106 protein-coding genes, 2 rRNA genes and 2 pseudogenes (1 of these 110 cut by a window edge) are annotated in these 110,950 nt (G+C 72.1%); 48 read left to right on the plus strand and 62 right to left on the minus strand.

Annotated features, from left to right (window positions below; translation table 11 throughout):
• Positions 1-106, plus strand: a 23S ribosomal RNA gene (locus LUZ64_RS12930); the annotation flags it as partial.
• A 92-nt stretch (positions 107-198) separates the two neighbouring features.
• A 5S ribosomal RNA gene (gene rrf, locus LUZ64_RS12935) occupies positions 199-315 on the plus strand.
• Positions 316-396: 81 nt separating this feature from the next.
• Here rrf and LUZ64_RS12940 read toward each other — a convergent pair.
• From LUZ64_RS12940 to LUZ64_RS12970, 7 genes are all read right to left on the minus strand, one after another.
• Positions 397-1,377 (minus strand): hydroxyacid dehydrogenase, encoded by a 981-nt coding sequence (locus LUZ64_RS12940; RefSeq protein WP_095578391.1) that lies wholly within the window; start codon positions 1,375-1,377, stop codon positions 397-399.
• 147 nt (positions 1,378-1,524) lie between these two features.
• Positions 1,525-3,321, minus strand: coding sequence for a P-loop NTPase family protein (locus LUZ64_RS12945; RefSeq protein ID WP_232390489.1), 1,797 nt, complete (start codon positions 3,319-3,321; stop codon positions 1,525-1,527).
• 2 nt (positions 3,322-3,323) lie between these two features.
• Positions 3,324-4,739 (minus strand): ATP-binding protein, encoded by a 1,416-nt coding sequence (locus LUZ64_RS12950; RefSeq protein WP_211304898.1) that lies wholly within the window; start codon positions 4,737-4,739, stop codon positions 3,324-3,326.
• An 11-nt stretch (positions 4,740-4,750) separates the two neighbouring features.
• Positions 4,751-6,304, minus strand: coding sequence for an SCO6880 family protein (locus LUZ64_RS12955; RefSeq protein ID WP_095578394.1), 1,554 nt, complete (start codon positions 6,302-6,304; stop codon positions 4,751-4,753).
• 2 nt (positions 6,305-6,306) lie between these two features.
• Positions 6,307-7,659 carry a hypothetical protein gene (locus LUZ64_RS12960; protein WP_232390488.1) on the minus strand — a complete coding sequence of 451 codons (1,353 nt, stop codon included), beginning with the start codon at positions 7,657-7,659 and terminating at the stop codon, positions 6,307-6,309.
• Positions 7,649-8,551: a DUF8175 domain-containg protein gene (locus LUZ64_RS12965; protein WP_095578492.1), complete on the minus strand. Its 903-nt coding sequence runs from the start codon at positions 8,549-8,551 to the stop codon at positions 7,649-7,651. Before LUZ64_RS12965 ends, LUZ64_RS12960 begins: the two co-directional genes overlap by 11 nt.
• 258 nt (positions 8,552-8,809) lie before the next feature.
• Entirely contained in the window at positions 8,810-9,118 is a 309-nt protein-coding gene (locus tag LUZ64_RS12970; protein ID WP_087926889.1) for a DUF8827 family protein, read from the minus strand.
• Between the two features lie 378 nt (positions 9,119-9,496).
• On the opposite strand from LUZ64_RS12970, the gene LUZ64_RS12975 reads away from it, so the two are divergent.
• The gene (locus LUZ64_RS12975; RefSeq protein WP_095584910.1) at positions 9,497-10,957 is read left to right on the plus strand and encodes a serine/threonine-protein kinase; all 1,461 of its coding nucleotides are present in this window, start codon (positions 9,497-9,499) and stop codon (positions 10,955-10,957) included.
• Positions 10,958-11,134: 177 nt separating this feature from the next.
• Here the strand turns inward: LUZ64_RS12975 and LUZ64_RS12980 are convergent, their stop codons facing one another.
• Complete coding sequence (locus LUZ64_RS12980; RefSeq protein WP_095581183.1) at positions 11,135-11,344, minus strand: DUF397 domain-containing protein; 210 nt, start codon at positions 11,342-11,344, stop codon at positions 11,135-11,137.
• A 155-nt stretch (positions 11,345-11,499) separates the two neighbouring features.
• Between LUZ64_RS12980 and LUZ64_RS12985 the strand changes: the two genes are divergently transcribed.
• Together LUZ64_RS12985 and LUZ64_RS12990 are read left to right on the plus strand one after the other, a co-directional pair.
• Entirely contained in the window at positions 11,500-12,510 is a 1,011-nt protein-coding gene (locus LUZ64_RS12985) for a C40 family peptidase (RefSeq protein WP_095581184.1), read from the plus strand.
• 198 nt (positions 12,511-12,708) lie between these two features.
• Positions 12,709-13,437, plus strand: coding sequence for a phosphatase PAP2 family protein (locus tag LUZ64_RS12990; RefSeq protein WP_095581185.1), 729 nt, complete (start codon positions 12,709-12,711; stop codon positions 13,435-13,437).
• A gap of 100 nt (positions 13,438-13,537) precedes the next feature.
• Here LUZ64_RS12990 and LUZ64_RS12995 read toward each other — a convergent pair whose 3' ends face one another.
• Both LUZ64_RS12995 and LUZ64_RS13000 read right to left on the minus strand, forming a co-directional pair.
• A complete protein-coding gene (locus LUZ64_RS12995; protein ID WP_232390493.1) occupies positions 13,538-15,097 on the minus strand; it encodes an FAD-binding oxidoreductase in 1,560 nt (519 codons plus the stop codon).
• Positions 15,098-15,331: 234 nt separating this feature from the next.
• The gene (locus LUZ64_RS13000; RefSeq protein ID WP_095581187.1) at positions 15,332-15,532 is read right to left on the minus strand and encodes a hypothetical protein; all 201 of its coding nucleotides are present in this window, start codon (positions 15,530-15,532) and stop codon (positions 15,332-15,334) included.
• A gap of 97 nt (positions 15,533-15,629) precedes the next feature.
• Here LUZ64_RS13000 and LUZ64_RS13005 point away from each other — a divergent pair, with 97 nt between their 5' ends.
• Positions 15,630-16,568, plus strand: a complete 939-nt coding sequence (locus tag LUZ64_RS13005; protein WP_095581188.1) for an SCO4651 family lipoprotein — start codon at positions 15,630-15,632, stop codon at positions 16,566-16,568.
• 175 nt (positions 16,569-16,743) lie between these two features.
• Complete coding sequence (locus LUZ64_RS13010) at positions 16,744-16,932, plus strand: hypothetical protein (RefSeq protein WP_095581189.1); 189 nt, start codon at positions 16,744-16,746, stop codon at positions 16,930-16,932.
• 140 nt (positions 16,933-17,072) lie between these two features.
• Here the strand turns inward: LUZ64_RS13010 and LUZ64_RS13015 are convergent, their stop codons facing one another.
• Positions 17,073-17,492: a metal-sensitive transcriptional regulator gene (locus LUZ64_RS13015; RefSeq protein WP_095580010.1), complete on the minus strand. Its 420-nt coding sequence runs from the start codon at positions 17,490-17,492 to the stop codon at positions 17,073-17,075.
• Between the two features lie 252 nt (positions 17,493-17,744).
• Here LUZ64_RS13015 and LUZ64_RS13020 point away from each other — a divergent pair, with 252 nt between their 5' ends.
• Both LUZ64_RS13020 and LUZ64_RS13025 read left to right on the plus strand, forming a co-directional pair.
• Positions 17,745-18,365, plus strand: a complete 621-nt coding sequence (locus LUZ64_RS13020) for a DUF47 domain-containing protein (RefSeq protein ID WP_087926880.1) — start codon at positions 17,745-17,747, stop codon at positions 18,363-18,365.
• Between the two features lie 6 nt (positions 18,366-18,371).
• On the plus strand, positions 18,372-19,370 hold the full coding sequence (locus tag LUZ64_RS13025; protein WP_087926879.1) for an inorganic phosphate transporter: 999 nt from the start codon (positions 18,372-18,374) through the stop codon (positions 19,368-19,370).
• A gap of 131 nt (positions 19,371-19,501) precedes the next feature.
• Here the strand turns inward: LUZ64_RS13025 and pstB are convergent, their stop codons facing one another.
• The 4 genes from pstB to pstS all read right to left on the minus strand — a co-directional run bounded on the left by pstB (position 19,502) and on the right by pstS (position 23,729).
• Positions 19,502-20,281, minus strand: coding sequence for a phosphate ABC transporter ATP-binding protein PstB (pstB, locus tag LUZ64_RS13030; RefSeq protein ID WP_095580012.1), 780 nt, complete (start codon positions 20,279-20,281; stop codon positions 19,502-19,504).
• A gap of 134 nt (positions 20,282-20,415) precedes the next feature.
• Complete coding sequence (gene pstA / locus LUZ64_RS13035; protein ID WP_095580030.1) at positions 20,416-21,486, minus strand: phosphate ABC transporter permease PstA; 1,071 nt, start codon at positions 21,484-21,486, stop codon at positions 20,416-20,418.
• Positions 21,487-21,497: 11 nt separating this feature from the next.
• Entirely contained in the window at positions 21,498-22,490 is a 993-nt protein-coding gene (pstC, locus tag LUZ64_RS13040) for a phosphate ABC transporter permease subunit PstC (RefSeq protein ID WP_095580014.1), read from the minus strand.
• A 108-nt stretch (positions 22,491-22,598) separates the two neighbouring features.
• Complete coding sequence (pstS, locus tag LUZ64_RS13045; RefSeq protein WP_095580016.1) at positions 22,599-23,729, minus strand: phosphate ABC transporter substrate-binding protein PstS; 1,131 nt, start codon at positions 23,727-23,729, stop codon at positions 22,599-22,601.
• Between the two features lie 333 nt (positions 23,730-24,062).
• On the opposite strand from pstS, the gene LUZ64_RS13050 reads away from it, so the two are divergent.
• Entirely contained in the window at positions 24,063-25,112 is a 1,050-nt protein-coding gene (locus LUZ64_RS13050; RefSeq protein WP_232390486.1) for a C40 family peptidase, read from the plus strand.
• Between the two features lie 99 nt (positions 25,113-25,211).
• On the opposite strand, the gene LUZ64_RS13055 is transcribed toward LUZ64_RS13050, so the two are convergent.
• Positions 25,212-25,739, minus strand: a complete 528-nt coding sequence (locus tag LUZ64_RS13055) for an O-acetyl-ADP-ribose deacetylase (RefSeq protein WP_095580034.1) — start codon at positions 25,737-25,739, stop codon at positions 25,212-25,214.
• Between the two features lie 167 nt (positions 25,740-25,906).
• On the opposite strand from LUZ64_RS13055, the gene LUZ64_RS13060 reads away from it, so the two are divergent.
• The gene (locus tag LUZ64_RS13060) at positions 25,907-27,217 is read left to right on the plus strand and encodes a PP2C family protein-serine/threonine phosphatase (protein WP_095580018.1); all 1,311 of its coding nucleotides are present in this window, start codon (positions 25,907-25,909) and stop codon (positions 27,215-27,217) included.
• Between the two features lie 153 nt (positions 27,218-27,370).
• On the opposite strand, the gene LUZ64_RS13065 is transcribed toward LUZ64_RS13060, so the two are convergent.
• The 4 genes from LUZ64_RS13065 to LUZ64_RS13080 all read right to left on the minus strand — a co-directional run bounded on the left by LUZ64_RS13065 (position 27,371) and on the right by LUZ64_RS13080 (position 30,198).
• Positions 27,371-27,712: a DUF2516 family protein gene (locus tag LUZ64_RS13065; protein ID WP_087930503.1), complete on the minus strand. Its 342-nt coding sequence runs from the start codon at positions 27,710-27,712 to the stop codon at positions 27,371-27,373.
• Positions 27,713-27,852: 140 nt separating this feature from the next.
• Entirely contained in the window at positions 27,853-28,461 is a 609-nt protein-coding gene (locus LUZ64_RS13070; protein WP_095580020.1) for a prolipoprotein diacylglyceryl transferase, read from the minus strand.
• A 17-nt stretch (positions 28,462-28,478) separates the two neighbouring features.
• On the minus strand, positions 28,479-28,856 hold the full coding sequence (locus LUZ64_RS13075; protein ID WP_087926872.1) for a helix-turn-helix domain-containing protein: 378 nt from the start codon (positions 28,854-28,856) through the stop codon (positions 28,479-28,481).
• A 118-nt stretch (positions 28,857-28,974) separates the two neighbouring features.
• A complete protein-coding gene (locus LUZ64_RS13080) occupies positions 28,975-30,198 on the minus strand; it encodes a cytochrome P450 (RefSeq protein WP_095580022.1) in 1,224 nt (407 codons plus the stop codon).
• 515 nt (positions 30,199-30,713) lie between these two features.
• Between LUZ64_RS13080 and LUZ64_RS13085 the strand changes: the two genes are divergently transcribed.
• From LUZ64_RS13085 to LUZ64_RS13095, 3 genes are all read left to right on the plus strand, one after another.
• Entirely contained in the window at positions 30,714-31,610 is an 897-nt protein-coding gene (locus tag LUZ64_RS13085; protein ID WP_095580024.1) for an RNA polymerase sigma-70 factor, read from the plus strand.
• Positions 31,598-32,062, plus strand: coding sequence for an SRPBCC family protein (locus tag LUZ64_RS13090; RefSeq protein ID WP_095580026.1), 465 nt, complete (start codon positions 31,598-31,600; stop codon positions 32,060-32,062). The genes LUZ64_RS13085 and LUZ64_RS13090 overlap by 13 nt, the downstream gene beginning before the upstream one ends.
• Before the next feature lie 97 nt (positions 32,063-32,159).
• The gene (locus LUZ64_RS13095) at positions 32,160-32,924 is read left to right on the plus strand and encodes a MerR family transcriptional regulator (RefSeq protein WP_095580028.1); all 765 of its coding nucleotides are present in this window, start codon (positions 32,160-32,162) and stop codon (positions 32,922-32,924) included.
• Positions 32,925-33,524: 600 nt separating this feature from the next.
• Here the strand turns inward: LUZ64_RS13095 and LUZ64_RS13100 are convergent.
• The 5 genes from LUZ64_RS13100 to LUZ64_RS13120 all read right to left on the minus strand — a co-directional run bounded on the left by LUZ64_RS13100 (position 33,525) and on the right by LUZ64_RS13120 (position 38,185).
• Positions 33,525-33,869, minus strand: coding sequence for a winged helix-turn-helix transcriptional regulator (locus tag LUZ64_RS13100; RefSeq protein ID WP_232390485.1), 345 nt, complete (start codon positions 33,867-33,869; stop codon positions 33,525-33,527).
• A gap of 288 nt (positions 33,870-34,157) precedes the next feature.
• Complete coding sequence (locus tag LUZ64_RS13105; protein WP_095578456.1) at positions 34,158-34,751, minus strand: NADPH-dependent FMN reductase; 594 nt, start codon at positions 34,749-34,751, stop codon at positions 34,158-34,160.
• Between the two features lie 222 nt (positions 34,752-34,973).
• Positions 34,974-36,236 (minus strand): GNAT family N-acetyltransferase, encoded by a 1,263-nt coding sequence (locus LUZ64_RS13110; protein WP_095578455.1) that lies wholly within the window; start codon positions 36,234-36,236, stop codon positions 34,974-34,976.
• 320 nt (positions 36,237-36,556) lie between these two features.
• Positions 36,557-37,540: an asparaginase gene (locus LUZ64_RS13115; protein ID WP_095578454.1), complete on the minus strand. Its 984-nt coding sequence runs from the start codon at positions 37,538-37,540 to the stop codon at positions 36,557-36,559.
• A gap of 54 nt (positions 37,541-37,594) precedes the next feature.
• Positions 37,595-38,185 (minus strand): RsiG family protein, encoded by a 591-nt coding sequence (locus LUZ64_RS13120; protein WP_232390484.1) that lies wholly within the window; start codon positions 38,183-38,185, stop codon positions 37,595-37,597.
• A 148-nt stretch (positions 38,186-38,333) separates the two neighbouring features.
• Between LUZ64_RS13120 and dtd the strand changes: the two genes are divergently transcribed.
• Positions 38,334-38,759, plus strand: coding sequence for a D-aminoacyl-tRNA deacylase (dtd, locus tag LUZ64_RS13125; protein WP_095578457.1), 426 nt, complete (start codon positions 38,334-38,336; stop codon positions 38,757-38,759).
• A gap of 106 nt (positions 38,760-38,865) precedes the next feature.
• On the opposite strand, the gene ygfZ is transcribed toward dtd, so the two are convergent.
• The 6 genes from ygfZ to LUZ64_RS13155 form a co-directional block, all read right to left on the minus strand.
• Positions 38,866-39,849 carry a CAF17-like 4Fe-4S cluster assembly/insertion protein YgfZ gene (gene ygfZ / locus LUZ64_RS13130; protein ID WP_095578452.1) on the minus strand — a complete coding sequence of 328 codons (984 nt, stop codon included), beginning with the start codon at positions 39,847-39,849 and terminating at the stop codon, positions 38,866-38,868.
• Between the two features lie 10 nt (positions 39,850-39,859).
• Positions 39,860-40,297, minus strand: coding sequence for a Fur family transcriptional regulator (locus LUZ64_RS13135; RefSeq protein ID WP_095578451.1), 438 nt, complete (start codon positions 40,295-40,297; stop codon positions 39,860-39,862).
• 19 nt (positions 40,298-40,316) lie between these two features.
• The gene (locus LUZ64_RS13140) at positions 40,317-41,360 is read right to left on the minus strand and encodes an ABC transporter substrate-binding protein (RefSeq protein ID WP_095578450.1); all 1,044 of its coding nucleotides are present in this window, start codon (positions 41,358-41,360) and stop codon (positions 40,317-40,319) included.
• 10 nt (positions 41,361-41,370) lie between these two features.
• Positions 41,371-42,144 carry an ABC transporter ATP-binding protein gene (locus tag LUZ64_RS13145; protein WP_095578449.1) on the minus strand — a complete coding sequence of 258 codons (774 nt, stop codon included), beginning with the start codon at positions 42,142-42,144 and terminating at the stop codon, positions 41,371-41,373.
• Positions 42,145-42,146: 2 nt separating this feature from the next.
• Positions 42,147-43,238, minus strand: coding sequence for a FecCD family ABC transporter permease (locus LUZ64_RS13150; RefSeq protein WP_095578448.1), 1,092 nt, complete (start codon positions 43,236-43,238; stop codon positions 42,147-42,149).
• A 274-nt stretch (positions 43,239-43,512) separates the two neighbouring features.
• Positions 43,513-44,115, minus strand: coding sequence for a heme-binding beta-barrel domain-containing protein (locus LUZ64_RS13155; protein ID WP_087926856.1), 603 nt, complete (start codon positions 44,113-44,115; stop codon positions 43,513-43,515).
• A gap of 271 nt (positions 44,116-44,386) precedes the next feature.
• Between LUZ64_RS13155 and LUZ64_RS13160 the strand changes: the two genes are divergently transcribed.
• Entirely contained in the window at positions 44,387-44,755 is a 369-nt protein-coding gene (locus tag LUZ64_RS13160) for a DsrE family protein (protein WP_095578447.1), read from the plus strand.
• Between the two features lie 79 nt (positions 44,756-44,834).
• Here LUZ64_RS13160 and LUZ64_RS13165 read toward each other — a convergent pair whose 3' ends face one another.
• From LUZ64_RS13165 to LUZ64_RS13190, 7 genes are all read right to left on the minus strand, one after another.
• The gene (locus LUZ64_RS13165; RefSeq protein ID WP_095578446.1) at positions 44,835-45,107 is read right to left on the minus strand and encodes a DUF3099 domain-containing protein; all 273 of its coding nucleotides are present in this window, start codon (positions 45,105-45,107) and stop codon (positions 44,835-44,837) included.
• Positions 45,108-45,273: 166 nt separating this feature from the next.
• Positions 45,274-45,561, minus strand: coding sequence for a DUF1416 domain-containing protein (locus LUZ64_RS13170; RefSeq protein WP_095578445.1), 288 nt, complete (start codon positions 45,559-45,561; stop codon positions 45,274-45,276).
• A 41-nt stretch (positions 45,562-45,602) separates the two neighbouring features.
• Entirely contained in the window at positions 45,603-46,448 is an 846-nt protein-coding gene (locus LUZ64_RS13175) for a sulfurtransferase (RefSeq protein WP_095578444.1), read from the minus strand.
• 216 nt (positions 46,449-46,664) lie between these two features.
• The gene (locus tag LUZ64_RS37725) at positions 46,665-46,745 is read right to left on the minus strand and encodes a putative leader peptide (RefSeq protein ID WP_356454418.1); all 81 of its coding nucleotides are present in this window, start codon (positions 46,743-46,745) and stop codon (positions 46,665-46,667) included.
• A 249-nt stretch (positions 46,746-46,994) separates the two neighbouring features.
• Positions 46,995-47,705: an LmeA family phospholipid-binding protein gene (locus LUZ64_RS13180; RefSeq protein WP_095578443.1), complete on the minus strand. Its 711-nt coding sequence runs from the start codon at positions 47,703-47,705 to the stop codon at positions 46,995-46,997.
• A 124-nt stretch (positions 47,706-47,829) separates the two neighbouring features.
• A complete protein-coding gene (locus LUZ64_RS13185; RefSeq protein WP_211304899.1) occupies positions 47,830-49,608 on the minus strand; it encodes a hypothetical protein in 1,779 nt (592 codons plus the stop codon).
• A 10-nt stretch (positions 49,609-49,618) separates the two neighbouring features.
• Complete coding sequence (locus tag LUZ64_RS13190; protein ID WP_087930501.1) at positions 49,619-49,894, minus strand: MoaD/ThiS family protein; 276 nt, start codon at positions 49,892-49,894, stop codon at positions 49,619-49,621.
• Between the two features lie 166 nt (positions 49,895-50,060).
• Between LUZ64_RS13190 and LUZ64_RS13195 the strand changes: the two genes are divergently transcribed.
• Together LUZ64_RS13195 and LUZ64_RS13200 are read left to right on the plus strand one after the other, a co-directional pair.
• Positions 50,061-51,794 (plus strand): ABC transporter ATP-binding protein, encoded by a 1,734-nt coding sequence (locus tag LUZ64_RS13195; RefSeq protein ID WP_095578442.1) that lies wholly within the window; start codon positions 50,061-50,063, stop codon positions 51,792-51,794.
• A gap of 152 nt (positions 51,795-51,946) precedes the next feature.
• On the plus strand, positions 51,947-53,842 hold the full coding sequence (locus LUZ64_RS13200) for an ABC transporter ATP-binding protein (RefSeq protein ID WP_095583751.1): 1,896 nt from the start codon (positions 51,947-51,949) through the stop codon (positions 53,840-53,842).
• Positions 53,843-53,907: 65 nt separating this feature from the next.
• Here the strand turns inward: LUZ64_RS13200 and LUZ64_RS13205 are convergent, their stop codons facing one another.
• Positions 53,908-54,804 carry an alpha/beta hydrolase gene (locus LUZ64_RS13205; protein WP_232390483.1) on the minus strand — a complete coding sequence of 299 codons (897 nt, stop codon included), beginning with the start codon at positions 54,802-54,804 and terminating at the stop codon, positions 53,908-53,910.
• Between the two features lie 264 nt (positions 54,805-55,068).
• Here LUZ64_RS13205 and LUZ64_RS13210 point away from each other — a divergent pair, with 264 nt between their 5' ends.
• Together LUZ64_RS13210 and LUZ64_RS13215 are read left to right on the plus strand one after the other, a co-directional pair.
• The gene (locus LUZ64_RS13210) at positions 55,069-55,869 is read left to right on the plus strand and encodes a response regulator transcription factor (protein ID WP_095582377.1); all 801 of its coding nucleotides are present in this window, start codon (positions 55,069-55,071) and stop codon (positions 55,867-55,869) included.
• A 24-nt stretch (positions 55,870-55,893) separates the two neighbouring features.
• On the plus strand, positions 55,894-56,919 hold the full coding sequence (locus tag LUZ64_RS13215; protein ID WP_095582378.1) for a LacI family DNA-binding transcriptional regulator: 1,026 nt from the start codon (positions 55,894-55,896) through the stop codon (positions 56,917-56,919).
• A gap of 23 nt (positions 56,920-56,942) precedes the next feature.
• Here the strand turns inward: LUZ64_RS13215 and LUZ64_RS13220 are convergent, their stop codons facing one another.
• Both LUZ64_RS13220 and LUZ64_RS13225 read right to left on the minus strand, forming a co-directional pair.
• Positions 56,943-57,806 (minus strand): ABC transporter permease, encoded by an 864-nt coding sequence (locus LUZ64_RS13220; RefSeq protein WP_143593248.1) that lies wholly within the window; start codon positions 57,804-57,806, stop codon positions 56,943-56,945.
• A 5-nt stretch (positions 57,807-57,811) separates the two neighbouring features.
• Positions 57,812-58,750: an ABC transporter ATP-binding protein gene (locus LUZ64_RS13225; protein ID WP_211305070.1), complete on the minus strand. Its 939-nt coding sequence runs from the start codon at positions 58,748-58,750 to the stop codon at positions 57,812-57,814.
• A gap of 133 nt (positions 58,751-58,883) precedes the next feature.
• Here LUZ64_RS13225 and LUZ64_RS13230 point away from each other — a divergent pair, with 133 nt between their 5' ends.
• Both LUZ64_RS13230 and LUZ64_RS13235 read left to right on the plus strand, forming a co-directional pair.
• Positions 58,884-60,125, plus strand: a complete 1,242-nt coding sequence (locus tag LUZ64_RS13230; RefSeq protein WP_095582381.1) for a sensor histidine kinase — start codon at positions 58,884-58,886, stop codon at positions 60,123-60,125.
• Between the two features lie 125 nt (positions 60,126-60,250).
• Positions 60,251-60,967 carry a response regulator gene (locus tag LUZ64_RS13235; protein WP_232390482.1) on the plus strand — a complete coding sequence of 239 codons (717 nt, stop codon included), beginning with the start codon at positions 60,251-60,253 and terminating at the stop codon, positions 60,965-60,967.
• A 218-nt stretch (positions 60,968-61,185) separates the two neighbouring features.
• On the opposite strand, the gene LUZ64_RS13240 is transcribed toward LUZ64_RS13235, so the two are convergent.
• Genes LUZ64_RS13240 through LUZ64_RS13255 form a run of 4 tightly spaced genes read right to left on the minus strand, consistent with a single transcriptional unit; the run spans position 61,186 to position 64,347 of the window.
• Positions 61,186-62,397 (minus strand): HEAT repeat domain-containing protein, encoded by a 1,212-nt coding sequence (locus tag LUZ64_RS13240; protein WP_095585314.1) that lies wholly within the window; start codon positions 62,395-62,397, stop codon positions 61,186-61,188.
• Positions 62,390-63,244, minus strand: coding sequence for an ATP-grasp domain-containing protein (locus tag LUZ64_RS13245; RefSeq protein ID WP_095585313.1), 855 nt, complete (start codon positions 63,242-63,244; stop codon positions 62,390-62,392). The genes LUZ64_RS13240 and LUZ64_RS13245 overlap by 8 nt, the downstream gene beginning before the upstream one ends.
• 54 nt (positions 63,245-63,298) lie before the next feature.
• Positions 63,299-63,529, minus strand: a complete 231-nt coding sequence (locus LUZ64_RS37135; RefSeq protein WP_095585312.1) for a DUF397 domain-containing protein — start codon at positions 63,527-63,529, stop codon at positions 63,299-63,301.
• An 11-nt stretch (positions 63,530-63,540) separates the two neighbouring features.
• Complete coding sequence (locus LUZ64_RS13255; RefSeq protein ID WP_372472062.1) at positions 63,541-64,347, minus strand: helix-turn-helix domain-containing protein; 807 nt, start codon at positions 64,345-64,347, stop codon at positions 63,541-63,543.
• A 256-nt stretch (positions 64,348-64,603) separates the two neighbouring features.
• On the opposite strand from LUZ64_RS13255, the gene LUZ64_RS13260 reads away from it, so the two are divergent.
• On the plus strand, positions 64,604-65,077 hold the full coding sequence (locus LUZ64_RS13260) for an ATP-binding protein (RefSeq protein WP_095585310.1): 474 nt from the start codon (positions 64,604-64,606) through the stop codon (positions 65,075-65,077).
• A gap of 188 nt (positions 65,078-65,265) precedes the next feature.
• Positions 65,266-66,696 carry a condensation domain-containing protein gene (locus LUZ64_RS13265; protein WP_095585309.1) on the plus strand — a complete coding sequence of 477 codons (1,431 nt, stop codon included), beginning with the start codon at positions 65,266-65,268 and terminating at the stop codon, positions 66,694-66,696.
• A gap of 200 nt (positions 66,697-66,896) precedes the next feature.
• Here LUZ64_RS13265 and LUZ64_RS13270 read toward each other — a convergent pair whose 3' ends face one another.
• Positions 66,897-67,754 carry an NAD(P)H-binding protein gene (locus LUZ64_RS13270; protein WP_095582322.1) on the minus strand — a complete coding sequence of 286 codons (858 nt, stop codon included), beginning with the start codon at positions 67,752-67,754 and terminating at the stop codon, positions 66,897-66,899.
• 160 nt (positions 67,755-67,914) lie between these two features.
• Between LUZ64_RS13270 and LUZ64_RS13275 the strand changes: the two genes are divergently transcribed.
• The gene (locus LUZ64_RS13275) at positions 67,915-69,375 is read left to right on the plus strand and encodes an LmeA family phospholipid-binding protein (RefSeq protein ID WP_107426641.1); all 1,461 of its coding nucleotides are present in this window, start codon (positions 67,915-67,917) and stop codon (positions 69,373-69,375) included.
• 275 nt (positions 69,376-69,650) lie between these two features.
• Positions 69,651-70,544 (plus strand): annotated as a pseudogene (locus LUZ64_RS37730) (ATP-grasp domain-containing protein); the annotation flags it as partial.
• Positions 70,545-71,308: 764 nt separating this feature from the next.
• On the opposite strand, the gene LUZ64_RS13285 reads toward LUZ64_RS37730, so the two are convergent.
• From LUZ64_RS13285 to LUZ64_RS13295, 3 genes are all read right to left on the minus strand, one after another.
• Positions 71,309-72,691, minus strand: coding sequence for a sensor histidine kinase (locus tag LUZ64_RS13285; RefSeq protein ID WP_232390480.1), 1,383 nt, complete (start codon positions 72,689-72,691; stop codon positions 71,309-71,311).
• A complete protein-coding gene (locus tag LUZ64_RS13290) occupies positions 72,688-73,419 on the minus strand; it encodes a response regulator transcription factor (RefSeq protein ID WP_095581422.1) in 732 nt (243 codons plus the stop codon). The genes LUZ64_RS13285 and LUZ64_RS13290 overlap by 4 nt, the downstream gene beginning before the upstream one ends.
• 233 nt (positions 73,420-73,652) lie before the next feature.
• The gene (locus LUZ64_RS13295; RefSeq protein ID WP_095581421.1) at positions 73,653-74,783 is read right to left on the minus strand and encodes a S1C family serine protease; all 1,131 of its coding nucleotides are present in this window, start codon (positions 74,781-74,783) and stop codon (positions 73,653-73,655) included.
• A 163-nt stretch (positions 74,784-74,946) separates the two neighbouring features.
• Here LUZ64_RS13295 and LUZ64_RS13300 point away from each other — a divergent pair, with 163 nt between their 5' ends.
• Complete coding sequence (locus tag LUZ64_RS13300; protein ID WP_095581420.1) at positions 74,947-75,186, plus strand: DUF1876 domain-containing protein; 240 nt, start codon at positions 74,947-74,949, stop codon at positions 75,184-75,186.
• A 47-nt stretch (positions 75,187-75,233) separates the two neighbouring features.
• On the opposite strand, the gene LUZ64_RS13305 is transcribed toward LUZ64_RS13300, so the two are convergent.
• Together LUZ64_RS13305 and LUZ64_RS13310 are read right to left on the minus strand one after the other, a co-directional pair.
• Positions 75,234-75,443: a hypothetical protein gene (locus LUZ64_RS13305; RefSeq protein WP_095581419.1), complete on the minus strand. Its 210-nt coding sequence runs from the start codon at positions 75,441-75,443 to the stop codon at positions 75,234-75,236.
• A gap of 250 nt (positions 75,444-75,693) precedes the next feature.
• Positions 75,694-77,511: a bifunctional metallophosphatase/5'-nucleotidase gene (locus tag LUZ64_RS13310; protein ID WP_095581418.1), complete on the minus strand. Its 1,818-nt coding sequence runs from the start codon at positions 77,509-77,511 to the stop codon at positions 75,694-75,696.
• Between the two features lie 235 nt (positions 77,512-77,746).
• On the opposite strand from LUZ64_RS13310, the gene mshD reads away from it, so the two are divergent.
• The 5 genes and pseudogenes from mshD (at position 77,747) to LUZ64_RS13335 (ending at position 84,338) form a co-directional block, all read left to right on the plus strand.
• Positions 77,747-78,670 carry a mycothiol synthase gene (gene mshD / locus LUZ64_RS13315; RefSeq protein WP_095581417.1) on the plus strand — a complete coding sequence of 308 codons (924 nt, stop codon included), beginning with the start codon at positions 77,747-77,749 and terminating at the stop codon, positions 78,668-78,670.
• Positions 78,671-78,776: 106 nt separating this feature from the next.
• Positions 78,777-79,178, plus strand: a pseudogene (locus LUZ64_RS13320) (GntR family transcriptional regulator); the annotation flags it as partial.
• A gap of 305 nt (positions 79,179-79,483) precedes the next feature.
• On the plus strand, positions 79,484-80,422 hold the full coding sequence (locus LUZ64_RS13325; protein WP_095581416.1) for an ABC transporter ATP-binding protein: 939 nt from the start codon (positions 79,484-79,486) through the stop codon (positions 80,420-80,422).
• Positions 80,419-81,474: an ABC-2 membrane transporter-related protein gene (locus LUZ64_RS13330; protein WP_095581415.1), complete on the plus strand. Its 1,056-nt coding sequence runs from the start codon at positions 80,419-80,421 to the stop codon at positions 81,472-81,474. The genes LUZ64_RS13325 and LUZ64_RS13330 overlap by 4 nt, the downstream gene beginning before the upstream one ends.
• A gap of 389 nt (positions 81,475-81,863) precedes the next feature.
• Positions 81,864-84,338, plus strand: coding sequence for an RNA degradosome polyphosphate kinase (locus tag LUZ64_RS13335; protein WP_372472061.1), 2,475 nt, complete (start codon positions 81,864-81,866; stop codon positions 84,336-84,338).
• Here the strand turns inward: LUZ64_RS13335 and LUZ64_RS13340 are convergent.
• Entirely contained in the window at positions 84,324-84,476 is a 153-nt protein-coding gene (locus LUZ64_RS13340) for a hypothetical protein (protein WP_170116962.1), read from the minus strand. The two genes, LUZ64_RS13335 and LUZ64_RS13340, sit on opposite strands and share 15 nt — an antisense overlap.
• On the opposite strand from LUZ64_RS13340, the gene LUZ64_RS13345 reads away from it, so the two are divergent.
• Complete coding sequence (locus tag LUZ64_RS13345; protein WP_232390478.1) at positions 84,475-85,659, plus strand: CHAD domain-containing protein; 1,185 nt, start codon at positions 84,475-84,477, stop codon at positions 85,657-85,659. The genes LUZ64_RS13340 and LUZ64_RS13345 overlap by 2 nt on opposite strands.
• Positions 85,656-86,081 (plus strand): NUDIX hydrolase, encoded by a 426-nt coding sequence (locus LUZ64_RS13350; protein WP_232390477.1) that lies wholly within the window; start codon positions 85,656-85,658, stop codon positions 86,079-86,081. Before LUZ64_RS13345 ends, LUZ64_RS13350 begins: the two co-directional genes overlap by 4 nt.
• Positions 86,082-86,504: 423 nt before the next feature.
• On the opposite strand, the gene LUZ64_RS13355 is transcribed toward LUZ64_RS13350, so the two are convergent.
• A complete protein-coding gene (locus LUZ64_RS13355) occupies positions 86,505-87,311 on the minus strand; it encodes a class I SAM-dependent methyltransferase (protein ID WP_232390476.1) in 807 nt (268 codons plus the stop codon).
• Between the two features lie 181 nt (positions 87,312-87,492).
• Between LUZ64_RS13355 and mshA the strand changes: the two genes are divergently transcribed.
• Entirely contained in the window at positions 87,493-88,854 is a 1,362-nt protein-coding gene (gene mshA / locus LUZ64_RS13360) for a D-inositol-3-phosphate glycosyltransferase (RefSeq protein WP_232390475.1), read from the plus strand.
• Positions 88,847-89,350 (plus strand): type III secretion system chaperone family protein, encoded by a 504-nt coding sequence (locus LUZ64_RS13365; RefSeq protein WP_095582345.1) that lies wholly within the window; start codon positions 88,847-88,849, stop codon positions 89,348-89,350. Before mshA ends, LUZ64_RS13365 begins: the two co-directional genes overlap by 8 nt.
• A 285-nt stretch (positions 89,351-89,635) precedes the next feature.
• Here LUZ64_RS13365 and LUZ64_RS13370 read toward each other — a convergent pair whose 3' ends face one another.
• Positions 89,636-91,018, minus strand: a complete 1,383-nt coding sequence (locus tag LUZ64_RS13370; RefSeq protein ID WP_232390474.1) for an MDR family MFS transporter — start codon at positions 91,016-91,018, stop codon at positions 89,636-89,638.
• Positions 91,019-91,183: 165 nt separating this feature from the next.
• Here LUZ64_RS13370 and LUZ64_RS13375 point away from each other — a divergent pair, with 165 nt between their 5' ends.
• The gene (locus tag LUZ64_RS13375; protein WP_087930494.1) at positions 91,184-91,945 is read left to right on the plus strand and encodes a phosphoglyceromutase; all 762 of its coding nucleotides are present in this window, start codon (positions 91,184-91,186) and stop codon (positions 91,943-91,945) included.
• A gap of 120 nt (positions 91,946-92,065) precedes the next feature.
• Here LUZ64_RS13375 and LUZ64_RS13380 read toward each other — a convergent pair whose 3' ends face one another.
• Positions 92,066-92,272 (minus strand): hypothetical protein, encoded by a 207-nt coding sequence (locus LUZ64_RS13380; RefSeq protein ID WP_095582343.1) that lies wholly within the window; start codon positions 92,270-92,272, stop codon positions 92,066-92,068.
• Positions 92,273-92,626: 354 nt separating this feature from the next.
• Here LUZ64_RS13380 and LUZ64_RS13385 point away from each other — a divergent pair, with 354 nt between their 5' ends.
• Both LUZ64_RS13385 and LUZ64_RS13390 read left to right on the plus strand, forming a co-directional pair.
• Positions 92,627-93,394, plus strand: a complete 768-nt coding sequence (locus tag LUZ64_RS13385; RefSeq protein ID WP_211305069.1) for a hypothetical protein — start codon at positions 92,627-92,629, stop codon at positions 93,392-93,394.
• Positions 93,395-93,413: 19 nt separating this feature from the next.
• A complete protein-coding gene (locus LUZ64_RS13390) occupies positions 93,414-94,160 on the plus strand; it encodes a class F sortase (protein WP_095582342.1) in 747 nt (248 codons plus the stop codon).
• Positions 94,161-94,519: 359 nt separating this feature from the next.
• On the opposite strand, the gene phoU is transcribed toward LUZ64_RS13390, so the two are convergent.
• Complete coding sequence (gene phoU, locus LUZ64_RS13395) at positions 94,520-95,209, minus strand: phosphate signaling complex protein PhoU (protein WP_095582341.1); 690 nt, start codon at positions 95,207-95,209, stop codon at positions 94,520-94,522.
• A gap of 203 nt (positions 95,210-95,412) precedes the next feature.
• Here phoU and phoR point away from each other — a divergent pair, with 203 nt between their 5' ends.
• Positions 95,413-96,666 (plus strand): two-component system sensor histidine kinase PhoR, encoded by a 1,254-nt coding sequence (gene phoR / locus LUZ64_RS13400; protein WP_095582340.1) that lies wholly within the window; start codon positions 95,413-95,415, stop codon positions 96,664-96,666.
• A 67-nt stretch (positions 96,667-96,733) separates the two neighbouring features.
• Positions 96,734-97,405: a two-component system response regulator PhoP gene (phoP, locus tag LUZ64_RS13405; RefSeq protein ID WP_478078993.1), complete on the plus strand. Its 672-nt coding sequence runs from the start codon at positions 96,734-96,736 to the stop codon at positions 97,403-97,405.
• Positions 97,406-97,651: 246 nt separating this feature from the next.
• On the opposite strand, the gene LUZ64_RS13410 is transcribed toward phoP, so the two are convergent.
• The gene (locus LUZ64_RS13410; protein ID WP_095582339.1) at positions 97,652-98,380 is read right to left on the minus strand and encodes a copper chaperone PCu(A)C domain-containing protein; all 729 of its coding nucleotides are present in this window, start codon (positions 98,378-98,380) and stop codon (positions 97,652-97,654) included.
• A 544-nt stretch (positions 98,381-98,924) separates the two neighbouring features.
• Here LUZ64_RS13410 and LUZ64_RS13415 point away from each other — a divergent pair.
• The 4 genes from LUZ64_RS13415 (at position 98,925) to LUZ64_RS13430 (ending at position 101,617) form a co-directional block, all read left to right on the plus strand.
• On the plus strand, positions 98,925-99,407 hold the full coding sequence (locus tag LUZ64_RS13415; protein WP_003953493.1) for a CarD family transcriptional regulator: 483 nt from the start codon (positions 98,925-98,927) through the stop codon (positions 99,405-99,407).
• 344 nt (positions 99,408-99,751) lie between these two features.
• Positions 99,752-100,531 carry a 2-C-methyl-D-erythritol 4-phosphate cytidylyltransferase gene (ispD, locus tag LUZ64_RS13420; protein ID WP_095582338.1) on the plus strand — a complete coding sequence of 260 codons (780 nt, stop codon included), beginning with the start codon at positions 99,752-99,754 and terminating at the stop codon, positions 100,529-100,531.
• Positions 100,521-101,027: a 2-C-methyl-D-erythritol 2,4-cyclodiphosphate synthase gene (ispF, locus tag LUZ64_RS13425; protein ID WP_095582337.1), complete on the plus strand. Its 507-nt coding sequence runs from the start codon at positions 100,521-100,523 to the stop codon at positions 101,025-101,027. Before ispD ends, ispF begins: the two co-directional genes overlap by 11 nt.
• A gap of 182 nt (positions 101,028-101,209) precedes the next feature.
• Positions 101,210-101,617, plus strand: a complete 408-nt coding sequence (locus LUZ64_RS13430) for a PPOX class F420-dependent oxidoreductase (protein WP_095582336.1) — start codon at positions 101,210-101,212, stop codon at positions 101,615-101,617.
• A 123-nt stretch (positions 101,618-101,740) separates the two neighbouring features.
• Here LUZ64_RS13430 and LUZ64_RS13435 read toward each other — a convergent pair whose 3' ends face one another.
• Both LUZ64_RS13435 and LUZ64_RS13440 read right to left on the minus strand, forming a co-directional pair.
• Positions 101,741-102,970 carry an acyltransferase family protein gene (locus LUZ64_RS13435; protein ID WP_095582335.1) on the minus strand — a complete coding sequence of 410 codons (1,230 nt, stop codon included), beginning with the start codon at positions 102,968-102,970 and terminating at the stop codon, positions 101,741-101,743.
• 201 nt (positions 102,971-103,171) lie between these two features.
• Positions 103,172-104,335 carry an acyltransferase family protein gene (locus tag LUZ64_RS13440; RefSeq protein ID WP_232390473.1) on the minus strand — a complete coding sequence of 388 codons (1,164 nt, stop codon included), beginning with the start codon at positions 104,333-104,335 and terminating at the stop codon, positions 103,172-103,174.
• A gap of 171 nt (positions 104,336-104,506) precedes the next feature.
• Between LUZ64_RS13440 and cysS the strand changes: the two genes are divergently transcribed.
• The 3 genes from cysS to LUZ64_RS13455 all read left to right on the plus strand — a co-directional run bounded on the left by cysS (position 104,507) and on the right by LUZ64_RS13455 (position 108,771).
• Positions 104,507-105,901, plus strand: a complete 1,395-nt coding sequence (gene cysS / locus LUZ64_RS13445; protein WP_095582334.1) for a cysteine--tRNA ligase — start codon at positions 104,507-104,509, stop codon at positions 105,899-105,901.
• Positions 105,902-106,005: 104 nt separating this feature from the next.
• On the plus strand, positions 106,006-106,956 hold the full coding sequence (gene rlmB / locus LUZ64_RS13450) for a 23S rRNA (guanosine(2251)-2'-O)-methyltransferase RlmB (protein WP_095582333.1): 951 nt from the start codon (positions 106,006-106,008) through the stop codon (positions 106,954-106,956).
• 177 nt (positions 106,957-107,133) lie between these two features.
• The gene (locus tag LUZ64_RS13455; RefSeq protein ID WP_248288414.1) at positions 107,134-108,771 is read left to right on the plus strand and encodes a DoxX family protein; all 1,638 of its coding nucleotides are present in this window, start codon (positions 107,134-107,136) and stop codon (positions 108,769-108,771) included.
• Between the two features lie 86 nt (positions 108,772-108,857).
• Here the strand turns inward: LUZ64_RS13455 and LUZ64_RS13460 are convergent, their stop codons facing one another.
• The 3 genes from LUZ64_RS13460 to LUZ64_RS13470 all read right to left on the minus strand — a co-directional run.
• On the minus strand, positions 108,858-109,574 hold the full coding sequence (locus LUZ64_RS13460; protein WP_095582331.1) for a nucleotidyltransferase family protein: 717 nt from the start codon (positions 109,572-109,574) through the stop codon (positions 108,858-108,860).
• A gap of 144 nt (positions 109,575-109,718) precedes the next feature.
• Positions 109,719-110,135 (minus strand): hypothetical protein, encoded by a 417-nt coding sequence (locus LUZ64_RS13465; protein WP_095582330.1) that lies wholly within the window; start codon positions 110,133-110,135, stop codon positions 109,719-109,721.
• A gap of 227 nt (positions 110,136-110,362) precedes the next feature.
• A protein-coding gene (locus LUZ64_RS13470; RefSeq protein WP_095582329.1) for an ABC transporter ATP-binding protein crosses the window boundary here: on the minus strand, positions 110,363-110,950 show its 3' portion. It continues 549 nt past the right edge of the window; only the last 588 of its 1,137 coding nucleotides appear in the window; the start codon falls outside the window, past its right edge; it ends in the stop codon at positions 110,363-110,365.

A 110,950-nucleotide genomic window follows, 5' to 3' on the forward strand; every position in this document is an offset into this window, starting at 1 on the left:
TTTGAGAGGGTAAGGCTCCCAGTAGACGACTGGGTTGATAGGCCAGGTGTGGAAGACCGGTAACGGTTGGAGCTGACTGGTACTAATAGGCCGAGGGCTTGTCCTCGGTTGCTCGCGTCCACTGTGTAGGTTCTGAAGTAACGACCCGTGACTGTTTCTAATGAGATGCAGTATCCGGTTTCGTTAATTTCATAGAGTTTCGGTGGTCATAGCGTTAGGGAAACGCCCGGTTACATTCCGAACCCGGAAGCTAAGCCTTTCAGCGCCGATGGTACTGCATGGGGGACCGTGTGGGAGAGTAGGACGCCGCCGAACAATTTTTAGCCTCAGGCCCCGAGTTTTCACTCGGGGCCTGAGGCATTTTTGCGTTCAGAAACTTTTCTCAGAAAATTTTCCTTACGCGCTGTGCTCCAGCATTTCTTTCCGGACCAGCCCCAGAAGCGGTTCCCCCCGCACCAGCCGGCCGATCTCTTCCACCGCGTACGCGCCCAGCCGTCGAGCCTCGCTTCCCTGGGCGCCGGCGATGTGCGGGGTCACGAGGACGTGGGGCATGCGGAGCAGCGCGTGGTCCGGCGGCAGGGGTTCCGGGTCGGTGACGTCGAGGACGGCACTCAGCCGGCCCGAGGCGCACTCGCGGGTGAGGGCGTCCGTGTCGACGAGGGAGCCCCGCGCCGTGTTCACGACCGTGGCGCCGTCGGGGAGAAGAGCGAGACGCCTCGCGTCGAGCAGATGACGTGTCTCAGGCGTCTCCGGCGCGTGCACCGTGACGAGCGCGGACCTTCGGCACAGCGCGTCCAGGCCCACCGGCTCGGCCCCCAGGAGTTCCGCCTCCGGCCCGGGCACGTACGGGTCGTGGAGCAGGATCCGATATGCCGCGTCGGAGGCGCGCAGGCCGGCCAGGACCCGGCGGCCGATGCGGGAGGCGCCGACGACGCCGATCGTCCGCCCGTCGGCCCCTCGCCGGTCCCGGAACGCGGGCCAGCCTTCGCAGCGTGCTCCGTACGCCGCCGCGGTGGTCAGCGCGCCCTTGGCCGCCAGAGCGATGACGGCGAGGGTGTAATCGGCGACCGGGCCCGCGTTCGCGTCCGCCGCCGACGAGACGACGATCCCGCGCTCCCATACCGCCTCCGACACCAGCCGCTTCACCGAACCCGCGGCGTGCACCACCGCCCGTAGCCGCGGGGCGCCGCGCAGCACGTCCTCCGTCAGCGGCGGACATCCCCAGCCCGTGAGGAGGATGTCGGCGTGCGCGAGTGCCTCGCGCGCGGCCGGCGTGGTGAGCGCACCGGTCAGAACACCGGGAACCGGAGCCGCCAGTTCGGTGAGGCGGGTGCGCAGCTCCGGCGGGAGGACCGCATCGGCCTCGTCCGCCCCCATGGCCGTCACCACCACGGCCACCGGCCGCCGCTCAGTGCTCACGGGCTGCCCCATGCCCGTACCCCGGCCGTGGAAACCCCCGTTGCCCGGGAGGGGGCCGGAGGTCCGGAGCGTACTGGCCGGTGGTGGCGGGCCGATCTTCGGTCGCTAGCCCACCAGGGCCCGGTGGGGCCACCTCGCGCGGGCCTGTTCCTCGGAGCGCATCAGCGCGTAGGTCGGGATGCCGTGCTCGGCGCCCGTCGTGAGCAACTCGGGGAGGGCGGGGAGCGGGGCGACGGCGGCGACGTCATCCAGCACCAGGGTGAGTGGTGGGTCGAGCCGACCGGAAGATGACCGTGCGGCCATGCCCCGGCCGTGCTCGACCACGCTCGCGGCGAGTGCGGTCAGCAGAGGCATCGCACCCGGGCGTGCCCGGGGATCCTCAATGGCCTCACCCACCACGTAGAGCGTTCCCCCTTCGGCGATGAATGATTCCCACGCAAGCGAATCGGCTCGATTTGGGTTGCAAGCGTCACGAATATGAAGGGATGACAGCGAGTTCAGCGCGCGGGAGGTCAACTCCTGTGCCATGTCCTTACGTTCCGGGTGGCCGGTGAGCGCGGACTCCAGCTCGCCGGCCGCGCCGCCCGCGGCCTTCGGGTGCGTCCGAAGGATCCTTACGGGCTCGTGGGCCGCGTTCCCCTGGGCCCAGCGGTGCACATGGCGGAACGGCCGGCCGCCCACGGCGGCGGCGTGCAGCCAGCAGCGCAGGAGGGTCTCCGCTGTGTCGGCCGTGGCGGAGTCCAGGGCGCTCAGGGGGCGCACGGGGGCGAGGAGGGCGGTGGCGCGCGCCGCCGCCGTCTCGCGGGTGCCGCAGCCGGCGGTGGGGCTCCAGCGGAGCCGGTCGGGGGTGTCGAGGAGATGCCCCGGGTCGAAGACGTGCACGGGGCCGAGCTTCGCCCGCGCGTCCTTCGTCTCGCCCCAGAGCCCCGGATCGGCGGTGGTGACGAGAACCGGCCCGGCCGCTTCCCGGACGAGGCGGGCGGCCACGCCCTGGCGGTCGGCGCCGTAGAGGACACGGGAGACATGGGAAGTGGCGGCGAGGGGCACTCCGGTCGCCCCGGCCGCCGCCGTCACCGAACCGCTCGCCGCCGTCACCGAACCGGCCGTCGTGGGAGCCCCGGGCCGTTCGACGGGCTGAGCGGCCCCTGAGGGCTGCGCGGGCACGACGTTGGGGGTGAGTCCGGTTCGGGCGCCGAGGGAGGCGCTGGGGGCCGCTGGGCCGCCGACGACTGCCGGTCCGGCGCCGCCGGTGGCTCCTGTCCCGGCTCGGACCCCGTCAGGGCCGGTTTCGGCCCCGGCCGCCCCGGCTTCCGTTCCGCCCGCCCTGGCCGCCCCGGCCGCCCCGGCTTCCGTCCCGGTCGCCGCCCCGGTGCCGCTCGGCTCCCCGGCCCGCGGGATCACCGCTTCCCTACCTGCCGGAGTGGCCGGAGCCGACCGCACTGCCGTCGGCGCCTCCGCCTGAGTCTCCGCCCAGGTCTGCGTCGCCGTCCGCGGCGCGCCGGTCTCCCGTCCCCCGGCCCGTAGCTCCTCCCTGCGCCGGGCCCGTACCGCGCGCCAGCGGGCCAGCGTGCCGATCACGAACACCCCGAGCACGATCAGCACCAGCAACTCGCCGATGAGGAGGCCCCAGAAGAGCCCGTACCCCGAAAGGGCGTCGGCCCGGGCGTCGGGCCAGGCGGCGGGCAGGTCGCTCGGTCTCGTCAGCAGGTGGCGCAGGGCCATGGGGGTGTGGGGGAGGCTGACGCCCTCCGGCCAGGAGCCGTGAGCGAAGAAGGCCGCGAGGCCGGTCGTCACCCACACGAGCAGCGTCAGACCCAGCAATAACGCGATGGCCCCGACCAGCAGGCCGTCCGGAACGCCGCCTTCCGGGCGTCGGCCGTGCGTGGCTCCCGGTCCGGCCACGGTCAGGCCACCGTCGACTCGGAGGAACCGTACGCCTCGTCGGCCAGCTGGGCCTCGATCGCCGCCGAGGCCCGCTCGGCCGCCGCGGCCTCCGCCGCGAGCTCGCGGGCCGGGTCGCCGTCCTCGGTCATGGCACGGTCGGTGTAGACCAGCGGCCGCTCGGCCTCGGTGATGAGGTGCTTGACGACCTGGACGTTGCCGTTGACGTCCCAGACGGCGATGCCCGGCGTCAGCGTCGGGATGATCTCCACGGCCCAGCGCGGCAGGCCCAGCACCTGGCCGGTGGCGCGCGCCTCGTCGGCCTTCTGGGCGTAGACGGTGCGGGTCGAGGCCATCTTGAGGATCGCGGCCGCCTCCCGGGCCGCCGCGCCGTCCACGACGTCGGAGAGATGGTGGACGACGGCCACGAACGAGAGGCCGAGCCGGCGCCCGAACTTCAGCAGCCGCTGGAAGAGCTGGGCGACGAACGGCGAGTTGATGATGTGCCATGCCTCCTCGACCAGGAAGATCCGTTTCTTCCGGTCGGGGCGGATCCAGGTGTGCTCCAGCCAGACGCCGACGATCGCCATCAGGATGGGCATGGCGATGGAGTTGCGGTCGATGTGCGAGAGGTCGAAGACGATCAGGGGGGCGTCGAGGTCGATGCCCGCCGTCGTCGGTCCGTCGAACATGCCCCGCAGGTCACCGTCGACGAGCCGGTCGAGGACCAGCGCGACGTCGAGGCCCCAGGCCCGGACGTCGTCTATGTCGACGTTCATCGTCTCCGCGGACTCGGCCTCGGGGTGCCGCAGCTGCTCCACGATGTCGGTGAGGACGGGCTGCCGGTCGCGGATCGAGTCGTTGACGTACGCGTGGGCGACCTTGAGGGCGAAGCCGGCGCGCTCGTCGAGCCCGCGGCCGGTGGCGACCTCGATGATCGTCCGGAGGAGGGCGAGCTGGCCGGTCGTGGTGATCGCCGGGTCGAGCGGGTTGAGCCGGATGCCGCCGTGCAGGGCGGCGGCGGGGTCGAGCCGGATGGGGGTTATCCCCAGCTGCTGCGCGATGAGGTTCCACTCGCCGACGCCGTCCTCGCCCTGGGCGTCGAGGACGACGACCTGCCGGTCGCGGAAGCGCAGCTGGCGCAGGACGTACGTCTTCTCCAGCGCCGACTTGCCGTTGCCGGACTCGCCGAGGACGAGCCAGTGCGGGGCCGGGAGCTGCTGTCCGTACAGCTGGAAGGGGTCGTAGATGTACCCCTTGCCGGAGTACACCTCGCGGCCGATGATCACGCCCGAGTCGCCGAGGCCCGGGGCCGCGGTGGGCAGGTAGACGGCCTGCGCCTGACCGGTGGAGGTGCGCACCGGGAGCCGGGTGGTCTCCACCTTCCCGAACAGGAAGCTGGTGAACGCCTCGGTCACTGTGGCGAGCGGGTCGAGCACGGCGTTTGCCCCTATCGTCGGATGCCGGTCGCGAACGGCAGCGTGTTGACGAAGGCCCGGTGGTGCTCGCGGTCGCACCACTCCAGCTTCAGATAGCTCTTGCCGGCCGAGGCTCTTATCGTCCGCTTGTCGCGCGCGAGCGCCTCCGGCGAACGCGAGGAGACGGTGATGTACCCGACGAGGTTGACGCCCGCCGCACCGCTGGCGAGGTCCTCGCCGCGCTGGTCGACGCGGGAGTGGTGGGCGACGTCGCGGGGGTCGACGACCCGGTTCATCTTGGCGGCGCGGGAGGCGTCCGCGTCGTCGTTGGTCTTTTCTGTGAGCATCCGCTCGATGGCCACGTCGGTCGGTTCGAGGTCCATGCAGACCGCGACCGTCCGGATGACGTCCGGGGTGTGGACGAGCAGGGGCGCGAGGAAGTTGACCCCCACGGGTGTCATCGGCCACTCCTTCACCCATGCGGTGGCGTGACACCAGGGTGCGCGCGTTGACGACTCACGCGTCTTGGCCTGGAGATAGGTCGGCTCCATGGCGTCCAGCTCCGCCGGCCACGCGTTGCGCTGCGTCATCGCCTGGATGTGGTCGATGGGGTGGTCCGGGTCGTACATGGAATGCACCAGCGACGCCAGGCGCCCCTGCCCGAGCGGCTGCCGCACCCGGATGTCGGCCTCGGCGAGCCGGGCGCAGATGTCGGTCAGCTCACGGGCCATGACGACGGCGAGGCCGCCGTCCCGGTCCAGCCGCCGGCTGCCGCGCTCGTGCCGGGAGGCGCGCGCGATGGCCTGTGCCTCGGCGGCCAGTTCCCGGGTGTAGTGCATGCAGGCGACGAGGTAGGCGCGGTGCTGCTCGGAGGAGGTCGAGACCATCGACTGGAGCTGCTCGTAGGAGTCCTGGAGCCACTTGGGGGACTTCGCGTCCCCGCGCCGCTCCACGTCCTTGGCGTGCGCGTCGGGGTCGGCGGGGAGCGTACGGGCCAGTATCTGCAGCCGCGTCACATAGCCGTCGCCGTTGGCCACATGCTTGAGCAGCGTCCCGAAGCGGTCGACCAGGGCCTCCTGGTCCTCCGAGTCGCGCAGGCCGACGCCCGGCCCCTCGATCTCGATCGCGGCGGTGACCGTACGGCGGTCGGCGTGCAGCAGCACCGCGATCTCGTCCGGGCCGAACGGCGCGGCCAGCCAGTTGATCCGGCCGATGCCCGGCGGCGGGCCGACCTCGAACTCCCGCCCGTCGAGGCGGGTGCCGGCCTCGGCGGCGCCCGAGCGGTACGTCGTGCCCCGGCGCAGGGTCCGCTTGTACGTGCGGTTGATCTCAAACCATTTGTAGAAGGTGCGGTGCTTGTACGGCACGTAGACGGCCGCCAGCGCCAGCATCGGGAACCCGGTGAGGGCGAGGATCCGCAGCGGGAGGATCGGCACCAGGAGGCCGCTCATCATGCCGAGGAACGCGCCCGCGATGATCAGCGCGATCTCACCGGTCTCCCGGTTCTTGCCGACGACCGCGTTGGGACGAGCGCGGCCGATCAGATACGTACGGCGGGCCGCGATCGGCTGGGACGGTGCCTGAATCGTCAACTCCGCTCACCTCCTGGCGTATTGCTGCGGTTCTGCGCGCGGGGCGCCGAGGCGCCGGAGGGGGCGCTTCCGCTGCCGTTCCCCTCCGGGCGGGCGGGCGCGCGGGTGCTGTGGGCGGCGACGCCGCCGGAGACGGAATTGGCGGGACGGGCCTGCTGGCCGCCGTTCCCGCCGCCCCCGGAGCCGCGGGCGCTGTGCGTGGTGATGCCCTGCTTGACCAGGGCCGCGGGCGAGGAGATCACGGCGGCGGCCTGGCGGGACGCCGCGTCCTTGCTCGCCCCGCGGGTGCTGACGATCTCGTCGCCGAAGCCGGGCACGAACCGGTAGATCATCGCACTGGCGAAGATGGCGAGAATGATGATGGCGAGCCCGGACACGACCGCGGAGAAGGAGTTCGGCCCCTTCCCGGAGGACAGCGCTCCGGCCAGACCCAGCACCACCACGATGATCGGCTTGACCAGGATCACCGCGATCATGATGCCTGCCCAGCGGCGGACGTGGCCCCACATGTTCTTGTCGACCAGACCCGCGTAGACGGCGGTGCCGAGCAGGGCTCCGACGTAGAGCAGGGCGGCCCGGATGACCAACTCCAGCCACAGGACGCCGGCGGCGAGCACGGAGACGAGGGACACCACGATCAGCATGATGGGGCCGCCGCCGATGCCGTCGCCCTTCTTGAGCGCGTCGGCGAAGCCGCCGAAGAAGGCGTCGTTGTTGGCGTTCGTCCCCGCGGAGATCACTTCGGTGACGGCGTCCGTGGCGGACACCAGGGTGTAGAGGATCAGCGGGGTGAACGCGGACGCGAGCACCGTCAGCCACAGGAACCCCACGGCCTCGGTGAACGCCTCGGTGAACGGCACGCCCCGCACGGCCCGCTTGGCGACGGCGAGCAGCCACAGGACGAGCGTGAGGATGGTGGAGGCGGCGAAGACGACGGCGTACTGGCGGAGGAAGGTGGCGTTGGTGAAGTCGACGTTTCCGGTGGCCTCCACGGCCGACGAGAGCTTCCGGATGATCCAGGAGGCGGCGTCGGCACATCCCTTGCCGAGGGAGACCAGGGGGTCGAGGGGGGTTTGGGCGTCGGGGGCGGTGGGGGTGTCACCAGTGGTCTTCTTGTCGTCGCCCTTGCCCTCGCAATAGCTCTTCGCCAGGCCCACGATGAGGTCGCAGGCGTTGGTGCCCTTGCTCGGCACACCGGCCGCGGGGTTACTGCTGCTCGGTGAGGGTGTCGGAGAAGGGGTGGGGCTCGGGGCGGCGGCGGCCCGCGAGGCCAGTGTGATCACGGCTACTTGGAGCGAGACGAGTGCCGCTGAGAGCGAGAGGCCACGGCGACGGCGGCTACCTGGCATAAGTGAACCCTCCGTATCCGCTGATCGCGTTGTTGATCTCGTCGGCGGTCGATGCCTGCACGTCACCGCCGACGGGTGCCGGGCCCTGCTTCTGGCTCGAGGAGGAGATCTTCCAGTCGTTGTCCACCCAGCGGAGCTTCTGCGTGAGGGTGAACCACGTCTGGGTGACCGGCCTGGTCGACCCCTCACCGGCGAGCCCCACCAGGCCCGTGCACCACACCTCGACGGTGGCCTCGTCGTCCTTGTACGCGGTGGTCTTGGAGCCGACGGGCACGGTGCGCGAGACGAAGGTCTGGCCCTTCGGGGCCGTCCCGTCGGGCTTGAGCCCGAGGTTCTTGAAGAACCCCTCGGTGTAGGCCTTGTCCAGCTCCTTCTCCAGGGCGGGCGCCGTGTCCGGAGTGTGGATGCTGCTCACGATCGCGTGGCGGCTGTCCGCCTTGAACATCCCGTCACCCCCCAGCGCCACCGCGAAGTTCGCCGCCGCCGACTGCGCCCCCTGCTCCGTGTGGGCGAACCCCGAGGCGATTCCGGCGGTCTTGCCGCCCACCGGCCTCGTGCCGGTAGGCACGGTCGGCTGGGCGCTCGCCGTTCTGCCGCCGTCCTTCTCCGAGTCGTCCGAAGCGGAATCCCCGCCACCTCTGTTCGCGAACGCGATCGCCGCGATGAGGAGGACCACGACCCCCACGACCGTCACCAGATTCCGGCTGGACATACCCGCGCGTCCGCCCCCGCGGCCGCCGCGCCCACCGCGCCGGGCCGGCGCGTACGGGTCGCCCTCGCCTTCCGGGAGGCGGGTGCGCGTCAGGTGGCGGTCGCCGTAGTCGCGGTATTCACCACCCGATCGGCCGGAGTCCTGGCCGTTGCCGCTGTAGCCGTCGTCGCCGAGGCTCATCGCCCGCACGTCCCCTCATACGTCGTCGCGTCTGTGGCACCCGCATATGACGGTAGCGGCGGGAAGGGAATCCGGGGGGAGGAGTACGAGGGGGTGTGAGGGGGCATCAGGTGGCAGCCTCGGTGCGGGGGGACTCGGGGACGAGAGGGTCTGCGCGGGGACGATGCGCGGGTGGAGCGGGCGGAAAGGGAGCGAAGGGGCGGTCGGGAGGGGCGCGTGGCCGGCCGGTGCCGGTGGGCGGTCCCCGGGCGGTGCGGGTCAGACGGCCATGCCGTAGACGATCGTGAAGAGCGTGCCGAGCGAGCCGATGATGAAGACCCCGGTCAGGCCGGCCACGATCAGGCCCTTGCCCTGCTCCGCGCTGAACGTGTCACGCAGCGCCGTCGCGCCGATCCGCTGCTTCGCCGCACCCCAGATCGCGATGGCGAGGCAGAGCAGGATGGCCACGGCCATCACGACCTCGACCATGATCCGGGCCTCCTGGCCGAGGTTGCCGAACGGCCCCCAGTTGGGGGCGATTCCACCGATGATGGTGTTGATGTCACCTTTTCCCGCTGCCAGAATCATTTGTAACTCACCGCCCCTTTATGGGTAGTTGTGTCACGCCCTTGCCGCTCGGCAAAGGTCGGGACCTATCTTCGCCGACGATGCCGCCTCAGCATGTCGACTTGGCGTCATTTTTTGGCGGAACCCGTATACATCCGGGTCGCTACCGGTCTGACCTGCGACGCGAGGCGTTGTCAGTGCGGAGTCCTATGGTGACTCTGTGTATCACGCGGGTGGACGCCGAGCAATGAGTGATGTGCGGGGAGGCTCCGGGGATGTTCAAACGACTATGTGTTCGGTCGGTACGCTGGGGCCTGCGCCGCCCGGGTGACCACCGGGCCTCGTGGCTCTGGGGCCGTGTGGGGCGCTTCGGGGGCATCGAGATCAAGGGTGGTACGGGTGCTGGTTGCCGATCGGTACCGGCTGGGGGAGCTTCTCGGCCGCGGCGGCATGGGCGAAGTCTGGCAGGCACAGGACGAGGTGCTGGGCCGTCAGGTGGCGGTGAAGCTCCTCCTGGACGCCGACGGCGACGAGTCCGCGGCGAGCCGGTTCCGGCTGGAGGCCCAGACGGCCGCCCGCCTGAATCACCCTCAGGTGGTCGCGGTCTACGACTTCGGCGCTTGGGACGGGCGCTTCTACCTGGTCATGGAGCTGGTCCGCGGGCCGAGCCTGGCCCAGGAACTGTCCTCGCGCGGCCCGCTCGACCCGGCCCGCGTCGCCGCCATCGCCGCGCAGGCCGCGTCCGGCCTGGCGGCGGCCCACCGGCAGGGTGTGGTCCACCGGGACGTCAAGCCCGGGAATCTGATGCTGGACGCCGACGACACGCTGAAGATCGGTGATTTCGGGATCGCCCGCTTCGTCGACCAGACCTCGGCCAACCTGACCCGGGTGGGCCAGATCGTCGGCACCAGCACCTACCTCGCCCCGGAGCGGGCCCTCGGCCGTACGGCCGGTCCCGCCTCCGACGTCTACGCCCTGGGGTGTGTGCTCTACCAGCTCCTGGCCGGGCGGCCGCCCTTCTGGGCGGACAGCCCCACCGCCCTGCTCTACCTCCACGTCGACGCGGAGCCGGTCCCTCCGCGGACGCACCGGGCGGATCTCCCGCCCGCCTTCGAGACCTATTTGCTGCGGATGCTGGCCAAGCGGCCGGAGGCGCGGCCCTCTGCGCAGGAGGTCGCGGACTGGTTCGCCGGTGCCTCCTGGCGGGAAGCGCCGCGGCCGCCCGTGGCGGGGCCGGCCTCGCCGTCGGTGCCGCCGCCCTCGTCATCGCCTTCGCGGGTGCCCATGCCGCCTTCCGCGGCCCCGCGTGTGCCCGGCTCCGTGACGGCCCCCGGCTTCGCCCCGGCGCCGGGCCCCGGCCCGTCGTCCACCTCTTCGTACCCCGTGGCTTCTCCCCCCTCTCCCCCCTCGCGCCGTAAGGGCGGCGGCGGTCGTATGGGCGCACGGCGTCCGAAGGTGTTGTTGAGCGCGGCCGCCGGTGTGGTGGCGTTCGTCGCGGCGGCGCTCATCGGGGCGTCGGTGTTCGGCGCCGGGGACGGCGGTCCCGGCGGTGGGAGCCCCGAGGCGCAGCCCTCGGAGTCGGCCGTGGACCGTGGCGCGGAACGGCCCGCCGCCGATCCCGGCCCGGAGTCCCCGCGGGTGATCCCGGCGGAGGCTACGGGGGAGTCGGAGTCGCCGCGGGCTTCGCGGTCGCCGAAGGCGAAGCCGAAGCCCAAGCCGAAGGGGGAGAAGTCCAAGGAGGCGTCCAGGGACGCGGAGAAGTCCAAGGAAGGCGACAAGAGGGACGGCGACAAGAAGGACGACAGGAAGGGCGGGGGCAAGGGAGAGAAGGACGACAGGGGCGACCGGGACGACGACTGAGGCGTAGCCCTCGCTCTCCGGTGGGGTGAGGCGCCCCCGGCGGCCTTCCCCCGCCCGTCCCTTCCCGTCCCTTCCCGGCCCTTCCTGTCCCTTCCCGGCCCGGGGCTCCGCCCCTACCCCCCGGCCCCGGTCCTCGGCTGCCGACGGGCCGAGCCGCCGTCCCGACGCTCGCGGGCTCTACTCGATCCCCTCCACGAAGTGGTCGAACTCGCCCGCCTTCACGCCCAGTACGAACGCGTCCCACTTCGTCTCGGTCGTCACCACGACCTTTTCCGGCTTGTGGTTCTCGCGGATGTAGACGTTGCCGTCCCCGCCGAAGGCGATCTCCAGATACTCCGTCTCGTCGCCGTCCTTCGCCGGAATCCATTCGAGCTCGTTCACGTTCATGGTTCCCCCCTCGCGGGTGTGCTCATGGGATCTGCGTCACGGACGTCCGTGCCCGCGCCCACGATAGAGGAGCGTTCCCGGCGGCGGGCGTTGACGGATCGACAGGTGGCCGTGAATCGCGGATATGCGGCGGGCTCGTGGGGGAGTATTGCGGGGTGCGGAAGCTCTGGGTGGGCGTGGGTGTCGGGATCGGGATGTGCCTGTGTTTCATCGGGCTGCTCGTCGTCGGCGTGTACTCGGCCGCGGGGAATCTGTTCGGCGAAAACGGAGGCGGGCGTTCCGTCGGGCTGGCGGAAGGCGCGGTGCCCTCGCAGTTCCAGCAGCTCGTGCGGGACTGGGGGAATCTCTGCCCCGCCCTCAACCCCGCGATCCTCGCCGCGCAGATCTACTCCGAGAGCGCCTGGAACCCCAAGGCCGTGAGCCCGGCGGACGCCCGGGGGATAGCGCAGTTCATCCCCGCCACCTGGGAGTCGCACGCCATCGACGCCAACAAGGACGGCAAGCGGGACATCTGGGACCCCCAGGACGCCATTCCCTCGGCGGCGGTGTACGACTGCGCGCTGGCCAAGGACGTCAAGGGTGTGCCCGGTGACCTCGCCGACAACATGCTCGCGTCGTACAACGCGGGTCCTTACGCCGTCATCCAGCACCGCGGCGTGCCGCCCTACAGCGAGACCCGGAGCTATGTGAAAGCCATCCGCACCCTGGAGAAGAGCTTCGCGCGGCCCGTCGGCCGGGTGGCGCCCTCGCAGCAGGCGGCCGGGGCCATCTACTACGCCCAGGAGAAGCTCAACACCCCCTACCTCTGGGGCGGCGACGGCACGGCCGAGGACGGCGGGCGGTTCGACTGCTCGGGGCTGACCAAGGCCGCGTACGCCTCCGTGGGCATCGAGCTGCCCCGTGTCGCCAACGACCAGTGGAACGCCGGCGCGCACCCCCGGCGGGACGAGCTGCTCCCCGGGGACCTGGTGTTCTTCGCCTACGACCTGAAGGATCCCCGCAGCATCCATCACGTGGGGCTGTACGTGGGCGGCGGGTACATGATCAACGCTCCGTACACGGGGGCCGTCATCCGATTCGACAAGATCGACTCACCGGACTACATCGGGGCGACCCGGGTCACCCAGGACGGCGCGAAAGCGCTGGCCGGCGGCAAGCCGGCCTGAGCGGCACCGCCGACCCTGAGCTGCGACGACGGGTCACCCTTCGATAACGTCCGGGTGATCATTGAGTGGAAAGTGGAACGCCCGGCCGGAGTGGGGCGTTCCATGGAAGTGGGAAAGCGGCGTCGCTACACGGGCGCGAAGACCACGGGGGTCGGCAGCTGGACGTAGCAACAGGCGACAGATAAGGGGCCACGACACATGGCTGGACTCGCGGTGGGTTATCCCATGTCGGAGGCCAGGGGCGGGTCCAACCCCGACACCAGCACGCTGTACGACATCAACGGCATCGCCAAGGCCGCCCCCAACTGGCTCGACCGCCTCGTCGAGTTCATCGGCGAGTACGGGATCGTCCTCGGACTCGGCGTGCTGATGCTCTTCGCGTGGTGGAGCGTGCGCAAGCGCGAGGACGCCCCGGCGGCCGTCGCCGCGCTGTGCTGGGCGCCGCTCGCCGCCGGGATCGCGCTGCTCGTCAACATCCCGATCCGAGGCTTCGTCAAACGCCCCCGGCCGTTCCTCGATCACTCCGGTCTTGAGGTCCTGGTCAAGGGCAAGACCGATTACTCCTTCGTCAGCGACCACGCGACGCTCACCATGGCGCTCGGCGTGGGGCTCTTCGTCGCCCACCGCAAGTACGGCCTGATCGGGATCGCCCTCGCGTTCCTGGAGGGCTTCTGCCGGGTCTACATGGGCGTCCACTACCCCACGGACGTCATCGGCGGCCTCGCCCTCGGCACGGCCGTGGCCCTGCTGCTCGCGCCCCTGGCGATGATGCTCCTCACCCCGCTGGCCCGGCGCGTGGCGGAGACCCGCGCGGGCCGGCTCGTACGGTCGGACAGGGCCGTCGCGCCCCTGGTGGCGGCCGCCGGGCCCGCCGGCCGGGGGCTCCCCGAGCAGCCGCTGCACCGGGACAACGATCTCGCCGCCTGACGGGCGACCGGAGCGGCGGGCTCCATGTCCACGGGGGCCCGCCGCCCGGACCCGCGCGTGAGGGACGGCGCGCGAAGCCCCGCCCGGGCCCGTCAGCGGCTCACAGAGCCTGCGGGAAGTCGAAGAGGCGGTTCGGGTCGTACCGCCCCTTGAGCTTCGTCAGACGGCCCTCCGCGTCCCCGTAATAGGCCTTCCGCCAGTCCTTCAGGCCGGGGTCCGCGTAGTTCTGGTACGCCGCGCCCGAGGCGTAGCGGCGCATCGCCGCGTGCGTGCCGTCCAGCCAGGACGTCTGCCCGGCCCCGGAGCCGCCCGCCGCCCAGGACGTCAGGTACTGCGCGAGGAAGCGGGAGCGACGGTGCACGAAGGCCGTCTCCAGCGGCTTCACGCGGTTGACCGCGCCGCCCAGCGCCGTCAGCTGGATGGCGGCGCCACCGCTGCCGCCCTTCCTGCTGAAACGTTCCATCTGGTCGGTCAGGGCGCGGTTGCCCGCCGCGCCCGCCGAGCGGTCGTAGAAGTCGGAGCGCGCCGCGTAGGTCTCCCGCTTCAGGGCGCCCGCGGCCTCCCGGCCGGGCGTCCGGCCCGGCAGATGGCACTGCGTGGTCGTCTTCTCACCGCATCCCGCGTAGCCGCGGACCATGTCGAGGTGGGTGCGGCGGCGCAGCCGCACCCCGTTCGAGGCGCCGCCCACCTCGGCGACGAGCCGGTCGAGGCTGTTCGCCAGGTCGCCGTAGGTGCCGAGCGAGTACGCCGAGACGGAGACGCGCGGTGTGCCGCCGGCCGCGGTCGACAGATCGCAGGAGGACCAGATCTCGTCCGGGCGGCCCGGCCCCCACTCCTGCCAGACGCGCAGCACGTCGGCGGCCCGGGACCAGGGCCAGGAGACATATCCGGAGACGCCGTCCGCGGCCTTGTGGGTGCGGAAGCGGAGCTCGGTCACGACGCCGAAGTTGCCGTTGCCCGCGCCGCGCAGGGCCCAGAAGAGGTCGGCGTCACGGGTCGCGTCGCAGTCGACGGTCCTGCCGTCCGCCGTGACGACCGTGGCGCCGGTGAGGCTGTCGCAGGTCAGGCCGTACGCCCGGGAGGTGACGCCGTGTCCGCCGCCGAGGGCGAGCCCGGAGACGCCGACGGTGGGGCAGGAGCCCGCCGGTACGGTCACGCCCCGCGCGGCGAGGGCCGTGTACACGTCGATGAGCTTGGCTCCGGCCCCGACGACGGCCGTGCCGGAGGACGGCGTACGGACCGTCCTGAGCCGTGAGACATCGATGACGAGACGGTCGGTACCGCTCGACCAACCGGCATAGCTGTGACCACCGTTACGTATGGATATCCGGGTGGTGTGGCGGCGGGCGAAGGCGAGGCACTCGGCTACGTCGCGGGTGTTCTCCACATAGGCGACCGCGGCCGGGCGGAGCCCGTCGAAGCGGGTGTTGTAGAGCTGGCGGGCCGTGGCGTAGTCCGCGTCGCCGGGGCGGACGAGGCCGCCGGCCAGGCCCTTGCCGAGCGCCGTCCAGTCGGCGGCGCCCGCCTTGGTGCGCGGGGCGGCCTTGGCGCTCGCCACGGGCACGCGGTCCGACGGGCCGGAGGGCGAGGCGTAGCCCCGGCTGTCACCGCAGGAGGCCGCCCAGACACCGGCCGCCGCCAGGCCCGTACCGGCGGCCAGGACGTGCCGGCGGGCCGGGCCGCCGCCCTCGCCCTTCGTCTTGCCGGAGACGTCGCCCGCGGCCCTGCCCGGAGTTCTTTCCGGTGCCCTGTCCGGGGTCCTGCCGGGGGTCCTGTCCGGAATCCGGCGCGGAGTCCTGTCCGGTGGGCCCTCCGCGCCGTCCGTCGCCCGTTCCACGCGCCCGCCCCTGGCCATGCCGCCCCGCCACCCCACCGCTGTCCGTCGTTCGACCGCCTAGACAGATGGTGTACCCACGGAACCGGTTCCCTCACTTCCGGCGCCGGCGTGCGCCGTGGCGTCGTCGCGGGCGAGGGAGCGGGCCCGGCGGGCCGGGCCGCGCCAGCCGCACGTACAGCGGGCGCTGCAGAAGGAGCCCGTCTCGGTGGTGCTCGTGGAGTGGGCCGGGGACAGGCTCGTGAGGGCTGTGTCGGACACGCCATCACCGTACCGGGCCGTGACGGGCGCCCCGGAGTGGTCGTTGACAGTAACGGGTTCCACAGGTGGTGGCAGCGGTGGCAGGGGGCTGACGGGCATGGTGGTGCTGCGGCACGGACACAGGGGCGCGGTCGTCGCCAACGCGGTGGCGGGCGGCCTCGCCCTCGGGCTGCTGCTCTCCGGCTGCGCGGCCCAGGACCCCGTCGTGCCTGATGGCAGCGGGCTGCGGGAGGACCTGAAGAGCCTGAGCAGCCAGGCCCGCCCGGCGGGCGACGAGAGCGACCCCCGCCGGGCGCGCGAGGCCCTGGCCCGCGCCGCCCGTGTGCTCGCGGGCGCCGGGGGCGCGAAGGTGCGTACGTCCATGGAGACGGTCAGCGGCGGCACCCGGCTCACCATCCAGGGCAGGGGGCTCTACGACTTCTCCCGGCCGGCCGGGCAGTTGACGGTGCTCATGCCCGAGGACGCCGCGGGCACCGCCGAACACCGCCCGATCACCGAGGTCTTCACCCCCGGCCGGCTCTTCATGAAGAACCGCGGCGCCGGGGTCCCCGGCGACAGCTGGGTGCGGTTGGCCACGGCCTCGCTCGCCGACGGCAACCTCCTCACGAACGGTGCCACCGACCCGCTCGCCGCGGCCGAACTGCTCGGTGGTGCCAGGGAGGTGACATACATGCGGGACGAGCGGGTAGGCGGCGTCCGGGTGCGGCACTATTGGGGGACGATCGACCTCGGCAGGGCCGCCCGCGCGGCGCCCGAGCGGGACCGCGAACCGTTGACCGTAGCGGCGAAAGGGTTCTCCAACGGCACAGTGGCGTTCGACGCCTACCTCGACGACCAGGGCCGACCGCGGAGGGTGAGCCACCGCTTCAGTGTCGACGGCCGTGGGCGCGCCTCTTCCGCCTCACCGGTGGCCTCGGCGCCGCCGATGACCGTGGTCTCGACCGTCGAGCTCTACGACTTCGGCACCCCGGTGCGGGTGCTCCTGCCCGCTCCCGCCGATATCTATGCGGGGACGGTGGGTTCGCCGCGGAAATAACGCGGCAGGGCGTAGTTGGCCATGGAAATGGTCCTTCTGTGCCATGCGCGCCATGTGTACCGATCACTACGCTGGTGAATCGGAGAGCGGGCCCCCGTAAGGGGGCGGACAAGGGCCTGGAGGGCCTGAACAGGCGAGAGCCGAGGACCTGAGCAGACCCGAGGAGGTGAATCACGTGGTTTCGCGACGCGGTTCGTCGGGCGGGCCGGATCCCGTGGCCCTCATCGAGATCGATCTCTACGGTGATCTGATGATCGCGGCGTCGAGCGCGGATGAGGATCGGTTGAGTCCGGATCGGATCGACGAGGTGCTCAGGGTCGTCCGGCGGGGGGAGTCCGGGGACGGGGGCGGGGACGCGGGGTGAGCGTGCTCGGCGCGGTGCGTGGCCGTCGCCGTGGTGGTGACCCTGCGGGGGCTTTCCCCTGCCCGCCCCTTCCCTCAACCGGGGCTCCGCCCCGGACCCCGGTCCTCAAACGCCGGACGGGCTGGTTCGCGCACCCGGCGTCACGTCCGCAGCAGCCTCGCGATCGCCGCCGTCGCCTCCGCGACCTTCGCGTCGATCTCGGCGCCGCCCTTGAGGGCCGCGTCCGCCACGCAGTGCCGTAGGTGCTGCTCCAGGAGCTGGAGGGCGAAGGACTGGAGGGCCTTCGTGCTCGCCGAGACCTGGGTGAGTATGTCGATGCAGTAGACGTCTTCCTCGACCATGCGCTGGAGTCCGCGGATCTGGCCCTCGATCCGGCGCAGGCGCTTGAGGTGCTGGTCCTTCTGGGCGCTGTAGCCGTGCGGGCCGTGTGCCGGGCCGCCGGTGGCCGGCGGGTCCTGGGGCGCGCCGGCCGGGGCCGGTGCGGCGCCGTGGCAGGACGGCGCGGCCGGCTCGGTGATGCCGCCGCTCACGTCGGCTTCCGTCGTCATGCCGTCCGTCATGGCGTCCTCCGTCGTTCCGCCGCGGAGCCGTCGGCGGTCCGCGGGCCGAGGGGTTTGTTCCCCTGTCATGGCGTATACCCCACTCGTATACCCCCGCTGGGTATATGGTACAGAAATTCGCCGCCGGAGGCGGTACCTGGCTTGGTGAGCACTCTGCCCGATGGGCGACACTGAGGGAATGCCAGTTAGCTGTGGCCCGATGATGCGCCTAGCATCAACGAGACCGAATCCGCTGCACCCCGAGGATCCCACGTGCGTTTTCGTCTGACCCCCAGGGAGACGAGCTTCTACGACATGTTCGCCGCCTCCGCGGACAACATCGTCACGGGCTCCAAGCTCCTGATGGAACTGCTCGGAGCGGACACGTCCGCCCGAGCCGAGATCGCCGAGCGGATGCGGGCAGCGGAGCACGCGGGGGACGACGCGACGCACGCGATCTTCCACCAGCTGAACTCCTCCTTCATCACGCCGTTCGACCGCGAGGACATCTACACCCTCGCCGGCTCGCTCGACGACATCATGGACTTCATGGAGGAGGCCGTCGACCTGGTCGTGCTGTACCAGATCGAGGAGCTTCCGAAGGGCGTCGAGCAGCAGATCGAGGTCCTCGCCCGGGCCGCCGAGCTGACCGCCGAGGCCATGCCGAACCTCCGGACCATGACCAACCTCACGGAGTACTGGATCGAGGTGAACCGTCTGGAGAACCAGGCGGACCAGATCCACCGCAAGCTCCTCGCCCAGCTCTTCAACGGCAAGTACGACGCCATCGAGGTGCTGAAGCTCAAGCAGATCGTCGACGTGCTGGAGGAGGCCGCCGACGCGTTCGAGCATGTCGCGAACACGGTCGAGACCATCGCGGTCAAGGAGTCCTGACCCCCGGTGGACACGTTTGCGCTTGTCGTGACCATCGCGGTCGCGCTCGGATTCACATATACGAACGGTTTCCACGATTCCGCGAACGCCATCGCGACCTCGGTCTCCACGCGGGCGCTGACCCCGCGCGCGGCCCTCGCGATGGCGGCGGTGATGAACCTCGCGGGTGCCTTCCTCGGCAGCGGGGTCGCCAAGACCGTCAGCAAGGGCCTGATCGAGACGCCGGTGGGCGACAAGGGGATGGGCATCCTCTTCGCCGCGCTGATCGGCGCGATCGCCTGGAACATGATCACCTGGTACTTCGGCCTTCCGTCGTCCTCCTCGCACGCCCTGTTCGGCGGCATGGTGGGCGCGGCGCTCGCGGGCGGTACGACCGTCATCTGGTCGGGCGTCGTCGAGAAGGTCGTCATCCCGATGTTCCTCTCGCCGTTCGTCGGCCTGATCATCGGCTATCTGGTGATGGTCGTGATCATGTGGATGTTCCGGAAGGCCAACCCGCACAAGGCGAAGCGCGGCTTCCGGATCGCCCAGACCGTCTCCGCGGCGGGCATGGCGCTCGGCCACGGTCTCCAGGACGCGCAGAAGACCATGGGCATCGTGGTGATGGCCCTGGTCATCGGTGATGTCCAGTCCATGGACGACGCGATCCCGCTGTGGGTCAAGCTCTCCTGCGCGATCACTCTGTCGCTCGGTACGTACGCGGGTGGCTGGCGGATCATGCGGACGCTCGGCCGCCGGATCATCGAGCTGGACCCGCCGCAGGGCTTCGCGGCCGAGACGACCGCCGCCTCGGTGATGTACACGGCGTCGTTCATGTTCCACGCGCCGATCTCCACCACGCATGTCATCACGTCCGCGATCATGGGCGTGGGCTCGACCAAGGGGTCGCGCGCGGTCCGCTGGGGCGTCGCCAAGAACATCGTGATGGGCTGGTTCATCACCATGCCGGCCGCGGCCGTCGTCGCCGCGTTCAGCTATTGGATCGTGAACCTCGCGTTCGGATAGCCGGCACGGCGGTACGGAAACACGACGGTACGGAAAAGCGGACGGGCCCGCCCCCTGGTAGTCACCGGGGGCGGGCCCTTCGCCTTGCGGCGGCACCGCCATGCAGCGCCGCAAGGCGGCTCTCGGCGGGCTCAGCCGAAGCGGCCCGAGATGTAGTCCTCCGTGGCCTGCACCGAGGGGTTGGAGAAGATCCGCTCCGTGTCGTCGATCTCGATCAGCTTGCCCGGCCGGCCGACGCCCGCGAGGTTGAAGAAGGCCGTGCGGTCCGACACGCGCGCGGCCTGCTGCATGTTGTGCGTGACGATCACGATGGTGAAGCGCTCCTTGAGCTCGCCGATCAGGTCCTCGATGGCGAGGGTGGAGATCGGGTCGAGCGCCGAGCAGGGCTCGTCCATCAGCAGGACCTGGGGCTCCACGGCGATCGCCCGCGCGATGCACAGGCGCTGCTGCTGACCGCCGGAGAGGCCCGCTCCCGGCTTGTTCAGCCGGTCCTTGACCTCCTTCCAGAGGTTGGCACCCTGGAGGGAGCGCTCCACGATCGCGTCCATGTCGGACTTGCGGACGCGGTCGCCGTTGAGCCGGATGCCTGCGGCCACGTTCTCGTAGATGGACATGGTCGGGAAGGGGTTCGGGCGCTGGAAGACCATGCCGACCGTGCGGCGCACGGAGACCGGGTCGACGCCGGGACCGTAGAGGTTCTCGTCGTCCAGCATCACCTTGCCCTCGACGCGGCCACCGGGGGTGACCTCGTGCATCCGGTTCAGGGTGCGCAGGAAGGTGGACTTTCCGCAGCCGGACGGGCCGATGAAGGCGGTCACGGAGCGGGGCTCGACGGTCATCGAGATGTCGTCGATGGCCTTGTGGGCGCCGTAGAACGCGGAGAGGCCGCTGACGTCGATTCGCTTGGCCATGGGGATCACTTCTGCTTTCTGCTATCGCTGTCAGCGATGGGTCTGCGTCGAATGGTCGGACTTGGATTCGCTTCCGCTACGGCCGGGGGTCGCCCCCTCGTTCCTCGGGGGCGACCCCCGGCCTCCGCTGCAGCTCACCTACGTCCTCCCTTCGGGGCCTTCCAGCGGGCGATGCCGCGGGCCACCAGGTTGAGGATCATGACGAAGGCGATCAGGACGAGGGCCGCCGCCCAGGCGCGGTCGTAGCTCGCCTCGTTGCCGGCCGCCCACTGCTCGTAGATGTAGTACGGCAGCGAGGACTGGGCTCCGTCGAAGGGGTTGTTGTTGATCAGCTGGGAGCCGAAGACCAGCAGCACGATCGGGGCGGACTCACCGGCGATGCGGGCGACCGCGAGCATCACACCGGTGGCGATGCCGCCGATGGCGGTGGGCAGGACGACCTTGAGGATCGTGCGCCACTTGGGGACGCCCAGGGCCAGCGAGGCCTCGCGCAGCTCGTTCGGTACGAGCTTGAGCATCTCCTCGGTGGAGCGGACGACGACGGGCATCATCAGGATCGCGAGGGCCATCGACCCGGCGAAGCCGGAGTAGCCGAAGTCCAGCATCAGGATCCAGAAGCTGAGGATGAACAGACCGGCGACGATCGACGGGATGCCCGTCATGACGTCGACGAAGAAGGTGACCGCCTTGGCGAGCCGGCCGCGGCCGTACTCCACCAGGTAGACGGCGGTGAGCAGGCCGATCGGGGCCGCGATGGCGGTGGCGATGCCGACCTGCTCCAGGGTGCCGATGATCGCGTGGTAGACACCGCCGCCGGGCTGGATGGTCAGCACGCCGGCCATGGAGTGCGTAAGGAAGTTCCCGTCGAGCACCTTGCTGCCGCGCGAGATCGTCTCCCAGCCGAGGGAGACCAGCGGGATCACGGCGAGCACGAAGCAGACCCAGACCAGGCTGGTGGCCAGCCGGTCCTTGGCCTGGCGGCGGCCCTCGACACGGGCCGCGAGGGCGTACATCCCGGCGACGAAGAGGAGGACGGCGATCAGGCCCCACTGGATGCGGCTGTTCAGCCCGGCGCCCAGGCCGATGCCCGTGCCCAGGGCCACCGAGGCGGCGGCGAGGGCGGCCGGGGTCCAGCGGGGGAGGCGCGGCTGGCGCAGGGGGCGCGAGGCGCGCGGGACGTCGTCGGCGACCAGCGGCTCGTTCATGGTCACTCCGCTCATGCCGTGTACTCCTTGCGGCGCGCGATGATCAGGCGGGCGGCGCCGTTGACCAGCAGGGTGAGGACGAAGAGCACCAGACCGGAGGCGATCAGGGCGTCCTTGCCGATCTCACCGGACTCCTTGAAGCTGCTCGCGATGTTCTGAGCAAACGTTCCGCCGCCGGGGTCCAGCAGGCTCTTGCCGATCTCGAAGCCCGGGGAGAGGACGGTCGCGACGGCCATGGTCTCGCCGAGCGCGCGGCCGAGGCCCAGCATCGAGGCGCTGATGACACCGGAACGGCCGAACGGCAGGACGGCCATCCGGATGACTTCCCAGCGGGTCGCGCCGAGGGCGAGCGCGGCCTCCTCGTTCATCTTCGGGGTCTGGAGGAAGACCTCGCGGCTGACGCTGGTGACGATCGGCAGGATCATGATCGCCAGCAGGATGCCGATGGTGAAGAGGGAGCGGGCGGCGCCGTCGTGGTACGCGAGGATCCCGGTCCAGCCGAGGTAGTCGTCGAACCAGCTGTAGAGGCCGCCGAGGTGCGGCACCAGGAAAAGGGCGCCCCAGAGGCCGTAGACGATGGACGGCACGGCGGCGAGCAGGTCGATCACGTAGGACAGCGGGGCGGCCAGCCGGCGCGGCGCGTAGTGCGAGATGAAGAGCGCGATGCCGATGGCGACCGGCACCGCGATGAGCATCGCGATGACCGAGCTGACCACGGTGCCGAAGGCCAGGACGGCGATGCCGAAGACCGGCGGGGTGCCGTTGGCGGTCCACTCGAAGGTGGTGAAGAAGTTTCCTTCGTTCTTCGAGAGGGCGCTGGTGGCCCGGACGGTGAGGAAGACCGCGATCGCGGCCATGATCACCAGGAGCAGGATGCCGGAGCCCCGGGAGAAGGCGAGGAAGACGCGGTCACCCGGGCGGGTGGCCGACTTCGTCCGGGCCTCGGTGGCGGGCCCGCCGGCCGGTGGCGGTGGTGAGTCTGCGGTGGCTGAGGATATTTCCATGGGTTTCTCCGGTCTGCGGGGCCGGCTCGCGGGTGAGCGCGGCCCCTGGCGCGGCGGTGCACCGGACGGTGCGGCCGGGACCCGGTCCGGGGCCCGGCCGCACACGGGTCAGGCGAGGCTCGCGACGGCCTCGCGGACCTTCGTCGCGATCTCGGCGGGCAGCGGGGCGTAGCCGAGGTCCTTGAGGACGGACTGGCCGTCCTCGCTCGCGATGTAGGTCAGGAAGGACTTGGTGGCGGGCAGGGTCTCGGCCTTGTTGCCCTTGTCGCCGACGACCTCGTACGTCACCAGGGTGATCGGGTAGGCGCCCTCGGCCTTGGTGGCGTAGTTGAGCTTGAGCGCGAGGTCCTTGCCGGTGCCGGTGATCTTGGCCTCGGCGATCGCCTTGGAGGCGTTGTCCGAGGTGGCCTCGACCGGGGCGCTGGCGCCAGTGTTCAGCTTGACCGTGTCGATCTTGTTGGCGGTGGCGTAGGAGAGCTCGAAGTAGGAGATGGCCCCGTCGGTCTGCTTGACCTGCGAGGACACACCGGCCGAGCCGTCGGCGGACTGGCCGCCCTTGGGCTTCCAGGCCTTGGCGGGCTCATAGGGCCAGGACTTGTCGGCGGTGGCCTTGAGGTACTTGGTGAAGTTGTCCGTGGTGCCCGACTCGTCGGAGCGGTGGAACGCCTGGATCTTGAGGTCCGGGAGCTTGGCGTCCTTGTTGAGCTTGGCGATCGCCGGGTCGTTCCACTTCTCGATCTTGTTGTCGAAGATCTTGGCGAGCGTGTCCGCGTCCAGGACCAGGTCCTTCACGCCGGGGATCTTGTAACCCACGGCGATGGGGCCGCCGACCAGCGGGAGGTTGATGCCCTGGCCGCCCTTGACGACCTCCTTGGACTTGGTGACCTCCTCCGGCTTGAGCGCGGAGTCGGAGCCGGCGAAGGCGGTCTTGCCCTGGAGGAACTCCTGGATGCCCGCGCCCGAACCGGTGGGCTTGTAGTTGATCTGGATGTCCTTGCAGGCCGCCATGAAGTTCTTGACCCACAGGTCCATGGCGTTCTTCTGCGCGGACGAGCCCGAGGCCAGCAGCTGGCCCTTGCCCTCGCACTTGATGTTGCCGGCGGCCTTGGTGGAGCCACCGCCGGTGGAGCCGCCGCCGCTGTTGTCGTCCGAGCCGCACGCCGTGAGGACCAGGGCGCCGGAGACGGCGATGGCGCCGAAGGCGACGGCGCGGAGCCGGTTCTTGCGCTGAAGCTTCACTTTCGGGTGTTCCTTCCGGGAGCCGCCGCTGGGGCGGCGTGCGAGAGGTGGGTGGTGCTCATGTTGCTCTGGTCGTGCCACGAGGGTGAGGGCCGTTCGGACGGTGGGGCTCACACCCTCTACGGCTGAAATTAGGCAGAACAGGTGAAGCGGTCGAAGGGTGAGAGTGAACGGAGGGTGAACCTCACCCGTCAGGGTGGTAGCCCGGCAGAAAGGCCGATTTCCCCGTCGAGTGTGACGCAGATCTCTGTCGGTTTGCGGGTGGTCATGGCAGCATCCGAGTCTCGCGTGACGGTATGTCAGACGTGGGGGCGGACGCCGCGGAGGTGGCCTGTGAGGCGGAACGGCAGGGGTACGGGCGGATACGCGATAGCGCTGACCGCGTTGGTCTGGGCGGTCGCCGTGCCGGGCGTGGCGTTCGCGGACCCGAAGCCGCCGTCGCGAAGTCTGGAGGACGTGCACAAGGAGGTGGAGGGTCTCTACCGGCAGGCGGAGGCGGCCACCGACGCGTACAACGCGGCGGACGAGGCGACCCGCCGCCAGGAGAAGTCGATCGTGGAGATCGCGAAGAACGCCGCCGCCGCGCAGGAGCGGATGAACCGGCTCCGTAACCAGGCCGGCTCGCTGGCCCGCGCGCAGTACCGCGACGGCTCCATGCCGCCCCAGGTGCGGCTCTTCCTCTCGGCTTCCCCGCAGACCTTCCTGGAGGGCCTCGCGCTCACCCATAAAGGGGAGGCCGCCACACGCGGTCTGATCGCCGAGGCCGCCGCCACCCAGAAGGACCTCGACGGCTACGCGAAGGCCGCGAGCAAGCGCTGGCGCACGCTCGACGACGAGCGGAAGCGCAAGGAGAGCGCCAAGCGGGAGATCGAGTCCAAGCTGTCGGCCGCCAGGGCGCTGGAGTCGCGGCTGGAGGAGAAGGAGAAGGAGAGGCTGCGGCAGCTGGAGGAGGACCGGGCCCGGCAGCAGCAGAAGCAGTGGCTCTCCTCCGACGCGGTGAAGGGCGTCACCCTCAAGGACGCCGGCTCGGCGACGGGTGACGGCAAGCGGGCCGTCGCCTTCGCGACCGCCCAGATAGGCAAGAACTACGTGTGGGGCGCCGAGGGCCCGGACACCTTCGACTGCTCGGGCCTGACCCTGAAGGCCTGGGCCGCGGCCGGCCGGCCCATACCGCGCACCTCGCAGGAGCAGTGGCGGCAGCTGCCCAAGGTTGACGTGAAGGACATGCGCCCGGGCGATCTGATCATCTACTTCGCGGACGCGAGCCATGTGGGGATGTACGTGGGGGACGGCACGATGGTGCACGCGCCGCGGCCCGGCCGGCAGGTGACGACGGCGGGGGCGGGGTCGATGCCGGTGCTCGGGGTGGTGCGGCCGGGGTAGTGCCCTGCGGGCGGCTCCCTCCCCACACCTTCCCGTACGCCCCCGGGCCCCCGTTCCGCGCTGACGCGCGGGGGCCTCAATCGCCGGGCGGGCTGAGGATCAGCCCGTCGGCAGCGCCGCCTCGAAGGCGTCGTACGCCGCCGCGTCGAAGAGGACGAAGCGCACCTCCGTGACGCCCGAGCCCGTCTCCTCCGCCGCCTCCGTGACCGCCCGGATCGCGATCCGCGCCGCGTCCGCCATCGGCCAGCGGTAGACGCCCGTGGAGATCGCCGGGAACGCGACCGTGCGCGCGCCCAGCTCGTCCGCGACCCGCAGCGACTCCCGGTAGCAGGACGCGAGGGTCGCGGAGCGGTCCTCGTCGGGCGAGAAGACCGGGCCCACCGTGTGGATCACCCAGTCGGCGGGCAGCCGGCCCGCGGTCGTGGCGACGGCCCGGCCGGCCGCCAGACCGCGCCCGTAGTGGCCGGCCCGCAGGTCGCGGCAGGCGGCCAGGATCTCGGGGCCGCCCCGCCGGTGGATCGCCCCGTCGACACCGCCGCCGCCCAGCAGGGAGCTGTTCGCCGCGTTCACTACGGCGTCGACGGCCTGCTCTGTGATGTCGCCCCGGACGAGCGTGATGTATGTCATCGAGTGATTCTCCCCGACCACCACAAATGCATTTCCCGCTAGGGCATATGACAGCGGCGAGTGGCTTCGTTCCATTCCGTTCGACCGTGCCTGCCGCTATGGTCGCGTTCGGTACCCGCCGGTCGGCGGGTCCGCACTCCCGGGGGGAACGGAAGGAAACCACCACCATGCCCGTACCCGCGCCGAGGCCCGCGGAGCCCTCCGCGACCCCGCCCGACGCCGGGCTGACCCTCCTGGTGATCGAGAGTGATCCCGCCGGACCGCTGTCGGTCCCGGAGATCACCGACATGTCCGGGGCCGGGGGCGGCGTCGTGGGCAAGCCCTTCCGCGTCCGTACGGCCCGTAACCTCACCGAGGCGGAGCGGCTGCTCACCGACGACGTCGACTGCATCCTCCTCGACCTCACCGCGCCGCCCGCCGACGGCACGGAAGAGCTGGCCGCCCTGCACGAGGTGCTGCGGCTCGCCCCGCGCCACGCCGTGCTCGCCCTGACGGCGGAGGCCGACGCCGAGCGCGCGGCCGAGGCGGTGCGCGCCGGCGCGCAGGACTACCTCTTCCGCGAGGAGCTCGACGGCCGCGTGCTCGGCCGTGCCATCCGCTACGCCATCGCGCGCAAGCGCGCCGACCTCACCCAGCGGCAGCTCACCGAGTCCCGGCTGCGCGCCCAGGAGAACGCCCGGCTGGAGCGCGGCCTGCTGCCGACCCCGCTGCTGGCGGGCTCCGGCCTGCGCTTCGCCGCCCGTTACCGGCCGGGCCGCAGCCGCGCCCTGCTCGGCGGCGATTTCTACGACGCCGTGCGCACGCCCGACGGCACCGTGCACGCGATGATCGGCGACGTCAGCGGGCACGGCCCCGACGAGGCGGCGCTCGGTGTCGAACTGCGCATAGCGTGGCGGGCCTTGACCTTCGCCGGGCTCTGCGGTGACGAGCTGCTCGCCACCTTGCAGCAGGTCCTGGAGCACGAGCGGGCCGACGAGGAGACCTTCGCGACGCTGTGCGCCGTCGACATCTCACCGGACGGGCGGCGGGCCGGCCTGAGCCTGGCCGGGCATCCCGCCCCGCTGCTCGCCCTTCCTGGGCAGGCGCCGAGGCTGCTGCCGCAGGAGGACGGCGGCCCGGCGCTCGGACTGCTCCGGCGCGCCCGCTGGCCGCGCACCCAGGTCGAACTCGGGGGCCGCTGGAGTCTGATGATGTACACGGACGGCCTGATCGAGGGCAGGATCGGGGCCGGTTCGGAGCGCCTCGGCCAGGACGGCATGGTCGAATTGATTAGCCGTCAGGTAAAGGACGGGCTCCGGGGCGAGGCGCTGCTGGAGGCGGCGGTGGCGCGGGTCCAGGAGCTCAACGGCGGGGAGCTCACGGACGATCTCGCGGTGCTGCTGCTCGACCGGGGCGTCCGGGGCGAGGGGGGTGCGGTGCGGATGATTCCGGCGCAGGGGCAGGCGCCGGAGCCGGAGCTGTCGCACCTTCAGGTGTGAGCGGTGGGGGTGCCGCGGCGCGGGGCTTTTTCCCCGGCCCGCCCCTTCCCGTATCCGGGGGCTCTGCCCCCGGGCCCCCGTTCCGCGCTGACGCGCGGTGTCCTCAAGCGCCGGACGGGCTGATTTTCATCCCGTCCGGCCCTTGAGTGCGGCTCACCGGCGGCCGTTGTACGGGCCGTACGGGCCGTCCGAGCTGGAGCCGCCGCGGCGCGGGCCGCGGCCGCCCGAGGCGTGCTTGAGGGCGGGCCGGACGTCCACCACGTAGACGATCGTGGCGATCAGTCCGAGGATCGGCAGGAAGCCGAAGACGCCCATGAAGAGGTTCACCGCGGCCGCGACACCGAGGATGATCAGCCAGAAGGCCTTGGACTGTTTGTCCGCCGCCCGGTAGGCGTCCTCGCGGTGGACCGCGGCGTTGACGAACGCGCACAGGGCGAAGGCGAGCAGGCCGACGGACACCCAGGACATGACCTCGTTGAAGCCTTCTACCAGCACGTCGCTCACCTCTTGCTCTTGCTCTGGCCGGTTCTCCGCCGGGGCGCCGGGTGGCGGTCCGTCCGCCACCGTACCGGGAGAACGATCCGGGCAGAGGATATGTGCCCGGATGTTCCCGGTCCGGTAACGCGCCCGGGGGCCTACTGCTGCTCGTCGCCCGCCTTGTCGTCGGCCTTCTTGGCGGTGGTCCTGCGCGCCGTGGTCTTCCGCGCGGCGGGCTTGGAGTCCTCGGCGGCGGCCTCGGCCGTGCCCTCCTGCGTCGCCGCGGCGTCGCCGTCGGCCCGGGCGCCGGTGCCGGCCTGCTCGTCGGCGGGCTTGGCGCTGTCCGGCTCGATGGCCACGGCGATGTCCGTGACCTCCTCGGCGACCTCGCCGCGCCAGGTCTGCACGGCCACGCGGCCGCGCTCGGCCAGCTTCTCGTAGGTCTCGCCGGCCTTGGCCGCGACCCCGACCGCCTGTCCGACGCCCTGGAGCGCCAGGTCCTGCGCGGTCTGGCCGAGCTTCTTGAAGTCGGTGTCGAGGGTGCCGACGATCTCCGCGAACTTCGCGGACGCGGCGGCCTGGGCCTCCTTGGCCCGCTGGGTCACCTTCTCCTGCACGGCCTTGGGGTCGGTGTTCTTGAGCTGCTGGAAGCGCTCGGGGGCCTCGGCGACAAGCTGGCCGATCTTCTCGGCGGTGAGGTCGGCGGCGCCGGCCGCGGCGTACGCGGTCTCGGTGGCGACCTTGCGGATGTCTTCGGTGGTGGCCATGGCGATGGTCTCCCGGATCAGCTCGGAGGGTTGCTGTCGTCGTCCGTCGCGAGCCCGTTCTCCTTGCGGAAGGACTCGTAGATCTGGAGCAGCGCCTGCTTCTGCTGCTCGTTGATCGAGGGGTCGGCGAGGATCACGCTGCGGACCTCCGCCTCGTCCCGGTCCCGCTCGTCGAGGATCCCGGCCTGCACGTACAAGGTCTCGGCGGAGATCCGCAGCGCCTTGGCGATCTGCTGGAGGATCTCGGCGCTCGGCTTGCGCAGGCCGCGCTCGATCTGGCTGAGATACGGGTTGGACACTCCGGCGGCGTCGGCGAGCTGCCGCAGGGTGAGCTGGGCGTTGCGCCGCTGCTCCCGCAGGTACTCACCGAGATTGCCGACGTTGAGTGATGCCATGCGGACGATGCTGCCCCAGGTTGCTAACTTTTGCAAGCGACTGCTTGCAAAAGTTTCCCGAGCCGCGATGGTCCCCCTACCCACCGGAAGCCGGCGGGCCCCTGGTGGGTAGTGGCGGTCACTCCGGGCCGCCCTGCCAGGTCACGCGCATCGCCTCCGGCCCCCGGATGTGCGGCCGCTCCCTCCACGTGATGTCGCGGACGGTCAGCTCCGGGGCCATGGTGAGCAGCGCCCGCAGTCCTTCCTGGAGGTCGATGCGCCCGAGCTGGGCGCCGACGCAGTAGTGCGCGCCGTAACCGAAGGTGAGGTGTCCGCCGGCCTGCCGGGTGAAGTCGATCGCGTCGGGGTCCTCGAACCGGGCCGGGTCGTGGTTGGCCGACTCGATGGCGACGGTGAGGGCTTCGCCCGCGCGCACCAGCGTGCCGCCGACGTTGACGTCCTCCCGCGCGTAGCGGACGAACAGGCCGGCACCGGCGGAGGCGTTGTTGCGCAGCAGCTCCTCGACCGCCGCCGGCAGCTCGGCCGGGTTCGCGCGCAGCCGGTTCCAGAGCGCGCGGTCGCCCCGCGTGAGGACGTAGACGCAGTTCGGGATCTGGGTGATGATCGCCTCGAACCTGGCCAGCAGCATGCTGACGACCAGGTCGATCAGCTCGGTGTCGGAGAGCCGGTCCTCCTCGTCCCGGGCCTGGACCATCGCCGACATCAGGTCGTCGCGGGGGGCGGCCCGACGCTCGGCGATGAGCCGCTCGGTGCAGGTGCGCAGGGCACCGAACCGCCGCATCATGTCCTCGGCGCCGACGGCGCTGCCGGGCATCAGCGCCGCGCTGGTCGACTCGAACACCTCCCGGTCCGAGACCGGCACGCCGAGCAGGTCGCAGATGGTCAGCACGCTCATCTTCTGCGCGTAGTCCACCACGATGTCCATGCCCGGCCCGGCGTTCATCGCCGACGACAGCAGATCGCCGGCCGTCGCGCGCACCGTCGGGCGCTGCGCTTCGATGCGGGATTTGCTGAGGGCCTTGAGCAACAGCGAGCGCAGCCGGGTGTGTTCGGGGGCGTCCATGGTGATCAGCCCGGCCAGTTCCGTCGCCTCTTCCTGACGCGGGAAGTCCCGGCCGACCGACATCGCGCGGCTGAACCGCGCGTCGCCCAGCACCAGCCGGGCATCCGCGTAGCGGCTGACCAGCCAGGTGGGTTCACCGTAGGCGAGCCGCACCCGGAGCAGCCCCTCGCGCTGCCGCAGCTCCCGGAACCGCTCGTTGACCTCGATGCCGCGGCCGTCGTCGAAGGGGAAGTGCTCCAGCGCCTCTGTGGCGTCGGGAAGATCGGGAACGGTCGTCATGTGAGCTGTACCTCCGTCAGCCGGTCGTGCGGGTTCGCTGAGATCGGGTCGGCGTGCTGGGACAGGACGGTGAAGTGATCGCCGGGCGGCCCGCGCACGCGGTGCGCCGGTGCGGCCGGGGAGCGGGTGGTCCTCCGAGCCGGTGGGCACACCCGCGACGACCTCGCCGGCGAGCGGGTGCGGGCTCGGCGCCTCCGGCGGACCACCTCGACTCTTTCGGAGACCAAGGATGACCGTATGACTGGGGATGCCCGATTTTCCCTAGAATTCCGTGGAGGCCGGAACCCGGCCGTCGCACGACGGGTGCCGGGGCCGCGGTGCTCTTCGGCACCACCCGGCCCGCTCGCCGCGGGCGCCGTGCGAAGTCGCGGTGGGGGGTGTTGTGAACTGAATCACAGCCCAGGGATGTCACGGTCCGCCGTTCCCGGGTGTCTCGATGTTGCGTCCGGGGAGAGGAGCCGGGTGCGGGACCGCGCACCGGCCGACGCGCCGGGGAGGGGAAGGGTGGGATCCGGGTGACCGAGGACGTCTTCAGCGAGCACCGTCCGCTGCTGTTCACCATCGCCTACGAAATGCTGGGCAGCGCCTCCGACGCCGAGGACGTGCTCCAGGAGAGCTATCTGCGGTGGAGCGCGGTCGATCCGGCCGAGGTCGAGCACCCGCGCGCCTATCTGGTCCGCGTCGTGACCCGGCAGGCCCTCAACCACCTGCGCGCGGCCAAGGCCCGGCGCGAGGAGTACGTCGGTACGTGGCTGCCCGAGCCGATCCGCACCGCGCCCGGGGTGAGCGAGGACGTCGTCCTGGCCGAGTCGGTGTCGATGGCGATGATGCTCGTCCTGGAGACGCTGAACCCGACCGAGCGCGCGGTGTTCGTGCTGCACGACGTGTTCGGCTACACCCACGGCGAGATCGCCGCCTCGGTCGGCAAGGCCGAGCCCACGGTCCGTCAGATCGCCCACCGGGCACGGCGGCACGTCCACGCGCGCCGCCGCCGCTTCGAGCCCGACACCGCCGGCACCCGGGAGGTCGTCCGCCGGTTCCTGCGCGCGGCGGCGACCGGTGAGGTCCAGGCGCTGATGGACCTGCTGGCACCCGATGTCGTGGTGTTCGCCGACGGCGGCGGGAAGGTGTCCACCGTCCGCCGCCCGGTCGGCGGGCGCGACGACGTCGCCCGGTTCGTCCTCGGCGTGACCCGCGCCGGCACCTCCACGGACCGTTTCGAGCACGTCACCTGCAACGGCATGCCCGCGGTCCGGTTCCCCGCCGCCGGGGAGCCCGGCTGGCTGCTCGCGTTCGAGATCCAGGACGGACGCGTCACCGGCCTGTACGGCATGCGCAACCCGGACAAGCTGCACCGCGCCGACGCGGTGCGCCCACTCGACAGAGGAGGACGAACGCCGTGGAAACCATGACCGTCGAACGTGTCATCGACGCCCCGATCGACGAGGTCTTCGACTGGCTGACCACGACCACCAACTACACGCGCTCGCCCATGGTGCTGCGCTGCCGGCTGACCCGGCGCGGCGCGACCGCGCCCTACGGCGTCGGCGCGGTGCGCGTCCACCTCTGGACGATCGGCTGGTTCCGGGAGCGCATCACCGGCTACGACCGGCCGTACTCCACCGAGTACGTCGTCGAGCGCAGCGTGCCGCCGGCCCGGCACGAGCTCGGCCGTATGACGTTCACCGAGGTCGACGGCGGCACCCGGGTCGTGTGGACCACCCGCGCCGGGATCCCCGTACCGCTGGTCGGCTCGTTCCTCACCCGGCGTGTCGCGCGGCCGATCATCACCGGCACCTTCCGTAACATCCTCGACGCCGCTGACGCCGCGCTGTCCCGGCACCCGGACGGGAAGCGGGTCTGAGGGCCCACGATTTGCGGCTTGCGGTTGCCGCGACGTCAACTTCTACGGTCTTCCTTGTGGCCGGAAAGACCGGCCCGGCGATGTGAGGGGCAAAACGATGGCCTGGTCGATCGCGGACGTGGCCCGGATGTCCGGGGTGACGTCCCGGACCCTGCGGCACTACGACGAGATCGGTCTGCTGCCGCCGGCGTGGATCGGGAGCAACGGGCACCGCTACTACGAGGAGGCCGATCTGCTGCGGTTGCAGCAGATCCTGCTGATGCGGGAGCTGGACCTGGGGCTGCGCGAGATCCAGGCGGTCCTGGACAGCCAGGTCGACCGGGTGGCCGTGCTCCGCGAGCACCACCAGCGGCTGCTGGCGGAGCGGAACCGGCTGGACACGCTGACCCGCACGGTCGGCCGCACCATCGCCGAACTGGAGGAAGGCAAGGGCGACGACGCCATGACGAAGATCAACAGGCCGGAGAACCTCTTCGAGGGCTTCGAGTCCGCCGAGGCGGACGACGCGGAGGTGCGCGAGCGCTGGCCGGAGGCGTGGGAGGAATCCCGGAAGGCCGTCGGGTCGATGACCGCGGAGGACTCGGAGCGGTGGCAGCGGGAGACGACGGCGCAGATGGTCCGCTTCGCGGAGTTCATGGTGGCCGGCACGCCGGTCGCCGACCCGGCGGTGCAGGCCGAAGTGGACGCCCACTACCAGGGGGTTCGCCGGTTCTGGACGCCGAACGCGGCCGGGTACAAGGGGCTGGGGCAGACCTATGTCGACGACCCGCGGATGCGGGCGAATTTCGACAAGATCGCGGATGGGCTGGCCGTTTACCAGCGTGACGCGATGGTCGTCTACGCCGACGCGCGGCTGAGCTGAGCCGATGTGAGAAGCCGCTGGGGGGCTGCAGACCTCCGGCGGGCGGTGACTCGTCCGGGGTGTCCGGGCATCGGGGGGCGCCCGGCTCGTTCGGTGCATCCGGTACACACGGTGCACACGGTGTGCCCGCCTCGCCTGAACGGCGGTCGGCGGTCGGCGGTCCCAGCCACGCGGGGGTATGGCTGGGCACGGCGGCCGTCCGGCGGCGCAATGATCGACCGGTCATCATTCATCGCAGGGTCATACAAGCGGCCTGGGGGTGGGTGCGGCCGGTTGCCGGTTCGGCGGGCCCGTACGACCCGTCCGATCCGTTGCCTTCGGTCGGCTTCGGCACCGTGACGCGGCGCGCGGGCCGTGCTCCCGGTGAACCGTGTATCCGGGTGGGAACGTGGGGTACGCGCGCCCGGTGGGAGGGTGAAATCGCCGTCGGGCGCGCGGACTTCGGCGCGTATGCCGGGTGGGGTGGAGCTCGTCGGGGGCGATGCGCTGCCGGGGGCGGCGTGCGCCTTGGGCGGGCGCCGTCGCATCGGGTGGGGGCCGGGGGGAGTGACGGCCGGTTGTGACGTGGGCCCTCTCCCGGCGACCTGCCGGCCGGTCTCCTTACGCAGCCGGCGCGTTCGTCCCGCCCTCCGCCTTGAGCATGGCGATGCGTTCTTTGCCCCATGCGCCCAGCGGGGCGAGTGCCGCGTTGAGGTCGTGGCCGTGCTCGGTCAGGGAGTACTCCACCTTCGGCGGAACCACGTCGTAGACCTCGCGGTGGACGATGCCGTCCGCTTCCAGCTCGCGGAGCTGCTGGGCGAGGACCTTCTCGCTGACGCCGGGGAGGAGGCGGCGGGTCTCGCCGAAGCGGCGGGGGGATTCGCCGAGGGCCCAGAGGATGAGGACTTTCCACTTGCCGTCTATGACGTCTATGGCGGCGTCGAGGCCGCAGGTGTAGTGCTTCACGGGTTCCCCTGGGTGGTCCGGTGTGTCCGGTGGTTCAGGGTAGGGGGTGGGGGTGAGTGCGGGTGGGGTTGCCGCTGCGCGGGGCCTTGTCCCCTACCCGCCCCTTCCCGAACCGGGGGCAAGCCCCCGGGCCCCCTTTCCGCGCTGACGCGCGGTGTCCTCAAACGCCGGACGGGCTGAATCGCCCCGGAACGCGTTCCTGCCACCGGCCCGAGCGGGGGTATGGCCGATGGCAGGAAGTTCATGGGGCGTTCACGGCCCGCGGGGTGCGGTGGGCCCGCGAAGGGCTCAGGCGCCGTACGGCCGCGCCGCCCGCGCCTCGCGCAGCGACAGGGCCCACCAGGCCAGCTGGTCGAGCATGACCTTCGCCGCGCCCGCCGCGGCCGTCGCGCCTTCCTCGTCCGTGATCGTGCCCTCGTCGTCGAACTTGCCCCAGGGCAGGTGGAAGCTGACGGCGTCGCGGATCGTGACCGCGTGCAGCTCGGCGAAGACCGGGCGCAGGTGCTCGACGGAGCGGAGGCCGCTGGCCAGGCCGCCGTAGGAGACGAAGGCGACGGGCTTGGCGCGCCACTGGGTGTAGTGCCAGTCGATGAGGTTCTTCAGCGAGGCCGGGTAGCTGTGGTTGTACTCCGGCGTCACGACGATGTAGGCGTCGGCCGCCTCCAGTCGCGGGCTCACCTTGGCGAGCAGGGCGGCGGCCTCCGGGCCGGGCTCGTTGCTGAGGGCCAGCGGCAGCGGGTGGTCGGCCAGGTCGATCACGTCGACCTCGACGTCCTCGCGCAGTTCGAGCTGCTTGTCGAGCCACTTCTTCACCGTGGGGGCGAAGCGACCGTCGCGGGTGGATCCGATGATGACGGCGAGGCGGTACGTGTTCTCGGACATGGTGTCCCTCTCTCGGAGTTCCGGCGGTCGGGTCCGCGCTCCGCCTCGTCGGCGGGCCGTTGAACCGTTGATGAAATCGTGCGACCTCAAGTCAGGTCGAGGTCAAGACGAGACAATTAATCAGTCGTAATTGCCCGTCAAAGTCCGGTAATTACCGGATGGATCAAGCCGTGCCACACGCGCGAAGGCCCCGACTCCCAAAGCGGAATGCGTAATTCAGTGTCAGAAGACGTCCGGGCACCACGGCCGCCGCGCCGTCCGCAGCAGCCCGTCCGCGACCGCGAGGGCGCCCGCCCGCTCCTCGGACACCCGGCCCAGTACGGCCAGCCGCGAGGCCGCCTCGTCGCCGAGGGCCAGTGTGCCCAGCTCGGCCACGTCCAGGGAGAGTTCCGCGCCGCGCGCCGTCGGCACGCACGTGGCGCCGTCCGGCCCGGCCTCCAGCAGGAACCGCCCGTTCGCGAGCCCGGCGCGGTCGGCGACCTCGAGGACCAGCGAACCCGGCGTCGTGTACGTACGGGCCGTCAGCAGCGCGGGCACGTCCAGCGGGCGCACCCACAGGTAGTCGGCGTGGGTGACCGTCCGGGCCGCGCGCGGGTCGGGCAGCAGCAGCGGCAGGACGTCGTCCGGGGCGCGGAGCCCCGTACGGACCCTGGCCACCAGGTCCGTCGACAGCAGGAAGTGCCACAGGGCCCGTTCGGCCGCCGGGGAGACCGCGGTGAGTTCCAGGACCTGGACGACGCCCTGCGGGACCTTGGCCTCCCAGCGGTCGTCCGCGGTGTAGGCCAGCAGGCCGTCCACCGTGCCCCCCGGCGACCGGTACAGCGCGTAGAACGGCTCCTGCCACGGCCGGTCGTCCACCGCCAGGGCGCCCGTGTTCCGCAGCCACCAGCGCTCCGTGCGGTCGATCACCCCGTGCCGGGCCGCCCGCAGCCGCTCGTGCAGCCCGGGGCCGTGTTCGCGGACCTCGGCGGGGCCGGCGAGGTCCACCCGCCCGCCGTCCGAGGGGCCGGCGTAGCGCGGGTCGAGCCCGGCGCGGGCGGTGTCCACCTCCCACTCGGTGGCCCAGGTGGCCGGGCCGAAGCCGTAGCGCCCGTAGATCGGGTACTCGGCGGCTATGAGCGTCGACACCACGTCCCCGCGCTCCTTGGCGGCCCGCGCGTCGGTGTCCATCATGCGGCTGAGCAGACCGCGCCTGCGGTGCGTCGGCGAGACGGTGACGTTGCTGATCGCGTTCGCGGCGACGGCGGTGCCCCCGGGAACCGTGAGCCGCTGGACGAAGCTGCGGAACGTGGCCACGCAGCGCCCGGCGTCGAACGCCCCTTGGGTCCGATCGGAGTCGAAGGCGCCTTCGGCGGCCGACATCAGGGTGCGGCGGGACTCGACCTCCTCCTTGCTCACGGCGGGGGAGCGGAGGAACCCGGTGTGCAGGGCGCGGATCCAGTCGGGGAGGTCGAGTTCGGTGAGGGTACGCACTTCGAGGCTCATGCGAGCACGCTAGGGGGCGACGTGCGGAGATCCCACAGGATTTTTCGGGGGGGGCGGAGGGGCGGAGGAGGGGGCACCGGAGAAGGCGCCGGAAAGGCTCCGGAGGGCCGGACGGAGGGTGACGGGGCCGCAGGGGGTGTCCCGGAATGCCGCCGGATATTTGCGGGCGGCGACGGTTCGGGGCACCTGTGACGGGAGCGGCTCCCGCCCGTAAATATCCGATTCCGGGACACCCCCGGAGGCCCCGGCACCCGGCCCACGGCAAGGCACCGGCCACCCCCGGGCGCCGGCCCTCAGAACGCTCAGGAAGCTCAGAAAGCTCAGAAAGCCGCCCTGATCTCCCCCACCCGCTCCCCACCGCCCAGCAGCGGCGTCTCTGCGATCCGCGCGACGACCGGCGACTCGACGCCCAGCAGCTCCAGACCGCGCGCCAGCACCGGCCCCGTGGCCCGCATCGCACCGTCGTCGATCTTGAAGGCCAGTGCCCGGCCGTCCGGCAGGGCCACGGCCTGCACGGCCTCGGCGCCCATCTTCGACAGGACGCCCGGCACCTCGCGCATCAGCCAGGTGTCGGGGCGGCGCGTGCCCGCCACGTACTCCGGGTGGGCCCGCATGGCGTCCGCGACCCGGCGCTCCGGCGTGCCCGGCTCCGCCAGGACGAAGCCGCGGAAGGCGCGCGCCAGACCCGTCAGGGAGATCGCCATCAGGGGCGCGCCGCAGCCGTCCGTACCGACGTGGCCGACGCGCTCGCCGCTCGCCTCCTCCACGACCCGGAGCGTCAGCTGCTGGAGCGGGTGCTCGGGGGCGAGGTAGCTCTCCACCGGCCAGCCGTTGCGGGCGCAGGCCGCGATCATTGCCGCGTGCTTGCCGGAGCAGTTCATCGTGACCCGGTCGCGGACGTGGCCCGCCGCCAGGTAGTGCTCCGCCTCCTGCGGGTCGTACGGCAGGTCCGGCGGCGTCCGGAGGTCGGCCTCGGCGACGCCGAGCTCGGCGAGCATCTTCCGCACCAGGTCCAGGTGGAACGTTTCTCCGGAGTGACTGGCGGCCGCCAGGGCGAGCCGTTCCCCGGACAGCTCCAGACCGGCCCGCAGCACGGCCGCCGCCTGCATCGGCTTGTTCGCCGAGCGGGGGTAGACCGGGCCGGCCACGTCACCCAGGGCGAGCTCCACGGAGCCGTCCGCCGCCAGCACCACCAGCGAGCCGCGGTGGTGGCCCTCGACGAAGCCGGAGCGCACGACCTCGGCGAGGACCGGGGGTATGGGGGTGTCCGTGGCCGCGGGGGCGGCAGGGGTCGAGGAGGTCATCGTCGGCCTTCCGGGGGAGGTGGTGCGGACCGCCCCCGGCGGATCACCGGTGGATCACGCGAGGAGGTCGTCTACTTGTGCTTCCCCTTCACGGTACCTGCGGGCGATCTCCGCGCTGCAATCGTCCGCCGTCCGCTGGAGGGTCTGGCGGCGCACCGAGACCTGCCGTTCGTACGCGCCGAGGCGCCGCATCCCGTCGTGCAGCTCGTGGTCCGTACGGGCGCCGAGGTCCGACAGCTCCACCTCGGAGAGCGTGTCCTCGGCCAGCCGCCGGTACTCCTCGCTGTGCGGCGTCCCCAGCGTCACATGGCGGGCGGAGGAGCGCTGGGGGGACGGATCGTCGGCGAGGATCTCCGACAGCCGCTCGACCACCAGCCGGGCCATCACCGGCGCGTCCGGCGAGGCCCGCCGCGCCAGCTCCGCCCGCAGGATGTCGATCCGGCCCTGGAGCAGCCGCCGCACATAGCTCAGGTCCGCCTCGTCCCGCTGGGCCTCCTTGCGCAGCGCGCGGAGCTCCGTGAGGCGCAGCTCGCCCAGCCCGCGCCCGGGAACGTCCGCCAGCCGGCCGGAGCGCTGACTCGGCGGCCGGGGGTGCAGGCCGTCGGCTGCCTTGAGCATGGGGCCGTCCTCAATGGGTGTGGTCATGCGTTTCCGATCCCCTCGGGCGGTGGGGTCCCGGGTCACGTTGCCCGCATAAAGCACCGCCTGCACGCATCGTGCCACTCTGTGAGGCGCGGGCGCAGGGTCTCGGCACCCGAACGGCCCTGGATGGACGCAGGGCATCATGGTCCGTATGCGTGCAGTGGTGCAGAGGGTGGACGGGGCGGCCGTCGTCGTCGACGGCGAGACGGTAGGCGAGATCATCGGACAAGGGCTCTGCGTCCTTGTCGGAGTGACGCATGAGGACACCGCGGAGAAGGCCGCGCAGCTCGCCCGGAAGCTGTGGTCCGTACGGATTCTTGAGGACGAGAAGTCCTGTTCGGATGTGGGGGCGCCGCTGCTGGTGATCTCCCAGTTCACTCTCTACGGTGACGCCCGTAAGGGGCGCCGGCCCACGTGGAACGCGGCGGCGCCCGGCGCCGTGGCGGAGCCGTTGGTCGACGCGGTCGTCGCGGAGCTGCGGGCGCTCGGCGCGCTGGTCGAGACGGGCCGGTTCGGGGCGGACATGAAGGTGTCGCTGACGAACAACGGCCCGTTCACGGTGCTGATCGAGGTCTGAGCCGCCGTCTGAGCCGCCGGTCCGGGCCGCCGCGGTTCAGGGCGCGGTGGGGGGACCACCCCACCCGCACCCCACCCGCACCCGGTCCGGGCCCCGGACCCACCGGCTACGGCTCGACCACGACCTCCTGCGACGCCGCGGTCGCCTCGCCCACCAGCAGGGCCGCGTCCACCGGGACGTTCCGCTTCACCAGGGCCAGGGCCACCGGTCCCAGCTCGTGGTGGCGGGCCGACGTCGTCACGAAGCCCAGCTGGCGGCCCTCCGGGCCGTCCGAGGCCAGGCGGACCGGGGCGCCGTGGCCCGGCAGGGTCACCTCGCTGCCGTCCAGGTGCAGGAAGACCAGGCGGCGCGGCGGCTTCCCCAGGTTGTGGACGCGGGCGACGGTCTCCTGGCCGCGGTAGCAGCCCTTCTGGAGGTGGACGGCCGTGCCGAGCCAGCCCAGCTCGTGCGGGATCGTGCGGTGGTCGGTCTCCCGGCCCACCCGCGGCCGGTGCGCCTCGACGCGCAGCGCCTCGTAGGCCAGGACGCCCGCCGCCGGGCCGTGCGCGGCGGCGAAGTCCGCCAGCTCCGCGCGCGGCAGGAACAGGTCGCGGCCGTGCGGCGTCTCGCGCACGGTCACCCCGTCCGGCACCTCGGCGATCGAGCCCGCCGGCAGGTGCACCACGGCGAGGTCGGCCGTCCGGTCGGCGACCTCCACCTGGTAGAAGAACTTCATGCTCTCCAGGTAGGCGATCAGCTCGCCCTCGGTGCCGGGCTCGACGTGCGCCCAGGTCGTGGTCCCGTCGTCCACCAGGTACAGCGCGTGCTCGATGTGGCCGTTGGCCGAGAGGATCAGCGCCTCCGTGGCCTGCCCGGGCGGCAGCGCGCTCACGTGCTGGGTGATGAGGAGGTGCAGCCAGCTCAGCCGGTCGGGGCCGGTGACGGTGACCACCCCGCGGTGCGAGAGGTCGACGAAACCGGACCCGCCGGCGAGGGCGCGCTGCTCGCGGAAGAGATCGCCGTAGTGCGCGGCGACACCTTCGTCCGGGGCCTCGGCGGCGACGGCGCCGGGCAGCGACAGCAGCGGGCTGGCTTTCGATTGACGCAGCATACGGACAAGCCTACGACTCGTCCGCGGCCGCCTTCGCGGAGCAGTCCGCGCACCGGCCGAAGATCGCGAAGTGCTTCATGTCCGTGTCGAAGCCGAAGGTCTCGCGCAGCCGCTCGGTGAACGGACCGGCCACCGCCAGGTCCGCCTCGATCACGCCCGTGCAGTCCCGGCAGACGAGGTGTATGTGGTGGTGCCGGTCGGCGAGGTGATAGGTCGGGGCGCCGTGCCCGAGGTGGGCGTGGCTGACCAGGCCCAGCTCCTCCAGGAGCTCCAGGGTCCGGTAGACGGTGGAGATGTTGACCCCGCCCGCGGTCCTGCGGACCTCGGTGAGGATGTCGTCCGGCGTCGCGTGCTCCAGCCGGTCCACCGCCTCCAGGACCAGCTGGCGCTGCGGGGTTAGCCGGTATCCGCGCTTACGGAGATTGCTCTGCCAGTCGCTGTCGACCACGCCCCCAGTCTAGGCAGCGTCACTGCTCGCGTACTCCCTTCAGATACGCGGCGAGTGCGGCGATCGCGGCCGGATTGCGGGGGCTCTCGACGAGGTCGACGTAGTCGAGCACGAAGATCCGGTCGTTCTTGACCGCGGAGACCCCGGCCAGCGGCGCGTAGGACTTCAGGAAGTCCTTCTTCTGCCGCGCGGTGACGTCCCCGTAGTTGTTGATGACGATGACGTCGGGGTCGCGCTCGACGACGGTCTCCCAGCTGATGGAGGTCCAGGAGTCCTTGAGGTCCTTCATCACGTGGTCGCCGCCGGCCTTGGTGATGATGTCGTGCGGTCCGGCGAAGGCGCCGGAGGTCAGCGGCTTGTCGCGGCCGTCGTCGTAGAGGAAGACGGTGGGCTTCCTGCCTTCCGGGATGCGCGCCTGGGCGTCGGCGACCTGCTTCTTGAAGCCGTCGACGAGCTTCTTCGCCCGGTCCTCGACGTCGAAGACCTTCCCCAGCGTCTCCAGGTCGGTGTAGAGCGCCTCCAGCGGCGGCATCACCCCGCGGGAGGTGGCGTTGCCGTTGTTGCGGCAGGACTCGGTGAGGACGTACGAGCCGATGCCGAGCTTCTTCAGGCCGGCGGGGGTGAAGTTGTTGCCCTCGCCGAAGCCGTAGTTCCAGCCGGCGAAGACCAGGTCGGCCTTGGCGTCGAGGACGATCTCCTTGGTGATCTCCTTCTTGGACAGCCACTTCACCTTCTTGTAGCCGTCCTTCCACGCCACGGACTCGCGGTCGCCCTTGTAGTCGGGCGCCACGTAGCCCGCCATGTGGTCCTCCAGGCCCAGCGCGAACATGATCTCGGCGATGCCGACGTCGTTGGTCACCACCCGCCGCGGCGCCTTGTCGAACGTCGTCTTCACGCCGCAGTTCTCGATGGTCACGGGGTAGTGCCCCGAGGACTTCGCGCCCTCGGCCGCGTCCTTGGCGGTGTCCTTCGTGTCGGTCTCCGCGACCTCGGCCCCGCACCCGGCGAGGGCCAGGGCGGTGAGGAGGGTGAGGGCGGTACGGGCGGCGCGGGCGGCGGCCATGGCGGGGTCCTTAGGAGGCGGGGAGGCGGTCGAAGAGCAGGTGCGGGGCACCGGTCTCGGGGTGCGGCACACGGAGCGCCCGTACGCCGAAGACGTCGGCGAGCAGCTCGGTGGTCAGCACGGCGTCCGGCGGGCCGGACGCCACGATGCGGCCGCCCGCGATGACGTACAGGGCGTCGCAGTGGGTGGCGGCCAGGTTGAGGTCGTGCAGCGCGGCGAGGACGGTCAGCCCGGCGTCGCGCACCAGCGAGAGGACCTCCAGCTGCTGGGCGATGTCCAGGTGGTTGGTGGGTTCGTCGAGGACGAGCACCTTCGGCTGCTGGGCCAGCGCGCGGGCGATCAGCACGCGCTGCTTCTCGCCGCCCGACAGGGTCGGGAAGCTCCGGTCGGCGAGGTGGGCGCCGCCGACCCGGCCCAGGGCCGCCGCGCAGATCTCCCTGTCCTGGTCCGTGACCCGGCCGGCGGCGCTCTGGTGCGGCAGCCGGCCCATGGCGACGACCTCGGCGGCGGTGAAGTCGAACTCGCTCGTCGACTCCTGGGGGAGCGCGGCCAGCCTGCGCGCGCCCTCCCGGGCGCCGAGCGCGTGCAGGTCGTCGCCGTCCAGCCGGACGCTGCCCGCGGCCGGCCGCAGGGCGCGGTAGACGCAGCGCAGCAGCGTCGACTTGCCGCTGCCGTTGGGCCCGACCAGGCCGACGAACCGCCCGCTCTCCGCCCGCAGCGCGATGTCCTCCACCAGCCGGGCGCCCGCGATCTCGACCGCGAGGCCCTCGATGTCCACCCGCACGCTCACGCACCCCCGAAGACATAGCCGCGGCGGCGCATCAGCAGCACGAAGCACGGCACGCCGATGAGGGCCGTGATGACCCCGACGGGCAGTTCGACGGGGGCCAGCAGCAGCCGGGAGACGATGTCGACCCACACCAGCAGCACGGCGCCCAGCAGCGGCGCCACGGTCAGCACCCTGCGGTGGTCGGCGCCGACGAGCATGCGGGTGACGTGCGGGACCATCAGGCCGACGAAGCCGATCGCCCCGCTGACGGCGACGACGGCGCCGGTGACGGCCGCCGCGACCACGAACAGCTTCCGGCGCAGCCGGTCGGCGTCCACACCGAGCGCGGCGGCCGTCTCGTCGCCCATGGCCAGCGCGTTGAGGCCGCGCGCCGTCCACAGCAGATAGCCGGTCCCGGCCAGCACGGCGCCGGCCGCGATCGGCACGGACGACCAGGTGGCGCCGCCGAGGCTGCCGAGCAGCCACATCATGGCCGAGCGGGCGGACTCGCCGCGCTCGGCGCTGAAGACCATCAGGGTGGTGATCGCGGAGAAGCCGTAGTACATGGCGGACCCGGTCAGCACCAGCCGCAGCGGGGTCAGCCCGTGCGGGGTGCGGGCCGCCAGATAGACGAGCAGCATGGCGGCGAGCGCCGAGGCGAAGGCGGCGCCGGACAGCGCCCAGACGCCCAGCGAGCCCAGCGCGCCGAACAGCAGCACGGCGTTGGCGCCGACGGCGGCGCCGGAGGAGATGCCGAGGACGAAGGGGTCGGCGAGCGCGTTGCGGACCATGGCCTGCACGGCCACGCCGATCGCGGAGAGACCGGCGCCGACGACGGCGGCCAGCAGGGCGCGCGGGAAGCGCAGCTCCCAGACGATGGTGTAGGCGGCGACCTCGTCCGGCGCGATGCTCCCGCCGGTCAGCCCCGCCCGCAGATAGCGCAGGGTCTCGCCCCAGGTCACCCCGGCGGCGCCGAGGCCCACCCCGCAGACGAGGGAGACGAGGAGCGCCGCGGCCAGCGCGCCGGCCAGCGGCGGCACGGGCAGCCGTCTGGGCGGCGGGGGCCCGCCGGTGGTCCGGGGGACGGTGGCCTGCTCGGGGATCGCCACGGGCGGTACGCCTTCGCCTCGGGCCGTGGCTCCGCTGCGTACGTACGGGCGTACGTACCGAGGAACGGCCCGGGGCGGTGGGCGCCCGGGTGATCCCCTCGCAGTCCACGGCGAGTTGTGCGGGGAGCGCACGCCGCCGTGGGTGATCGGGCTCGCGGCACGGGTGTGCCGCCTACCGTTGCGGGTCAGCGCCGGACTTCGACCGGACTTCCCCCACGGGGCGCGGTGAGAGCGGTGCTCTCGGGTGGTGCTGTCGTGCCGGAGGGGCGCGACGTCAGGCGTTGGGGTTGTACGGCGTGCCGTCCTGGTTGAAGAAGGCCACGCCGTCGGGCATGTCCTCCGGCAGGTTCTTCGCCCACTCCTCCAGGGAGGCCTGGTCGGCGACCTTCTTCAGGTGCGCGGACATGTAGGGGCGCAGCGGCACCTCGGGGGTGGCCTTCTCGCCGACCCACATCAGGTCGCCCTTGACGTAGCCGTACAGGCGCTTGCCGCCGGTGTACGGGCCGGAGGCCTCGGTCCGGGCGACGGCGTCCGTCGCCAGGTCGATCTGCGGCTTCTGGTCGGCCAGCTCGCCGTACCAGACCTCGGCGACGCCCTGGTCGCGGACCATGACGATCTCGACCTTGCGGTCCTTGTCGATGCGCCAGTAACCGCTCTCGCTCTCCAGCGGGCGGCCCATCTTGCCGTCGGCGTCGAGCACCCAGCTGTGCGACGTGTACTCCAGGAAGTCACGGCCGTCGTGGCTGAAGACGACCTCCTGGCCGAAGTTGCACTTCTCGGCACCCGGGAAGTCGGCGACGCCCGCGCCCTCCCACTTGCCGAGGAGGAAGACCAGGGGCACGAGGTCCGGGTGGAGGTCGGACGGAATCTCGATCATTGGGTGCTCAGACGATCTGTGGGAGGACGGACAACGACGGGGGTCAGCGCTGGCCCTGGTACAGCTTCTTCCAGGTCAGCCCGGCGAACGCGAGAACGCCGACGACGACCAGGACCAGCAGGGAGGTGAAGACTGCCTCAAGCACGAGCGCGCTCCTCGGTCGGAGTGAGGGTGTACGGACCGCTGCCGAGTCTAGTCGGACGTGTCCGGAGTGGCGCTGTGAGGTCGATCGTCCCGGGCCGCGCCTCCGGCCGGGCCCTACAGTGAGCGCATGGCGTACAAGAAGCTCGTGATCAAGGTGACGGCCGGGGCGGACGCGCCCGAGCGGTGCTCGCAGGCGTTCACGGTGGCCGCGGTCGCCGTGGCGAGCGGCGTCGAGGTGTCGCTGTGGCTGACCGGTGAGTCGTCCTGGTTCGCGCTGCCGGGGAGGGCCGCGGAGTTCGCGCTGCCGCACGCGGCGCCGCTGCCCGAGCTGATCGAGGGGATCCGGGTCGGCGGCGGGATGATCACGGTGTGCACGCAGTGCGCCGCGCGCCGGGACATCGAGGAGAAGGACCTGATCGAGGGCGCGCGGATCGCCGGCGCTCAGGTGTTCGTCAGCGAGATCATGGCGGACGGCGTGCAGGCGCTCGTCTACTGATCGCCCCGCTCGTCCACGGGCCTGATCGCCCCACTGGTTCACGGGCCTGATCCGCCCGCCCGTTCACGGGCCGCGCCGGCTACGGGTCGCGGGACTCGGGCCGGCGCTTGCCGTCCAGCTCGTCCCACCACTCGTCCGACTTGGGGTCGCCGGAGGGGTCGTCCCACCAGCGGTCGTCCGGGCCCCTGCGGTTGGCCATGATCGCCGCCACGGGCGGGATCACCATGGCGACCAGGCACATCGCCACCGCGGCGGGCACCGACCACAGCCGCACGACGGCCCACGCCAGGACGAAGAGGCCGATGCAGCCGCCCATCATGGCGAAGTAGAGGTGGCGCCGCCGGGCGTACATGCCTCCACGGTACGACCGGGGGGAGGGCGGCGCGAAGGGCCGCGCCCCCGTTCAAGGCGTCCAACCCCGGGGTGCGGCCCTCCGGCCCGTCATGACCGTCCCACCGCCTCGGGGACGGCGGGACGGCGGTCCTCACGGTGCGCCGGAGGGGAGTCCGGCGGCCGTGTCAGACGGCGATGGCCACCTCGGCCAGGCCGCCCTTCTCCGCGACGACCGTACGGTCGGCGGTGCCGCCGGGCACGAGCGCCCGCAGCGTCCACCGGCCCTCGGCGGCGTAGAAGCGGAACTGCCCGGTCGCGGAGGTGGGCACCTCGGCGGTGAACTCGCCCTGCGAGTCCAGCAGGCGTACGTAACCGGTGACGGGCTCGCCGTCGCGGGTCACGGAACCCTGGATGGTGGTCTCACCGGGCTTGGCGGCCTGGGCGTCGGGGCCGCCGGCCTTTGCTCCACACATAGTGATCCTTAGGGAAGTCGGGCGGGGAGGGGAGGAGGGGGTCAGCCGTCGGCGCCGAGCTCGATCGGCACGCCGACCAGCGAGCCGTACTCGGTCCACGAGCCGTCGTAGTTGCGGACGTTCCGCTGGCCGAGCAGCTCGTGCAGGACGAACCAGGTGTGCGCGGAGCGCTCGCCGATGCGGCAGTAGGCGATGGTGTCCTTGGCCAGGTCCACGCCGGCCGCCTCGTAGAGCGACTTCAGCTCGTCGTCCGACTTGAAGGTGCCGTCGTCGTTGGCCGACTTGGACCAGGGGATGTTGCGGGCGCTCGGCACGTGGCCGGGGCGCTGCGACTGCTCCTGGGGGAGGTGCGCCGGGGCGAGCAGCTTGCCGCTGAACTCGTCGGGGGAGCGGACGTCGACGAGGTTGAGCGAGCCGATGGCGGCGATGACGTCGTCGCGGAACGCGCGGATCGAGCCGTCCTGGGGCTTCGCCTTGTACGCGGTGGCCTCGCGGCGCGGGACCTCGGCGACGAGGTCGCGGGAGTCCAGCTCCCACTTCTTGCGGCCGCCGTCGAGGAGCTTGACGTCCTGGTGCCCGTAGAGCTTGAAGTACCAGTAGGCGTACGCCGCGAACCAGTTGTTGTTGCCGCCGTAGAGGACGACCGTGTCGTCGTTGGCGATGCCCTTCGCGGAGAGGAGCTTCTCGAAGCCCTCCTGGTCGACGAAGTCACGGCGCACCGGGTCCTGGAGGTCGGTCTTCCAGTCGATCCGGACGGCGGTCCTGATGTGGTTCTTGTCGTAGGCCGAGGTGTCCTCGTCGACCTCGACGATGACGGTCTTCGGGTCGGCGGCGTCGATGCGGGCCTGGACCCAGTCGGCGTCCACCAGGACGTCACTACGGCTCATGCTGTTCTCCTCCGGGGCAGTTGCGGGGTGTGCGCGGGCGCGTACGAGCGCGCGGCGCCGCGCAGCGAGTGGTGTGGGAGGGCCTCGGCGGGGCCGAGGGGAAGGAGCGTGGGGCCGGCGCCTGCGGGAACCGGCGGGCCTGAGGTGGCCGACGGGACCGGCGTGGTCCGGCGGGCCGACGGGAAGGCGGCGGTCCGCCGGGGGCGTGCGCCCCGGTCAGACACGGCGACAGAGCATGGCGGCGACGCGGCACAGGTCGACTGCCCGCCGCTTCGTGAGGTCCGCCTGTCGCTTCATGCGTCCGATCGTAGGGACGGACGGACGCGCGTGTCACCGGTATGTCGAATACTGAGACAGGATCTTCCGGATCGTGGGACCCGTGTGACGTGAAGGGGGCGCTGGGGAGCGGATTCCGGCCGCCCGGAGACGGCCGGACGACAAGCGGTCTGTCGTACGGACATACCCGTCTCGCCGAATGGACGAGCCCGGTTCCGCCGGCGTTTCGGTCGGCGTTTCCGCCGGGGCTCCGCCGGGCCCGCCGCGGCCTCAGCCGGCCAGGTTGACCTTGCTGCCGGCCAGGGTGATCTCGATGCCGTCCGGGGTGGGGACGACCTTGTCCAGCGTGATGCCCTTGGGCAGGCCGTTCAGCTGCCGGTCGATGTCGATCTTCTGGCGGACGGCCTGCTCCAGGCCCGGGACGCCCTCGGCCGGGACCTCGTCGGCCCGCACCCGGACGGTGTTGCCGCCCTGCACGCTCACCGTGGAGTTCACGCTGCGCTCGACGGTCTGGCCCATGACCAGGACCTTGCCGGTCACCTTCACCTGGCTCTTGCCCGCCGCGTCGGTGCCGCCGTAGCCGATGGTCACGCCGGGGTCGGCGGCGGCCTTGGTGAGGTCGGCGTAGGAGATGCGGGCGGTGCCCGAGGCCCGGTCGGCGACGGCGGAGCTGAAGCTGCTGTCGATCCGCACGCCGTGCAGCGTGGCGTCGAAGCCCGAGACCTTTATCGACTCACGGCCGGCGCTCGCCGTGACGGCGTCGTCCAGCTTCACCTCGACCTCGTCGAGGCTGGAGCTCGCTATCTGGGTCAGGAAGGGGAAGCCCTTGATGGAGACCTTCGGTGTGCCCGAGAGCCCCTGACTGCTGCGGATCTTCTCGGCCGCCTGGTCCTCCGCGAAGTACACGGCGATCCGGTCGGCGGCGACGAAGAGCGCCCCCAGAACCACCAGGACGATCAGGGTTGTCCGTATCGCGCGCATCGAATTCTCTCGCTCCCCCGGGTCTGGGTCAGGCCCCTGCTAGTGCAGTGAGCCTAACCGGACCCGGGGGAAGAACGACGAGAGCATGATCGGACGACCCCGCCCTACCCCGCCCTTACGGGGCTTACGTGAGCGCGCGGCCGATCACATAGACCGCCGGAGCCGCCGCGGCCAGCGGGAGCGCGACGCCCGCCGTCATGTGCACGAAGCGGGACGGGTAGTCGTAGCTCGCCACCCGCAGGCCGACCAGCGCGCAGACGCCCGCCGCCAGGGCGAGCAGCGCCGCGGAGGCGCCCACGCCCGTCAGCTGGCCCGTGGCCACGCCGGAACCCGCCGCCGCGATCAGCGCGACGACCGGGGAGGCCATCGACGGCAGCGGCAGCGCGCGCGCCAGCGCCGCCACCGCGACACCCGCCGCGCCCACCACGACCGCGTCCGACGCGGAGGCCAGGTGCCCGGCCGCGACGACCGTGACGGCCGTCGAGGCGGCCGCCGCCGTGAGCCCGTAGAGGCGCTCGTCGGCCCCCGCGTGGCTGCGCAGCTGGAGCACGATCACCAGCAGCAGCCACACCCCGAGGGTGCCGATGAGCACCGTCGGCGCCTGGTCGGCGTCGGTGGCCAGCAGACCGATGTCCGCCGCCACGCCGCTCAGGAACGCCAGGGCGATGCCCTGCCGGGCCGGCCACATGCCGTTGAGCCGGAACCAGCCCGCCGCGGTGACCGCCTGGAGCAGCACCACCGGCACCGCCAGCGCGAACTCCCCCAGCGGCGCGGCCACCGCGAGCAGCGCCGCGAGCGCCGACGTCAGCAGCGCGGGCTTGAGGCCCGGCGACAGGATCTGCGGACGGCCCTCGGCCTTCGCCTTCTCGGCGGCGGTCAGCGGCCGCTCCGGGGCGGCCGCCGGCCCGTCGGCCTCCGGGCCGCCGGCGGCCTCGGGGGACTGGGCGGGCAGCCGGTGCCCGCCCGTCCCGGCCGGCCAGCCGGAGCCGTCCGGGCCGTCCTGGCCCGCGTGTCCGCCCTGCCCGGTCTGTGCGCCCTGTCCGGCCTGTGCGCCCTGTCCGGTGACGCCGTTCCGGCCGCCGTCGGTCCCCTGCCGGCCCGCGGCGTGGGCGTAGGAGCTGTCGAAGGAGTCTCCGTGCGAGGCGCCGTGCGCGCCGTGGAGCCCGCCGTGCGACGCGCCGTGCGCGCCGCCGCCGTTCGGGCCGCCGGGGTTCGGGCCACCGACGGGCGCGCCGCCGAAGGCGCCGTCGTAGGCCGCCGCCGGGTAGCCGTGGCCGCCGTCGGCCGCGTACGGGCCCGTGGCGCCCGCGCCGCCCGTGTCACCGGTGCGGTGGCCGGTGTGGTGACCGCCGCGCCCGCCCGGCGCGGACCGGTCGTCCGGGACCTCCTCCGGCAGCGCGCCGCCGTGCCACGGCGGGGTGCCGTAGCCGGTCCCGGTCCCGGCCGCCGGGGCGGGTGCGGGCGCCGGGGCGGTCGTCTCGGCGGGCCGCTGCCAGGTCTGGGTGTCCCAGGTCTGTGTCTGCCAGGTCTGCGTCACGGGGTCCTGCTGCGACGCGTAGTCCTGTCCGGCGCCGCCCTGGGTCGTCGGCCACGAGGCCGGGCCCTGGGGCTGCTGGGCGTGCGGCTGGTGCCGCGCGTGCGGCTGGTCGTGCTGCTGACCGAGCCCCTGCCCGTTTCCGTTGCCGTACGGGTCGTACGCCTGCTGCTGCGGCGCCTGGGGCTGCCGGCCGTACGGGTCGTACGCGTCGTAGCCGGCCGGGGCGCGCGGCGGCTCGTACTGCCGGTGCTGCTGCTGTCCGTGCTGTCCGTGCTGGTCCTGCTGGTCGTAGCCCTCGCCGCCCTGACGGCGGTAGGGGTCGTACGGCTCACGCGGCTCGTACGTGTTGTGCGGCTGCTCACTCATGGTGCCGGGGTCACCCTCCTGCGAAGGGCGGGAGCACCTCGACGGTGCCGCCCTCGGCCAGTTGGACCGTCGTGTGGTCGCGCGTGCCGACCGGGTCGCCGTCCACGAGGAAGGAGCAGCGCAGCAGCACCCGGGCGAACTCGGGCCGCTCCGCGTGCCGCCGCCGGGCCGCGTCGAGCGCCTCGGCGAGCGTGTGCGCCGCGTAGCCCTCCTCGGCCGTGCCCGCGGCGGCCTTCGCCGCGGCCCAGTACCGGATCGTGCCCGCCGGTCCGGGCTGCCTCGGCAGCTCTCCCGGCAGGGCCGGTTTCACCGGATGTGCCGGTTGTGTCGTCGCCACGGCGACCCCTTTCCTTCATCTGCGCCTCCCATGATGACGGGTGCCGGGCGGCCCTCGGCCGTCACGGGCGAAAACCTGAGGCCGCGTGGCGGGCCGCTCTCTTAGGCTTCGGGGTGTGTTGGTACGACTAATGCGGGCGTATCTGAGGCCCCACTCCAAACCGATTGCGATGGTCGTGCTGCTCCAGCTCGTCCAGACGCTGGCCACCCTCTACCTCCCGACCCTCAACGCGGACATCATCGACAACGGTGTCGTGAAGGGGGACACGGGCTACATCCTCGGCCTCGGCGGCTGGATGCTCGGCGTCACCGTCGTTCAGATCGTGTGCGCGACCGGGGCGGTGTACTACAGCGCCCGCACGGCCATGGCGCTCGGCCGCGACCTGCGGGCCGCCGTCTTCGACCGCGTGCAGTCCTTCTCCGCGCGCGAGGTGGGGCACTTCGGCGCGCCCTCGCTGATCACCCGTACCACCAATGACGTGCAGCAGGTCCAGATGCTGGTCCTGATGGCGTTCACCCTGATGGTCTCCGCCCCGATCATGTGCGTCGGCGGCATCGTGATGGCCCTCAACCAGGACGTGCCGCTCTCCGCGCTGCTGCTGGCCATCGTCCCCGTCCTCGGCGCCATCGTCTCGCTGATCATCTGGCGGATGCGACCCCTTTTCCGCGGCGTCCAGGAGCGCATCGACACCGTGAACCGGGTGCTGCGCGAGCAGATCACCGGTATCCGGGTGATCCGCGCCTTCGTCCGCGACGCCCATGAGCGCAAGCGCTTCCACGGCGCCAACACCGAGCTCATGGACGTGTCCCTGCGGGCCGGCCGGCTGATGTCGATGATGTTCCCGGCCGTGATGCTGGTCGTGAACCTCTCCTCGATCGCCGTGCTCTGGTTCGGCGGCCACCGCATCGAGAGCGGTGACATGGAGATCGGCGCGCTCACGGCCTTCCTCAACTACCTGATGCAGATCCTGATGGCCGTGATGATGGCCACCTTCATGTTCATGATGGTGCCGCGCGCCGAGGTCTGCGCCGAGCGCGTCCAGGAGGTCCTGGCCACCGACTCCAGCGTCGTACCGCCCGCCGAGCCGGTCACCCGGCTGCGCCGCGCGGGCCACCTGGAGCTGGCCGGTGTGGAGTTCCGCTACCCCGGCGCCGAGGAGCCCGTCCTGAAGGACGTCTCGCTGGTCGCCCGCCCCGGTGAGATCACCGCCGTCATCGGCTCGACCGGCAGCGGCAAGTCGACGCTGCTCGGCCTGGTGCCCCGGCTGTTCGACGCCACCGCCGGCGCGGTCCTCGTCGACGGCGTGGACGTACGCGACCTCGACCCGGCGCTGATGTCCGAGACGGTCGGTTTCGTCCCGCAGAAGCCTTTCCTCTTCTCCGGCACCGTCGCCTCAAACCTCCGCTACGGCAAGCCCGACGCGACCGACGAGGAGCTGTGGCACGCGCTGGAGACCGCGCAGGCCCGCGAGTTCGTCGAGAGCATGGAGCTGGGCCTGGAGGCACCGATCGCCCAGGGCGGCTCCAACGTCTCGGGCGGCCAGCGGCAGCGGCTGGCCATCGCCCGCACGCTGGTGCGGCGCCCGGAGATCTACCTCTTCGACGACTCCTTCTCCGCGCTCGACTACGCCACGGACGCGCGGCTGCGCGCCGCCCTGGCCCGCGAGACCGGGGACGCGACGGTCGTCATCGTCGCCCAGCGGGTGTCCACCATCCGCGACGCCCACCGGATCGTCGTCCTCGACGAGGGCCATGTCGTGGGCACCGGCACCCACGGCGAACTGATGGCGTCGAACGAGACCTACCGGGAGATCGTGCTCTCCCAGCTCACCGAGGAGGAGGCGGCGTGACGACCCCGCAGAAACCCGCGGGCGCGGGCTCCGGCTCCGGATCCGGCGAGGGTCCGGGCGCCGAGGAGACCCCCGCCGCCGGGAAGACCCCCGCCGCCCCCGGCGGCCCGGCCCGAAGAGGCCCCGCCCCCGCGACGGGCATCGCCCGCTTCATGGGCGGCCAGCCCACCGAGCGGTCCATGGACTTCGCCGGGTCCGGCAAGCGGCTCCTCGGCACGCTCCGCCCCGAGCGCGCCCTGCTCGTCGTCGCCCTGCTCCTGACCCTGGCGAGCGTCGCGCTCTCCGTCATCGGCCCCAAGATCCTCGGCCATGCCACCGACCTGATCTTCTCGGGCGTCGTCGGCAAGCGGTTCGACGAGGGCGGCACCAAGGCCGAGACCATCGAGCGGATACGCGCGAGCGGCGACGGCAAGGTCGCCGACCTGCTCTCCTCGGTGGACTTCACCCCCGGCCGGGGCATCGACTTCGACGCCGTCGGTCAGGTGCTGCTGTGGGTCCTGCTGATCTACGTCGGCGCGTCCCTCTTCGGCTTCCTCCAGGCCCGTATCGCCACCGTCGTCGTGCAGCGCGCCGTCTTCCGGCTGCGCGAGCAGGTCGAGGAGAAGCTGGGCCGGCTGCCGCTGAGCTACTTCGACAGGCAGCAGCGCGGCGAGGTCCTCTCCCGCGCCACGAACGACATCGACAACATCGCCCAGACCTTCCAGCAGACCCTGGGCCAGATCGTCACCTCGCTGCTGACGATCGTGGGCGTGCTGGCCGTGATGTTCTGGATCTCCTGGCTGCTGGCCCTGGTCGCGCTCGTGACCGTGCCGGTGTCCGTGATCGTCGCCACGAAGATCGGCAAGCGGGCGCAGCCGCAGTTCGTCGCCCAGTGGAAGACCACGGGCACGCTGAACGCCCACATCGAGGAGATGTACACGGGCCACGCCCTGGTGAAGGTCTTCGGCCGCCAGAAGGAGTCCGCGGAGATCTTCCGCAAGGAGAACGACGACCTCTACGAGGCCGGGTTCAAGGCGCAGTTCATCTCCGGCGTCATCCAGCCCGCGATGATGTTCATCGGCAACCTCAACTATGTGCTGGTCGCGGTCGTCGGCGGGCTGCGCGTGGCGAGCGGCGCGCTGTCCATCGGCGACGTCCAGGCGTTCGTGCAGTACTCGCGCCAGTTCAGCCAGCCGCTCACGCAGGTGGCCTCCATGGCCAACATGGTGCAGTCCGGCGTCGCCTCCGCCGAGCGGGTCTTCGAGCTCCTCGACGCGGAGGAGCAGTCGCCCGACGCGAAGGCCGCCCCGGTGCCGGAGCGGGTGCGCGGCGAGGTCGCCTTCGAGGAGGTCTCCTTCCGCTACGAGGCGGACAAGCCGCTCATCGAGGACCTGTCGCTCACGGTCCGGCCGGGCCAGACGGTCGCCATCGTCGGCCCCACGGGCGCCGGCAAGACCACCCTGGTGAACCTGCTGATGCGGTTCTACGAGGTGAACGGCGGCCGCATCACGCTGGACGGCGTCGACGTCGCCGAGATGTCCCGCGAGGAACTGCGCTCGCACATCGGCATGGTCCTCCAGGACACCTGGCTGTTCGGCGGGACGATCGCCGAGAACATCGCCTACGGCGCCGAGGGCGCCCCCATGGAGAAGATCGTCGAGGCGGCGAAGGCCACGCACGTGGACCGCTTCGTACGGACCCTGCCGGACGGCTACGACACCGTCATCGACGAGGAGGGCTCCAACGTCAGCGTCGGCGAGAAGCAGCTGATCACCATCGCGCGGGCGTTCCTCGCCGAGCCGGAGATCCTCGTCCTGGACGAGGCCACCAGCTCGGTCGACACCCGTACCGAGGTGCTCATCCAGCACGCCATGGCCAAGCTCCGCACGGGCCGCACGAGCTTCGTGATCGCCCACCGCCTGTCCACGATCCGCGACGCGGACGTGATCCTGGTGATGGAGTCGGGCCACATCGTGGAGCAGGGCACGCACGACTCCCTGCTGGCGGCGGAGGGCGCGTACGCCCGGCTTTACGCGGCGCAGTTCGCGGAGGCGGTGGTGGAAAACTAGCCTGTCCGGCGTTTGAGGACACCGCGCGGTAGCGCGGAAAGGGGGCCCGGGGGCGGAGCCCCCGGTTACGGGGAGGGGCGGGCAGGGGAAAAACTCCCCACCGCCCACTCCCCGATCCGCCCCAGCAACCCCGCCCCGGCCGCGGACTCCGCATGCCCGAACCCCGCCTCGATCCACAGCTCCGCATCCCCCGCCGCCGCCAGAGCCCGCGGATGGTCCAGCGGAAAATACGTATCGCGATCCCCGTGCACGATCAGCAACCGCCGCGGCGCGATCAACGGCACCGCCTCCGTGGGCGACAACGGCACCGGATCCCAGTCCTCCGCCCGCACCCGCGTCCGGAGGACGCACCGCGCCAGGAGCCGGCCCGACGGTCGTGAGATCGCCCAGTGCAGCCGCCGCATCGGCGCGGTGCCCCGGTAGTACCAGCGGGCGGGCGCGCTGACGGAGACGACCGTGTCGGCGTGTGCGTCGATGCGCCCCCCGTGCTCCTTGTCCCGTCCCTCCGTCGGCGTGTCCGCGCCCGCCGGAGCCGGCGGGTGGAGCGCGCCGTGCCGCAGCACCACCGACCCGCCCATCGAGAAGCCGACCGTGGCCACCCGCCGGTGCCCCAGGGAGCGCGCCCACCCCACCGCGGCGGCGAGGTCGAGCACTTCCAGATCGCCCAGCGTGGACCGCCCGCCCGATCCCCCGTGGCCCCGGAAGGAGAACGTGATCACGCCCGCGTACTGGGCGAACGCCCGCGCGGCGCGCCGTACGGCCGGACGGTCCAGCGAGCCGGTGAAGCCGTGCGCGACCACGATCGCGGGCGGCTCGGCGGCCCCCGTGCCCGGCCCGCGGTACGGCTCGTATTCCGCCTCGATCCGGACACCGTCCGCTGTCAAGAGGACGAGCCGATGACCACTCGAAGTGATCGACGAAACACAAGGTCGTGCAAAATCGTCCGTACCTCCGAAAGTCATGTGGGCTATTCTGCTGGGCAGAGAGGATCCGGGCAGAGTAGCCCCCGGATCCTTTTGTGCATTCAGACGCGCACGCGCGCGTATGAGCGCACGCGTGCTCCTAGGGCGCGCAGCCCTAACCGTACGAAGCAGAGCCGCATACTCCCCCGGGCCGGGGCCCGGGTGGTGCCCCCTTCGCAGGGACCGAGGAGGAACCGACGTCATGGGCGAGCGACGCGCGCAGATCCGCCGGAACGGAACGACGACCGAGGCGGGTGGCGGCCGATGAGCTCCCTGCTGCTCCTGACCAACGCCCTCCAGCCGTCCACCGAGGTGATCCCCGCCCTCGGCCTGCTGCTGCACAGCGTGCGGGTGGCCCCCGCCGAGGGCCCGGCCCTCGTGGACACCCCCGGGGCCGACGTCATACTGATCGACGGCCGCCGCGACCTGCCGCACGTCCGCAGCCTCTGCCAGCTGCTGCGCTCCACCGGGCCCGGCTGCCCGCTGATCCTGGTGGTCACCGAGGGCGGCCTGGCCGCCGTCACCGCCGACTGGGGCGTGGACGACGTCCTGCTGGACACGGCGGGCCCCGCCGAGGTCGAGGCGCGGCTCCGGCTGGCCATGGGCCGTCAGCAGATCTCCGTGGACGACAGCCCGATGGAGATCCGCACGGGCGACCTGTCCGTCGACGAGGCGACCTACAGCGCCAAGCTCAAGGGCCGGATACTGGATCTGACGTTCAAGGAGTTCGAGCTCCTGAAGTATCTGGCGCAGCACCCCGGCCGGGTCTTCACCCGCGCCCAGCTGCTCCAGGAGGTCTGGGGCTACGACTACTTCGGCGGCACCCGTACGGTCGACGTCCACGTCCGCCGGCTGCGCGCGAAGCTCGGCCCGGAACACGAGTCGCTGATCGGCACCGTCCGGAATGTCGGCTACCGCTTCGTGGTGCCGGAGAAGCCGGAGAAGGCCGAGCGCGTCGAGGACGCCAAGGCTTCCGGCGGCGCCGCCAAGGAGTCCGCGCCCGCCACCCGGTCGGAGGAGCCGGAGGCGTCGGAATCCGGGGCCGCTCGACCGGCCAAACGCTAGGTGGACCCGCGTAGACTGCCCGGCGTGGCCAAGGTGACGCGGGACGATGTGGCGAGACTTGCGGGGACGTCGACCGCGGTCGTCAGCTATGTCATCAACAACGGTCCGAGGCCGGTGGCCCCGGCCACGCGCGAGCGTGTGCTGGCCGCGATCAAGGAGCTGGGCTACCGCCCCGACCGCGTGGCCCAGGCGATGGCGTCCCGGCGGACGGATCTCATAGGCCTGATCGTCCCGGACGCGCGCCAGCCGTTCTTCGCCGAGATGGCGCACGCCGTCGAGCAGGCGGCCGCCGAGCGCGGGAAGATGGTCCTCGTCGGGAACTCCGACTACCTCGACGAGCGCGAAGTGCACTATTTGCGCGCTTTCCTGGGAATGCGCGTCTCCGGTCTGATCCTCATCAGCCAGGGTCCCAGTGAGCACGCCGCGACGGAGATCGACGCCTGGGACGCCCGGGTCGTCCTGATGCACCGCCGCCCGGACGCCATCGACGACGTCGCCGTCGTCACGGACGACGTGGGCGGCGCCCAGCTCGCCACCCGCCACCTCCTGGAGCACGGTCACCCGTACGTCGCCTGCCTCGGCGGCACCGAGGAGACCCCCACCGTCGGCGACCCCGTCACCGACCATGTCGAGGGCTGGCGCCGGGCCATGCGCGAGGCCGGGAAGTCCCTGGAGGGCCGGCTCTTCCAGGCCCCGTACAACCGCTACGACGCCTATCAGGTCGCCCTCAAGATCCTCTCCGGCCCCGACCGCCCCCCGGCCCTGCTCTGTGCCACGGACGACCAGGCCATCGGCGTCCTGCGCGCCGCCCGCGAGCTGCGCATCGACGTGCCGGGCGAGCTGGCCGTGGCCGGTTTCGACGACGTCAAGGAAGCGGCGCTGACCGACCCGCCGCTGACGACGGTCGCCTCCGACCGCATCGCGATGGCCCGCTCGGCGGTCGATCTCGTCCTGGACGACGCCCTGAGGTTCGCCGGCTCGCGCCGCGAGCGGCTGAAGCAGTTCCCGTCGGCGCTGGTCGTCCGCCGCTCCTGCGGCTGCGGCGGCTGAGGGACTCACCCGGCACGGCCCGCTCACACGTCACGGCGCCGCACGAGGACCAGCGCCAGGGCGACCGCTGCCGTCGGCCACAGCGCGTACGCCACCCAGGACTGGGTGAGCGTGGCGGTGTGCAGGGGGATCAGGGAATCGGCCTGCGAGGGCACCCAGTCCATGGTGAGCCGCTGCCAGGCGCTGTCCACCATCATGTTCCGGACCTCCGCCGACCAGCGCTTCTCCGTCGAGAAGAACATCGGCAGCATCAGCAGCGTGAACGTGGTGGTCACCATGGCCGTGGCGCTGTGCCGGATCAGGAAGCCGAGGCCCAGCCCCAGCAGCGCGCAGACCGGGGCCAGCAGCGCTGACGCCACCAGGGCCCGGACCGCCCCCGGATGACCGAGGGTGATCCCGGCGTCCCGTCCGCTGAGGATGGTTTGCGAGACCGCGAACGAGCAGGCGGCGACGGACAGGCCGACCACGGTCCACAGCGCGGCGGTGACGACCGCCTTCGCGGCCACCACGGCGCCCCGGGCGGGGACGGCCACCGTGGTCGTACGGATCAGCCCGCTGCCGTACTCGCCGGTGGCGGTGACAGCGCCGACGCACCCGGCCGCGAGCATCAGCGACATGTAACCGGCCGCCGGGAAGGCATCGTGCAAGGAGAACGGATGTTCTCGCTGGGTCTCGGGGCTGTAGCCGGGGAAGTTGTTGTAGTCCGCCATGGCCGCGGCCACGGCCGCGCCGATGACGACGAGCGTGACGAGGGCGAGCGTCCAGGAGGTGGAGCGCAGCGACCGGATCTTGATCCATTCGGCGGCGACGAGATCGGCGAAGCGGACGGGCGGTGGGGTGACGGCCGGTCGGCCGACGGGCACGGCCATCGGTGTCTTCGGTGTCATCGGTGTCATCGGGTTCCTCCGGCCAGGTATTCGACGCTGTCGGCCGTGAGTGCCATGAACGCCTCCTCCAAGGTGGCGGCGCGGGTGGTCAGTTCGTGGAGCAGGACGCCGTTCTCGAACGCGAGGGCGGCGATGCGGTCCGCGGGCAGCCCGGTCACGACGAGCTTCCCGGCCCCCGCCGCCCCCTCGCGCCCGCCCTCGCCCTCGCCCTCGACGGAGGCGCCGGCGGCCGTCAGCACGGCGGTCAGCTCGGCGGGCCGCGGAGTGGCCACCGTGACGCTCAGCCGGGTGCCGCGGGCGGCGAAGTCCCGTACGGACTCGGCGGTGATGAGCCGGCCCTGGCCGATGACGACGAGGTCGTCGGCGGTCTGTTCCATCTCCGACATCAGATGGCTGGAGAGGAAGACCGTGCGGCCCTCGGCGGCCAGCCTGCGGAAGAGACGGCGCACCCAGAGCACGCCTTCCGGGTCCATGCCGTTGACGGGTTCGTCGAAGATCAGTACGGGCGGGTCGCCGAGCAGGGCGGTCGCGATGCCGAGCCGCTGCCGCATGCCGAGCGAGAACCCGCCGACCCGGCGCCGCGCCGCGTCGGCGAGGCCCACCTCCTCCAGAACCTCGGTCACCCGCCGCGCGCCGATGCCGTTGCCGCGGGCGAGGGCGGACAGATGGGCCCGGGCGGTGCGCCCGCCGTGCACATGGCCCGCGTCGAGGAGGGCGCCGGCGTGGTGCAGCCCGCGGCGGTGGGCGCGGAAGGGGACGCCGCCGACGGTGGCGGTCCCGGAGGTGGGCGCGTCCAGGCCGAGGACCATCCGCAGCGTGGTGGACTTGCCGGAGCCGTTGGGACCGAGGAAGCCGGTGACCCGGCCGGGCCGGACGGTGAAGGACAGGCGGTCGACGGCGGTCTTGCCGCCGTAGCGCTTGGTGAGTTCGTTGACTTCGATCACGGGCTCCACTCTGCTCGGGCGGCCGCGGCCGGGCATGGGCCCGTGGGAGGCAATCCGGGAAGGTGGCACTGGCCCACGGGTGTAAGCCCGGGGGCCGATGTCGTGCGCGGTGCCACGCGGTTAATGTCCCGTCATGAACACCACAGCACCCGCCCCGACGCCGTCCGCCGTGCCGCGCCGGGGTGCGGCCTGGGCCGGCGCCGGCCTGTACTTCGCCGTGCTGGTCCTGCTGGTCGGAGGCGCGCCGCTGGCCTCGGGCGGTTTCCACGCGCTCGGTTCGCTGCTCGCCGTGAGCCTGCTCACCGGCCTGTTCCGGCGGGCACCGGCGGCGGCGTGGGCGCTGACGCTCGTAGGGTCGCTGGCGGTCCTCCTGACCGGTACCGACCCCGGCCCGGACCGGTTCCTGACGCTCGCGGCGGTGGACGTGGCCCTGGGCGTCGTCGTCGCGACGAGGCGGGGCCGGATCCCGGTCGCGGCCGGGGCGGTGACGTTGACCGCGCAGTTCCTGTCCGTCGGCCTCTTCTGGCACCGGCCGGGCACTCTGGTGGGCACGGCGGTGATCGCCCTCATGGCCATGGTCACCTCGTGCGCGGTCGGCATGCTGGCCCGCGAGCGCCGCGAGCACACGGTGGCGCTGCGCTCCCAGGAGGTGGCGGAGGCCGTGACCGCCGAACGGCTGCGGATCGCCCGCGAGCTGCACGACATGGTCGCGCACAGCATCGGCATCATCGCGATCCAGGCCGGGGTGGGCAGCCGGGTCATCGAGACCCAGCCGGCGGAGGCGCGGGAGGCGCTGCGGAACATCGAGTCCACGAGCCGGGAGACGCTGTCCGGGCTGCGGCGCACACTGGTGGCGCTGCGGCAGGCGGGGCCGGTGGGGGAACCGGCCGCTGCGCCGGGGTCGTCCGGGCGGGCGCCGCGGGAGCCCGCGCCGGGGCTCGCGGACCTCGACCGGCTGGCGGCGGCGACCGCGGACGCGGGCGTCCGCGTCGACGTGCGGCGACGCGGCGAACCGCGCCCGCTGCCCGCGGACATCGAGCTGTCCGCGTACCGCATCGTGCAGGAGGCGCTGACCAACGTGGTCCGCCACGCGGGCACCGGGAGCTGCCGGGTGACCGTCGACTACGGCGAGGAGGAACTGTCGGTGGAGGTCGTCGACGACGGGCGGGGGACGGCCGGGGGAGCGGCCCCGGACGGCCAGGGCTTCGGCCTCGTGGGCATGCGGGAGCGGGCGGGACTGCTGCACGGGACGTTCAGCGCGGGCCCGCGGCCGGAGGGGGGCTTCAGAGTGGCGGCGGGGTTGCCGGTGCCGGAGCGTGTGCTGGTGCCGGAGGCACGTACGGGCGCGGATGTGACGTCGGGGGAGGCCCGGTGAGCGGCTTCCCGAGCCCTGAGGTGGGTGGTCCCGGACGTGGTGGCGTTTCGGCCGGCGGGTCCGGGCTTTCGGGGTCCGGGGCGGAGGGCTCCGGTCCCACCGGGTCTGCCGGCCCCGGGGCCGCGATGTCCCCGGACCCGGTGGCGGGGGATCCGCCGCCCGGCCGCCCCGTGCGGGTCCTGCTCGCCGACGACCAGCCGCTCGTACGGTCCGGCCTCCGCGTCCTCATGGCCGACGCGCCCGACCTGGACGTCGTCGGCGAGGCCGCGACCGGTGCCGAGGCCGTCCGGCTCGCCCGTGACCTACGTCCCGACGTGGTGGTCATGGACATCCGCATGCCCGGCATGGACGGCATCGAGGCCACCCGCCTGATCACCTCCGACCCGGCGTCGGCGACCGCCGTCCTGATGCTCACCACCTTCGACGAGGACGAACACGTCTACGGCGCCCTCCGCGCCGGGGCCGGCGGCTTCGCGGTCAAGGACATGGCGCTGGACGACATCCTGGCGGCGGTCCGCGTGGTCGCCGCGGGCGACGCGCTGATCGCGCCGGGGGTGACGCGGCGCCTGATCGCGGACTTCGTGCGCCGCCCGGAGCCGGTGGCGGAGCCGCCCGCGGTGAGGGTGGTGGACGGCATCACCGAGCGGGAGCGGGAGGTGCTGACGCTGGTCGGGCGGGGGCGGTCGAACGGTGAGATCGCGGAAGAGCTGTTCATCAGCGTGGCGACGGCGAAGTCGCATGTGGCGCGGCTGTTCGTGAAGCTGGGCGCGCGGGATCGGGTGCGGCTGGTGATCGCGGCGTATGAGATGGGGTTGGTGGGGGCGTCGGGGGCGTCGGGGTGAGGGCCGGGTGCGGGTCGGTGCGGGGCGGGGTGCCGCTGCGCGGGGCTTTTTCCCCTACCCGCCCCTTCCCGTAACCGGGGGCTTCGCCCCCGGACCCCCGGCCGCGCTGACGCGCGGTGTCCTCAAGCGCCGGACGGGCTGGTGGAGCGTCTCCGGGAACACGCGGGCGCGTCGGGCCTGGAAGCGGTGGGGCGGGACGCCCGGGCCTGAGGGGCAGGTCACCTCTCGGTGGCGGCCCCCGCCTCGGCTTCCTTTTCCTCGGCGCGCCTGCGCCGGTACGCCGACAGCGTCGCGAGGTCCCAGCGGTACCAGGTCTCCTCGTCGACGGGACCGAGGCCGGCGATGACCCCGTCACCGCGCGGGTCGTCGCGCAGCGCCAGCCGCACCGCCGCCATCACCCGTACGTCCAGGTCCTCGTCCGTAAGGCGCTCGGCGAGCGCGTCCGCGATGACGGACGACCTCTCGGCGGGACCCCACATGAAGGCGGCGACGGCCGCCTGGCGGACCCGGGGATCCTCGTCGCCGAGGCGTTCCACGACGGCGGCGACGGCCTCGGGACAGTTCGCCGCGGCGGGGTAGCTCAGCCCGGAGAGCGCCCAGGTGCGGGTGTCCGCGTCGTCGCTCCGGCTGAGCGCGAGCAGCGGCTCGTCGGCGCGCGGGTCCCTGGCATTGCTCAGACCCGCCGTGAGCGCGCGGATCACGCGCCGGTCGGTCTCCCGTTCCAGCCAGGGCAGGAAGAGGTCCACGAGCGGGGTGTTGTACGGCGACTCGTCGTCCTCGTCGACCTCGTTGAGGCGATCGGCGATGACGATGAACCGGAGCACCTCCGCGCCGAAGTACCGCTCCAGCGGGTCCGGCCGGCCGTGCAGGGCCACGGCCATGTCCCAGGCGGCGAGCCCGTGGTGAGCGTGCACCGCGTATGTCGTCGCGTCCCATACGGCCCGGTCGACGTCCGGCTCGGCCAGGGCGCGGGCCAGCAGTTCGCCGAAGGTCCGGGCGATCCCGTAGTCGGGCTCCAGGTACGTGGCGATCGCGGCGTGCCCGTCGCGAACCGTCACGCCGCCGAACGTGAGCTCCTCGGACGCCCCGCCGAACCTGTCCTCGACCCTCTCGCGCTCGACGGGTCCCGTCGCCCCCGTCCTGCGGCGCAGCTCCGCCTCGGCGCCCGTCTCGTGCCAGTGCCACGCCAGGGCCAGGGCGTCACGCCCGTCCGCGCCCCGGAACGTGAGGTCCCCGCCACGGTCCACGACCCGCTCCACGAGCGCGTACGAGCCGAGGTCGACGGCCCGCAGCAGCGGGGTCCGGCCGTCGGGCCCGACCTCGTTGACCTCGGCGGGCGTCATCTCCAGCATCAGCTCGTCGGCGAACCTCGCGTCGTACGCGTCCAGCGCCGCGAGCAGCAGGCGCGCCTTGTCGTCCTGCTCAGCCACGGCGCGTCGCCAGCAGGCCGTGGATCGACGCCGCCATGTTCACGGCGAAGGACTCCCGCGCCTCCGGAGCCAGCAGCTCCAGCGACAGGTACGGGTTCAGGTCCTCCAGCTCCACGAGCAGCAGCTCCCCGCCGGGCGCGCGGCACGCGTCCACCCTGCTGATGCCGTGCGCGATGTCGTTCCAGTCGACGAACCGCTGCGCGAACGCGATGTCCTCCGCCGTCGCCTCGTACGGCTCCAGCTTCCAGCGCGCCTCCGGGCTCGGGGCGTAGAGCGCGTACTGGAAGTCGCGGTCGACGAAGTAGAACGACACCTCGTAGGTGAAATCGATGCGCGGCTGCACGAGGACGTTCCCGTAGGCGAGCCCCGGCAGCGCCTCGCCGGGCACGAATTCCAGGCCTATGGAGTCCGCGCCCATCTTCGGCTTCACGACGTATTCGGCGGCTTCCGGGAGCCGGGATACGTCCTCGGCCCGGTCGATCGTCGGGATCACGGGGTATCCGGCGGCGGTCAGATCGAGCAGGTATTGCTTGCCGATCATGTCGGCCTTGCCGCGTAGTTCGTTGTATACGAGTACCCCGCGCGCCTCCGCCTCCTGGCGGAAGCGGTCGTATTCCGCCTGGTAGTGCAGGACGGGTCCGCTGTTGCGGATCACGACCGCGTCGAAGTCGTCCATGAGGGCCGTCGCGTCGAGCGGGTGGCAGAGAGCGATGTCGAATTCCTGCCGCAGGCGGGAGGTCAGGAAAATGTCCTCGTCGCAGTAGCGGCGCCCCTTCGCCGGATATGCGAGGTCTGTGACGAACAGTACGCGGCGCTTGTGCGCGGGCCTGCGGGTGGGACTGGGCATGACTCTCCTGCCGAGGGTAGGTCGACTGAGAGTAAACCTACCTATCGCCCCAGGTCAGTCCCTTTTCAGGGTGCGTATGAGGGCACGGAGTGCCTTGGGGGAGACGTTCAGGATCACGGTGGGGTCGTCGCTCTCCCGGAGGAAGATCCTGTCGGGGGCGCTGGCCAGGTTGAGGCAGTTGGCGCCTTCGTAGCTGTACGACGATGTCTGCCATTCGGCAGCGATGTTAAGGCAGTTCGAACCAGCCCCTGAGAAGGTGGACTTCTGCCAGATGTAACTGGACACGTGGATACCCTTCAGATCTCCTGGCTGATGCGATGGATTAGGTCCCGTGATTCCGTGGGCTTGAGAGCGGACTGCTCCATGCGATCCAACACGGTTCGATGTCTCGCCAACTGCGCCTCAGCGTCAAGAAACTCGCAGCCGTAGTCCGTGTCGAGCTGCACAGTATCGAGCTGCGGGACAGGCCCGGAGGCATAGACGACGGGCTGGCCTGATCCGGTGAATGTTCCCCCGCCGAAGGGGACCACGAGAACGGTGACATTATCGTGTTCGCTCATTTCGGCGAGATAGGCCAGTTGTGCTCGGGCGGTGGCTGACCCTCCGACGCCCATACGCAGCGCTGCTTCGTGCAAGATGGCGACCAATGGGGTCGGCTGGCTGCCGTGGAGGATCTCCTGCCGCCTGATGCGTAGCGATACCCGACGTTCGACCTCGTACTGCTCCAGTGGGGGAACGGACGAGCTGAAGAGGGCGCGAGCGTGATCCGTGGTTTGCAGAAGTCCGGGGATGTGAACGACCACCCCGATCCGCATGCCGTGGGCGTGGTGCTCCATCTCGACCAGATCCATCAACCCTGCGCTGAGGAATTCGCGGTACTCCTCCCACCAGCCGCGCGTCCGCCCACCTGTCATGCCCGCGAGTGCCTCTACGAGATCCCGGTCCGGGCAGGCGTAGTTACGAGCCATGGTGCGGACACGATCCGCGCCCACCGCGTACCGGCCCGCCTCGATGTTGCTGATCCTCGACTGGTTGACGCCGAGGAGCGCAGCCGCCGCCGATGTCGACAAGCCGGCCCGCTCGCGGAGCTTCCTCAGCTCCACCCCTAGGCGCTGCTGCCTCAGCGTTGGACTGCCTGACGACCCCACTGGCTTCCTCCCGCCCCAAACGTCACCCACACGGGGCTAGTTGGCCTGAATTTCGTCGACTGAGTGGAATATAGGCCATCGCCGAGCCTACGGTGTGACTTAAGCCACTCGCCTGGCCCGCCGTGACACGGAAGCGCACCGCCGACGCATCGGCGACAGGCCACCGCAAGTGCGGCAAGTCAGCCAATCACCTCCTCATAAGGAGCCCCGCATGGCAACCGTATCCCCGGAGAACACCTGGTCGTACACGCTCAACCTGCCCCACGACCCGCACTCCGCGCGAATCGCCCGCACCACCTTGCGCAGCGTGCTCGTCAGTCACGACCGGGACGAACTCGTGGACGACGCACTGCTGTTGACCAGTGAGCTCGTGACCAACGCCTACCGCTACTCCGACGGCCCCGTGGAACTCCGCGTGCGGCACGCGTGGGAGGCCGGGATCAGGATCACCGTGTGGGACACGAACCCCCTCGTGCCTGCGCCGTTCGACACCCCGCCGGGGTCCGGTGGGATCGACGTGCCGGCGGACGGGACGTACGGGCGCGGGCTCCTGATCGTGCGGCTGTGCGCGGACAACTGGGGCAGTCAGACGTTCGGGGGACCCGCGTCCGGGGCGGAGTTCAGGGGGAAGCTCCTGTGGTGCGAAATCGGCGCGAAATCGCCCGTGGCGCAGCTCGCCGCGTAGGGAGCGCGGAGGGCGCCGAGAGGGCCGTACCCCCTTGGGGCGGTCGGCGATCCGTGGGGAAGGAGGGGGCGGAGGGGTGGCGGAAGGGTGATGCGGCCTGGTGCTTTACCGCGCCGCCGTCACCCGTTCGGCTTGGCGTCGTTGTCAGCCGAAGAGCCGTTTTTCCTCCGTCTCGGGAGAGAGTCAGCATGCGTCAGTTCCCTTTGGAAGGCCTGGAGATCGCTCCCGGGCGCGTGGTGGAGTGGCGCCTGAGGTCGACGAGACGGAGCGAGGAGGGCGGCGGCCCGGAGGGAGCCCGTAAGAGCGCGTCGTTCAACCAGGACAAGCACTTCTCGGTGGTCGAGGAGGCCCGTAAGGCCAACGATTCGCTGGCGTCGTGGCTGGCGGTGACGTTCGAGGTGGAGGGGCCGCTCGACCGGGACGCGCTGGAGGCCGCGCTGCTGTTCCTGGCGCGGCGGCATGAGGTGCTGCGGTGCGAATTCCAGCGGCTGGCGGGGGACCTGTCGTGCGGGGCGATCGACGCGGACGAGATCGCTCTGGACGTCGTGGAGATGGGTGAGTTCGACACCACGACCGAGCTCCGGGCGTTCATGTCGGACAGCTTCCAGAAGCAGATCGACACGCTGGCCTGGCCGCTGTTCATGATGGGCGCGGTGGCGAGGGAAACCGGTTCTTCGACGGTGTACATGGCCTTCGACCACATCGTGTCGGACGGTGTGTCGATGCCGAATGTGGTCAACGACATCCAGACCGCCTACGCGGCCTACAAGCAGGGCCGCGAGCCCGTACTCCCCGTCGCGGGCAGCTATCTGGACTTCGCGCACGAGCAGCGGAGCCGTTATCTGTCACTGGAGGCCGACGACGAGCGCCTCGACTACTGGAAGTCCTTCATGGCGGGCAACGGGGAGTTCTTCCCGCGATTCCCGCTGGAGCTCGGGATCGAGCCGGGTGCGATGTACCCGACGATGAACGAGGCGGACATGCTGCTGGACGCGCGGGAGACCGAGGCGCTGGAGACCCGGTGCAGGGAGGCCGGCGGGAAGTTCTTCATGGGCCTTCTCGCGAGCGTCGGCACGGCTCTCCACACCTTGGGCGGCCCGGCCTCGTACCGGGGATTCATGCCCGTCAGCGAGCGCGGCCGGGGGCCCTGGACGCATTCCGTGGGGTGGTTCGTGAATACGCTGCCCATCGAGTTCGCCGTCGGGAAGGAGCAGGAATTCGACGAGCTCATCGCCGGGGTGCGGGCAGGTTTCGGCGCGATGATGGGCAGCCTGGAGGTCCCCTTCATCCGGGCGTGGGAACTGCTCGCTCCCGAGCACTTCGCGCTGCGCACGTGGCCGTACCCGGTGAACTTCTTCTCGTATATGGACATGCGGAGGACGCCGGGCGCCGAACACCACCCGCAGTGGCAGCCGACGGCCCATGTGTGGGCCTCGGCGGCGAACGGGACGTGCTCGTGGTTCCAGCGGGACGTCTCGGGCCTGCATATGAACTCGATCTACGTGGATACGCCGGAGGCGCGGCGGACGATGGGATCTGTGAGGTCTGTGCTGACGGAGACGTTGCGGGCTACGGCGCGGGCGGGTGTGCTGCGGCGGGAGCCGGCTGCGGTGAGTTGAGGCGGGCCGGGGTGCGGGTGGGGGTGCCCGCTGCGCGGGGCTTTGTCCCCTGCCCGCCCCTTCCCGTAACCGGGGGCTTCGCCCCCGGGCCCCCTTTCCGCGCTACCGCGCGGTGTCCTCAAACGCCGGACGGGCTGATTTTCACCGCCTGAGCTAGGGGAAAACGCCCCGCGCGGCGGCCCACCCCGCCGCCGCCCGACTCAGCGGAAATCCTCCACGTGGTCCCTCGCCCACTGGTCGAACGTCCGCGCCGGGTGGCCCGTCACCCGCTCCACCGAGTCCGTGACCAGCGCCTCCGTCCCCACCGTCGCCTCGAAGTTGCGCAGGATGTCCTCCGCGACGTCCTTCGGCGCGCCGAAGTGCTCCATCAGGGTGACGCCCTCCTCGAAGGAGACCTGCTCGAAGCGGACCTCCGGGCGGCCGAGGGCGCGGCCGATCGCCGCCGTCTGGTCCTCGAAGGTGAGGCCGGCCGGGCCCGTGGTCACGTAGACCTGGCCGACGTGGGTGCCGTCCTCGTCGAGGAAGGCGCGGAGCGCGATCTCCGCGAGGTCGGCCTCGTGGACGGGGGCCGCGGTCGTGCCGGGGAACGGGCCGCGCACCAGGCCGTCCGCGCGGATGCCGTCCGCCCACATCAGGGCGTTCGTGGCGTACATGCCACCGCGGACGAAGCACCACTCCAGGCCCGACTCGCGGATCAGGCGCTCGGCCTCGGCGTGCCACACGGCGATGGGGGCCGTGTCGTCCTCCGGGACGCCGGTGACGGCCATGGAGGAGTTCAGGACGATCCGGCGCACGCCCGCGGCGACCGCCGCCGCGACGATGTCGGCCATGTCCGTGCCGCGCGTCGCGGCCAGGTTCAGGAACAGGGCGTTCGCGCCCTTGAGGAGGGGGCCCAGGGGCTGTCCGGCCGAGAAGTCCGCGCGGACGACCTCCGCCTCCGCCGGGAGGCCCGCCCGCGCGGGGTCACGGCTCAGCGCCCTTACGGGCACTCCCTGGGCGACGAGCTGTTCCACCAGGCTGCGGCCGATGTTGCCGGTCGCTCCGGTCACGACTATCACGGGTGGCTTCCTTCTGTCGGAGCTGCATGGGTGAAAACAGGTGCCGTATGCACCGTAGTTGCCGCATATGCTCCGTGCAACGGCCGGAAATGGTGGCGGAATTGCGGATACCGCGGGTAGGTCTTGCGTTCGGGGGCCGCCTCCGTGGTGGGATGTGGTGATGCGAACCCCCACACGCATACCCGACCTTCCGCCCAATCCCTATGACGAACTCGCCTCGCTGGCCGACCCGGTGGCCCCCGAGGAGGAGAAACCGGAGGACGAACCGGAGGAACGCGGGGGAGGCGTGCCTCCCGATTCCGCCCATTTCGTTCACGCCAGGGTGCCCGCCAATCCGGCCGATTCCGCCGGTTCCGCTGGTTCCGCCGATTCGGTCGATTCCACCGGGGCTCCCGGCGGCGCCGAATCCGCCGGCTCCTCCGACTCCTCCGATTTCGCCGAATTCCTCGACATCCGGCTGGTCCCCGACAGCCCCGAGAGCCTCGACGGCGCCGCTCTCGCCCGCCTCACGTCGCCGCCCGGCCACCGCCGCTCCAAGCGCGGCCGTTCCGGACGCGGCCACCGTGCCCGCCGGGCCTCCCGTCGCGTCCGGCACCGCCGCCGGTTCGCGGCCGTACCCCGCGCCCTCAAGCTGCTGATCGGCGTCGCCGTCCTCGGGGCCTTTCTGGTGCTGGGCGACCGCTGCGCCGTCCTGTACGCGGAGAAGAAGGCCGCGGAGAAGATCCGGGACGACCTCCATTTGGCCGCGGGGCCGCAGGTCGACATCCACGGTTTCCCCTTCCTCACCCAGGTGCTGGGGAAGCGGCTGGAGCGCGTCGACATCACCGTGCCGCACATCGACGCCGGCCGGGTGTCCCTCGCGGAGGTCCGGGCGAGCGGCCGGGACATCAAGCTCACCGGCGACCTCCCCACCGCCGTGCGCGGCGCGGTCATCGGCGAGCTGGACGGGGACGTACGCCTCTCCTTCGCCGACCTCAACCGCGAACTCGGCGCCTCGCAGGTGCGGTTCAGCGACGCCGGGGGCGACACGATCGCGGCGGACGGGCGGATCGACGTCGGCGGCCAGGAGCTGCGCGTACGGGCGCGGGCCCAGCTGCGGCGCACCGACGACCGGGGCCTGGCCACCGACATCGACGGGATGAGCGTCGACGTCCCGCACATCGCCACCTACCGGCCCGGCCGCGACAAGGGCCTCACCCTGCACCGCGAGGCGGCCGAGCGCGTCAGCCGCGACGCGGCCCGCGTCAAGGCGCTGCTGTCCGTGCCGTCGCTGGCCGCGCGGCTGGGCGTGGGCCCGGACGAGGTGGCGGCCGCGCTCAGCGGTGAGGACCGGCTGCGCGAGCTCACGGGCGCGCCCCGCTTCGTCGAGCGCCTGATGCGGGTCAACCTCGTCGACGCCGTGGCCGACCACCCGGGGGTGCTGCGGAAGATCGGCGTCGACCCCGATCTGATCGGCGCGCTGATGCGGCTGCGGCCGCCGGAGCTGACCGACCGGCTGTCCTTCTCCTTCCGGCTCCCCGAGCAGGCGAAGGATGTGAGGCTGCGGGCCGTCACCGTCGATCACGAGGGGATCCGGGCGGAGCTGAGCGGGGTGGCGTTGCCGGTCGGGCGGGCGGGGTAGTGCGGTGGGCAGCGCGGTGGGCGCCATGGTTCCTTCATCGGGAATTCATGGCGGTGCCCATAAAATGAAGGGTGTGACGCCTTCTAGCCTTGCATTTATCGAATGGAGGGCTAGATCACACCCTCATTAATTGAACCGACCATACGGTTTGTGTTTGGGTCTGGGTGTGCGGACGACAGCCGGCCCCGTGGCCCGGCTGCCGGTCGCGCATGGCTGCCGTGCCGGGGGAGGGGGGCACGGCAGCCCGTAAGCAACCTTGAGGACCACGCGTCATCATGAGCAGTGCGACGGAGTCCGGACCGGGCTCCACGGGGCACCCGGGTCGGGGCCGGCACCAGGACCGGGGCCGGCCGTCCGTGGCCGTCGATCACATCGTCATCGTCGAAGCGCTCACCGGCGGCACCGGCCTCCGGCTCGTCGAGGCCGCCACCCGGCGGGCGGCCCGCGTCACGTTCCTCACCCGCGACAAGACCCGTTACCTCCACGATCCGCTCCGCGACCTGCTGGAACCGGGCGGGGTCGAGACGCGCGTCGGCGACACCCGGTCCGTGCGGGAGCTCGCCGCCCTCTTCGAGGCGCTTCGCGCGGAGGGCGAGTTCGCTCTGATCGCGCCCGACGAGGAGTGCCTGCTGCCCGCCGCCACCGCGGCCGAGGAGCTGGGCATCCCCTTCCTGCCGGCCGCCTCCGTCCGGCTGATCCAGGACAAGCACGCCTTCCGCCTGGCCTGCGAGGCCGGGGGCGTCCCCACGCCGCGCGGTACCGCCGCCGCGGACGTCGAGGCCGCGGTCGCCGCCGCCGAGGCCATCGGTTACCCCGTCGTCCTCAAGCCGTCCCTCGGCACCGGCAGTCACGGCGTCGTGTCCGCCGCGGACGAGGAGGAGGTGCGCTGGCACTTCACGGAGGTGCTGGCCGAGGCTGACGGGCTGGGGGGTGTCCCGCTCGTCGAGGAGTTCCTGACGGGTGCCGTCGTCAGCGCCGAGGTCCTTTACGCGGGTGGTGTTCCGCGTGTCCTCGGGATCGATGAGCGTGTCGTGGGGGAGCTTCCGTACTTCATGGAGCTGGCTGTTCGCTCGCCTGGAGGGCTCTCGGCCGGTGCTGATGCCGATGAGGGTGCCGGTGCTCGTGAGCGGGTCGAGCGGGTCTGCGGCGATCTTGTGCGTGTGACGGGGTACGGGGATGGGCCCGCGCGTGTGGAGTTCGTGCTGACGGCTTATGGGCCGAAGGTCGTCGGGTTCACGCCTGGGTTCGCGGGGTGTGACCGGGACGGGTTCGACTGCGTCGTCGCGTCTTACTTGGGCGAGGCTGTGCATGTGCCGGAGCCGGTGTTGGTGCCGGTGGGTGCGGGCGGGGTGCCGCTGCGCGGGGCTTTGTCCCCTACCCGCCCCTTCCCGACCCGGGGCTCCGCCCCGGACCCCGGTCCTCAAACGCCGGACGGGCTGATTGGTTGCCCGGGCCTCGGTGTTCAGGTGCCGGGCCCCGGCTCTCAGGTGTCGGACGGGCTGAGTTGTTGCCCGGGCCCCGGTGTTCAGGCGCTGGAGGGGCTGGGTTGTTGCCCGGGCCTCGGTTCTCAGGCGCTGGACGGGCTGATTGGTTGCCTGAGCCCCGGTTCTCAGGTGCCGGCGGGGCTGATTGGTTGCCCGGACCCCGGTTCTCAAGCGCCGGACGGGCGGCTTTCCCGCCCGGTCCCGGGTGGGAAAGCCGCCCTTGGCGCAGCCGAAAGCCGGCCTTGGGCAGGGCGCATCCAGCCCGGCCGGCGTTTGAGGCCACCGCGCGGTAGCGCGGCCGGGGGGTCCGGGGATCTCCCCGGTTTCGGGAAGGGGCGGGGCTGGGGAAAGGCCCCGCGCAGCGGCCCCGGCCCCGGCCCCGGCTACAGCGGCGGCGGCCCCGGTTCCGGCTCCGGCCCCGGCTACAGCGGCGGCGGCCCCGGCCCCCGCTACAGCGGCGGCGGCGCCGCCCCCGCGCCCGGCAGCCGTACCGACGCCACCGTCCCGCCCCCCTCCGCCCCGGACAGCCGGACGACGCCGCCCGCCCGTTCCACCGTCCGCGCCACGATCGACAGCCCCAGCCCGCTCCCCGGCAGGCTCCGCGCCGACGGCGAGCGCCAGAAGCGGTCGAAGACGTGGGGGAGTTCCGACGCGGGGATGCCCGGACCGTGGTCCCTTACGGTCAGCTCGCCGGAGGACGACAGGGCGACCGACACCGTTCCCCCCGGCGGGCTGAACTTCACCGCGTTGTCCAGCAGGTTGACCAGGGCCCGTTCGAGCGCGGCCGGTTCGGCGCGTACGTACCAGTCCGCCAGGTTCACCTCGAAGGTCAGGCCCGAACCGCGCAGCCGGGCGCGTTCCACGGCCCGGGCGGCGGTCTCGTGGAGGGCGATGACCTGGACCGGGCCGGTACCGGGCGCGGCCTCCGGGCGGGAGAGCTCCTGGAGGTCGCCGATGAGCGCGGCGAGCTCCGTCATCTGGGCCTTGACGCTGGCCAGGAGCTCGCGGCGGTCGTCCGGGGGGATCGCGCGGCCGGTCTCCTCGCTGCGGACCAGCAGATCGATGTTGGTGCGCAGCGAGGTGAGCGGGGTGCGCAGCTCGTGACCGGCGTCCGCGATGAGCTGCTGCTGGCGGTCGCGGGAGGAGGCGAGGGCCGCGGTCATGGAGTTGAACGAGCGCGACAGGCGGGCGATCTCGTCCTCGCCGTCGACGGGGATGCGCACGGCCAGGTCCTCGGTGCGGGCGATGTGCTCGACCGCGTCGGTGAGCCGGTCCACGGGCCGCAGGCCCGCGCGGGCGATGCCGAGGCCCGCCGTGGCGGCGCCGAGCACGCCGAAACCGGCCGTGAGGACCAGCACGAGGGCGAGCTTGTTCAGCGGCTTGTCGATGTCGCTCGCGGGCTGGGCGATGGAGACCGCGTAGACGCCCCGCACCTCGCTCCGCGTGGTCGCGACGCGCATCTCCTTGCCGTCCTTCGCCCGCGCGTCGTGCAGCACCGGGTCCTGGCCCGGCTGGACGGCCAGATCGCGGGCGTCCACCGTGACCGGCGACTTCCCGGCCGTCGTGCAGACCGCGCCCCGCGACGTGATGATCTGCACGGTGTACGGGCTGGGGTAGGGGCGGGTGCCGTTGCCGCAGGTGTCGAGCAGGTCGACGACGGTCTCGTCCGCCGGGCGCACATTGGTCAGCGTGGTGTCCCGCTGCTGTTCGAGCTGCTGCTTGAGGACGACCCAGGAAACGGCCGCGACGACGGCGACCGCGACGGCCACGGCCACGGCCGTCAGCAGCGCCAGCCGCGACCGCAGCGGCAGCCGGCGGAACCGTCCGATCACTCGGCGCCGCCGCCTTCCGCGCGCAGGACGTAGCCGACGCCGCGCACGGTGTGGACGAGGCGCGGCTCGCCGCCCGCCTCGGTCTTGCGGCGCAGGTACATGACGTAGACGTCCAGGGAGTTGGAGGAGGGCTCGAACTCGAAGCCCCACACGGACTTGAGGATCTGCTCGCGGGTGAGGACCTGCCGGGGGTGGGCGAGGAAGAGCTCCAGGAGGGTGAACTCCGTGCGGGTGAGCTCCACGGCGCGGCCGCCGCGGGTGACCTCGCGGGTGTCGGGGTCCATCCGCAGGTCCGCGAAGGCCAGGGCCCGGTCCTCGGCGGGCGCCGCCACCGCGTAGGAGCTGCGGCGCAGCAGGGCGCGGATGCGGGCGAACAGCTCGTCCAGCTCGAACGGCTTGACCAGGTAGTCGTCGGCGCCGGCGTCGAGGCCGGTGACGCGGTCGCCGACCGTGTCGCGGGCGGTCAGCATCAGGATGGGCACCGTGACGCCGGAGGCGCGCAGCCGGCGGGCGGCGGTGAGGCCGTCCATGCGCGGCATGAGCACGTCGAGGACGATCAGCTCGGGGGCGTAGGCGTCCACCTTGCCGAGCGCGTCGAGCCCGTCGACGGCCAGTTCGGTGCCGTATCCCTCGAAGGCGAGGCTGCGGCGCAGCGCCTCGCGGACGGCGGGCTCGTCGTCCACGATCAGGATGCGGGCGGGCTGGTCGCCGTGGTCGGCGGGGCTCATCGGCTTTACCTCGCGGTTCGGGTGTCAGGGGCGTCCTCAGCCTCGCACGCGCCGGGGGCGCGCGGGCGGTCGGCGCCGTCCCCGGGTCCGGGGCCGGGTCCGGGGCGGAGGGAACCGGCACGCATGCTCCGGGCGGGCGGGGCGGTCAGGAGCTGATCGAGACGGACACCCGCACCCTGTACGGCACGGCACCCTGCACGGCACGGCTCGGCTCGCTCCGGGCGCGCGGGTGGTCAGCCGCCGGTGCCGCCCGCGCGCAGCTTGGCCAGGTCGGCCTTGACGGTGTCGATCGGGATGGCGAAGCCGAGGCCGACGCTGCCGGCGTCCCCGGACCCGGCGCCGGAGCCCGCGTACATGGCGGAGTTGATGCCGACGATCTCGCCGTTCATGTTGATCAGCGCGCCGCCGGAGTTGCCGGGGTTGAGGGAGGCGTCGGTCTGGATCGCCTTGTAGGTGGTCTTGGACGAGCCGGTGTCGCCGTTGTACTGGTTGCCGCCGAACTCGAACGGCCACTGCGGGAGCCCGCCGCCCTGGCGCTGCTGCTGCCGGCCGTCCTGGCCCTGTTCCTTGGAGACGGTGACGTCGCGGTTCAGGGCGGAGACGATTCCGCTGGTCACGGTGCCGGTCAGGCCCTCGGGCGAGCCGATGGCCACGACCTCTTCGCCGACCTTGAGCTTGCCGGAGTCGCCGAGGGTCGCGGTCTTGAGGCCGCTCGCGCCCTGCACCTTGATCAGGGCGAGGTCCTTGTCGGGGTCGGTGCCGACGACCTTCGCGGTCCTGGTGCTGCCGTCGCTGAAGGACACCTTCACGGTGTCGGCGCCGGCGACGACGTGGTTGTTGGTGACGATCTCGCCGTCGGCGGTGATCACCACGCCGGAGCCGGTGGACTCGCCGGACGTGGTGGTGGCCTTGATCTCCACGATGCTGGGCATGACGGCCTTGGCGACGGCCGAGACGCCGCCGCTCTTGGAGGAGACGTTCTGCACGGGCGTGGAGTGGCTGCTGCCGCCGGAGCCGCCGGTGAGCTGTCCGACGAGGGCGGCCGAGCCTCCGCCGACCACCGCGGCGAGGATCGCGCAGGCGGCGAGCAGGGCGACGGGGCGGCGGGCACGGGGCGCGGCGTGCCCGGCGGGGACGCCGCCGGTCGCGGCGGGCTCGGGCGCGGGGGCGCCGAAGCCCGCGTAGCCGGTGGGGGTGCCGCCGCCACCGCCGTGGCCGCCGCTGCCGTCACCGGGCCAGACGGTGACGCCGCTCGCCGTGGTCACCGGCTGCTGCGGCGCGTACGGCGGCGGGGCCGGGTAGGCGTGCTGCTGCTGGGGCTGGTGGGGGTCCTGGACGCCGTCGCGGCGGTGGTTGTCCGTCATGGCTACGACTGTGCTCCGGCTGGATGAGAACAGTCTGAGTGTGTGCTGAGAAGCCCGGCAGAAGTAGGTATGTCGGGTATAAGGAAGATCAAGCCCGTCCGGCGGACGGGGGTGCCGCGCCCGGCGCGGTACCCGGCGCCGAGGATCAGCGGAGGAGACACCCATGCAGGTAGCCGGCTGGCACGTGGAAGTCGAGTTCGACGAGAACGACACGCACACCCGCGCGGCCGCGCTGCTGCGGCTGCGCGACGGCAACGAGCTGCGCGGCCGGGGCCAGGCCACCCGCGATCCCCGGGATCCGGACGAGAAGCGGATCGGGGAGGAGCTGGCGGGCGGCCGGGCGCTGCTGGACATCGGGCAGCAGCTGCTGACCAAGGCGGGCGCGGAGGTGGAGCGGCTCTGACGGCGCGGCGCGGCGCGGCTGCGACCGGGCCATCGGAACCGGCCGGGTCAGAGGAGCGGGTTGAGGACGTTCGGGACGCTGAGGATCGTCGCCCCTCCGGCACCCACGTCGATCGTGCCGTTCGTGTCCACGATGGCGATGCCTCCCAGGATGTTGACGTGGACGTCCGCCTGCGCGGGCGCCGCCAGGGCCGCCGCGCCGACGGTCAGCAGGGCGGTGGCGGCGAGCGCGGTCAGGACGCGCCGGGTGGTCGTCATGGAACTCCCCCTGGGGATCGGGTGTGGCGGGTGTGCCAGTCCTTTCCCTCCGGTTGTCCGACAAACGGCGGGCGCCGGGGGCGTGGTGGCGCGGGCTCACGCCCGTATACGCGTGAGCGCCGGTGCGTGTTGCCACGCACCGGCGCTCATACATCCTTCGCGCGCCGCTTCCTTCACGCGCTAGGACGCGACCGCGCTTGCGTCACGGCCGTGCTCGCGTCGCGGCCGTGCGCTCACTTCATGACCGCGCTTACTTCACCACGGTGATGCGGTCCGCCTTCGGCGGGGCCAGCGGGGAGCTCGCCGAGGAGTGCGCCGTCAGGTAGGCGTTGAAGACGTCCAGGTCGGAGGCGCCGACCCGCTTGTTCGTGCCGTCCTTGAAGGCCACGAAGCCGTCACCGCCGCCCGCGAGGAACTCGTTCGCCGCGACGCGGTAGGTCTTCGCCGGGTCGATCGCGGTGCCGTTCAGCTTCACCGAGGCGACGTCGACGCGCGCCGCGCCCTTCTTGGTGAGGTCGAGCGTGTAGGTGAAGCCCTTACTGACCTGGAGGATCTTCGGCTCGGCCTCGTTGGGGCCGCTGACCTGCTGCTGGAGCAGGGCGATGACCTGGGCGCCGGTGAGGTCCTTCGTCTGCATCATGTTGGTGAACGGCTGGACGGTGAACGCCTCGCCGTACGTCACGACGCCGTCGCCCTCGCCGCCCGACGCCTTGTGGGCCAGGTCGGAGCGGATGCCGCCGGGGTTCATGAAGGCGATCTGCGCGCCGCCCTTGTCCGCCGGGGCGAGCGCCTCCAGCTGCGCGTCGGTGATGACGTCGCCGAGCGGCTTCTCGTAGGCCTCCGAGCCACGGCCGTTGATGTCACCGGAGATGTAGCCGACCGGCTTGTTGGCCACCGGGGCGGCCAGCTTCTTCCAGCGGTCGATGAGGGCGGTCATGTCGGCCGCCTTCGGCTGCTCGCGGTCCACGATGTGGTTCGCGGCCTTGGGGCTCTTCACGGGCGTCCGGACGATGTCCTTCGTCCGCCGGTCGTACGTCAGGGTCGTGTCGGTGTAGAGCCGGCCGAAGGAGGCCGCCGACGTGACCGTGCGGGGCGCGCCCGACGGGTCCGGGATGGTGCAGGCGTACGCCTGGTGGGTGTGGCCGGTGACGAAGGCGTCGACCTTCGGCGTGACCTTCTTCGCGATGTCCACGATCGGGCCGGAGATGCCGGCGCCCGCGCCCGGGGTGTCGCAGTCGAAGTTGTACGAGCCGGAGGCGGGCATGCCGCCCTCGTGGATGAGGGTGACGATGGACTTCACGCCCTGGCGGTCGAGCTCCTTGGCGTACTTGTCGATCGTCGCGACCTCGTCCGCGAACTTGAGGCCCTTGACGCCCTCGGCCGTGACGACGTCCGGCGTGCCCTTCAGGGTGAGGCCGATGATGCCGATCTTCACGCCCTTGTGCTTCCACACCGTGTACGGCTTGAAGAGCGGCTTGCCGGTCTTCTCGTCCGTGACGTTCGCGGCGAGGTAGGGGAAGTCCGCGCCGCGGAACTTCTTGCCCTTCTCGAAGCAGCCTTCCTTGGGGTGGCAGCCGCCGTTCTGCATGCGCAGCAGCTCGGCGCGGCCCTCGTCGAACTCGTGGTTGCCCACGGAGGTGACGTCGAGGTCGAGCTTGTTGAGCGCCTCGATGGTGGGCTCGTCGTGGAAGAGGCCCGTCATCAGGGGGCTGGCGCCGATCATGTCGCCGGCCGCGGCGGTGATCGAGTACTCGTGGCCCTTACGGGCGGTGCGCAGCGAGTTGGCGAGGTACTCCACGCCGCCGGCGGGTATCGCCTTCTTCGTCCCGTCCGCCTGCGTCTCGGTCACGGTGCCGGAGGAGCCCTGCGGGGGCTCCAGGTTGCCGTGCAGGTCGTTGAACGACAGCAGCTGGACGTCCACGGTCCGCTTCTGGTGCCACAGGCCGCCCCACGAGGTGTCGGCGCTCGCCGGGGAGGCGGAGGCGAGGACACCGGCGGTGGCGGTGAGGGCGACGGCGGTCGCGGTCAGCCGTCTGGCGAGGCGCTTCCGGGGCGGCGGCGCGTGCATTTGTTCCCCTTTGTGCAATTGGCAGGTACTGCGGGTACAGCGGTCGGCGGCAGCCTATGTCAACGCGCGTAGCGTGGCAGGAGGGTTGAGGTGACGAATCGGTAGCGCTTGTCCTTACGGAGGTGGATGCGGGGGCCCTCGCGGACGTCCTTACGGAGCCGTCGCCCGGCCCGGCCGCCTGAACAGCCGACACTGACCTCGGGCCGCGCCGCCCCCTGCCCGTAGGCTCGGACCCATGACTGACGTGGTGAATGGCGTGGGCGGGCAGCGGTCGATCGCGGTACTGGAGGAGCTGGCGCCGGAGCAGGCGCGGGACGTGCTGGCCCTGGTGTCGGAGGCCGCGGCCGTGGACGGGCAGCCGGCCGTCTCGGAGCAGGGCCGGCTCCAGCTCAAGGGGCGGCGGGCCGGGGTGCGGCACGTGCTGGTGCGGAACGCGGAGGGAGAGCTCGTCGGCTACGCGCAGCTGGAGGACAGCGACCCCGTGGAGGCGCCGGCCGGTGAGCTGGTCGTGCACCCGGGCCACCGCGGGCGCGGGCACGGGCGGGCGCTGGGCAGCGCCCTGCTGGCGGAGTCGGGCAAGCGGCTGCGGGTCTGGGCGCACGGCGGGCACCCGGCCGCCCGGCACCTCGCGCAGGTGCTCGGCCTGAGCCTCTTCCGCGAGCTGCGCCAGATGCGCCGGCCGCTGGCCGGCCTGGACCTCTCCGAGCCCGCGCTGCCCGAGGGCGTCACCGTCCGTGCCTTCCGGCCCGGCGAGGACGACGCCGCCTGGCTCGCGCTCAACGCCGCCGCCTTCGCGCACCACCCGGAGCAGGGCTCGCTCACCCAGCGCGACCTGGACGACCGTAAGGCCGCCGAGTGGTTCGACCCGGAGGGCTTCTTCCTGGCCGAGAAGGACGGCGGGATCGTCGGCTTCCACTGGACCAAGGTGCACGCCGCGGAGGGCCTCGGCGAGGTGTACGTCCTCGGGGTGCGCCCCGGCTTCCAGGGCGGCGGGCTCGGCAAGGCCCTCACCACCCTCGGGCTGCGCCACCTGGCGGCCCAGGGGCTGCCCACGGCGATGCTGTACGTGGACGCGGACAACCTTCCCGCCGTCGCCGTCTACGAGCGGCTGGGCTTCGCCGTGCACGAGACGGACCTGATGTACCGCACGGAGAGCTGACCGGCGGCGGGCCGTTTGCGGGGCGTGACCCTTACGGTCATCGTTTGACAGGTGTCGGGCGCTTCCATCACCCTTTCACTAGTCAAGTAGTGAAAGGGTGATGCGCGTGGTCGAGTTCCGCATCGACCGGCGCAGCGGCGTCGCCACCTATCTCCAGATCGTCCAGCAGGTCAAACAGGCCCTGCGGCTGGGTCTGCTGACCCCCGGCGACAAGCTGCCCACGGCCAAAGAGGTCGTCGCGGCCACGGCCATCAACCCCAATACCGTCCTCAAGGCCTACCGCGAGCTCGACCGCGAGGGCCTCGTCGAGGCGCGCCCCGGGCTCGGCACCTTCGTCCGGCGCTCGCTCGCCCGCCCGCAGGCCGCCGCCGACTCGCCGCTGCGCGCCGAGATCGCCGACTGGATGAACCGCGCCCGCGCGGCCGGGCTCGACAGGGAGGACGTGGCCGCGCTGGTCGCGTCCGTACTGGAGGAGGGGTTCTCGGGACCGGGCCAGGCGCCCGGGACCCGTCCGGACCCGCGAGGTCCGGACGCCCCGCCAGGGGCCGCGGGCCCGCCTGGCGCTCAGGATTCGCAGACCCGTCAGGACCCACAGGTTCGTCAGGATCCGCAGGTTCGTCAGGATCCGCAGGCCCGCTCGGTCCGTTCGGACCCGGAGGGCGCTCCGGACCCCGAGGGCGCCCCGGACCGATGGGACTCGGGTTCCCGCTCCCCGGACTCCCAGGCCCTGGACTCCCTCCAGGGCCCGGACGCCCCACAGAATCCGCACGCTCCGCGTGCCCCGCAGCACGTGGACAAGGGGACGACGCCCGGATGACCGACCTCACCTTCCACCCCGACCGCACCGCCCTGGAGGCCGTCGGCCTCGGGGTGACGTACCGCCGCGCCCCGGCGCTGCGCGACTGCTCCTTCCGGGTGCCCGCCGGCCGCGTCTGCGCGCTCGTCGGGCCCAACGGCGCCGGCAAGTCCACCCTGCTCGCCCTCGCCGCCGGGCTCCGCAGGCCCACCGCCGGCTCGCTGACCGTCTTCGGGCGCCCGCCCGGCGGCCCCGAGGTCCGCCCGCACGTCGCCTTCCTCTCCCAGGAGAAGCCGCTCTACCCCAGCTTCACCATCGCCGACACCCTGCGCATGGGCCGCGAGCTCAACCCCGGCAGCTGGGACCGGGCCACCGCCGAGCGGATCGTCGGCGACGGCGGCCTCTCCCTCCAGGCCCGCGTCGGCGACCTCTCCGGCGGCCAGCGCACCCGCGTGGCCCTCGCCCTCGCCCTCGGCAAGCGGCCCGCGCTGCTGCTCCTGGACGAGCCCATGGCCGACCTCGACCCGCTCGCGCGCCACGACATGACGGCCGCCCTCATGGCCGAGGCCGCCGAGCACGCCACGACCGTCGTCATGGCCTCGCACGTCCTCGCCGAGCTCGAAGGGGTCTGCGACTACCTGCTGCTGATAGCCGACGGGCGGGTGCGCCTCGCGGGCGAGGTCGAGGACCTGCTCGCCGCGCACACCGTCCTCGTCGGCAGGCACGAGGCCGCCGGGCCGCCTCGGGAGTTCGCCGCCCACACGGTCGTCGAGTCGCGTGTCACGGGACGTCAGCTCACCGCGCTCGTACGCCCCGAGGGGCCCGTAGCCGGGGAGTGGCGCGCCTCCGAGCCGTCCCTGGAGGAGGTCCTCCTCGCCCACCTCCGGGCCCCCGGTGCCCCGGCGCTCCTGACCCCCAGCGCCGAACCGCGTTCCTCCTGGAAGAAGGCCGCATGACCACGGGCCTCACCTCCCGGCCCCGGGCGGCCGCCTCCGCCGGCCGCCTGGCGGGACTGCGCGGCCTCGCCTGGGTCGTCTGGCGCCAGCACCGCCTCACCTCCTGGATCGCGCTCGCCGCGTTCCTCGCGTTCTGCGCCGAACTGGTCTGGCTGCGCTCCGCGATGATGTCCTTCGTCGACCGGAACGGGCTGCGGTCGGAGTGCCACGGGCGGGCGGCGTGCGAGCGGGCCGACGCGGCCGTCGGCTCGTTCCACGCCGAGTACTTCGACCTCCTGCGCTACAACGGCCTCCTGCTCACCTGGCTGCCGCTGCTCTTCGGGATGTTCGTCGCCGGTCCCGTCGTCGCGCGCGAGCTGGAGACGGGCGCGTACAAGATGGCCTGGACGCAGTCCGTGTCGCCTGCGCGCTGGTTCGCGGTGAAGCTCGCGCTGCCGGTGGCGGCCGCGCTCGCCGGTGTCCCGGTGCTGTCGGCGCTGCACATGTGGGCCTGGCGGTCGGTGAGTTCGGTGGGCTCCGTGAGTTCGGCGAGCTCCGGGGGTTCGGAGGGCTCCGGGTCCCTGCTCGTCGACTGGCGCTGGTTCGACGCCTTCGACGCGCTGGGGGCCGTCCCCGTCGCGAACTCGCTGGCCGCGATCGGGCTCGGCGCGCTCGCCGGCCTGCTGGCCAAGCGCGTGCTGCCGGCCATGGCCTGCACGGTGGTGGCCGCCGTCGCGCTGTACTGGCCGCTGACCGCCGTGCGCCCGCACCTGATCGCCTCGGAGACGCTCCTCGACCGCGACATCCCCGCGCTCGCGGGCGGCGATTCCTGGCGCTTCGAACGGGGCCTCGTCTCCGCCACCGGGCGGCGGCTGCCGGAGCCCGACTGCGTCCTCCTGGAGAAGCTCGAAGGCACCTGCCTTACCCGGCACAACGCCACCGGCTGGTACGTCGACTACCACCCGGCTTCTCACTTCTGGCCGCTCCAGGGGGTCCACGCGGGCATCGCGCTGGCCGCGGCGGCGGCTCTGGGAGCGGGCGCGTTCTGGTGGATGCGGCGCGTGTCCCGCTGAGGGGGGGTGGGGCGGGCCCGGAGGAGGGGCCGGGGTGCCCTGCGGGCGGCTTTTTCCCCTACCCGCCCCTTCCCGTAACCGGGGGCTTCGCCCCCAGACCCCCGGCCGCGCTTCGCGCGGTGTCCTCAAGCGCCGGACGGGCTGAATTCGCCCGGTTCCGGGCGACAACTCAGCCCGTCCGGCGTTTGAGGACCGGGGTCCGGGGCGGAGCCCCGGTTTCGGGAAGGGGCGGGGCTGGGGAAAGGCCCCGCGCAGCGGCACCCGCCCCGCACCCGCCCCGCACCCGCCCCCGCCGTCGTCGACCGGTGACGCTCCGGAGTGGGCCGCCGCTTCCCTGCGCGTCATGTGAGCGTTACCCGTGATTCAACCGCGGTTGCGAGTCTTGCCGAATGCAGCCCGCCGTGCCCGTCGTGCCCGACGCACCCGAACGAAGGTCCCCCACCGCGCCGCGCCCGCGCGGAGAGCGCTCCGGCGCGCCCGTCGCCGCCCCCGCGCGGAACAATGAGGATATGACCCAGTCCTCCAGCGTCCCGGCACACGGCCCGTCCCCCCGGTCGCACGGAGACCTGTCGTACGGGAAGCCGTCGCACGGCGACCTGCCGTCGGCGGACCGGCCGCACGGGGCCGGTTTCGGCAGCCCGCAGCCTTCCGTCGGGTCCATCGCCGCGCACCGCCCGTACGCGGTCGCGCCGCCCTCCGTGCCGGCCCTCGAGCCCGACCTCGACGCCTCCGACCTGGGTACCTACGGCGACGCGGCGTACGCGGACGAGGGCGCCGGCCCGTACGACGACGAGCCGCTGCCGCAGGGCCGGTTCCTGGACCGGGAGCGCAGCTGGCTGGCGTTCAACGAACGGGTGCTGGAGCTGGCCGAGGACCCCGCCACGCCCCTCCTCGAACGGGCGAACTTCCTCGCCATCTTCGCCAGTAACCTGGACGAGTTCTTCATGGTGCGGGTGGCGGGCCTCAAGCGCCGCATCGCCACCGGAGTGGCCACCCGCTCGGCGTCCGGCCTCCAGCCGCGCGAGGTCCTGGAGCTGATCTGGACCCGCTCCCGCGAGCTCATGGCCCGGCACGCCGCCTGCTACCAGCAGGACGTCGCGCCCGAGCTCGCCGAACACGGCATCCACCTGATCCGCTGGGGCGAGCTGACCGAGAAGGAGCAGGAGCGGCTCCGCACGCTCTTCCGGCAGCAGATCTTCCCCGTGCTGACCCCGCTCGCGGTCGACCCCGCGCACCCCTTCCCGTACATCTCCGGGCTGTCCCTGAACCTCGCCGTGGTCGTCCGCAACCCGGTCAGCGGCCACGACCACTTCGCCCGGGTCAAGGTGCCGCCGATCCTCTCGCGGTTCCTGGAGGCGTCCGCGCGGCGTTACGTCCCGCTGGAGGACGTCATTGCCGCCCATCTCGGGGAGCTCTTCCCGGGGATGGAGGTCCTCGCGCACCACATGTTCCGGGTCACGCGCAACGAGGACCTGGAGGTCGAGGAGGACGACGCGGAGAACCTCCTGCAGGCGCTGGAGAAGGAGCTCATGCGGCGCCGCTTCGGCCCGCCCGTACGGCTGGAGGTCGAGGAGACCATCGACCCGTACGTCCTCGACCTGCTCGTGCGCGAGCTGAAGATCTCCGACGCCGAGGTCTATCCGCTGCCCGGCCCGCTCGACCTCACCGCTCTCTTCCGCATCGCCTCCCTCGACCGCCCCGAGCTCAAGTACCCCAAGTACGTGGCCGGGACCCACCGGGACCTCGCCGAGGTCGAGTCGGCGTCCGCGCCCGACATCTTCGCCGCGCTGCGCGAGCGCGACGTCCTGCTGCACCACCCGTACGACTCCTTCTCCACCTCCGTGCAGGCGTTCCTGGAGCAGGCCGCGTCCGACCCGGACGTCCTCGCCATCAAGCAGACCCTGTACCGGACTTCCGGCGACTCGCCGATCGTGGACGCGCTCATAGACGCGGCCGAGTCCGGCAAGCAGGTGCTCGTCCTCGTCGAGATCAAGGCCCGGTTCGACGAGCAGGCCAACATCAAGTGGGCGCGGAAGCTGGAGGAGGCCGGCTGCCACGTCGTCTACGGCCTCGTCGGCCTCAAGACGCACTGCAAGCTCTCGCTGGTCGTGCGGCAGGAGGGCGAGACGCTCCGCCGCTATTCCCATGTGGGAACGGGCAATTACCACCCCAAGACGGCCCGGCTGTACGAGGACCTGGGCCTGCTCACCGCCGACCCTCAGGTCGGCGCCGACCTCTCCGACCTCTTCAACCGGCTGTCCGGCTACTCCCGTCGCGAGACCTACCGGCGGCTGCTCGTCGCCCCCCGGTCGCTGCGCGACGGGCTGATAGCCCGCATCGCCAACGAGGTCGCCCACCGCCGCGCGGGGCGGCCCGCCTCCATCCGCATCAAGGTCAATTCGATGGTGGACGAGGCGATCGTCGACGCCCTCTACCGGGCGGCGCGGGCCGGGGTGCCGGTGGACGTGTGGGTGCGCGGCATCTGCGCGCTGCGGCCGGGAGTCGAGGGCCTCTCGGAGAACATCCGGGTGCGGAGCGTGCTCGGCCGGTTCCTGGAGCACTCCCGTGTCTTCGCGTTCGGGAACGGCGGTGAGCCGGAGGTCTGGCTCGGTAGCGCCGACATGATGCACCGCAATCTCGACCGGCGGATCGAGGTGCTCGTACGGGTCACCGACCCCGCGCACCGTGCCGCGCTCAGCAGACTGCTGGAGAGCGGGATGTCGGACTCCACCGCTTCCTGGCACCTGGGCCCGGACGGCGACTGGAACCGGCACGCGACGGACGCGGACGGGCAGCCGCTGCGGAACGTACAGGAGATGCTCATCGACGCGCGGAGGCGCCGGCGTGGCTCAGCGACCCCATGACCCGCCGAGCGCGGTCACCGAGGAACACTCCGCCGGGGGGCGGGACGTGATGACGACGGCCAGTGCGACGGCCAGTGCGACGGCCAGTGCGACGGCCAGTGCGACGGCCAGTGCGACGGCCACTGCGGCGGCCGGCATGAAGACCGGCGCGAAGACCGGGGCGACGGGCGGATCGGTGAGCGGTTCGGCCGGCGGATCGGCGGCCGGTGCGGCGCGGGGGGCCGACCGGGGGGCGCCTTCCGCGGCCGCGGAGGCGACCGCCGGGGCCGTTCTGGCGGGCTATCTGCACGCGCAGGCCGCGGAGTTCCTGCGCAGCCTGCGGCTGCACCGGGAGAGCGGCGCCGACGCCGAGGACGCGAGCGAGGCGGCCCGGATGCTGCGCCGCTCCGCCCGCAGGATCGCCGGGACGCTGCACGTGTACCGCCCGCTCACCGACGTGACCTGGACGGATCCGCTCCGCTCCGAGCTGCTGTGGCTGTCGGAGACGCTCGGCCGTGAGTACGCCCACGCGGCCCGGCTGGCACGGCTGCGGGGGGCGCTGCACCGGCTGTCGGGGGCGGAGGGGCCGGTGGGGCAGGCAGGGCAGGGAGGTCAGGCAGGGCCGACGGGGCTCGCGGGCGTTTCCGGTGCGCGGGGGAGCGCGGCGGGCGGGGGGAGTCTCACGGTCGGCGCGGCGCGCGCCGGGGCACTGCTGGAGCGGCAGCTGACCCTGGCCCGTACGCGGGCGCACTCGGCCGCGCTCCAGGCGCTGGGTTCCTCGCGCTTCCACGCCGTAGCGGACGCCGCGGCCGTCCTGGCCTCCGAACTGCCGCTGGACCCGGCCGCGCACGACCTGCTCGCCCGGGAGGCGCTGCCGTGCCTCGCCGAGCAGGCCCACCGGCGGCTGACGGACGCGGCGGAGGCGCTGCCGCTGGCCGTCGCGGGGCACCCGTACAACGCCGAGGCGCTCACCCACGGCCTCGCCGCCGTCCCGGGCCCCGACGCGCCGCCCGCCGAGGGGCGGCAGGACGCGCCGTGGCACCAGGTGCGCCGCCTGGTGCGGCTGCGGCGGTACGCGCAGGAGGTGCTGGACGAGCATGTGGCGTCCGAGGCCGAGCCCACGCTGTCCGTGCGGCTGCTGGGCGCGGGCCAGGCCCTGGACCGGCACCGCGACGCGGCCGAGGCGGCCGCCGCCGCTGCCGCCGCGGCCCGTACGCCCCGGATCGCCCCGGCCACGGCCTACGCGCTGGGTGTCCTCCACGCCGACCAGCGCCACGAGGTCGAGGCCGCCCGCTACGCCTTCGGCCGGATCTGGCAGCGGCTGGCGCTGCCCTCGCCATGACCACCACGGGCCTCGTCCGGGCCGCCGGCTGCGTCCTCTGGCGGCCCGGCCGCGGCCTGGACGGCGCTCCCTTGGAGATCGCTCTCGTCCACCGGCCGAAATATAACGATTGGTCCCATCCGAAAGGCAAGCTCAAACGGGGCGAGGACGCCCGCTCGGGCGCCGTCCGCGAGGTGCGGGAGGAGACGGGTATGGAGTGCGAACTCGGCCCCGCCCTGCCGACGGCCCGCTACGTCGTGGACGGCCGCCCGAAGGAGGTCCGGTACTGGGCGGCGCGGGCGCTGGGCGGGGTGTTCGAGGTGAGCCGGGAGGTGGACCGGGTGGTGTGGCTGGGGCCGGGGGCCGCGCGGGAGTGGGTTACCGAGGGGCGGGATCGGGTGCTGGTGGATGCGTTGCTGGAGGTTCTGGGGGTGGGGGCGTGACGGTGGGGGTGTGGTGACGTCGGGGTGGACGGCGAGGCGAGTGTCTGCGGCGGGTTGCCGCTGCGCGGGGCCTTTTCCCCGCCCCGCCCCTTCCCGAACCGAGGCTCCGCCCCGGACCCCGGTTCCGCGCTGACGCGCGGTGTCCTCAAACGCCGGACGGGCTGATTCGGTGCCCGGAACGGGCCGGAAGCCCGCCCCTGGCGCAGGGGGTAAGCCGATCTCCGGCAGGGGTGAAGTCCAGCCCGGCCGGCGATTGAGGCCACCGCGCGTCAGCGCGGAAGGGGGCCCGGGGGCTTGCCCCGGTTCCGGGAAGGGGCGGGTAGGGGAAGAGCCCGCCGCAGGCGCCCGCCCCACAGGCGAGGCGCCCGCCCCGCAGGCGCCCGCCCCGCCGCGCGCCCGCCCCGCCGTCCCACCCCGACGTCACTACCCCCGCGGCGCCAACGCCCCCCACCGCACCGTCACCTCACCCTGACGCCACCGCCGCACCCCGCCCACCAGCGGCCAGTCCCCCGACAGCGCCCCCACCGCCCGGATCCACCGCTGCCGCGCGCTCAGTGACGCGTACGGCGCCGCCGCCGCCCACGCCCGGTCGAAGTCGCGCAGGAAGGCGTGCACGGGCTCGCCCGGGACATTGCGGTGGATGAGTGCCTTCGGGAGGCGTTCGGCCAGGTCGGAAGGGGTGACCAGAGAGCCGAGGCGGGTCGCGAAGGTGACCGTGCGCGGGCCCTCCGGGCCCAGCGCTACCCAGACGTGGCGGCGCCCGATCTCGTCGCACGTGCCCTCGACGAGCAGCCCGCCCGGCGCCAGCCGCGCGCACAGCCGGGCCCACACCGCGGCGACCTCGTCCTCGTCGTACTGGCGCAGGACGTTCGCGGCGCGGATCAGCGCCGGCCGCCGGCCCGCCGGCAGCGGCACCTCGAAGCCGCCGTGGGTGAAGGACAGCCCGTCCCGCTCGTACGGCTTCGCCGCCGCGACCCGCGCCGGTTCGATCTCCACGCCGACGACCTCCGCCGCCGGGCACACCGTGCGCAGCCGCCCCAGCAGCTCCACGGCCGTCCACGGCGCCGCCCCGTAGCCGAGGTCGACGGCGACGGGGTCCGCGCTGGCCCGCAGCGCCGCGCCGTGCGCGTCCGCGATCCAGCGGTCCATGCGGCGCAGCCGGTTGGGGTTGGTCGTCCCGCGCGTCACCGAACCGACGGGACGGCCGGGCGGAGGGGTGCGGGGGGCCATGGCAGAACCCTAAGTGGTGCGGACTCCGGGCCCGGCGGCGAGCACGCCGACCGTGAGGGCTCCGGTGCGCTACGTCACTTTTTGGCAAAGCGGGAAGGGGATCCGACACCGTCGGTGTTGGGAGGGTTGACAGGTGGTGCACGCCCCCAGGGGCCCCCAAGGCGGACGGAGGACTCGCACGGTGAGCCAGTACGCATCCAGGCTCGGCGCCCGCGGGGGCCGCGCGCTCGGTACGCTCGCCAACACCCCGCTCCGGCGCCTCGGCGCCGGCCGCAGGCCGCGCCGCGTGGCGATGCTCAGCGTCCACACCTCGCCCCTGCACCAGCCGGGCACGGGCGACGCGGGCGGCATGAACGTCTACATCGTCGAGCTGGCCAAGCGCCTGGCCACCATCGGCATCGAGGTCGAGGTCTTCACCCGGGCCACCGCCGGCGGGCTCCCGCCGTCCGTGGAGCTGGCACCCGGCGTGCTCGTCCGCCACATCGACGCCGGACCCTACGAGGGCCTGGCCAAGGAGGAGCTGCCCGCCCAGCTCTGCGCCTTCACCCACGGTGTGATGCAGGCGTGGGCCGGCCACCGGCCCGGCCACTACGACCTCGTCCACTCCCACTACTGGCTCTCCGGCCACGTCGGCTGGCTCGCCGCCGAGCGCTGGGGCGTCCCGCTCGTCCACGCCATGCACACCATGGCCAAGGTGAAGAACGCCGCGCTCGCCGCGGGCGACACCCCCGAGCCGGCCGCCCGCGTCATCGGCGAGACCCAGATCGTCCGGGCCGCCGACCGGCTGATCGCCAACACCGACGGCGAGGCCGAGGAGCTCGTGCGCCACTACGAGGCCGACCCCGGCAAGGTCGCCGTCGTGCACCCGGGCGTCAACCTCGACCGCTTCACGCCCGCCGACGGCCGGGCCGCCGCCCGGCAGCGGCTCGGTCTGCCCGCCGACGCCCTGATACCGCTCTTCGCCGGGCGGATACAGCCCCTCAAGGCCCCGGACATCCTGCTGCGCGCCGTCGCCGACCTGCTGGACAGGCGGCCGGAGCTGCGCCCGCGCATCGTCGTCCCCGTCGTCGGCGGGCCCAGCGGCAGCGGCCTCGCCAAGCCCGAGGGCCTCCAGAAGCTGGCCGCCAGGCTGGGCATCGCCGACGTCGTCCGCTTCCGCCCGCCGGTCGGCCAGGAGCAGCTCGCCGACTGGTACCGCGCCGCGTCCGTGCTCGTCATGCCCTCGTACAGCGAGTCCTTCGGCCTGGTCGCCGCCGAGGCCCAGGCCTGCGGCACACCCGTGGTCGCGGCCGCCGTCGGCGGGCTGCCGGTGGCCGTGCGCGACGGCGTCAGCGGCTTCCTGGTCTCCGGCCACGACCCCGCCGACTACGGCCGGGCGCTGGGCCGCTTCGCCGACGACCCCGCCCTCGCCGGCCGGATGGGCGAGGCCGCGGCCCGGCACGCGCGCTCCTTCGGCTGGGACACCGCGGCGGCCGCCACGGCCGAGGTGTACACCGCGGCGATCAACGAGCGGCGTCGTCGCCTACGCTCGAACCATGTCTGACGCCAAATCCGTCATCGAGCAGACGTTCCACGAGGCCGGGCTCGAATGGGAGAGCCCGGCCGACGGCACGTACGTGGTGAAGCTCCCCGGCACGCGCAAGCTGTCGACGACCGTCTCGCTGATCGTCGGCAAGCACTCCCTGTCGGTCAACGCCTTCGTCGTCCGCTGCCCCGACGAGAACCACGCGGCGGTGCACCGCTGGCTCCTGGAGCGCAACACCCGCCTCTACGGGGTGGCGTACGCGACCGACCGGCTCGGCGACATCTACCTCGTCGGCCGGCTCCCGCTCGCGGCGGTGACCCCGGACGAGATCGACCGGATCCTGGGCACGGTGCTGGAGCACGCGGACGGCAGCTTCAACACGCTGCTGGAGATGGGCTTCGCCACGGCCATCCGCAAGGAGTACGCGTGGCGTACGGAGCGGGGGGAGTCGACGCGGAACCTGGACGCGTTCGCGCGCCTGACGAAGCCGAGCGCGTCCGACGGCGGGGTCTAGGACGCGACCTGGGGCGCGTGCGGCGCGGCTGTCCGCGTGTCATGGCGGGGCCCGGCCCCGGCCGCCAGTCCTTCGGCCGCCGGCCCCGGCAAAGCGTGTGCCCGGGCCCGGGGTCGGCCGCCTGGGGCCGACCGCCCGGGGTCGGCCGCCCGGGCCCGGCCCCTCAGGGGCCGGGCCACAAGACTCGGATCCTGGTTCTCCGGACCTCCGGCCTTCCCCGGCAGCCTCCGGGCGGCGCCCCGGACGGGCCGGGTCCGCCCGCCCCGGCTACGGCGGGGCGGCGCGTCACCCCGCCGTAGCCGGGTGCTCCGTCGTAGCCGGGCGCTCCGCCGCCGGAGAGGCCGGCTCGGCCGCCCCGCCTGTCGCATCCACCCCGCCCGTCGCACCCGCTTCGCCCGCGCCGCTCGCCGCGTCGTCCACCGGCTCCAGCCCCCGCATCAGCGCCCAGTACCCGAGCGCCGCCACCGTCCCCACGACCGCGCACCCCGCCCACAGCGTCTCCGCCCCGAAGCGGTCGATGACCGTGCCGCCCGCGAGCGGGGCGACCAGGGCCGCCACGGCCCACGCGAGGGTGGCCATGCCCTGGTAGCGGCCGCGGCCCCGGACCGGGGAGAGGCGGACGACCAGGCCCATCTGCGTGGGCGAGCTGATGATCTCCGCCATGGTCCAGACGCAGACGGTCAGCGCGTAGAGCGCCAGCGAGTCCGCGAAGGCCGTGAGCCCGAAGCCGTAGCCGCCGAGGAGCGAGGCGACGACCAGCAGCCGCCGCGGGCTCCGGTGCTCGATGAGGCGGGTCACGGGGAGCTGGAGGGCGATGATCAGGACGCCGTTGACCGCGATGGCGGTGCCGTAGTCGGTCGTGGAGAAACCGCCCTCGGCCATCGTCACGGGCAGCGCCACCTGCGACTGCATGAAGAGCAGGGCGAGGAGGAAGGACAGGCCGACGACGGCCATGAAACGCCCGTCCCGCAGGACGGTCCCCATGCCGACGGCCGGCTCGCCGCCCCCGCTCCCCTTGGACCCGCTCCCCTCGGACCCGCCGCCCTTGGCCCGCTCGGCCTCCGCGGCCACGGCCGGGCGGGACTCGGGGACCTTCACGAAGACGAGGACCGCGCAGGCCAGCGTCATCACGGCCTCGCCGAGGAAGCCCGCCAGATAGCTGTAGCGGGCGATGAAGCCCGCCGCGATCGAGGAGACCGCGAAGCCGAGGTTGATCGCCCAGAAGTTCAGGGCGAAGGCCCGCACCCGGTCCGCCGGGGGCACGATGTCCGCGATCATCGCCTGCACCGCGGGCCGCGAGGCGTTGCTCGCCATGCCCACCACGAACGCGACGACCGCGATGGCCACGGGGTCGGTCATAAAGCCGAGCACGGCCACCGCCACGGCGGTGGACGCCTGCGCGACGAGCAGGGTGGGCCGGCGGCCGAGCCGGTCGGTCATCACGCCCCCGCCGATCGACGACACGACGCTGCCGAGACCCAGCAGCGAGGCGACGAGCCCCGCGTACGAGGCGGAACGCCCCTGGTCGACGGTGATGAACAGGGCCAGGAAGATACTGACGAAGGCTCCCAGCCGGTTGATCAGCGTCGAGGTCCAGAGCCACCAGAACTCCCTGGGCAGCCCCGAGACGCTCTCCCGCACCGCCCGTCCGACGCTCGCCACCGACATCCCGCAACCCCCCGCTGTGTAAGTGTCACCCTTCGAAGCCGCAACTTACTCATGCGGGTGGCCGGGGTGCCAGACATTTGCGGGTCTGCGTCAATCGGCGGTAGCCCGCCGCTATCACGGACAGCGCGCGCGGCGCCACCCCTACCGTCGATTACGCTCATGGGCATGGCCGACGCACCGTACAAGCTGATCCTCCTCCGCCACGGCGAGAGCGAGTGGAACGCCAAGAACCTGTTCACCGGTTGGGTGGACGTCAACCTCAACGAGAAGGGTGAGAAGGAGGCAGTCCGTGGCGGTGAGCTGCTCAAGGACGCCGGCCTGCTCCCCGACGTGGTCCACACCTCCCTCCAGAAGCGCGCCATCCGCACCGCGCAGCTCGCGCTGGAGTCCGCGGACCGCCACTGGATCCCCGTCCACCGCTCCTGGCGGCTGAACGAGCGCCACTACGGCGCCCTCCAGGGCAAGGACAAGGCCCAGACCCTGGCCGAGTTCGGCGAGGAGCAGTTCATGCTCTGGCGCCGCTCCTACGACACCCCGCCGCCCGCCCTCGAGGACGGCACGGAGTTCTCGCAGAGCGACGACCCGCGCTACGCCTCCATCCCGCCGGAGCTGCGCCCGAAGACCGAGTGCCTCAAGGACGTCGTCGTCCGCATGCTGCCGTACTGGTACGACGGCATCGTCCCCGACCTCCTCGCCGGCCGCACGGTCCTGGTCGCCGCCCACGGCAACAGCCTGCGCGCGCTGGTCAAGCACCTCGACGGGGTCTCCGACGCCGACATCGCGGGCCTGAACATCCCGACCGGCATCCCGCTCGCGTACGAGCTGGACGCCGACTTCAAGCCGGTCAAGCCGGGCGGCACCTACCTCGACCCGGAGGCCGCCAAGGCCGCCATCGAGGCCGTGAAGAACCAGGGCAAGAAGAAGTAGCCCGAAGCAGCGGCTGAAGTCCCCCCCCCGAGGGGACGTCGAGCCCCCTGTCCGCGACGCGCGCGGGCAGGGGGCTCCGTCGTGCGCGGGCGCGTGCGGGTGCGCGGGCCCGGCGCGGGTCTACTTGCCGCCCCTGCCCTCCGTCCCGGCCATCACGAAGGCGGGCGCGACGAACAGCGCCGCCTCGGACGCGGTCGTCGTCCTCGTGATGATCAGTGACGCGCCGACCGCGAGGGCCGCCACGGCCAGCGCGGCCCGGAACGGCCAGCCCGGGGAGCCGGGCTTCCAGGGGTCGGAGCCGGGGGGCTCTTGAGTAGGCTCCTGCATGGACTCTCTCTCCTTCACCTCGGGAACGGGTCCCGCGGTCCAGGGCCTGGCCGGGCGTCAGCTTGCCGGCGCCGCCCGGCTCCCTGGGCCGCTCGCCACGAGTTTCGCGCCAGGCCCCTTCGCCAGGCCAACGCCACCCTTACGCCACACTTTTCTGCTCGTGTCGACTCCCCTTTTGATCGATCCGCGACTGTTGGCTATTGGTACGGGGGGCCGCATTTGGCCGAGGGGGCACGGCCGTCGCGGTGGCGGGCGGAACGGGTGGATCGGTCACCGAATGGAGCAAGTCGGCTACGCAGCGGATGCGCGGGCCGGGAGCCCGGGTGAGCCTCGTGAATTGAAGGAGGTACCACCATGGTTTCCATCCGCTCCGCCATATGCGGTGCTGCGACGGTCGTCGCTGTCTGTGCGGCCCCCGTCGTCCCTGCCTACGCCTTCGGCACCTCGGCCCCCGCGGCCGGTGAGGTCGGAGTCGTCCCCGAGACCGACGGCCCCGGCCATCACGACGGTCGCCACGACCACGACGGCCGTCACGACCACGACGGCCGCCACGACCACGACGGTCACAAGGACCACCACGACGGTCGTCACCACGATGACGACGACTGCGACGAGCACGACGGCCACAAGGGTCACCACGACGGGCGTCACGACCACGACGGCCGCCACGACCACGACGGACGTCACGACGACCACGACGGTCACAAGGGTCACCACGACGGGCGTCACGACCACGACGACGACTGGGACGACCACGACGGCCGTGACGACCACGACGGTCACAAGGGCCACCACGACGGGCGTCACGACGACCACGACGACGGTCGCCACGACCACGACGGGCGTCACGACCACGACGGCCGCCACGACCACGACGGTCGCCACGACGACCACGACGACGGGCGTCACGACCACGACGGCCGCCACGACCACGACGGACGTCACGACGGTCACCGCCCGCACCACCCCTCGCACGCGGGTGGCGGTGCTGCCGCGCTCGCGGCCACGACCGGCTCGTCGGTCCCCGACGCTCCTGTCCTGATCCTCGGCGCCACCGCGGCGGCGGGCCTCGTCGGCGGCATGGTCTGGTACCGCCGCCGCGTCAACACCGCCAAGCAGTGACGGGAAGAGAACGGGCGACATGTCAGAACCGCGCACAGGTGGCCGTCGCCGCCTGCTGACAGGAGTGGCCTGGGCGGCGTTGCTGCTCGCCCTGTGCCTGTGTGGCAGCGGTACCGCGGGGGAGCTCTCCAAGGCTCCCGGCGGTGTCGCGGCCAAGGGCCGCTCTCCCGCGCACGGCCTGCCCCCGGCACACGACCCGCTGCCGGGGGCGGGCCCCCAGACCGATCCCAAGGCCCTGGCCATCAAGGCCATCGGCCTGAAGGCCCCCATCGAGGGCCACGGCCTCGACCCGCTGGGCGGCGTCGAACCACCGCCTTACGAGCGGGCCAACTCCGTCGCCTGGTACAAGGACGGGCCGCAGCCCGGCAGCGCCGGCGCCGCCGTCCTCGTGGGCCACGTGGACACCGACCGGGCCCTCGCCGTCTTCGCCGGCCTCAGCGTCGTCAAGGTCGGCCAGCACATCTCGGTGGCCCGCCAGGACGGCTCCGTCGCCGAGTTCGTCATCGAGGACATCGCGGTCGTCGCCAACGACCAGTTCGACGCGGAGAAGGTCTACGGGGCGCGCGAGCCGGACCGCGCCGAGCTCCGGCTGATCACCTGCGGCGGCAGCTACGACAAGGCACGCCGCGCGTACAGCGCCAATGTGGTCGTCTCCGCCTACCTCACCGGGGCGACACCGGCCAAGCAGCCCCCGAGCCCCGTCGCGGGCGAGGAGGACGACGACGAGGACGAGGCGGAGGCCGAGGACGACAGCGGCCAGGCGTAGCGGGGCGCCCGTACCGCGTGAGGACCACCGCGAGGGCTCCCGCGAGGACTACCGCGAGAGGGGCCCCGGCCGGACCGACCGGCCGGGGCCCCTCCCCGTGAGTGACATGCGCGCCGGCTGCCTAACCGCAGCCGCCGCACTGGCACGGCCCGCCGGACTGGCAGCCGCAGGAGCAGCCTGGGCCGCATGTGCACGCGGCCTTGACGGGCTGCGCCGCAGGAGGGGTCTGGGTCATATGCGGTACCTCCTCGAAGGGTGGTCTGCTGTCACCCAGTCAAGGACTGCCCGCGTCGGCCGTCAATGCCTCTCACGCACGCTTGTACGGGCGCATATGGGGCGCATGGAAGCACGCAGGGCGATTACGCGCTCTCCACCGCGCTCGTGCGCCCCTCGGACTGGGTGAGCTCGTCCGCGTGCTCCCCGGTGACCAGGTACACCACCCGCTTGGCCACCGAGACCGCGTGGTCGGCGAAGCGCTCGTAGTAGCGGCCCAGCAGCGTCACGTCCACGGCCGTCTCGATGCCGTGCTTCCACCGGTCGTCCATCAGGTGCTGGAACAGGGCGCGGTGCAGCAGGTCCATCGCGTCGTCGTCCTGCTCCAGCTGGAGCGCCAGGTCGACGTCCTTGGTGATGATCACCTCGCCGGCCTTGGCCATCAGCCGCTGGGCCAGCTGGCCCATCTCCAGGATGGTGGCGTGCAGGTCACGCGGGACCGCCGTCTCCGGGAAGCGCAGCCTGGCCAGCTTCGCCACGTGCTGGGCGAGGTCGCCCGAGCGCTCCAGGTCCGCGCTCATGCGCAGCGACGTCACCACGATCCGGAGGTCCGTGGCGACCGGCTGCTGGCGCGCCAGCAGTGCGATGGCCCGCGCCTCCAGGTCCCGCTGAAGGTCGTCGACCTTCGCGTCCGCGGCGATCACGGACTCCGCAAGCTTGAGGTCCGCGTCCAGGATCGCCGTGGTGGCGCGCCCGATCGCGGAGCCCACGAGCCGTGCCATCTCGACCAGGCTCTCGCTGATCGAGTCGAGCTCCTCGTGGTACGCGTCCCGCATGGCCTGAACCTCTTTCTCCGGGAATTCACTGGGGCGAGGGATCCGACGTCCTGCCCACGGTCCCACGTTCCGTCCGAAACGCGACGGCCGCCGACATCAGGAGTGAACCGGCGCCGACCTCAAGGTGAACTCTCGGCAACGTATGTTCGAGGCGCCCCCCGTTCGGCTGTGGATGTGCCGTCGCCCCCGCATAACCTGGACTCATGAACGTGGACGCGGCCGTCGCCGCAGCGGCAGCGATCGCCGGTCTCTGCACCGGAGTGATCGCCATGCTGGCGTTCCGCTGGAGTGAGCGCGATCAGGCCAGGCCCACCCGCAGCTCCCTGCACACCGACGCCGTGCTGCCGCCCGGCGTCGACACCGTCCTCTCCGTGCTGCGCTCCTCCGCGGTCGTCCTCGACGAGGCCGACGCGGTGGTCAAGGCCAGCTCCGCCGCGTACGCGCTCGGACTCGTCCGCGGCGGCAAGCTGGCCGTCGAGCCCATGCTCCAGATGGCCCGCGACACCCGCCGCGACGGTGAGATACGCCAGGTCGAGCTCGACCTGCCGCGCCGGGGCACCGGCCGGGGCGAGGCCCTCGCGGTCTCCGCCCGGGTCGCGCCGCTCGGCTCCCGGCTGGTCCTGCTGCTGGTGGAGGATCTCACCGAGGCCCGCCGCATCGAGGCCGTCCGCCGGGACTTCGTCGCCAACGTCAGCCACGAGCTCAAGACGCCGGTCGGCGCGCTCTCCCTGCTCTCCGAGGCCGTCATGGACGCCGCCGAGGACCCCGAGGCCGTCCACCGCTTCGCCGGCCGGATGCAGATCGAGGCCACCCGGCTGACCAACCTCGTCCAGGAGCTCATCGACCTCTCCCGGGTGCAGAACGACGACCCCCTGGAGGACTCCGAGCCGGTCCGGGTCGACGAGCTCGTCGCCGAGGCCATCGACCGCTGCCGCCACCAGGCCGGCGCCAAGCAGATCACCATGGCCGCCGGAGGCACCGCCGACCTGCACGTCTGGGGCAGCCGCGGTCAGCTCGCCGCCGCCCTCGGCAATCTCGTGGAGAACGCCGTCAACTACAGCCCCGCGCGCACGCGCGTGGGGATCGCCGCCCGCCACATCACCGCCCCCGGCGGCGACCTCATCGAGATCGCCGTCACCGACCAGGGCATCGGCATCTCCGAGAAGGACCGCGAGCGGATCTTCGAGCGGTTCTACCGCGTCGACCCGGCCCGCTCCCGCGCCACCGGCGGCACCGGCCTCGGCCTCGCCATCGTCAAGCACGTCGCCGCCTCGCACGGCGGCGAGGTCACGGTCTGGAGCGCCGAGGGCCAGGGCTCCACCTTCACCCTGCGGCTCCCCGAGGCCGGCGCGGTGCGCGACCGCGACCCCTACAGCGACCACACGCTGCTGGAGCCGCACGAAAGCATCTCTTCCTTCCCCGACGACTCCCTCCCCGCCCGGGAGGTCCGTCCGTGAACCGCGGCCGGGAAGCGACCCCCCGTACCCGCACAGAAACCCGACCGGAGGTCCATCCGTGACGCGTGTGCTCGTCGTAGAGGACGAGGAATCCTTCAGCGACGCCCTGTCCTACATGCTCCGCAAGGAAGGGTTCGAGGTCGCCGTCGCGGCCACCGGGCCCGACGGGCTGGACGAATTCGAGCGCAACGGCGCCGACCTCGTCCTGCTCGACCTGATGCTGCCGGGCCTCCCCGGTACGGAGGTCTGCCGGCAGCTCCGCGGGCGCTCCAACGTGCCCGTCATCATGGTCACGGCCAAGGACAGCGAGATCGACAAGGTCGTCGGGCTGGAAATAGGAGCCGACGACTATGTGACCAAGCCCTTCTCCTCCCGGGAGCTGGTGGCCCGCATCCGGGCCGTCCTGCGCCGCAGAGGCGAGCCCGAGGAGGTCTCGCCCGCCGCCCTGGAGGCCGGTCCGGTCCGGATGGACGTCGACCGGCACGTCGTCACCGTCTCCGGCGGCAAGGTCGACCTGCCGCTGAAGGAGTTCGACCTGCTGGAGATGCTGCTGCGCAACGCGGGCCGGGTGCTCACCCGGATGCAGCTCATCGACCGCGTGTGGGGCGCCGACTACGTGGGGGACACCAAGACCCTCGACGTCCATGTGAAGCGGCTGCGCGCCAAGATCGAGCCCGACCCGGGCGCGCCGCGCTACCTGGTCACGGTCCGGGGCCTGGGCTACAAGTTCGAGCCGTAGGAAGAACCGGCCGTACGGGGCGGGGGAGACCCGGCCCGGCCGTTACGGGGCCGTGGGAGACCCGGCCCGGCCGTACGGGGGCGGGCCCGCCCGCCGGTGCCGCGGGAGGATCCGCCCGTACGAGGGACGCGCCGCCCTCGTGCCGGAACGTACGGGACGCACGGGACGTACACGGCGTACGGGACATGCCGAGGGGCCCGGAAGCATTCCGCTTCCGGGCCCCTCGGCGTCGGCCTGGTGTCCCCGTCAGTGGCCGGCGTGCTGCTGGCCGCCCTGGGCCTGCTGCTGGCCACCCTGCGTGGCGCCCTCCTGGCGCTCACCGCCCTGCTGGCCCTGCTCGCCCTGCTGGGCGCCCGCGGCGCCCGACGGGGCCCCGGGGGTGCCCGAGGGCTTGCCGGAAGGCGTGCCGGACGGCTTGCCGGGCTTGTCGCCGGCCTTGCCGGACTGGGCCGGGGCGGGCGCCTCGGGGCCCCACTCCTTGAAGTAGCTGGTCGCCGGGACGACGAACGCGCCGATGTTCACGTCGCCCGTCTCGCTGAAGTCGAAGGTCAGCTTCTGCTGCTCGCCGTCCTTGATCGCCTCACGGCCGTTCGGCAGCACCGCGGAGGCGTTGCCCTTGCCGCCGAGGACGATCGAGCGGCCCGCGGGCACGACGAGCTTGCCGGAGCCGCCCGCCGGGGTGAGCTTCACGGTCGCGCCGGACTTGCCGGCGAGGGTGATCTTCTCCAGCGTCTGGTCCTCGCGGCCGTTGTTGAACAGCGTGCCGGTGATCACGGCGGGGCCGGTGGCCTTGAGGTCCGGCTGGGTGATCACGTTGATGTTCTGGAGCTTGATGTCGCCGACCGACGTGGCGGCGTTGTCCGGCTTGACCTCCAGCGTCTGGGCGCTGTTGCCCGCCGCACAGGCGGTGAGCGAGGCGATCGAGAGCACGAGGGCGGAAGCGGCGAGAGTGCCGCGTCGAAGGCTGCTGCTCACGGCGGCGGCATCTCCTTGGACGAAGTAAGAGGTGTGTCAGCGCGCTCAGGTTACCGACCCGTCTCCGGGGCTCCGCACCCGACCCGCCCTCATGGTCAACAAGCCCTCGCCCGGGCGCACGGCCGAATATCGCCCATCAACGCCGAGAGGAACGTCCCGCACACCGCGCGGCGGATTATCCGTGAGGAATGCGCGGGGGTCCGGGAAGGTGTTCGGGAATTGATCAAGTTCAGCGTGATCAATTCCCGAATCCGGGTGGCGAAGGGCGTCCCGCCCCGAACGGAGTAGCGGAAGTCCGCCGACCGGACCCCGGCAAAACGGGACGTTCGGTCGCTCGCGAGGGACTCCGGGCGGGTGTAACGTGCCCGTTTCGCCCCGCCCGAAGAACCGCTCCGACCTGCGAATACCCGCTTCCGGAACCCTCCCGCAGCACGTTCCGGTTGCTGTTGTCAAGCCCCGAGATATGCCCTGACCTGCGAAAACGCCATTCAGAACGGGCAGTTCCCGTGTTAGACTGGATAGCCACGGAAGGGGTACCTGTCACATGACGTTCAAGGTTGGCGACACCGTGGTCTATCCCCATCACGGGGCCGCGCTGATCGAGGCCATCGAAACTCGCCAGATCAAAGGCGTGGACAAGACCTACTTGGTGCTGAAGGTCGCCCAGGGTGACCTGACGGTTCGGGTGCCGGCGGACAATGCGGAGTTCGTCGGTGTGCGCGATGTGGTCGGCCAGGACGGGCTGGACCGGGTCTTCGAGGTGCTGCGCGCACCGTATGCCGAAGAGCCGACGAACTGGTCCCGTCGCTACAAGGCAAATCTCGAGAAGCTCGCGTCCGGTGACGTGATCAAGGTCGCCGAGGTCGTGCGCGACCTGTGGCGTCGTGAGCGCGAGCGTGGCCTCTCCGCCGGTGAGAAGCGCATGCTCGCCAAGGCGCGCCAGATCCTGGTGAGCGAGCTGGCCCTCGCGGAGAACACCAACGAGGACAAGGCCGAGGCCCTGCTCGACGAGGTCCTCGCGTCCTGACGTCGTCATGCCCCGACGCGGTGACGCCACGAAGCGCCGTCCAGGACGTTCTCCAGGACGCGCCGAGGTGACGCGGCGGGACATGAGGTGCCGGACATAAGGCCAGGTGCCGGACGTAAAGAAGTGCCGCGGTGCCCGCGCGATGACGACAGTCATCCGCCGGGCGCTGCGGCATCTCTGCTCGGTGGCGCCGAGGCGCCGACCGTTCACGACGTGCTTGGTGTGCCGGGCTCGGGCAGCCGACCCGACCAGCTTGTCACGGAAGGGGCTGGTCGGAGCGGAGTGCCCGGCACGCTGAGGCCATACCCAATTCGGCCGAGGAAGCAAACCTGAACGCCATCGCAATGTCTGATCGAGCACCCGCCGCCACCCTTTCGCGCACCGCCGCGGTCATCCCCGCGGCGGGCCGCGGGGTCCGGCTGGGCCCCGGCGCGCCCAAGGCGCTGCGCACCCTCAACGGCACCCCGATGCTCGTCCACGCCGTCCGGTCGATGGCCGCCTCGCGCGCCGTCTCCCTCGTCGTCGTGGTCGCCCCGCCGGACGGCGCCGCCGAGGTCCGCTCCCTCCTCGACGCGTATCCCCTGACCGGCCACGATCGCGCCGAGCTGCTGGTCGTCCCCGGCGGCGAGAGCCGTCAGGAGTCCGTGCGACGCGGCCTGGCCGCCCTTCCCGACGACGTCACCACCGTCCTCGTCCACGACGCCGCGCGCCCCCTGGTGCCCGTCGAGACCGTCGACTCCGTGATCTCCGCCGTGCGCGCGGGCGCGCCGGCCGTCGTACCGGCGCTGCCGCTGGCCGACACCGTCAAGGAGGTCGAGCCGCGCACCGGCGCCGCCGCGGGCGAGCCCGAGCCGGTCGTGGGCACCCCCGAGCGCGCGCTGCTGCGCGCCGTGCAGACCCCCCAGGGCTTCGATCGGCGCACGCTCGACGCGGCGCACGAGAAGTTCGCCGCCTTCGCCACCGAGGGCGAGGGCGCCACGGACGACGCGGGCCTCGTCGAGCGGCTCGGCGCCCCGGTCGTCGTGGTGCCCGGCCACGAGGAGGCGTTCAAGGTGACCCGCCCGCTGGACCTCGTCCTGGCCGAGGCCGTACTCGCCCGCAGGAGGGCCAACGATGGCTTCTGACACCCCCGGCACCCCGGTGCTGCCCCTGGTGGGCATCGGCACGGACGTGCACGCCTTCGAGGAGGGCCGCGAGCTGTGGTGCGCGGGTCTGCTCTGGGAGGGCGCCTCGCACGGCCTGGCGGGCCACTCCGACGGCGACGTCGCCGCGCACGCCGCGTGCGACGCGCTGTTCTCCGCCGCCGGCGTCGGCGACCTCGGCGCGCACTTCGGCACGGACCGCCCCGAGTGGTCGGGCGCGGCCGGCGTCACCCTGCTGGCCGAGGCCGCCCGGATCGTCCGGGCCGAGGGCTTCGAGATCGGCAACGTCGCGATCCAGGTGATCGGCGTCCGCCCCAAGATCGGCACCCGGCGCGAGGAGGCCCGTAAGGCCCTCTCGGAGGCGATCCAGGCGCCCGTGTCGGTCTCCGGCACCACGACGGACGGGCTGGGCCTCACGGGCCGAGGCGAGGGCCTGGCGGCCGTCGCCACGGCGCTGGTGTACCGCGCGGCGGGCTGACCGCCGCCGGCGGCCCCACGGGCGCCGTCCGCGCCCTTACGGCGTGTCGCCGCGCGAAGAAGTACCCGAGAGGGCTGTTCGGGGGCTGTCGGCCCCCTTACGGCCCTTTTCGCGTGCCCGGCGCCTTACGGTGAGGCCACGCCGCCCCCGCGCGGCCGTCAGCCGAGGGAAGGACCCGCGCCGTGTCAGCCGCACTCTCCGACGACCTGAAGAAGCTCATCGACGACAGCCCGGTCTTCGCGACCCTGGCGACCGTCCAGCCCGACGGCAGCCCCCAGCTGTCGGTCACCTGGGTCACGCGCGACGGCGACGACCTGCTGATCTCCACCACGGTGGGCCGCCGCAAGGAGAAGAACCTCCGGCGGGACCCGCGCGTGAGCGTGATGATCAACCCGCACAACGCGCCGTACACGTACGCGGAGGTCCGCGGCACGGCCACGATGACCACGGAGGGCGGGCCGGAGCTGATCGACACTCTGTCGCGGAAGTACACGGGGAAGGATTACGCGGACTTCAATCCGGCGGCGAAGGACGACGCGCGGCGGGTGGTGGTGCGGGTCTCTCCGCGGCGGGTGGTGGGCTCGATCTAGGGGCCCTGCGGGCGGCTCTTTCCCCACCCCGCCCCTTCCCGAATGTCCTCAAACGCCGGACGGGCTGATTTTCAGCCCGTCCGGCGATTGAGGACCGGGGTCCGGGGCGGAGCCCCGGGAGGCTCAGCTTCCGTCCGGGCGCCCCGCGCCCACGCGGTCCGGTTCCGCCGGGCCGTAGGCGCGCAGGCGCTGCGGAGCCACTGCCGTGTCCGGCGCCGGGACGACCTTGTCGGCGCTCCGCGCCGCTCCCGCGGGGGAATGCCGCCGCATCTCGTCCATGCTCGATCGCATGACCTTGCGCAGCCAGGAGCCCATCGGGCGTTCCACGAGGCGGTGCAGCAGCCAGGCCGCGCCCATCATCGCCACGATCAGGCCGAAGACCAGCACGTACGGCGGCAGCTTCTCCCGCAGCGCGTAGATGACCGTCATCCCGATGTACTGGTGGAGCAGATACAGCGGGTAGGTGAGCGCGCCCGCCGTGGACAGCCAGCGCCACTGGATCCTGTTGCAGGCGCCGACGGCGATCAGCGCCATGATCACGAACGCGGCGAGAACGATCAGCCGGGCCGGCCAGACCGCGATGTCGTGCGTGGAGTTGTCCGCGACCCGCTTGGTCAGGTGGTGCTGGGCGAGCAGCAGGGAGAGGCCGGCGATTCCCCAGAGCAGCGCCGTGGGGCGGTAGCGGTACATGAGGTAGAAAGCGATGCCCGCGACGAAATAGGGCGCGTACAGCGGCATGGCCCACATGGTGAGCAGCTTGCTGTCCACCTGGGTGGCGGTCATGGCGACTACGGTCCAGAGCGCGCAGAACAGCACGCATTTGCGGTACGTCACGCCCGTGGCCACCACGGCGGCGAACAATACGTAGAACTTCAGCTCGACGAAGAGCGTCCAGTAGACGCCGTCCACGTCCCAGACACCGAAGCCCGTCTGGAGCATTGTCAGGTTGGTGAGGACGTCGTCGTAGCTGTGTACCTGGCGGACCTGCGGCCAGAGGGAAACGATCAAGGTGGTGAGCCCGATCGCGACCCAGTAGGCGGGATAGACCCGGGACACCCGGGACATCACGAAATCGCCCAGGGTGCGGCCCCAGGTACTCATGCAGATCACGAAGCCGCTGATGAGGAAGAAGACCTCCACACCCAGCCACCCGTACCGGGCGAACGGCTTCAGCTCGGGGAAGATGTCGCTGGTGTCCTGCCCCCAGCCGCCCCGCAGGGAGACGTAGTGGAACATCACGACCATCAGGGCCGCGATGATCCGGAGCCCGTCCAGGACGTAGAGCCGTGGGGCGGACCGCTGGACGGCTGCTGCACGGCCGCCCTCGAGTTCACCTCGTCCGGCGAAACGCATGTCGTCCTCTTCCAGTGAATTTGGTCGGCTCATCCTACGCAGGGGCAGGTCGCACGCATGCTGACACAGAAAGTCCGCGCACCGCCGTGACAGTTATCTCCCGTCGCTCCAGTAATTCCAAGCCCCTGCTGTAACTGATCTTGTGCAGGGGTTGTGCAGGAGCGGTACAGGGACGGCGCGCGGGCCGCTCCTGCGAGGGTGTCACCCGGAGCGGATGTCCGTCACGGCCCGTCTCAGGCCGCTTCCGAGCGCCCGGGCCAGCGGGCGCTCCACCAGGCGGTGGACGAGCCAGGCCGCCAGGAGCATGGCCAGCACGAGCGCGGGCAGCAGCACATGGCGGGGCAGCCGGCCGGCGTGGTGCTCGATGACCATCCAGCCGAGGCGCTCGTGGATCAGATAGAGGGGATAGGTCAGCGCTCCGGCCGCGGTCAGCCCGCGCCATTCCAGGCGCCGCGTCCAGCCGAGCGCGACGGCCATGACGGCGAGGAAGAAGAACGCCATCAGCGCCACCGTGGGCCACTGCGGCACCCGGTGGCCCATATGGCCTTCCGCCCGGCCCTGCGCGATCAGCAGATAGTGCTGCGCGATCACGAAGCTGCCGGCCACGAGCAGCCAGAGCACCAGGTTCGGGCGGAAGCGGTGCATCAGGTAGAAGGCGATGCCGGCGATGAAGAACCAGCAGTCCTCCGGCATCAGCACCTGGTCCAGCACCGGGTTGTCCACCGCCCGCGCGACGGCCGCCGCGACGGCCCAGACCACGCAGAAGGCGACCGCGCGCCCGTACGTGAGCCCCTTACGGACGACGAGGGCGAAGAGCAGGTAGAAGCGGAGCTCGATCCAGAGCGTCCAGTACACCCCGTCGACCGGGTCCACCCCCAGGGGTGACTGGAGCATGGTCAGGTTGACGGCGACGTCGCTCGGCTCGGGGGTTTCGCCGTCCGGCGGCCACAGATGGACGGCCAGGGCCACGGCGAGTACGGCGAACCAGTACGCGGGGAAGAGCCGGGTGACGCGCGAGGCGGCGAACTGTCCCACGCCCTTGCCCCAGCAGCTCATGCAGATCACGAAGCCGCTGATCAGGAAGAACAGCTGGACGCCCAGCCAGCCGTACGACGCCGGCAGGTGCGCCAGGGGGAACGCCTCCGCCGACGGGCGCCCCCAGACGCCGCTGCCGAAGGCCATGTAGTGGTACGCCACCACCATCAGCGCCGCGCACAGCCGCAGACCGTCCAGGGCGCCGAGGCGGCCGTGCCGGGACGCGCCGCCCGCCGGCTCCGGCTCCCGGTCCGCCCCCGGGGCCGCTTCCGCGGCCGGCTCCGTCCGGGCACCCGGCTGCTCGTGCTGGACCGGCAGCGTGGAGTGCAACGTCCCTCCAGGGTTCCGCGGCGCCCGCCGGGAAGCGGAAGGCGTGCCGGGAAGTTACCACGACGAATTGTATTTTTGGTGCAAAAAGCAAATAAGGGGCAAAGTGTGCCGTCTGACGAATGAACCGGCCGATTGCCCGGGGCACTGCTCAGGGGCCACTACCCTGGTTGCGTGACCATTCGCCTGTACGACACCAGCGCCCGGCAGATCCGTGACTTCACCCCGATCGTCCCGGGCTGCGTCTCGATCTACCTGTGTGGCGCGACCGTGCAGGCCGCCCCGCATATCGGACACATCCGGTCGGGGCTCAACTTCGACATCATGCGCCGCTGGTTCGCCTACCGCGGCTACGACGTGACCTTCGTCCGCAACGTCACGGACATCGACGACAAGATCATCAAGAAGTCCGGCGAGCAGGGCCGCCCCTGGTGGTCCATCGGCTACGAGAACGAGCGCGCCTTCAACACCGGCTACGACGCCCTCGGCTGCCTGCCGCCCACCTACGAGCCCCGCGCCACCGGCCACGTCACCGAGATGGTCGAGATGATGCGCGGCCTCATCGAGCGTGGCCACGCCTACGAGGCCGACGGCAACGTCTACTTCGACGTGCGCTCGTTCCCCGGCTATCTGGAGCTCTCCAACCAGGAGCTGGACAACCTGCTCCAGCCCTCCGGCGAGGGCGAGACCGGCAAGCGCGACCCCCGCGACTTCGCCATGTGGAAGGCCGTCAAGCCCGGCGAGCCCTCCTGGGAGACCCCGTGGGGCCGCGGCCGTCCCGGCTGGCACCTGGAGTGCTCCGCGATGGCCCACAAGTACTTGGGCGAGGCGTTCGACATCCACGGCGGCGGCCTGGACCTGATCTTCCCGCACCACGAGAACGAGATCGCCCAGGCCAAGGCCTTCGGCGACGCCTTCGCCGCCTACTGGGTGCACAACGCCTGGGTCACCATGAGCGGCGAGAAGATGTCGAAGTCGCTCGGCAATTCCGTGCTCGTCTCCGAGATGGTCAAGCACTGGCGCCCCATCGTGCTGCGCTACTACCTCGGCACCCCGCACTACCGCTCGATGATCGAGTACAGCGAGGAGGCGCTGCGCGAGGCCGAGTCCGCGTTCGCGCGCATCGAGGGCTTCATCCAGCGCGTCGTGGAGAAGGCCGGCCCGGTCGAGCCGGCCGCCGAGGTCCCGCCCGCCTTCGCCGAGGCCATGGACGACGACCTGGGCGTCCCGCAGGCCCTCGCGATCGTCCACACCACCGTCCGCCAGGGCAACTCCGCGCTGACCGCCGACGACAAGGAAGGCGCCGTCGCCCGCCTGGCGGAGGTCCGCGCCATGCTGGGCGTCCTCGGCCTCGACCCGCTGGACGAGCAGTGGGCCGGTGCCGACGGCGGCCGCGGCGACGATCTGCACGGCGTCGTCGACTCGCTGGTCCGCCTGGTGCTGGAGCAGCGCCAGGCCGCCCGCGGGCGCAAGGACTACGCCACCGCCGACGCCATCCGCGACCAGCTCCAGCAGTCCGGCCTCGCCATCGAGGACACCCCGTCCGGCCCCCGCTGGTCCCTGTCCTAGCCCGGGATCCGAGCGTCGCCGACCGTCCTGAGGGACACTTTTCGTACGTACGTTTACAGAAGTCGCGGCCAGCGGCTCTGAGCAGTGAAGAAACAGGTGCACCCATGGCCGGCAACAGCCAGCGCAGGAACCGCCGCACGTCCAACAAGAAGGGCGCGCAGGTCGGCAGCGGCGGTCAGCGACGCCGGGGCCTGGAGGGCAAGGGCCCGACCCCGCCCGCCTCCATGCGGAAGGGCCACAAGAAGAACCGCATCGCCGGTGCCAAGGCCAGGCACGAGTCCAAGCGCCCGGCCCCGCGCCGCGGTGGCCCCAAGGGCACCAACGAGCTCGTCGTCGGCCGTAACTCCGTCGTCGAGGCGCTGCGCGAGGGCGTGCCCGCCAACACCCTGTACGTCCAGCAGTACATCGAGAACGACGAGCGCGTACGCGAGGCGCTCCAGCTCGCCGCGGACAAGGGCCTCAACCTCATGGAGGCCCCCCGTCCGGAGCTGGACCGGATGACCAACGGCCTGAACCACCAGGGCCTCGTCCTCTCCGTGCCGCCGTACGAGTACGCCCACCCCGAGGACCTCACCGCCGCCGCGTTCGACGACGGCGAGGACCCGCTGATCGTCGCCCTCGACGGCATCACCGACCCGCGCAACCTCGGCGCCGTCGTCCGCTCGGTCTCCGCCTTCGGCGGCCACGGCGTCGTCGTCCCCGAGCGCCGCGCGGCCGGCATGACCGCCAGCGCCTGGAAGACCTCCGCCGGCACCGCCGCCCGCACCCCGGTGGCCCGCTGCACCAATGTGACGCGGATGCTGGAGGGCTACCAGAAGGCCGGCCTCACGGTCGTCGGCCTCGCGGCCGACGGCGACGTCGAGCTGCACGAGCTCGACGCCCTGGAGGGCCCGGTCGTGATCGTCGTCGGCAGCGAGGGCAAGGGCCTCTCCCGCCTCGTCGGCGAGACCTGCGACTTCCGCGTCCGCATCCCGATGCCGGGCGGCGCCGAGTCGCTCAACGCCGGTGTCGCGGCCGGTGTCGTGCTGTACGAGGCGTCGCGCCGCCGGGCCTGACGCCGGCGCGAGGACCGCTCCGCTCCGGCGGTAGTGGTCGAAGTACACCGAAAAGCGCCGTTAAACGCCGGACGGGGGTTTTTCCTCCCGTCCGGCGTTTGTCGTCCGGAGCCTTGACGCGTCTCGGACAGTTCGAACCGGTCAAGGCAGTGTCCTAATCAGAAGTCACTCGGTTAGATGAGTGTGGACACCAGAACACCCCGCACACCCACGGGGGGAAGCTCTTCCGGGTACGACGACCAGCCCGCGCTGAGTACGGTGAAAGTGCCGTCCGACCCGGCGCAGATCGTCGTCAACCACCTGAGTTTCCGCGTGCAGCTCGCCCGGCCGCCGCGCGTCGCCCGCCAGTTCGCCGGGGTCGCCGACACCGCGCAGCTGCCCACGGTCAAGAGCACGGCCAAGCGCCGAGCCCCCGTCGTGTGGAGCGGCCGTGCCGCGCCCGGCGACTCGGCGCCCACCGAACTCCTCCAGGCCGTAAGGGACTCGGCGGTCCCCGGCGACGCGGGGTCCACCCAGGTGCTGCCCAGGATCCGCGTCGACGACCCGCCCACCACGGTCGTCGGCCCGCGCGGTCCCGCGGATCACACCGGCCCCGGTGAGCTCGTGGACCCCGTGGGTCCCGGCAGCCCCGGCGCTCCGCGGACCCAACTGCTGCGCGGCGTACGCCCCACCGGCAGCGCGTACGACGAAGATCAGTACGGCTACGACGAGTTCGACGCCCGCGAGTACGGCGAGGACGGCGACGGCCCCCGCCGCCAGGGCGGCGACGCCGTCCGGCACGCCTACTACCCGGGCCGCCGGATGAACCTCGGCGTCGTCCTGCTCCCGCTGCGCGTCTTCCTCGGCTTCATCTCGATCTACGCCGGCATGGGCAAGCTCTGCGACCCCGTCTACTTCGACGGCGGACGCCGCGGTTCCATGGTCACCTGGCTCACCCAGCTGCACCCCTGGGCGGTCGCCTCACCGCTGCGCGACCTCGCCCTGAGCCACCCCGTGGGCGCCGGCCTCACCGTCGCCTTCCTCCAGGTCCTCGTCGGTGTCCTCACCATCTTCGGACTCTGGCAGCGCCTCGCGGCCGTCATCGGCGTCCTGCTCTCGGCCGCCCTCCTGGTCACCGTCAGCTGGCGCACCGTCCCCGCCTACGACGCCCCCGACATCATCTACCTGGCCGCCTGGAGCCCCCTGGTCATCGCGGGCGCCCCGTTCTACTCCCTGGACGGGCGCCTGGCCGGTGAGGCGTGGCGGCGCCTCGGCCCGCGCGCCGAGCTGTGGGACCTCCGCCGCCGGGTGCTGCGCCGCGGCACGATCATGGCGACGGTCCTGATCGGCCTCTCCCTCCTGGTCGGCTCCACCCTCGGCGGCGCCGTGCGCTCCTCCGAGGTCGCCCAGGTGCCCGGCCCGGCCGACCCGCCGGCCAACAACCTCCCCGGCTCCCCGCTCCCGCAGCGCCCCGGCACCGGCTCGCCCTCGCGCGGCCACCTGGGCCCGTCCGTCCCCGGCACGCCCAAGCCCACGCTGCCGGGCCGGAAGACCGCCACCCCGAGCGCGACGGCCCCGGCCGCCCCGGGCGGCGCGCGGACCCCGGCGAGCTCGGCCGGCACCGCCGGGCGCCCCGGCGCCAGCCAGGGGGTTCGCCCCGCGCCGCAGACCCCGCAGCGGCCCGCCGCTCCGGCCGCGCCGCGCACGCCCACCGGCTCCTCGACGTCGACGGGCACGGGCAGCGGCAGCACGGGCGGCAGCACCGGTTCCTCGACGGGCGGTTCCTCCACCGGCGGCTCCCGCGGCGGAGGCGCCCTCGGCGGTCTCCTCGGCTGAGCCCGGGGGCCCCGGGCCCCGTGGACGTACGGACGCCCCCGCACCGACCCGGTGCGGGGGCGTCCGTACGTCCGGCGGGCGGCGCGCTATCCGGCGAGTTCCCGGGCCGCCTCGGTCAGGTCCTTGGCGGTGTCGATCGCCCGCCAGTAGGCGCCCTGAGGCAGCGGGAAGCCGGCCAGCCGCCGCTCGCGGGCGAGGCGCGGGAAGGTGGTGCGCTCGTGGTCGCCGTGGTCGGGCAGCATGTCCCGGAAGGCGGCGGAGAAGACGTACACCCCGGCGTTGATCAGGTAGGGCGACGGCGGCGACTCGATGAAGTCCAGGACCTGCCCGAACTCGTTGGTCTCCACGGCGCCCCAGGGGATCCGGGGGCGGGCCAGGGCCAGGGTGGCCACCGCGTCGCGCTCGTGGTGGAAGGCGGCCATCTCGCGGAGCGAGAAGCGGGTCCAGATGTCGCCGTTGGTGGCGTACCAGGGCCGGTCCGGGTGCGGCAGCGAGGCTGCGGCGAACTTCAGCCCGCCGCCGCGGCCCAGCGGCTCCGGCTCGACGACCGTGGTGACCCGGAGCGGCAGATCGGCCGACGCGAGCCAGTCCTGGAGAACCTTGGCCAGATGACCGCAGGAGACGACGGCGTCGGTGACCCCCTCGGCGGCGAGCCAGGCCAGCTGGTGGCCGATGATCGGGGTTCCGGTGCCGGGGATCTCGACCATCGGCTTGGGGCGGTCGTCGGTGTAGGGGCGCAGCCTCGAACCCTGGCCGCCGGCCAGGACGACGGCTTGGGTGGGGTGCGGGTGCGTGCCGGTCATGCTCCGCACGATATGCGGCTGCCCGGGCGGGGGTGCGGGCGGCATGACGGGCGGTCCGTACGGAAGTGCTGCGCGGGGCGCTCCGAGGAGCGCCCGGTGGTGCGGGGTGCTACGGGGTGCGGCGGCCGGGCCCGAGCGGAACGGTCAGGGGGTCTGGGCGACGCCGGCGGCGTACGAGGTGTCGCAGACCGGCCGGGCGAAGGACTGGGCGCCCTTGAGGCCGTACTTGGCGACGGCGGCGCGGCCGAGCGCGCGGGCCAGCTCGGCGCAGTGCCGGGCCAGGGAAGGGCGGCCGTTCACGGCCGTCTGGAGGTCGGTGAGCGCCTCGCCCGGGTTCTTCTCCTGGAGCTCGGTCAGCAGCCGGTCCCGCAGCACCTCATGGGCCTGGCGGGGGGCCTTGGCCTGGGTGGAGGCGGTCTCGGACGAGGCGGTGAGCACCTGCGACTCGGCCGTCGGCGCCGCCCACGGGACGCGGGTGACCGCGAGAGTCCCGGAAAGGACGAGAACGACGGGGAGGACGAGGGCGAGGGTTCTGCCGATGCGGCGGGCGGCCTGGTTCATGTCGCAGATGGTAGCGAGGGGTAACGATAGGGCGACATTTAGTCACCCGGTCGAGTGAGGAATTTGCGCGAGTGGGCGGGCGTGAAGTTGACGAACGATGATCGAAACGCGCGGTGCGTGTAGATATTTATCGACACATGATGATCTGTTGCGTCAAGGGGGAAAATACGCATCGCCCCGCGCCGGGAGCGGCGCGGGGCGATCAAGGCCCGGGGTGGTCCGTAAGGTCAGTCGCTCAGTCGCTCGCCCGAGGACGTCGAGAAGACGTGCAGCTCACCGGCGCGCGGGACGACGTGCAGCTGGGAGCCCTTCTCCGGGACCCGGCGGCCGTTGACGCGAACCACGAGGTCCTTACGGTCGTCGCCGACCTCGGCCGTGCCGTACACATATCCGTCGGCGCCCAGCTCCTCCACCACGTTGACGGTGACGGCGAGACCGGCGGGCGCGCCCGCGCTCTCCTTGCTGAGCGACTGCGCCGCGGCGCCGTTCTGCTCGACCACGTCGAAGTGCTCCGGGCGGACACCGACGGTGACCGTGCGGTCGCCCCGGTCGGCGGCGGCGGACAGCGCCTCGCGCGACACGGGCACCACGCTGTTGCCGAACTTCACACCGCCGTCGGTGATCGGCACCTCGACCAGGTTCATGGCCGGCGAGCCGATGAAGCCCGCCACGAAGAGGTTGGCCGGGCGGTCGTACATGTTGCGCGGCGAGTCGACCTGCTGGAGCAGACCGTCCTTGAGGACCGCGACCCGGTCGCCCATGGTCATGGCCTCGACCTGGTCGTGCGTGACGTAGACCGTGGTGATGCCGAGGCG

Source organism: Streptomyces albireticuli, assembly GCF_021228125.1.
In the GTDB taxonomy this organism is placed as follows: domain Bacteria; phylum Actinomycetota; class Actinomycetes; order Streptomycetales; family Streptomycetaceae; genus Streptomyces; species Streptomyces albireticuli.

Excerpts from the sequence above, each read along its gene's own strand:
- LUZ64_RS12940 (WP_095578391.1), bottom strand. The coding sequence starts at position 1,377 with ATGGGGGCGGACGAGGCCGATGCGGTCCTCCCGCCGGAGCTGCGCACC.
- LUZ64_RS12960 (WP_232390488.1), bottom strand. The coding sequence starts at position 7,659 with ATGCCAGGTAGCCGCCGTCGCCGTGGCCTCTCGCTCTCAGCGGCACTC.
- LUZ64_RS12965 (WP_095578492.1), bottom strand. The coding sequence starts at position 8,551 with ATGAGCCTCGGCGACGACGGCTACAGCGGCAACGGCCAGGACTCCGGC.
- LUZ64_RS12970 (WP_087926889.1), bottom strand. The coding sequence starts at position 9,118 with ATGATTCTGGCAGCGGGAAAAGGTGACATCAACACCATCATCGGTGGA.
- LUZ64_RS12980 (WP_095581183.1), bottom strand. The coding sequence starts at position 11,344 with ATGAACGTGAACGAGCTCGAATGGATTCCGGCGAAGGACGGCGACGAG.
- LUZ64_RS12990 (WP_095581185.1), top strand. The coding sequence starts at position 12,709 with ATGGCTGGACTCGCGGTGGGTTATCCCATGTCGGAGGCCAGGGGCGGG.
- LUZ64_RS13005 (WP_095581188.1), top strand. The coding sequence starts at position 15,630 with ATGGTGGTGCTGCGGCACGGACACAGGGGCGCGGTCGTCGCCAACGCG.
- LUZ64_RS13015 (WP_095580010.1), bottom strand. The coding sequence starts at position 17,492 with ATGACGGACGGCATGACGACGGAAGCCGACGTGAGCGGCGGCATCACC.
- pstB (WP_095580012.1), bottom strand. The coding sequence starts at position 20,281 with ATGGCCAAGCGAATCGACGTCAGCGGCCTCTCCGCGTTCTACGGCGCC.
- pstA (WP_095580030.1), bottom strand. The coding sequence starts at position 21,486 with ATGAACGAGCCGCTGGTCGCCGACGACGTCCCGCGCGCCTCGCGCCCC.
- pstC (WP_095580014.1), bottom strand. The coding sequence starts at position 22,490 with ATGGAAATATCCTCAGCCACCGCAGACTCACCACCGCCACCGGCCGGC.
- LUZ64_RS13055 (WP_095580034.1), bottom strand. The coding sequence starts at position 25,739 with ATGACATACATCACGCTCGTCCGGGGCGACATCACAGAGCAGGCCGTC.
- LUZ64_RS13060 (WP_095580018.1), top strand. The coding sequence starts at position 25,907 with ATGCCCGTACCCGCGCCGAGGCCCGCGGAGCCCTCCGCGACCCCGCCC.
- LUZ64_RS13070 (WP_095580020.1), bottom strand. The coding sequence starts at position 28,461 with ATGGCCACCACCGAAGACATCCGCAAGGTCGCCACCGAGACCGCGTAC.
- LUZ64_RS13075 (WP_087926872.1), bottom strand. The coding sequence starts at position 28,856 with ATGGCATCACTCAACGTCGGCAATCTCGGTGAGTACCTGCGGGAGCAG.
- LUZ64_RS13080 (WP_095580022.1), bottom strand. The coding sequence starts at position 30,198 with ATGACGACCGTTCCCGATCTTCCCGACGCCACAGAGGCGCTGGAGCAC.
- LUZ64_RS13095 (WP_095580028.1), top strand. The coding sequence starts at position 32,160 with ATGGCCTGGTCGATCGCGGACGTGGCCCGGATGTCCGGGGTGACGTCC.
- LUZ64_RS13105 (WP_095578456.1), bottom strand. The coding sequence starts at position 34,751 with ATGTCCGAGAACACGTACCGCCTCGCCGTCATCATCGGATCCACCCGC.
- LUZ64_RS13110 (WP_095578455.1), bottom strand. The coding sequence starts at position 36,236 with ATGAGCCTCGAAGTGCGTACCCTCACCGAACTCGACCTCCCCGACTGG.
- LUZ64_RS13115 (WP_095578454.1), bottom strand. The coding sequence starts at position 37,540 with ATGACCTCCTCGACCCCTGCCGCCCCCGCGGCCACGGACACCCCCATA.
- LUZ64_RS13120 (WP_232390484.1), bottom strand. The coding sequence starts at position 38,185 with ATGACCACACCCATTGAGGACGGCCCCATGCTCAAGGCAGCCGACGGC.
- dtd (WP_095578457.1), top strand. The coding sequence starts at position 38,334 with ATGCGTGCAGTGGTGCAGAGGGTGGACGGGGCGGCCGTCGTCGTCGAC.
- ygfZ (WP_095578452.1), bottom strand. The coding sequence starts at position 39,849 with ATGCTGCGTCAATCGAAAGCCAGCCCGCTGCTGTCGCTGCCCGGCGCC.
- LUZ64_RS13140 (WP_095578450.1), bottom strand. The coding sequence starts at position 41,360 with ATGGCCGCCGCCCGCGCCGCCCGTACCGCCCTCACCCTCCTCACCGCC.
- LUZ64_RS13155 (WP_087926856.1), bottom strand. The coding sequence starts at position 44,115 with ATGATCGAGATTCCGTCCGACCTCCACCCGGACCTCGTGCCCCTGGTC.
- LUZ64_RS13160 (WP_095578447.1), top strand. The coding sequence starts at position 44,387 with ATGGCGTACAAGAAGCTCGTGATCAAGGTGACGGCCGGGGCGGACGCG.
- LUZ64_RS13165 (WP_095578446.1), bottom strand. The coding sequence starts at position 45,107 with ATGTACGCCCGGCGGCGCCACCTCTACTTCGCCATGATGGGCGGCTGC.
- LUZ64_RS13170 (WP_095578445.1), bottom strand. The coding sequence starts at position 45,561 with ATGTGTGGAGCAAAGGCCGGCGGCCCCGACGCCCAGGCCGCCAAGCCC.
- LUZ64_RS13175 (WP_095578444.1), bottom strand. The coding sequence starts at position 46,448 with ATGAGCCGTAGTGACGTCCTGGTGGACGCCGACTGGGTCCAGGCCCGC.
- LUZ64_RS37725 (WP_356454418.1), bottom strand. The coding sequence starts at position 46,745 with ATGAAGCGACAGGCGGACCTCACGAAGCGGCGGGCAGTCGACCTGTGC.
- LUZ64_RS13180 (WP_095578443.1), bottom strand. The coding sequence starts at position 47,705 with ATGCGCGCGATACGGACAACCCTGATCGTCCTGGTGGTTCTGGGGGCG.
- LUZ64_RS13185 (WP_211304899.1), bottom strand. The coding sequence starts at position 49,608 with ATGAGTGAGCAGCCGCACAACACGTACGAGCCGCGTGAGCCGTACGAC.
- LUZ64_RS13200 (WP_095583751.1), top strand. The coding sequence starts at position 51,947 with ATGGGCGGCCAGCCCACCGAGCGGTCCATGGACTTCGCCGGGTCCGGC.
- LUZ64_RS13205 (WP_232390483.1), bottom strand. The coding sequence starts at position 54,804 with ATGACTTTCGGAGGTACGGACGATTTTGCACGACCTTGTGTTTCGTCG.
- LUZ64_RS13210 (WP_095582377.1), top strand. The coding sequence starts at position 55,069 with ATGAGCTCCCTGCTGCTCCTGACCAACGCCCTCCAGCCGTCCACCGAG.
- LUZ64_RS13220 (WP_143593248.1), bottom strand. The coding sequence starts at position 57,806 with ATGACACCGAAGACACCGATGGCCGTGCCCGTCGGCCGACCGGCCGTC.
- LUZ64_RS13230 (WP_095582381.1), top strand. The coding sequence starts at position 58,884 with ATGAACACCACAGCACCCGCCCCGACGCCGTCCGCCGTGCCGCGCCGG.
- LUZ64_RS13235 (WP_232390482.1), top strand. The coding sequence starts at position 60,251 with ATGTCCCCGGACCCGGTGGCGGGGGATCCGCCGCCCGGCCGCCCCGTG.
- LUZ64_RS13245 (WP_095585313.1), bottom strand. The coding sequence starts at position 63,244 with ATGCCCAGTCCCACCCGCAGGCCCGCGCACAAGCGCCGCGTACTGTTC.
- LUZ64_RS13260 (WP_095585310.1), top strand. The coding sequence starts at position 64,604 with ATGGCAACCGTATCCCCGGAGAACACCTGGTCGTACACGCTCAACCTG.
- LUZ64_RS13265 (WP_095585309.1), top strand. The coding sequence starts at position 65,266 with ATGCGTCAGTTCCCTTTGGAAGGCCTGGAGATCGCTCCCGGGCGCGTG.
- LUZ64_RS13275 (WP_107426641.1), top strand. The coding sequence starts at position 67,915 with ATGCGAACCCCCACACGCATACCCGACCTTCCGCCCAATCCCTATGAC.
- LUZ64_RS13290 (WP_095581422.1), bottom strand. The coding sequence starts at position 73,419 with ATGAGCCCCGCCGACCACGGCGACCAGCCCGCCCGCATCCTGATCGTG.
- LUZ64_RS13295 (WP_095581421.1), bottom strand. The coding sequence starts at position 74,783 with ATGACGGACAACCACCGCCGCGACGGCGTCCAGGACCCCCACCAGCCC.
- LUZ64_RS13300 (WP_095581420.1), top strand. The coding sequence starts at position 74,947 with ATGCAGGTAGCCGGCTGGCACGTGGAAGTCGAGTTCGACGAGAACGAC.
- LUZ64_RS13305 (WP_095581419.1), bottom strand. The coding sequence starts at position 75,443 with ATGACGACCACCCGGCGCGTCCTGACCGCGCTCGCCGCCACCGCCCTG.
- LUZ64_RS13310 (WP_095581418.1), bottom strand. The coding sequence starts at position 77,511 with ATGCACGCGCCGCCGCCCCGGAAGCGCCTCGCCAGACGGCTGACCGCG.
- mshD (WP_095581417.1), top strand. The coding sequence starts at position 77,747 with ATGACTGACGTGGTGAATGGCGTGGGCGGGCAGCGGTCGATCGCGGTA.
- LUZ64_RS13325 (WP_095581416.1), top strand. The coding sequence starts at position 79,484 with ATGACCGACCTCACCTTCCACCCCGACCGCACCGCCCTGGAGGCCGTC.
- LUZ64_RS13330 (WP_095581415.1), top strand. The coding sequence starts at position 80,419 with ATGACCACGGGCCTCACCTCCCGGCCCCGGGCGGCCGCCTCCGCCGGC.
- LUZ64_RS13335 (WP_372472061.1), top strand. The coding sequence starts at position 81,864 with ATGCAGCCCGCCGTGCCCGTCGTGCCCGACGCACCCGAACGAAGGTCC.
- LUZ64_RS13345 (WP_232390478.1), top strand. The coding sequence starts at position 84,475 with ATGAAGACCGGCGCGAAGACCGGGGCGACGGGCGGATCGGTGAGCGGT.
- LUZ64_RS13340 (WP_170116962.1), bottom strand. The coding sequence starts at position 84,476 with ATGCCGGCCGCCGCAGTGGCCGTCGCACTGGCCGTCGCACTGGCCGTC.
- LUZ64_RS13350 (WP_232390477.1), top strand. The coding sequence starts at position 85,656 with ATGACCACCACGGGCCTCGTCCGGGCCGCCGGCTGCGTCCTCTGGCGG.
- LUZ64_RS13355 (WP_232390476.1), bottom strand. The coding sequence starts at position 87,311 with ATGGCCCCCCGCACCCCTCCGCCCGGCCGTCCCGTCGGTTCGGTGACG.
- LUZ64_RS13365 (WP_095582345.1), top strand. The coding sequence starts at position 88,847 with ATGTCTGACGCCAAATCCGTCATCGAGCAGACGTTCCACGAGGCCGGG.
- LUZ64_RS13370 (WP_232390474.1), bottom strand. The coding sequence starts at position 91,018 with ATGTCGGTGGCGAGCGTCGGACGGGCGGTGCGGGAGAGCGTCTCGGGG.
- LUZ64_RS13375 (WP_087930494.1), top strand. The coding sequence starts at position 91,184 with ATGGCCGACGCACCGTACAAGCTGATCCTCCTCCGCCACGGCGAGAGC.
- LUZ64_RS13380 (WP_095582343.1), bottom strand. The coding sequence starts at position 92,272 with ATGCAGGAGCCTACTCAAGAGCCCCCCGGCTCCGACCCCTGGAAGCCC.
- LUZ64_RS13385 (WP_211305069.1), top strand. The coding sequence starts at position 92,627 with ATGGTTTCCATCCGCTCCGCCATATGCGGTGCTGCGACGGTCGTCGCT.
- LUZ64_RS13390 (WP_095582342.1), top strand. The coding sequence starts at position 93,414 with ATGTCAGAACCGCGCACAGGTGGCCGTCGCCGCCTGCTGACAGGAGTG.
- phoU (WP_095582341.1), bottom strand. The coding sequence starts at position 95,209 with ATGCGGGACGCGTACCACGAGGAGCTCGACTCGATCAGCGAGAGCCTG.
- phoR (WP_095582340.1), top strand. The coding sequence starts at position 95,413 with ATGAACGTGGACGCGGCCGTCGCCGCAGCGGCAGCGATCGCCGGTCTC.
- LUZ64_RS13415 (WP_003953493.1), top strand. The coding sequence starts at position 98,925 with ATGACGTTCAAGGTTGGCGACACCGTGGTCTATCCCCATCACGGGGCC.
- ispD (WP_095582338.1), top strand. The coding sequence starts at position 99,752 with ATGTCTGATCGAGCACCCGCCGCCACCCTTTCGCGCACCGCCGCGGTC.
- ispF (WP_095582337.1), top strand. The coding sequence starts at position 100,521 with ATGGCTTCTGACACCCCCGGCACCCCGGTGCTGCCCCTGGTGGGCATC.
- LUZ64_RS13435 (WP_095582335.1), bottom strand. The coding sequence starts at position 102,970 with ATGCGTTTCGCCGGACGAGGTGAACTCGAGGGCGGCCGTGCAGCAGCC.
- rlmB (WP_095582333.1), top strand. The coding sequence starts at position 106,006 with ATGGCCGGCAACAGCCAGCGCAGGAACCGCCGCACGTCCAACAAGAAG.
- LUZ64_RS13455 (WP_248288414.1), top strand. The coding sequence starts at position 107,134 with ATGAGTGTGGACACCAGAACACCCCGCACACCCACGGGGGGAAGCTCT.
- LUZ64_RS13460 (WP_095582331.1), bottom strand. The coding sequence starts at position 109,574 with ATGACCGGCACGCACCCGCACCCCACCCAAGCCGTCGTCCTGGCCGGC.
- LUZ64_RS13465 (WP_095582330.1), bottom strand. The coding sequence starts at position 110,135 with ATGAACCAGGCCGCCCGCCGCATCGGCAGAACCCTCGCCCTCGTCCTC.